Here is a 115,343-nt window from a genome sequence, read left to right as displayed (position 1 = left end):
CATATTTTCCGTATCTGATCATATCGTTCCGGTGCCACGCTTCCCAGGCAAACTCACGACTCCGTTCATTGTAAATGCTATCCAGGTTTATAGTTGCCCAGGCTGGGGAAGTGGTTCGCTTCGACCGTACATCATTGGCCAGCGATAAAGCGGTTTGTCCCAGCGTAGGGGTGCCGCCACGCAAGATGGCTTCTGATTTCATCAACAGGATATCTGAATACCGGAAGATGGCAATGTCGTTGTTCTGGTCCCGCGAAGCAGAGGTGGCATCAGGATAGAACTTGATGTTACGATAACCCATATTCCACGCCACTTCATCATTACCACAATCGAAAGTGGTCGTACTTTGGCGTAATACAATATTCGGAGTTAGCTCTAACTGATATGTAAACTTACTACTGTCACCCTTATAAGCAATGGCATCATACCCCGCTTTTGTAGTGGTGATATTAAGTGGAGTTATTCCATCGGGCAAAAACTGTTTGCCAACCAGCCACTGTTTATTGCGAATATCATTTACATCATTAAAGTATGCATAAAACTCTGGCAGCGTGCTGGCGGGACCACCAGGCGTGTAGGGAATATTAAAGTAATTATATCCTGCACCAGCAGCCACTTTACCCATTGAGCGCGGTACATCGTAACGAGCATGGTAGTTAGCGGCGCGGAAGGGAAGGGTGTTGGTGAATGTTGGATCGTACGGGATAGCAAAAATAAATTCTTCCTTGCTGCCCACCGCATCCGGGCCATTGAGCGGATAGAACGCCTGCAAATAATTGGATCTGCTCGCGACACTGTATTTATTAGAGCTTATAATATTATCACAAGCTACAATACACTCGGTATATTTTTTAGTACCTGTATAATACTCCGCATTCAGGTACATTTTTGCCAGCAGGGCATACGCACCATATTGCGTGAACCGGCCATAGGTAGCCTTACTAACTGTAGTACTCAGGTAAGGGATCGCTGCTTTAATTTCAGTCTCGATGAAGTTAAAAACTTCCGGCCGCGGTGTTTTATCACGTGCAACAAAATCGCCATACAGGGTATCGATGGGCACATTCCCCCAGTTGTCCATCATAAAATAATAGGCAAGGGCCCGCACCATTTTCAATTCAGCCAGGTTCCTGTCTTTGGAATCCCCTGCCGGTTGCGTTTTACCAAGAATAGATAATTCCTGGTTCACCGTTCCTATGATAGTTGAAAGCCAATACCAGTTGCCATTTACATAGCCATTGTCCCTTGTCCAGGTATGATAATGCATTTCAAGGTTCTGGCCACCATCGTACCAGTTACCGCCCCGGGCAGGCATTATGCCTTCATCGGTGCTGTAAGTTTGCTGGAAGAAATATTCCGCAGCCACATTCCCTCTCAATGCTACATAGGCAGGGCCGGAAGCTGTGATAAAGGAAGCGGAATCCTGCGGGTAAATATCGGGAGTCAATTCCGTGGTTGCTTCTACGGTTATCTTATGACAGGAAACCATTACTCCAGCAGCCATCAAAGAAGCAACTATATAGATCAATCTTTTTTTCATAAATCTCATTTTTGCTGGTTAAGTTAGAAGGAGATGTTTGCTCCAAACAAGAGCGTACGGGTTTTGGGATAGAAGTTGTTGTAATCGATGCCCGGTGCAATACCGCCCTGGTTCACTTCGGGATCTACCCCATTGAAATTAGTAATTACGAACAAATTGTTCCCTGTTAAATACAATCTGAGTGATTTGATATAAGAGCCCAGGTTCTTGAAGTTGTAACCCAACGTAGCATTGTCGAGCCGAAGATAATTTCCGCTTTCAATAAAGCGGGAAGAATACTTATAGGAATTAAAGTCAGCGGTTGATTCTCCGGCTGCATCCTCCAGGATGTTTGTGTATTGCGCGGTACTGGGTCTGAACAGGTCGGCCCGGGTGGCATTAAAGATCTTGTTACCAAAAACGCCGCGGAGCGCAATGTTCAGGTCAAAATTATTATACTTAAAGGTATTGGTCCAGCCTAACAACAATTTAGGTTGTGCGTTCCCGAGGTAATGATAGTCGGTCCCGCGGAGCGGAGCAGTAGTCAAAGTTTTTCCATCCTTGGCCCAATATTGCGATACCCCTGCTGCGTCTTTACCGGCATAATCAAGTGAATAGAACTGGCCCAGCGGATATCCTTCTTTTAACAATTGGAGTGAAGCGCCTGACTGACCACCTCCTTCAGGAAAACCTACAGCCACAGAGTCGCCACCCGGGAATAAGGGGCTCTTCAGACTGGTGATCTTGTTGACATTGTGCGCCAGGTTCAAATTGCTGGTCCAGGTAAATTTACGGTTCTGTATAATCGTTGCACTCAGCGCTAACTCAATACCTTTATTTTCCATTTCACCACCATTGGCTACAATTTTCCCTACAGGAACAAGGATAGGATCAACATTATAATTATAGATCATATCCGTTGTTTTCTTTTTATATACATCAATTGACCCACCCAGTTTACCTTTCAATAAAGTGAAGTCTAAACCTATATTGGTGGTAGCAACTTCCTCCCATTTTAAATCGGAATTGGCAGCTGCAAGCGGACCATAAGCTGCAGTCGGAGTGCCATTATAATACCAGGTGCCCTGACTACCCAATATAAATTGTGCCGTATAGGCGTTAAAACCAAATGCATTACCGGTAACACCATAGCTCGCTCTCAGTTTTAACTCGCTGAACAGGTCCTGCGATTTCATGAAGTCTTCTTCACTTATACGCCAGGCAGCAGCTACTGAAGGGAAATATCCCCATTCATTATTTGCACCAAACACCGAGCTGCCATCCCTTCTCACCGATGCCTGTAAGAAATACTTTTCATTGTAATTGTATTTCAACCGGGCAAAATCCGAGATCAGTTTGATCTTCTGATAAATAAGATCAGCCCCCAACCCAATACGGGTTGAATAAGCATAAGGGTTGCTCAACGCCAGGTTCTGGTAACCGATATTATCAACAGGGAAATTATACGTTGTTACCTGGAAGCCATCGCCGTTCACATTTTCCTGCCAGGAGTATCCCAGTACTGCATTGATAACATGCTTTCCAACAATCTTATCCCAGGTAAAGTATGTTTCCAGGATCTTGCTGGAATTGCTGTAGGCCTGTCTGGTTGCCTGTCCATTGGTACCGAATGACTGGATCCCATGACCATAAGTAGTAGGATCAGGGTTATCATACATGCCGGTATAGTTGCTCGTGAAATACTTATCGAGGTAAGAACCGTACAAATTCGAATTGTTGATATACGCCACATTCAGGTCGTACGTAAGGCCAAAAGGCAGTTTTGCCTGCGCCGTTAAATTAGCCATCAGGTTATTGTACTTATTGTTCTGCTGGCTATGGTTCATCATGGCCACCGGGTTGTAATAACCTGTTTTGGTAAAGTTCTCGAAATAAGTGCCATCGGGGTTCTTTACGGGCGATACCGGCAGATAGGTGGCAGATTGCAACAGCACCGTATTCCGGTAAGGAATATCATCAGCATCATTATTCGAATTGGTAATATTAAGACCCAATCTCAATTTATCGTTGATCAAAAACTGCTCAACAGACAAGCGGGCAATGATGCGTTGCAGATTACTATTCTTTAAGATACCGGGCTTGCTGAAATAGTTTAAACTGGCGCTGTATGATCCGTGATCGCCACCACCGCCAATATAAATATTATGGCTTGTGGATACCGCTTCATTGCGTTGTATTTCTTTCTGCCAGTCGGTATCGGCGCCCTTGTCATCAAGCGGGGTAAAGGCCAGGTTGTTTTTTGCCAGGAAATCCCGCAACTGACCGGCATCCATTACATCGAGCCGGCGGGATACTTTTTCAACCCCTACAAAACCACTGTAAGATACCTGCGGCTGCCCCTTTTTACCTCTTCTGGTGGTTACAATAATAACGCCATTTGAAGCACGGTTACCATAAATGGCCGTTGCAGCGGCATCTTTCAGAATATCCATGGAAGCGATATCGGCGGGTGCTATAATAGAGATATCAACACCGGGAACACCATCAACAACATAAAATGGGCCACCCGGACTATTGATCGTTGACGCGCCACGTACAATAACTGCAGCAGGCCGGTTGGGATCTCCACTTGCAGTGACGTTCAATCCTGGCACTTTACCCTGCAGCAACTGTCCTACATCTGCAATGGCGCCTCTGTTCAGATCATCGGGTTTAACAGTGGTAATGGCGCTGGTCAGGGCTTTACGCGAAGCTTTACCATAACCGACTATTACAACATCGGTCATTGTAAGTGCTGCACTTTGCATTGTTACATCAATGGATGTTCTATCATCCAGTGTAACTTCCTGTGGATCGAGGGAAACACCACTAAACACCAGTACATCTCCATTTTTTGCAGGGATGGCATAGGTGCCATTCGCCTTTGTACTGGTAACAATTTTTTTTCCTTTTACAGTTACGGTAATTCCTGCCATAGGTTTACCAGTGGAATCGCTTACAGTTCCGGTAACCTGGGGGGATTGCGCCAGCATACACAGCGGCGATAACAAAAGCAGCAGTAACAGGTGAATCCCCGCACCTTTCGGGAGCGACTGACAAAGCAATCTCATAACAAAAGTTTTAGGTTAAGTGAATAGTCATCCGTTCCGCTTTTTACCAGCGGTTAAATGTACTTGTTACATTTATCAATAAAGCCAATAAAAAAACACAACTTCCTGGGTATTGTGTTTACATAATGATACATGCGCCGATCAATAAACTACACGTAAGTACAGCTCATTTGATCATTGCTGATAAAACAAGGAATGGATAAAGTTTTGGGTGGAGTAGCGTTAAAACTTGATAGTAGATGGCAGGTATTTAGCTACCAGATCTTCATAATAGGTGCGTAGCTGTTTCCAATCTGGCGGTGTAGGATTTTTTGAATACAAATCATATGGATTGAACAACTTGACCCATTTCAGCATTTCACGATCATGATCATCTAACAGGTGATCATAAGCGCCTTCCCGGTGCCAGGCATAAAATGAGTGGTAGCGTAACATGTATAGGCCAGGCTCGGGCAAATAATCTTTCACCATCTGGTAAACATATTCATCATGGCCCCATGACATGCTCACATTGCGTAAACCGCAATTTTGCGAATATACTCCCAGCTTGGTGCTGAAAACAGGATTGGTATAGTCAGTATTGTTCTTAAAAAATTCGGGATATACTATTTTATCGGAATAAGCGCAACCAACAGGGAAGGTATCGCCAACAACAGCCCATTGGGGTTCACCAAACAGGCAAAGTACCTTACCCATATCGTGCATTAAACCGGTCAGCACCATCCAGTCGGGGTGACCGTCGGCACGGATGGCCTCCGCAGCTTGTAACAAGTGCTGGAACTGATCAAGGTCAGTATCAGGATCTGAATCATCAACCAGTTGATTCAGGAAATTAAAGGCATCCCAAACAGTCATTTCCTTCCGGTTGAACTGTAAGAAATCCTTTCTCTTCTCCTGTACAAAATCAAACGTTTGATGCGTATGGTTCAAGCGGTAAAATTCCCGTACAGTATCCCGGGCGGGATCGTCGTAATTACGGTATTCTTCTTTTGATTTATCTTTTGCTATTGTATCAGGGTCGGGGTAGCGTTGCAGCAGATCATCTTCCCACTCGTCCAAACTTCCCAGGGGATTGATTTCTTTCTCGGAGAATTTACCAGGAGTCGCCATAGCAATCGTTTTTGAAATATTATATGACTTGTGTTAGTTTCTGCAACTAAGTTCAACTTTTTTGCTAAAGATTGTTAGCCATCTGTTAACTTTATTTACGAAAACGGTTGCGAAAAAATGCAATAATTTGCGTTATAAAACAGCCTGTAATACAAATAATTAAGGTGCTAACTTCCCCTCATGAGCAGAGTAAACATTAAGGTATTGGCCGACCAGTTGCAATTATCGGTATCCACCATTTCAAAAGCATTGCGCGATAGTTATGAGATCAGTGATGAAACCAAAAAGAAAGTACTGGAGCTGGCCACCCGCTTAAATTACGTACCTAACCCCTACGCCAGCAGTTTGCGTCGTAAGAAAAGCAAAACCATTGCAGTAGTGTTACCAGAAGTAGCTGATAACTTTTTCTCACTTGCCATTAATGGCATTCAATCGGTTGCTGAAACCAAAGGTTATCATGTACTTATATATTTGTCGCACGAGAAATTCGCCAATGAGAAAACCATTCTGGAAGATTGTCAAAGCGGCCGGGTGGATGGGGTGCTGATCTCTATTTCCAGCGAAACCAATTCAGCCGACCATATCTACAAATTACAGGAGAATAATATTCCCGTTGTGTTTTTCGATCGTGAACAGGAAGCCATTGAAACAGCTCGCGTAACTACTAACGATTTCGATTGTGGATTTTTGGCCGCCAATCATTTACTGCAGAAGGGCTGTCATAAACCGGCTTTTGTTTCTATTTCCCAAAGCCTGCCTATTTGTTTGAACCGGGTGAATGGTTTTAAAGCAGCCCTGCATAAAGCGGGCATTCCCCATTATGATAACCAGATCATTTATTGCCCTGATAATGATGACATGTATAAACAAATAAAATCTATACTGCAAAGCGACCAACGTCCCGATGGATTAATTGCTTCGGTTGAGAAAATTGTTACTCCGGTTTACCTGGCCTGCCATGAGTTACACATCCGCATTCCCCATGATATAAAAATAATTGCCTTCGCCTCCCTGGATACGGCCCCTATTTTAAATCCTCCGCTTACTACCATTACCCAGCCGGCCTTTGAAATAGGTAAAGCCGCTGCCACCCTTCTTTTTAAGGGTATAGAGAAAAGTTCGTTTGATCTTAGCAAGGAAAAGCTGGTCATTCCCAGCGCTTTGATTGAAAGGGAATCTACTATGTAAGTTGATAGGGGTGAAATGGTTGACAGCGTTGATAACGGAGAAAAAGCAGCCCCATTGCCTTTCAACCTTCTTCGCAAACGTATTCGTAAATATTTTTACTAAAACATGATTGGGATCATAATAATGAAATGAAAGAAATATATTGTGGGTAGAAACTATCACAGCTTAACGATTGCGCATGAGTCTACATTTTGCCGACTACCTGATCATTCTGGTATATTTCATTTTTGTTATTGGGGTTGGATTCCTCATTAAAAGGAAAATAAAATCCAGTAATGATTTTCTCACCAGTAGCCGAAGTATCCCATTATGGATCACCAGCCTTGCTTTTATCTCCGCCAACCTGGGTGCCCAGGAAGTGATTGGGATGGTTGCATCCGGCGCCAAATACGGTATTATGACCGTACACTTCTATTGGGTGGGCGCTATTTTTGCCATGGTGTTCCTGGGTGTTTTTATGATGCCTTTTTATTATGGCAGCCGCGCCCGCAGCGTGCCCGAATATCTTTCTCTTCGCTTCGATGAAAAAACAAGAGGACTAAACGCCATCTCCTTTGCGGTTATGACCGTTTTCTCGTCTGGTATATCATTGTATGCCCTGGCTAAACTCATGGAAACCATCCTGCATTGGGATTTCGATATTTCCATATGGGTATCTGCCGGTATTGTAATGGTCTATACTTTCCTGGGGGGGCTCACCAGCGCAGTATATAATGAAGTATTACAGTTCTTCTTAATAGTACTGGGTTTATCACCCCTGGTAATAATTGCTCTACAGGATGCGGGTGGCTGGAACAATATAAAAGCCCTGCTGCAGCCTGAAATGACCCATGCCTGGAAATACATGGGTAACGCGAACGATAACCCGATGGGTTTGCATTTTATGTCGCTCATCTTTGGTTTGGGTTTTGTTATGTCGTTCGGTTATTGGTGTACCGATTTCCTGGTTGTACAGCGGGCCATGATCGCCAGGAATATGGGCGATGCACAACGTACCCCGATCATTGCCGCCATACCCAAAATGATGATGCCTTTAATAGTAGTACTGCCTGGCATCATTGCCATTACCTTAATGCAACCCGCTTTGGCGTCAAAAGGCTACCATATTCCCACTACAGCCAGTGGCGAACTTGATTATACGATGACGTTGCCTTCTCTTATAGCACACTACTACCCTACCGGTATCCTGGGTGTGGGCATCACGGCCCTGATCGCGTCCTTTATGAGCGGCATGGCTGGTAACGTAACCGCCTTTAACTCGGTGTTTACTTTCGATATTTATCAATCGTATTTTGTAAAGAACAAAAGTGACCGGCATTACCTGCTGGTTGGGAAAGGCGTTACGGTCGTAGGTATTCTTATTTCTATTGTCACGGCTTATATAGCCAAGAGCTTTAATAATATCAACGACTTTCTGCAACTGGTGTTTGGCTTTGTGAATGGCCCATTGTTTGCCACCTTCTTATTAGGCATGTTCTGGAAACGTACCACCGGTCATGGCGCCTTCTGGGGATTGATTGCCGGTACCGCGGCGGCGGCCATTACGCACGGTGTTACCATTGCTGAAGGAAAGGGAGGCTGGATCGCTCCGTTGTATACCATTAAAAGTGGTATGGGCCAGGCATTCATCGTTGCCGCTGTTTCCTGGATCTTCAATTTCTTTACAACTATAATAGTAAGCCTGGTTACCAAACCCAAACCTGATGAACAATTAAAAGGACTGGTTTATTCGCTTACAGAAAAACCCAAATACCACGAGCAAAAATGGTATTTGCGGGTGGTTCCTTTGGGTTTATTACTGCTGGTCATTACTATTCTGCTGAACTTCATTTTCTTTTAATAAAATAGCGCTGCCATGTTAAAAAAATTAAACGATCTGCAATTTGTCATAGGACTGTTCTTTACTGTTGTATCGTTGATCCTGCTGTTGAATGTACTTTTAGCCAGCAACGGATCAAGCAACCTGAATGTATATACCGGTGCCTGCTTTTTAGTTTTTGGTCTTTCTATGATATTTATTAAGGGAAAAGCCAGTAGGCAATAGGTTTTGAAAGCTGTTATAACCTATATAAGAGGCGGGTTATTTAGTTATTTAGTTTGTAAGTTCTGAGTCCCCTTTTCAGAACCCAGTAACTCAAAAACCAAATAACTAAATAACTTACCAACCTGCCACTTCATATATTCTAATAAGTATACTCCGGCGGTTCAATACCGCTTGTTCTTAAGTATATCACTGCCTGACCACGGTGGTGTGTGATGTGATCGAGGGTGGCATGTACGCCATTACCTTTCAGTTCACTATCAGACTGGTGTTTGATGGTCTTCAGTAACGTTTCGTATGCGTTTGTGAGATAGGTTATTACTTCCTTTTTGCTATTCTTCACTTTTGGTGGGTCCCAATCGGTTTTCTTACCGGTAATGTAATTATCCTGCCACCACTGGATGCCATAAGCAATATGGTTTAACAATTCCCCAAATTCCCACCCTGCACCAGCAGGTTTATAATGGTAGGCGGCATCGGGCATGGCATTGGCTACCTGTAATGTGTAATTCTTTGAATTTTCGACTGTTGACATTAATTGATCTTTCATAATGCTAAGTTTCCGGCAAAGCTATATGGCTGCCAGCCGAAGGGCTTAAGGAATCCTGCTATTTTCAGGACGCAGTTTCAAATTGTTGCCGGTAGGTAGCTGGCGGACAATTATATTTCTGTTTAAACGCGGCCGTAAAATGCTCTACACTGTTGAAACCTGAAATAAATGCAATATCGGCCATGGGCTGGATTGTATTGCGTAATAACAATTCGGCATTTTTTAACCGGAGCGTTAGCAGGTATTGATGTGGCGAAACAGTCGTAAATGTCTTGAACAACCGGCTGAAATGAAAAGGGCTTACATAACAATGTGTGGCTATTTGTAGCAACGAGATATCTTCAGTAAAATGATTGGCCATGTATTCTTTCGCCCTCTCCATGGTGATCAAATGATTCTTTTTTAAACGGGTATTGATCCTATGATCGGGTTTGTAATCGGTGATATTATTCAATACTTTTTCAATCACTTCAATTACGCTGTTGTCTATTTGCAACTTACTGCCCGAACGGGTTAGTACCAGTTTTATAATATGAAAATGCAGGAACTCTGTTTCCGCACTGGTCCTGATGAGCGTGGAGTGCCAGTCGTTATCCTGAAAAAAAGGCATACTTCCATAATGTTCGAGCAGCGTAGCGAAGAAATCATTTTTAAATTCAAAGATGGTGCATTCGTCGGGCACTTCGTGTGTGTGGGTTACCGTACGTTCGTAATGAGGCTTGGTCACCAACACACAACCTGTATAAGAATCAAGGGAGCGACGAAATACATTAAAGAGAAAATTCCCTTTGCGTACAAAGCTGATGCAAAAAGCAGTATTGTATTCCGGTTTTGAAGTGCGACAATCGGTACATCGGCACCGGAAATCCATGATGCGATAAAAATCAGATTCGTATAAAGTATGTATATCGGCCTCCATGGTATAAAGTTACGAATTGTCAAAGAACTGATGTACAGTACACATAGCACGAAGGTAAACAAGGTCCTATTCGACTTTTTCAATTATGTGACGGGCTTCGGGAACCGGTGTGACGAAGGGAGGAAACCGGTGTGACGAATGGCAATTTCTCCTCGGAAATTTCAATTTAGATGGGACGGTTTAAGGGGAATGGTGTGACGAATGGTCGAAAATGGGTGATGAATTTTATTTCCTTCTCTTTGCCTCCTCGGACCCTCCTCTTTGGGTCCTCGATGTGTCCTCGGAATCCGAGGTACCAATGAGGTACCAATGAGGTATCATCGAGGCCCTATCATGGTTTCAATGGTTGAATACCAACCGATCTTAGTTTGTTTACGATAAACTGAGCAATTTGTTTTCCCTGCTGTTGTCCGTTTTCAATGGCATCACGGTAATGAATGCCACCATACAACCGTGAAATGGCAGCTTCGGCGGCGGCCTGTTTGAAGGAATTAAAAGTACGGGCAGGAATTTCGAATAGCTCCTCTGAATTATCGGTGAAGGACAATTGTTCCCCTAATAAATAGGTAAGCACTTCTGCAGCAGCAGTTGACACCACGCTGTGCCCGCTGGTATATTCCGGAAAGGGTGGCGTTTGCAACAATGGCTGCCACTTTATGTTGATATAACGGTTGATGTAGGTTTCCGGGCGGATACGGTTCGAGCGGTATTTTTCATCCCAGCAACTGATAAACGCATCCATAATCGTAATACCTGTCAGCATTTGTACGGTAATAGTCTCGGCAAAATTTAAATTCGCTTTTTGCGCCGCAATGGCGGCGATGTTCATCCAATGCCCACCCGGACTGATCTTTTTAAACCCGATTGACATATGTCCTGAGGTTGCTACTACAAAGGGATTGCAATCCCAGAAGGAAGCAATGTTTAACTGCTCGGGAGTAGGCTTTACAGAAACATCATATACTTCTTTTGCCAACCGGTAAAAATCACTGGTACTGTCTTTACTGAAGGTTACTGGCGGCAATGGCACAAACTGGTTACAGGAATCTATTAACAACGGGCGCACTGTTTTCCAGTTTGGCTCTACCGCTTCCATATAGGCTGGTGGTGTCGGATACCAATATGCATCGCCTTTTACCGGGGTATAACGTAATTGAGCACTTAGTTTCCCATACCGGTCGGCTTTGGCATATGTTGCTATATACGCAGCCATGTAACTACCCACTGCAATAGAACTATTAAGGAGGGCGTTAGATAGTTTTGATCTTTTTTGATCAGCAATGAATCGTTCTTCATCATCCTGCAGCTGGTAACCCGAAGGCAACATTAACCGGCCGGTTTCCATAATACAATAAATGGCTGCAATACGAGGGTCGTATTGTTTTTGTAACGTGGTTATGCCGGGGCTGCTGTATTGCTTTATAAAATTGCTCAGTGGTATTACTGTGGGATCGTTACGGGAAATGATCTCATATGCCCCCAGCATACAATAAGCATAATACCGCGCTGCCGCTGGTGGGTTCACCACATCATGCATCATTACTTTTGACAGGGAGAATACCGCAGGCTGTAAATATCTGGTAAGCGACATCTCTTCCTTTTGTATACCTTTTGTTTTAACAGCCATGGCTTGACACATGGCTGCGTGATGAAACAAAAAGAACACAAAAAAAGTACAAATACCGGTGGTTGATTTATGAAGGTTGTTTATGGGCATGTTACTGTACTTTATAAAATTGCATAGCGTTGTTACAGACGCCTGCAAGGATGTATTTGGTGTCCCTGGTTTTTAATTCCATTGCTGCCTTTACATCGCCTTTAATATCCAGCCCCGATTGAGTTTGGTTTATGTACGTGAAATTTCCTTTGCCATCACCGGTGAGCAGACAACCGTAACTGGCATCAATGCATCCGATCTTTAAACGGTTATCGGAATGATTGCCCAGCAGTAACAGGTCTTTTTTACCATCACCATTAAAATCGTCTGCTATTATACAGGTCACCACAGAAAACTGGGTCTGCATGGGCAATTCAACCGGCACCAATTTCTTATTTCTGTTGAGGAAAGCCATTGTACGCGTTTCTGTTACCCGTAAGCGGCCGGCCCTTTCCAGTTCTTCTTTTGTAAATATATCGTTGATGGTAACTGTTGAATAGGCCGCATAAGAAGTGAATTTTTTCCGCATGGGATAGATCTGCTCATTCAGTTCATCCCGGCTTACAAATGGATAACTTTGTCCCTGAATATAAAAATTAAAAAAGGGATCAATGGACCCATTGCCATCGAAGTCGGCATAATACAATTCACCAGGTTCTTTTTCCGATACGTGTATACAGTGGTTCAACCCCAGATTACCGGCAATGATATCGTCGTAACCATCCTGGTCAAGATCGGCGATCTGCAAGGTGAACCAAAAGCCGTTGGTTGGTTTATCAAAATAAATACTGGTTTTATCAACAAACCCTGTGGGGGTATTCATAAACACGGTTACAGGCATAAACTCGCCACATAATACAAGGTCTTTCCGGCCGTCCTTATCCAGATCTACCCATTGTGCATCGGTGACCATTCCTATATTCGAGAAAGGTATTGTGGCTGCTGTAAAATGCCCCCTACCATCATTTACTAAAAGAAAAGACGTGGGCGCTACCGGGTAACGGCCCGGAATAATGCGACCGCCAACAAACAGGTCCATATCGCCATCGCCATCAAAGTCACAGGGTCGAACACATGATTTACTACAAGCCGATACATCAGGCAGGGTCCCAGCCGCCTTTTTGAACTGACCGCGACCGTCGTTTATATACAATTCATCCTGCAGCGCCGGGGAGCCGGGTTCATACAAGGCATACCCCCCTTTGGCGATATACAGATCAGAAGAACCATCACCATTTACATCAACAAATGCCGCTGCCGAAATAGTGGAAGCGTTTTCATCCCCGATATAACAATCTGGTGCTTCATAAAACGAGCCCCTGGCATTTTGCACATAGATCTTGCCGGGTTTGTTTTTATCGCCACTTACAAACAGGTCTTCCAGCCCATCTCTATTTATATCACCTTTTGCCATTACCGGACCGCATTTTGAATACATGAACAACATCAGCAACTGGCGTTTGAAATCATTTTCGCTTGCGTCCGTGTGCGTATAGGTAAATAATTTATCCGTAGGCGTAAAAATGGTCTTTCCGGCATACACGGGATCCTCCTCTATAACAGGCTTGGGTTGTTCGTAATTGATGGTCAATTGTTGATTGGCTGTTACGTTGGTAAGTACCTGCGTTGCATGGTCGGGCCAAACGATCTTTATAGAGTCAATGATGTTGGTACTATCGAGACCGAAATGCAGCCGGGTGGTAACGCATGACAAATAACCACGCGCGGGATTCAGCTCTTCGTATTGTATGCCATGGCGATCATAAACGTAAACTTTAGTACCAATGGCAAACCAGTTTGGCTTTTTGTAATGCAGTACAAGGGAAAGATAGCCGGCCTTCGAATGTTCTCGTGCAGTATTCCTGTACACAAACGTATTCTCATTAATGTTGTTGACCACCAAATCAAGATCACCATCGTTATCCAGGTCTGCATATACCGCTCCAGACGACACGGCCGGCTTATCCATTCCCCAAAGCTTCTGCTGATTAGAAAATGTACAATTATGGTTATTCCTGAAAATATAATTTACAATTGAGGTGGAGGGCATAGCGCGAATAAGGTCCATCAGCAATACGGGTTCCCGGTCTACTGCTTTTTTCACTTTGTAATCGCCCCAGTAACGTAAAAAGTCTTTATTGGTATAGTCGCGAAAATATCCGTTGGTAATGAACAGGTCTTTGAAACCATCGTTGTCATAATCCGCCAGCAGAGGGCACCAACTCCAGTCGGTGTTTGATACCCCGGCCAGTTGACCGATCTCGGAGAAGGAAATTTCATGGGGGGAAGAAGCAATTACGCCATTATTCAGCTGCAGCATATTACGCATATACTGCGGATTTAACCCCTGGTTCACCATCAGAGCAAAGGATTCATAGTTTTCCTGTAACTGTAATAATTTCTGCCTTCGGTTGTCTTCGGGCAACATATCCAGCGTAATGATGTCGGGCAGAGCATCGTTGTTAAGATCTGCAATATCAACGCCCATGGAGAATTGCGACAGATAGCGCAAACTTACATCGGCTTTATTGGTAAAGGTACCATTACCATTATTTATGTACATGTAATCGGGTTCGTTGTAATCGTTGGTCACATACACATCCTGCCAGCCATCCTTATTGATATCGGCAATGGCAATGCCTAACCCAAACGTTAACGGGTTTTGCCTGATACCTGCTTTTTTGGATACATCTACAAAATGGTTGTGGATGTTTTCATACAGTTTATTTCCGGCTAACTCATCTACTTCATCGCGATAACGCGCCAGCTCCATGTTATCGATCTTTTTTACGCTATGGTTCAGCAGGAACAGATCAAGATCGCCATCATTGTCATAATCAAAAAAGGCGGCCTGTGTGCTATAGCTTTTATCGCCTATGCCATAGGCAGCCGCTTCTTCTTTAAATGTTCCATTGCTCTGGTTAATGAATAGTTGGTTCCTGCGGGCGTCGTCGGATACTTTGCCGGAATAACAGACATAGATATCCAGCCAGCCATCGCCATTTACATCGGCCATGGTAACACCTGTCTTCCAGCCACCGGCCCTGCCTGCCAATTCCGTTCCTGCTTCTTTGGTAATATCTTTAAAACGCAGGTGGCCGGTATTCTTAAAAAGTTTGCTCTCACCCATATTCGATACCAGAAAAAGATCTTCCAGCCCATCGTTATCGATATCCCCAACGGCCACACCGCCACCATTATAAAAATATTCATAGGCCAGTACATTCAGGTTCTCTGTTTCGTTGATGTGGTTCTCGAATTTGATATTGGTTTGTTTGGGAGAGAGCAGTTCAAACAATGGCGGTTGGGCTATGGCGTTTTGCATAGCAAAGCATAATAGTATAGTATGGTATGCTATTTTAATCATATGGCAGGGGTTATCGTGAAACGTCACTTGTCAACCGCTACTTATCCCACCACGTCCTCGATAACCAATCATCCCCGCCAGTCAAATTGCCCACGCCATTTTTATAATTGGCCGGGTTGGTGGTAGATTCTGTTGTGGGATACAATTGTCTTCTGGGAATTTGTCCTTTTGAAAAATTACCTACATACACAATGGGAGTTAAGACCGGATAGCCAGATCTTTTCCAGTTATTCCAGGCTTCTACGAAATTCAATAAAATGCCGGTGGTTGCCCAGTATTGTTCATTGATCATCTTTAAGGAAGCGTTCAGCGAACTTACATCCAACGGATGGGCCGCAGCATAAGCATCGGCAAAAGTGGGAGTGAGCGCCGCACTGCCGCCAAAAGGAGTAAGTGCCTGCAAGGCAGCAGAAAGCCCTTTTGCATAATGCGCTGCTGCGGTAGTAGCCCCCACATTCCAGCCTCTTGCTTTTGCTTCGGCCAACAGGAGTTCCGATTCGGCATACGTCAATACAAATTGCGGACTGTTCAAATTTGTATAGATAGCAGCACGTGGCCGGCTATATTTACCAATAGGCGTAAAATTGTCGCCACTACCGGTCCCACCAGGATAAGAAGTTGAATTTTTGATATCGGTGGGGCCGCCATTGAGGTCCCAGCCATTTGGCTGACCCAATTGTATGGCATAAGAATTATTACCTGTTAATCTTAAAATGTCGCTATTGTTTGCTAATCCCGTGTCTGGTACTTCAGCTATTATGGTCACCCTGGGATCATTGTTAGCTTTCAAATAATCCATGAACGTTTTACTCCAACGTACCGAGTAAAAATCGGCCGGGGTGATCAATGCCCTGGAATTTTCACTACGGTAGCCATCGGGATTATCTCCTTTTATCCAGGCATCTTCCGAAACGGAAGACAGGGTTCCGCCCGCAGCCGCTTTCTCGGCATACTTTTGTGCGGTAGCGGGATCTGCTTTTGTGAGTCGCATGGCCACCCGTAACATTAACGAATAACCAAACTTTTTCCATTTGGCCACATCACCCGCGTAAGGGAACAGGTCGGATACAGGTTTCGGTTTTGTCGTATCAAAATTTAACAGGGCCGTGTCAAGTTCACTTAACATGGAGTTATATATATCCTGCTGCTTATCGTATGCCGGTGTAGTAACATTGTCTGGTTCAGGTGCCAGGAATGCCTGAGAATAAGGAACATCACCGTACAAGTCAGTAACGTACTGCATGCACAATACTTTCATTACTTTAGCAGCACTCACCACATTTGTCTTGTCGGTTTTGGGAGGAGTGGCAGGAACGGGGCCATAGTTTTTGATGATCTCCTGCGCCAGCCTGGCACCTTTATAACCCAGATCAAAACCACGGCCTGCATAATCATTGGTATTACCCGATGCTACATATTTATCCATATTGCTGTAATAAGTGGCAGCGCCTGAGGAAGTGGAGGAAAAGATCTGTACCCAACCACTCTGGAACAGTATTGCGCCATTATACCCCGTTATCCCATTTATATAATTGTACTGACTGCCTGATAGAAAATAATCGGAGTTGAAATTTGGAGGTATCGTTTTGTTTGGATCCGTATTTATGTCTTCAAAATCTTTGTCGCAACCCGTTACCAGTACGGCTACCCCCAAACTTATATATAGAAGTGTTCGTTTCATCTTTAATCGGTTTTACTTTTTAAATTTCAAATTCAGGTTAACACCATAGGTGCGGGTAGAAGGCAAACTGGTACCTTCAATACCAAGGAAGTTAATGGTAGACCCGAAGCTTGATTCCGGATCTATGTTATCGCTGTGCTTCATGATGGTCCACAGGTTGCGGCCCACCAGGGAGATGGTTGCCGATCTGAAGATCACCGATTTGCTAACGATATCTGCCGGAATGTTATACCCCAATGTTACCTGACGCAATTTTATGAAATCACCGTCCAGTACGCTGGTATTGGTTATGCGCTGTGCTACTGCCTGCCAGTAACCCTGGGCATCTGCTTTTACGGTATTGGTACCACCTGCTTCTGTTACACCTTTGGTAATTCCATCGCTGCGCCCTTCAAGGGTCATTTTGTTCAACCCGCGATAAATTGAATAATAACTGGTGGCGCTGATTATATGATTCCCATAATTATAATCGATAAGGAATGAAAGAACAATACCTTTATAAGTAAGCTCATTGTTCAATCCACCATATAAAGTTGGCAAAGCACTGCCATAAGCTAACAGCGTATCGCGACGTAATGGGTAACCTGATCCATCTACCACAATTTCCCCTTTTGAATCGCGCTTATAATCATATGCCAATATCTGCGGACCGGCATATCCCTTTACATAGGCTGTTACCGCATTGCCTAAAGTACCGCGGGCCTGTCCCAGGTTTACGGGGTTGCCGGCTTCATCTGTTTTAAGCACTTTGTTATGAACAGAAGTGAGGTTGAATGTAATGGTCCAGTTGAAGTCATTGGTTTTAATGGGTGTACCAATTACCTGTACTTCCAATCCTTTATTCTCGGTTTGGCCATTGGCAATGTAACCTGCGGTATAGCCGGTTGAAATGCTATAGGTGGCGTTCATGATCTCGTCCCTGGTTTTTTTGGTAAACCAGGCCACATCCAGATTCAATCTGCTTTTAAAGAACCGCAATTCGGTCCCCACTTCAAATTCAGCAACGGTAAACGGCTTTAATAAACCACTTGGCAGCGTAGTACTGAACTGACCAATGGGTACGCCATTGTAATTGTTACCCAGCGAATAATACATCTGGGTCTGATAGGCCGTTGCTAACTCATTACTTGTTACCGCATAAGAAGCTCTTAATTTACCAAAATCAAGACTCTTGATATTGAATAATTCAGAAAAGACAAAACTCGCAGAAACTGAGGGAACGAAGATATTGTTGTTATTGGTAGGCAGGGTGGAATAGTTATCGTAACGACCCGTTGTTCCTACCGTTAAGAAGTTTTTATACGCAAGATCGAGAGTATAATAGGCTGAATGAACTTCAGTCTTATAAAAACTGTAATCGCGGTTAAAATTTTCTACATTATTCCAGCTATATTGATAAGGTAGAATGAACGGACCACCGCCTATTTTTATTTTTTCTTCCTGATTCTTACGCAGGTTGGCGCCAATGGCAGCATCCAGATTGATATCCTCTGTTAATTTATGTGTATAGCCAATCAATCCATCCACATTCAATTCAAAGCGTTCTGTTGATGCCAGGTCCTGCAGGCTACCTGCCCGTTTGGTGGTATAGGCCGTTCCCCACGGTTCCACTTTATATAACCGGTCGTGGGTTATGTCATAACCAAGCCTGGCCTGGGCATACAACCCTTTTGTGAACTGGTATTTCGCAGCTACAGAAGTGATGAACCGTTTACGGCCCAGGTTATTGATATACTGGTTTACAACAAACCAGGGATTGGTCACAAATTCATCATCACTGAACTGGGTCTCATAACCAGTGACCGGGTCGTAACCCGGCGCCAGAATATTCTCATCAATATTGGTCGCAAGGAATACACCATTGTTGGCATTCATGGCGCCATCGCTCAACTGCGGCCTGTTTGTTGATTGTTCATCAATATAAGTGCCTATCAATTTAATGGAGAGTTTATCTGTAATATTCTGATCAACATTCAGGTTTGCGGTCTTTCTTTCAATTCCACTGTTCCTTACAATAGAGGAATTATTCAGGTTCGATAAAGACAACCGGAAGGAACCATTTTCCCCACCTCTTGAGACCGCAATCGTGTTGGTAACAGAAGAACCTGTGCGGTAAAAGTTTTTGATATTGTCTTTTTGTGCTGAATAAGGATACGTTTTGCCATCGAATTGAATAACCTGCGATCCATCGAGTTTGGCGCCCCAGCTTAACCGGCCCGATGCCTGTGCAGCAGCAGGCGTAGCGGGTTTAAGGCCATTAACACCCTGCCCGTATTCATACTGATATTCGGTGTTGTCGATGGCATCATCCCACATCACATTCAAATTATAATCAACCGAAAAATCACCTTTTTTGCCAGATTTGGTGGTAATAAGGATCACCCCATTGGAAGCTCTTGAACCATAAAGGGCAGAGGCCGCCTGGCCCTTTAACACCGTCATGGTCTCAATATCATCGGGGTTAATGTTACCAATACCATCGCCATTATCGGAACCACCCCACTGACTGGTAGAACCTCTTTGTGTATTATCCATAGGCACGCCATTAATAACAAACAAGGGCGAGCCGGGATTATTCATACTTGGCAACCCACGCAATAAAAGTTTTACAGTTCCACCAGGTCCACCATTTGTGCCCGATACTTTTAAACCAGCTACCCGGCCGCTTAGTGAAGCGGCTACATTGTTTTCCCTGGCCTGGGTTAACTGTTCGCCCGGAACAGTTGACACCGCATATCCTACCTTTCTGGATTGCTTTGAAATGCCCAGGGCAGTCACTACCACTTCCCCCAGCTCTTCTCCCGCTTCCTGCATAGAGATAGAAACAACGCTTTGACCAGCCGGTACGTCCATCGTAGTTTCCTTAAAGCCAACTGAACTGGCTACTAATTGAATATTACCTGCTGGTACCTGCAAACTGAAAAGACCGTTGATGTCGGTCACAGTTTGATTATCTTTTCCTTTTACTTTAATTGAAACGGAGGGAATTCCAGTACCAGCCTTGTCTTTTACCGCCCCGGAGATTTGTCGGTTTTGGGCCAATACCGCTGAATGCAGCAGCATGAATGCAATTAGCAAGCGAACGTGTCTCATTAGCAATGTGTTTTATAATGATAAAATAACTCCCAAGAGAACGTTGATCACAAAATGACATGGCAGCATCAAGCCGTCATTTTTTAGACAGCGATCATTTTGAGTAACTTCCTGATAGTGTTAATGCGCGTTCAGTTAAGGGGCCGGTGAAGTGCTGAGAGTGTTTTGGTTATTCATCTTGACTGAATGACACGATGGCTATACAAATGGCTATAATTTACAATCATGTATAGCAACAGCTACACACGATGTCATATTAGTGCGTTCGAATACATTTTTTGTAATTAAGAAATAACAATTCTTATTTATCAGGCAACTTTTTTCAATGATCTGTTGCACACTTTTAAAATAATTACAAAAAGATGATTACAGTCAGCACCTCAATGGCACTACATACATCTGTATATAGTGTCACCGTTAGTACAACCTGTTGGGAATTTTGTGCAAATACCTTTTGTCGGTTTTATGGTTGCTGCAACCACGCTAATGTAAAGCGATAATAAAGGTTACTGCTGATGAGGTGTATTACATTATCGGGAGATTGTGTAGCGGCCAGGTATCCTTTTGGTTCTGCATGGGTGGAATCCATTCTGAACATGCCTGTCCAGGCGCCACCATTGAGTTGACGCATATGTCCATCGCTCAACAGTTTTATTACCGGCCAGGTTTTCCCATCATCATAAGAAAGTGCAGCATACATACCATACCCTTTATAAGTTTCACCATTGGGTTTGGTGAAGTTCATGCCTTCCACGGTCGATTTTCCGGGGCAATGGGTAAAGGAAACCATCAGCAAAGGGCCTTCATTCAGGCGACGCAGTACCAGACGCTGGCCGCTGCTAATGGGCGGAAATATAGAAGGAGCATATTGCCAGTTGGCACCGTTATCGCTGGAGATACTCATGGGCATCCTGTCGCCCACCACTGTATCTACTTTTATATTATCATTGCGACCGAAGGCCAGCCAGCGGCCGTCTTTTAGCTGCACCGAACTGGCATGGATACCTGCAATTAACCCACCCGTGGCCCCGTCTTTATATAATGGCGTTATCGGTAATGTATAAGGTGATGTCCAATGGGCGCCTTTATCTTTGCTGATGTACATAGCCGTTCCACCACGTGAACTGGGGTCGGCATCACAGAATTGCACCAGCCATCCTTCCCGGGTGATCAGCGAGCCTGCGATCACCTGGTGACGTTTGGCATGCTCCGGTTCTATCAGCACCGGTTTCGACCAGGTAGCTCCGTTATTGGTACTGGTGCGCATTACGATGGCCAGGTTTTGCCAGTCACCTGCTGCCTCCAGGCCATTAATATGATATAAGGTGCCCTTTTGATCATATAAAAGCGAAGTGCCGGTAGTATTCCTATCGGGTACCAGGAAGAAAAGCGAGGCGGTGTCCCATGTTTTTTTACCAGCCCGTAAACGGCTGGCCAAGATCGTCATTTCACGGCCCGACTCGGCATTGGTACTGAACCAGGCAGCGAGCAGATCGCCATTGGGGCACCAGGTTATAGCAGGGCAATGATTGTGTTTATAAAATGGAATACCTGTGCTGCTATCAGGTTTTATAACATAGGCAATCGGTGTTTCAAAAATGGCCTGAGTTTCTTTTTGCCAAACATATTTCTGTTGGGACACCTGTACACTATTAGCGGGCGTTGGTGCGGCTGCCAATGCTTTTGTACGCGGCATAGGCCCCTGCACTATTCTGAAACCGGTAAGCCAGTGTCTATCATTGGGCAACATACCCTGGCGGTTAGCCGAGCGCAGGTAACGCACCGGTGTATTGTGGCTGCCGCCCCGGGTAACGCGGCTCATGCCCGTTTGCCGGGCTACAGGATCGGTTTGGGAACCAGCCATATAAGTCCCATACCAGTCGCTGCACCATTCTTCTACATTGCCATGCATATCGTACAGTCCCCAGGCGTTAGGGGCAGTTTGTGCCACCTGCAGTGAAACAGGAACGGGTGTGCGATTGGTATGTTGTAATTTCTGGTATTCGGCTGGTAATTCATTACCCGTAAAATAATCGGTAGTAGTGCCGGCACGACAGGCATATTCCCATTCGGCCTCGGTTGGCAGGCGATAGGTCTTGCCTTCCTTGCGCGATAACCAGGCGCAAAAAGCAACAGCCTCGTCATAACTCACAAAAACCACCGCCTCATCGTCTTTTAATGAAAAGCCTTGTTTACCCCGCAATTTGTTATGCCCCGGATCAAATGCTTCATATTGTTTGTTGGTAATTTCGGTGGCCGACATTTTAAAACCTTTAGAGATAGTAACGGCATGCACCGGGCTTTCGTCGGCATCTTCTTTTCCACGCTCCGATCCCATCTCGAAAGTGCCTGCCTTTATGTCGACCAGTTGTATCCCAATGGAGTTTTTTTGCTGGGCAACACTTTGCGAACGGGTTTGGAACAGGAATATACTAAGCAAAACAAGCCACCGACAGGTCATATTATATATGAAGTTTAATTGCAGATTGGTTTGTAAAATAGTAAATATCTGCAAATAATTAAGACGATACCCGCTGGTGGTAGGTTGCAACTAAGAGCCTGGATTTATGAACAGAGTCGCGACATTCCACCCTTCTATAGAAATTAGAAGTGGATTAGAATTTTCATATTCAATGGTGATTGTCTTTTCGCCACCCGGCATTACGGAGAAATAATTGTCGCTATAAAATACGGGTAATATCCGGGTCTTTGTTTTTGCATCGAGCAGGGTTACCCGGTTAAAGAAAGCAACGGGGTTATTCATCGGATTGGTGAGCGCTACCGTCATTTTTCCCTTACCGGTTTGGGTTGCTTTTGCTTTCAAGGCCGCTGGAGCCATGGATTGCAACCCGGAGTAATTTCCATTTGCATCGGGCAGCCAGTAGCAATTATCGCTCACCACCTGTTTCCTTTCATCAAGTAACTGCAGGGAGAGGAATACCCCTTTATCTTTTGCAAGCTTATCTGCCAGTTCTTTTACAGACAAGACACGTTTTACCGATGTAGGTTCTATATAAGCAAATACCTGGGTAACAAAACTGTCTTTGCCCGACAATTCGTAAAAATGCACCACCAGCATCAGGTTCCTTTGCTCCTCAAAACTGTTGTTCACGATGGTTACCATACCATCGGTAGGGTTGCACATTACATGCACTGGTTCGCTGCCATTGCGCAAACCAAACAGACAGGCATTGGGATCCAGGTAATAGTCATACATCTGCCCGCGTAAAGCCGTCCAGGGATTTTGGGTTTTCCAGATAATAAACCCGGTATACCAATCCCACATGCGGTTACTGAACCCTTCGCCCAAGGCACGATACTGATCATAATTTACCAGTTGCGCCTTTTTGGCGAAGTCGGCAACGTCTTTTGCTGCGCCATAGGGATCGATATACTGGTTATAACCAATGTATTTATGATAATCCCAAACAGGGTCTACTTTGTTGGATGGATATTGTGGCACCTGCATATTTTCTGCAGGCATAAATCGCTTCAGGGATTCATAATCACCCACGCCTACCGACCCTACTTCGGAATTGAAAGGGAAAGTGCGGTGCTCCCAGAAATGCACGGGATCCTGTATGCCATAAGGCCCATCACCATTACCACCCAGCGTATTTAACGACATGTCGTCACTGTTTGAGTAATCAACAAACCAGCGGGTGCCATCAAGGGCCGGCAAAATGGAATCCTTCATAGGGCGCAGGATGTCTTCAGGGGGCGTGATCTCGTTGCCGCCACACCAAATGGCCAGTGAAGGATGGTTACGTACCAGTTTTACCTGGTCAGCCACCGATCGCAGGAACAACGTATGATCATCGGGGTATTTTCTGCGGGTCCATTGGTCTTCTGATTTCATAGGGTCTACCCACCGGCCATTGCAATCGCCCGACATCCAAAAATCCTGCATTACAAGCATCCCATATTTATCACAGGCATTGAAAAATTCCGGCCGCTCTATGAGCGCTCCACCCCATACCCGAATGAGGTTGAGGTTCATATCGCGATGATAATGCACCTCCGCGTCATAGCGTTGATCGGTGAAACGCAGCATGGCATCTGAAATGATCCAGTTACCACCCTTGATAAAGATCTTTTGTCCGTTTACTGATACCTGTTTACTCCGGGTTGTTTCATTCCAGTTGGTTTGAATTTCGCGCACCCCGGTTGTTACCTGTTCTTCATCGGAAACAGTTTGTCCCCCTTCCAGGAATTGAAAATGCAGGGTATATAAATTTTGCGGACCGTAACCATTAGGCCACCACAGTTTCGGATTGTTGAGTTGGAACACCGGCAGGTTTACTTCTTTAAACGAATTAGGTTCGATTGTTACGTTTTGTTTTACCACCTGGCCATCTATCTGATATTGCAGCACTCCTTCTTTCCTGGCAGCAGTGGGGTTTTCGAGCTCTGCGCTGGCGATAATTTTTGCCGGCGCCTGTTGGCCTTCCACTTTACGTACACCGGGCACCTGCGTAATAACATGCGGGTTCTTAATATTTACGCCGCCAGTCCTTTCAACATATACCTTATCCCAGATGCCGGTATTGCGATCGCGCATGGGTTGTATCCAGTCCCATCCTGCAACGTATTGATGCGACACGTTCCGGGCAATGGTCCCGTCACCACCCTGTCCCCCATTGGGGTTACCAACGGGATCAATGGGATATACAATAACCGCCAACCGATTGGCTCCACTGCTGTTCAACAGTTTTGTTATATTGTATGATTGCCGCAAAAACATGCCGTAGTGACGAGCGCTGTTCAATTGTTTTCCATTTAGGAATACATCGCAGCTATAATTAACGCCTCTTAATTGCAGCCATACCTGGTCGTTGCCTTGCGGCGCTTTTTCGTTGAACTCTTTTACAAACCAGTACGTGTACTGGTCGCGACCGGTTTTATAGATATCGGGGATCTTGTCATTGTTCAGGCCATAAAATGGATCAGGCACTTTTTTATTATCCAATAAAGTAGTGAGCACCGTACCGGGCACGGTGGCCGGCATCCAGCCTTTTATTGAATACGACGGCACAGATAGCTTGTCGCCAGTTACCTTTACCGAACCAATGGGAGAACAGACCCACCCATTGTTTAATTCGTAGCGATTTTGGCTGAGGGCCATTTGGTTCACTACACACCCCAATATTATTAACCAGCTTATTTTTCTCATAATGCAATTTCTTTTGTGAGTTGTGAGTAGGTCCCGACGACGCTTCGCGTGTCGGGATGCCGACCCCTACTTCTTTCCACCAGCTTTAATAGTAGCAACAATCTTCTTATCGGTTGAATTACCACCGGCAAATATATTATACGAGCCGGGGTACAGCTTCCAGCCATTGGTGGCCAGGTCCCACTTTTGCAGATCGGCTGCAGGAATGGTCAAGAGCACGGTTTCTTCGGCACCTGCTTTTACAAACACACGTTTAAAGGCCTTTAATTCTTTTAACGGCATACGATCAACTGGCGGATATTCAACATATACCTGTACTACTTCATCCCCGTCGATGCTGCCGGTATTCTTTACTTTTATAGAGAAAGAGATGCTGTCTTTGGCAGTGCGGATGTTCGCCGGCATTTTTTGCCATTCATAGGCAAACGAGGTATAACTTAATCCATAACCGAAAGGATATTGCACGTTGCCATTGAAGTAGCGGTAGGTCCTTCCTTTCATGGCGTAATTGTCGTATGCCGGTACATCGGCAAATGACTGATAAAAGGTTACGGGCAAGCGACCGGCGGGTGATATTTTTCCAAACAAAATATCGGCCAGTGCATTACCACCCTGTTCACCAGGATACCAGGCCAGGATGATGGCATCGGCATATGGTGCTATGGCAGAAATATCAACAGCACTGCCAGCAGTAATTACTGCTATAATGGGTTTCTTATTTGCTTTGCGCAAAGCTTTCATAAAAGCTATATGTGCCGCCGGTAAATTCATGTCGGGTTTGTCGCCCCCTTTTGCTGCGAGGAATGCATCGCCTTCTTCGCCTTCATATACGGGTGTTAAACCAATTACGGCAACGGTAATGTCGGCATTTCCTGCGGCCCAAATGCCGCCGAAGTGGGTGGTATCGCTGTAATCGCTGCCCTGATCGTACTCAACGCGCGTCCCTGCATCTACTGCATTGGTAATGCCCTCCACAAAACTTACTGCGCGGTTACTCACCCCATGATAGTTACCCAACAAGGCATCCATGGAAGCGGAGTTGCTGCCCAGCACCATAATGGCGGGATATTTCTTTTTATCCAACGGCAATAACTGGTTGTCATTTTTCAACAGCACCATACTTTGCTGGGCCATAGTACGCGCAAGCGCAGCATGTGCCGTATTGGCCACGCTATCGGCGCCATATTTATAAAAAGGATTGGCTGTAGGATCGTCATAAAAACCCAGTTTTATTTGGGTGCGCAACAGATGCGCCAGTGAGCTGTCGATATCTTTTTCGGTCAACAGTTTTTGTTCTACTGCTTTCTCCACATCCCGTTGTAATACGTTAGAACAATCGAGGTTCACGCCAGCCTTGATGGCAGCAGCTGCCACCTCAACACCAGAGGGCATTACTTTATGGCGCATAAATATATCATCCAGTGCCCCGCAGTCGGTAACAACATGGCCCCTGAATTTCCATTCATTGCGCAGGATGTTGTTCAATAAATAATTACCACTGCAACAGGGTTGGTCATTCACGCGGTTATAGGCGCACATAACAGATTCCACACCCGCATCAACCAGGGCATGAAAGGCATAGAGATAGGTTTCCCGCAGGTCTTTTTCATCTACTATGGCGTTAAATGTATGGCGACCGTTCTCCGGTCCACTATGCACGGCAAAGTGTTTGGCGCATGCCGATGCTTTTAAATAGCGGTTGTCGTTCCCTTGCAACCCTTTTACAAATGCCGTTCCCATGTGGGCTGTCAGGAAAGGGTCTTCACCATAAGTTTCCTGCCCTCGCCCCCAGCGTGGGTCACGAAAGATATTGATATTGGGCGACCAGAAAGTGAGGCCCATGTATTGTAAATGGCGGCCCTGTGCCAGGGATAAATTGTATTTGGCGCGTGCTTCGGTTGAAATAACATTGGCGGCTTCTTTTAATAGGTCGTCGTTAAAGGTAGCAGCCATGCCAATGGCTTGCGGAAAAACCGTAGCAAGGCCTGCTCTGGCTACGCCATGCAAGGCTTCGTTCCACCAGTTGTAAGCAGGTATCCCCAATCGTTCTACTTCCTTGCTGCGATACCCCAACAGCGAAATCTTTTCCTGCAGCGTCAACTGATGCAACAGGTCATTTACCCGGGCTTCAATGGGTTGCTGCATGTTACGGAACACTGCATTAGTTTGTGCGGATGCATTTATTACAAGTAAACAACTTAGTAGAAATGAAATGCTTTTATTCATGATGGAAGATTGTTAGTGAGGTTTTAAATACCCTCCCGGGAGAGTCTGTCCCGCTTTGCGGGAGGTTGGGGTGGGTTTACAAAAAAACACCCACTCCCTTTTTATCTTTGTTTATGTGCTACCCACCGCGCCCTCCAGATGCATCGGGAGGGATATCCCGTCCGTTTTCCTAGTTTTCACTCTTCAGCTCAGTTAACACAGGCTTCATCACAGTAGGAATTTCCGGCTTTATACCTTCATTCAACTGCTCAAACACTACAATATTATTCGTTCCGGTTTTTAGCCAGCAACCGGGTAAATAAAGGGTTTGCTGTGGTCCTACCTGCCAATACCGTCCCAGGTTGTGTCCATTTACAAAGACGATCCCTTTGCCCCAGCTGTGCATATCCAAAAACACATCGCCTGGTTTGGTTATGGTAAACGTACCGCTGTACAATGCTGCTTTTCCATTTTTCTGCTTGCCCGCATTCACAACAGGTTGCCGATTAAATGGAAGTTGGTACATATTCCAGTTGCCCGTAACAACCTGATCGTTGATCAACACCGGTGAAATGATGCCTTTATTATTATGCACGATCTCGCTGCCATAATTGATGCGGCCCATATTTTCAACCAGTATATCCAGTATGCCATTGGCAGGAATAGCTATTGTTGCCGTGTATTGCTTTTTCACGCGATCAAGCAGGGCTACTTTCTTTCCATTTACATATACTACGGCATAGTCACGCAATCCTTTTATTTGTAAAGTTCCCTGCATGGGTTGGTTGAATCGTTTACTATACAGCACATAACCATGTCCCTGGTTCAGCGTCTCAAAGGTTAAAGGGGTATCTGCCACAACAGGTTTCAATGTCTTTTTCCAGTCAAATACATCCATCGACCTGTTTAACTGAATGGGCGGCAGGGTGATTACGGGTATTTGGGCAGGGATGTCAGACACGGGGTATTTTACATATTGTTTCATCAACTCCCGCACAGCCAGATATTTGGCGGATGCCCAGCCTGCTTCGGTAATAGGCGCATCGTAATCGTAACTGGTGAGGTCAGGTTGTATATCATGGTCTTTGTCGTAATTGGCGCCCGAAGTAAATGCAAAGTTGGTACCGCCATGTACCATGTATACATTGAAATTTACGTCGTTTGTAAGGTATTTTTTTATCTGCTCAGTAACCTGTTTGGTTGGAATGTTAGGAAAGGGTTCCGTCCAATGATGCAACCAGCCGGGATAATATTCCGCCACCATATACGGCCCCTGGTTGTTATGGTATTTGTTCACCTCTTTTTTCAGGTTCTCAACATTGTCTTCGCCATTTGCGGCAGGTAAGACTCCAGGTATAGAACCACCATCAAACAACCAGCTCCCATCTGATGTAAAAAACGGGCCGGTTAACCCGGACCTGATCAATAATTGATGAATGGCTTCATTATAACGGCGGTGCTCCGCCAGCGGAATGTCTTTTCTTTGCGCAACATAGGAACCAAACTCATTTTCCACCTGCACCATAATAATGGGGCCGCCGTTGCTTACCAACTGGTCTTTTACCTGCGCAGCCAGTTTATTAATGTATGTTTTGCAGGAATCTAAAAAAGGTTGGTTGTACGACCTTATCACCAGGTTGGTGTCTTTCAATAACCACCAGGGATACCCACCAAATTCCCATTCAGCACAGGCATACGGACCTGGCCTAAGAATTACAAACATGCCTTCTTCTTTGGCAATACGTAAAAATTCCCTGATGTTATGGCTACCGGTGGTGAAATCCCATACACCTGGTGAAGGGTTGTGATAGTTCCAGAACACATAGGTAGCCACCGTGTTCAGTCCCATTGCTTTTATCATTTGTAACCGATGCCGCCAATAGGGCGCCGGAATACGGGCATAGTGCATTTCACCCGAATGTATTTGGACCGGTTTGTTATCGTATATAAATTGTCCATCCTTTATTTCAAATGAATGACTTCCCTGCGCTGTAACAGTTCCTGTGAACAAGATGCCTAACAAACTACTCAGCAACCAGTTGCTTTTGCCCATAATATGCCGCTACTATTGTTTGTAATTGTTATTAATAAATGGCTACATTGGAAATAACCGGACAGGCTTTTGAAGCGGTGATATTTATCCGCACCTTGCCGGCTTTTACGGGGGTAAGTTTTAAAATACGTTTATACCCGATGGTGGTACCAGCTGCCACCTGTTGCCAGCCTTCATTATTCTGCACTTCCACCGTAAATGATTTTATCCGTTGTCCCAGTTTGATATATTCCTGCAGCATCACATATTTAATGGTTTGCAGTTTGCCGGTATTTATTTCCAGGGAGGCAGTGGTCACCCCGTCATCTGTTGCCCAATAGGTATCGGGATTGTTATCTATAACATTGGCAGCAGCGTATGCACTTTCTTTTCCACGGTAATTACTGGCCGTTGCGGTGCCGCCCAATGCTTTGCTTTTGCCTAATTCGCGGTTCAGCAGATTGCGAAAGCCATACAGGGCTTTTATATCTTTTTCATTAAAAAGACCCCGTTGATCGGGTGGTACATTTAACAACAATACCGAACCACGGCCTACCGAAGTGAGGTAAATATTAAAAAGCTGCTCAGGTGTTTTCACCAGTGAATCTTCCTTTTTGTGATAGAACCAGCCAGGTCTGATGGATACATCTACTTCTGCCGGGATCCATTGGGTACCATCTTCAGCACCTTCGTTCAATAATTTTTCAATCCCTGCTTTACCAGCATACAAAGTATCCGGAGTTATGGTATTCCAGTTTGTTTCACCAGCTTCTCCTCTTTCATTGCCAACCCAACGCACACCCGGTCCTGCATCGCTAAAGAAAATAACATTAGGTTGTATTTGCCGAACCATCGCTAATGTAGTTGGCCAGTCATAATAGGTCCTGCCGTCGATCTTCCTTTTTTCATTGGCGCCGCCATAATAGCCCTCTCCACCATTGGCGCCATCGAACCACATTTCTGTCACCGGCCCGTAGTTGGTGAACAATTCCTTTAGCTGATTGCGATAATAAGTGATGTATTCCGGGGTGCCATAGTCTGCCCGGTTCCTGTCCCAGGGAGATAGGTAAACACCAAACTTCAATCCATATTTTTTACAGGCATCGGATGCTTCTTTTACAATGTCGCCTTTGCCGTTTTTATACGGACTGTTCTTTATTGAATGTTCTGTGTATTTGGTGGGCCACAAACAAAATCCGTCGTGGTGTTTACAGGTAAGGATCATTTGTTTGAACCCGGTTTCTTTTAACACGCGTGCCCATTGCATGGCATCGGTAGCGCTGGGGTTAAATAGTTTTGGACTTTCACTGCCTAATCCCCATTCGCGATCTGTAAATGTATTAATGGTAAAATGTACAAAGGCATTGGTCTCCATTTGTTGCCAGGCCAGTTGGCTTGCCGTAGGCACAGGACCTACCGGCGCCGGTGGATCTATTTTTTTGCCTCGTGGCGTTAAAAAGCCAAGAGAAACCAATGCTCCTATGGCGATCGTAATAAAGCCTTTCCTAAATCTCATATTTGCTTCTGATTATATAATGTAATTATTCGTTTTTAACAAGGGGCCACTTCGACTGCGCTCAGGGCTCTTTGTCATCAATCAGCCGCCACAATAAACTCAAATGCCAGTGCCGGACTGCCTTTTATTTTTTGTACGGCAGGCGGCACCGTTATTATTACCTTTTCATTCTTCACCGTGTATTTAACCGGTGCGCCGGTTGACAACAATTTAATTTTGGAACCTGGCGCCGGTACGTTTACATTCCATTCAATGGTGGCCGGTACGGGACTGTTCTCATCGAGCAATGCCAGTGCATACACCGATTTGCTGTGATTCGATTGCACAAAATACACGTTGCCGCTTTGATACCCCTGAATGGGACGGGTATTGTAGATGGCCTCGCCATTTACCTTCAACCAGCTGCCGATCTCCGTTAGGCGTTGTACAACCGGTTCAGGCAGCGTGCCTTGCGGCGTAGGGCCAACGCCCAATAACAAACTACCGCCTTTTGCTACTACTTCAATTAATTGGTGAATGACCTTTGCTGATGTTTTTAATTGATCATTGGGTACATACCCCCAGGCATTGCCCAGCGTAATGCAACTTTCCCAGGGATGATCGAGTTGTTTATCCGGCACCCGTTGTTCGGGTGTTTGATAATTTTCATAAGGGCCATGCACCGTTCTGTCAACGATCAATAACCCAGGTTGCGCCTGACGGGCCATGGTGGCAATGGCAGGCATATCAATATCCTGGCTCCACGCGGGGATGGCAGCGCCCCAGCCTTTTACCTCTTCGGTAACTGTTTCCAACGGCCGCACCCAGCCACCATCGAGCCACAAGATGTCCATAGCACCGTAATCATGCATCAGTTCACTGATCTGGTTATACGTATACTGTTTAAACTGGACCCAGCGGCTGGGATGTTTTCGAATGTCGTAGTTGTTATTGCGATCGGGCGTGGCATACATGGGCCACCAGTAATACGGGCAATGCCAGTCTGGTTTTGAAAAATATGCGCCGATCATCAGCCCTTTCTGCCGAAAGGCATCAAATACATATTTAGCCACATTGGCTTTGGGGTTATTGGCAAATGGCCCATTGGTGATCTTGAAATCTGTTTGCTTTGTATCAAACATACAAAAGCCATCATGGTGTTTGGTGGTGAACACCAGGTAACGCATCCCTGCATCCTTTGCAGCCTGCGCCCATTGGTCGGGATTGAATTGAGTAGGATTAAAATCTTTCTTTAAGCCCCAATACCATTTTTTGAATTCACCATAATCGCTGTTGGTGTCCCTCGTGACCCAATCTTCTGAACACAAAGCCCAGGACTCTATCATGCCAGGCACTGCATACAATCCCCAGTGTATGATCATGCCAAATTTCTGATCGCGCCAATGCTCCAGCTTTTCTTTTACAGCCGGGTCGGTAGGCCATTCATATTTTGTTGATTGCGGATGCACGCCCTGGTCCTGCGCATGCATTGTAAATGTCGAGAGTACAATAAATAAAAGGATAAGCGCCCGCGAGATCAACCGTTTTGGTGATGAATTGATGAACATAATCGGGATGCTGGTTTAAATATTAATAATCTGCAAAAAATACTTCGGTAACTATTACCGGATATTGCGGATATTGGAAAAGAGAACGCTCAAATCTAAGTACTGGCAACAAATTTTCAACGATACCAGCCGGATTTTAAAAAGTTCCCCAGCGATTATTTAAATCCCAGAATATTTTGCCTGCGCACACCTCTTTATTCCGGACGGATGCGGAGTTTGTGTTATATGATGAGTAGCTGTCCGGATAAGTGAGGCGGGACGGTGGCCTTTCGTCCTTAGATAGTGTAGACGGATAAAATGGCAATACGGGTTGCTTTGTGCGGCGATGTTCCGTCCTGTTGGTTAGGCGTGAACTGGATGCAGAAAAACCGCCCGGGTATTACAGGCGGGGTGTGACAGTCTGTTTGGTTATTTCCTTTTAGTTAGTTTTTCTTTCAATACGCCCCATATGCTTCTGCGCTCATAGGTGCGTTTATACCACTCGATATCGTTCTGAATATGCTCTATGTCGTTCAATAATTTATTGATCAGTTGGCGATGGCCTTCTACATGCTGGCCGCTTTGGTTAAGTTGTTCAGTTAACCTGGCTGTTTCCGAATTTTTCTGGCCGATCTCTTCTTGCAGTTTTTCAATATCAAGACGCAGCTCGTCTATTACCTGTTGTTTATATTCATTTTCCTGCAACAGATGCCGGGTGATCTGCTCCAATTTTTCATTGATCTGTTTATAGGCAGGATCGGTTATGGCATGTCCGTTTGTTACATTTTTTGTTGCTTCACTCCTCTCTTTCAACCCATTTACTGAAATATCCATAGTCATTTATTTATGCTTATTGTACTTTATTATTTAAACACGCTGATACAAATTCCGATACCCCAAACAAGTGGTATCTACATTAAATTCCTTATGGCAAAGCCAGCCGGAATATTCACCCATTATTCGTAACATAGCCGGATTATTATAGTATTGAAAGATCTTTACGATAGCGTCCTGCTCATTGGCGAACAAATCGCCGTTCAGGCCTTTTTTTACAATATCCCGGTTTCCAATGCAATTTTTTAACAGGACAGTTTTACGGAGTGATAATGCTTCCAAAACGGAAAACGATAAACCTTCGTATTGAGAAGTGGATAAATATAAATGGGAACTGTTGATCAATTCCAACGCCTGAGTCTGCGGAAGCCAGCCGGTGATGGTAATATTGGGCGAGGTAAGCAGGTGCCGATCTTCGCCATCCCCTACCCAGATAAATTCAAAATGATCAAAATCCTTAAAATGCGTGGCAATAGCATTAAAAAGTACCGGGTTCTTTTGTTGCACAATGCGGGCACAGGTAACGATCCTGAATTTTCCGGTATCAACCGGTGCTTCCCCCGGCGTGTAATGGCTTGTATTAACAGCTATGCCATTATTGATATTCAGCGCTTTAATACCCAGCTTGCGATAGGCAGCCTGTTCAGATTGTGAACTGCAAACGACTTTTCCACCAAAAGAAGAGCCCAGTTTTTCAAAAAGTTTATACAATAAGTTAACAGCTATTAAATTACTTAACAGGAATGGAGCGCCATTGGGTGTGTAGATCACATTGGTAATGTTCATTATGCGGCAGGCAAGCCGCCCCAGGAAACCACTTTTGCTGGAATGCAGGTGCACCGCATCCACCATCTTCTGCGCTTTTAGTTTTTGCAACAATTTGCAAAGCTCTACCAACGCTGCGGTATCTTTTACCAGGCTTATACTCCGTTGTGCAGAACGCCACCTGATGAACTGTACATTGTCTTCAGGAAAATATTTTATGATCTCTGTTGTACGCATTACATATTCCCGCTCTCCATGGATAACTATATGATAGTCATCCCGCAGGTTTTGCACGATCGACTGAACAAATACCGCTATACCGGAAGCAAAGGGCTCTACAACATGTACGATCTTCATAACTAGTTCTTAAGTCAATAAAATTCAGTATAGTATAATTTGCTCATAGTGGTTTTAAGTTATTATACTACGGCTGCTTTCTACACAACCGTTGGGTTATCAAATTATTTTAATAAAGCTTGTATGTTTTGTGCTAACCTTATTTACTACAGACCAGGGGGGAAAGGTTGGACGGAAGGGTATCGAAGCTTAGGTGGCCGCAATGACAGTCATGCTGCTATAAGCCATTTTTGTGCCTATTGTTCATAAATCTACCCTTTAAAGCGGAGATAGTAAAAAAACTTTTAATAACTACCTTATATTTAAGCAGTTATTAATTAAACACCCAATATACATTTACCGGTAAAACAAGGAATTCGGGACTTATTTACCCATTTGGAAGAACATTTTTTTGGGGTGCCGGGCCCTGCTTGTTTAACAAAACCCGGCATGCTTTAACCAAATTTTAAACATTTAACCCCGGCTTTTTACTGCCAGGCTTTGCGGAGGAAACGCAACCAGTTGCCATGCATGATGGCTTCCACATCTGCGGGCGTATACCCACGTTTAGTCAACAGCGTTGGGATCTTTTGCAGATCGGCAATGGTTTCCAGATCATAGGGCGACTGCTCTTTACCAAAAGCGCCGTCAAGATCGGTACCAATACCCACATGCCGGGTGTTGCCTGCCAGCTGGCAAATATGATCCAGGTGATCGAGCATTTTTTCGAGATTGCAGTCCATCCCTTCAGGGGTACTCTGCTGTCGCACCCAATTAGGTACCATCATCCACGCATCGAGTGCCCCGCCAATTACGGCATCTCTTTCTATCAATGCTTTTATCATGTCATCACTGAACTGGCGGTTGTGATTTACCAGGGCCCGGCAATTGTTATGGCTGGCCCATACCGGCCCTTTGAAAATAGCCAGTGCATCCCAAAAAGCATCATCACATAAATGTGTGGCATCCAGTATCAGGTTTAACCTGTTCATTTCCCGCACCAATTCTTTGCCCATAACACTCAGTCCACCGGTTGCATCGGTACCATTGGCATAGCGTCCGGGGCCATAGTGGGCCGGACCTACTGCCCGTAGCCCGTATGCCTGGGCCATTTCCAGGTGCTTTAAAGTCACCAGGGAATCTGCCCCTTCAAGGCTCAAAATATAACCGATGGGTTTATTATCATTGGGCTCGCCATTTAACCACAAGGCCAAATGGCTTTCGAGATCCACTTTATTTTTTATCATTACCATTTCACCGGCGGCCTCCATGGCTTTGTACCAGGCCAATTGCGCCTGGGTTTGCGCCCAGGCCTGTTCGGGCGAATGCCAGCCGGGTAACCAACTACCTGGTTCTATATAGCGGGCTATTTGCGTTGCTACCACAAGGCCAATATTGCCCTGACGTAATTCTGGCAAGGCCACCGTGCCTTTGGCCCGGTCTGGTTTATCGGTTAATCCAGCTTCCCGTTTGCGAATGTCCATTACCGGTTTCCGCAGATCCCGGTTCCATTCCATGGCATTCATGCTTAGATCTAAATGTGCATCTATGATAAACATGCTAAATTCTTAATTGTGGATTTTGAGATTTTAAATTGGGGGCCTGTTGCCGGCTACCGGGAACCGGTGACGACTTCTCGCATTATCTAATAATCCTTCCCGATGAGCCAGTCTGTATAAATTGTTCAACTTCTAATTTAGAAATGATCGCCCAGTCGCCCTGGATGCTTTGCTTTAATGAACCACAGGCTATTGCAAATTCGATGATGGCAGCTGGTCCCAGCTTATTCATAAGCCCGTATAATATCCCGGCAGTGAATGCATCACCCGTGCCAATCTGATCAGTGATAAAGGGCAATCGATAACCGGCTGAAAAATAATACTGTCCATTGTGCCAGAGCGCTCCTGAATATATATGTACGGGTCCATCGGTCTTACGAAAGCTCATGCCCAGTGTTTTCATAGCTGGCAGGTGCTTTTGCAATGATTCACAGCATTGTTTAAACCTGTCTTCCAAAGTGGCATTTTCATTTGTATAGATGTCATAATATACGGCTGCGGAATCCAGATCAGCCACAACAACTTCACTGGGTTGCAATAAGGCCGGCATAATATCAGCGGCCTTCTTTCCATATTTCCACAAAGTGCTGCGGTAATTGAAATCGGCTGAAATGATCACTCCGTGCTGTTTTGCTATGTTCAATGCTTCGGCACACACATCAGCAGCGCTTTGTGACACAGCAGGCGCCACCCCTGACCAGTGAAAATACCTCGTATCGTTTAATGCCCTTTTCCAATCTATCATCCCGGGTTGCAAGGTTGCATAAGAAGAACCTGCCCGGTCGTAGATCACCCGTGTTGGGCGGATATGATTACCCGGCTCTGTAAAATACAGCCCCAGCTTTTCACCGCCATATACAACCTGGTCGGTAGCCACACCATGACTTTGCAATTGCTGTATGCCAGCCAGTGCAATATCATTTTGCGGAACACGGGTAACATACCTGGTAGTAACACCCAGGCGCGACAACAACACGCAGGCATTGGCTTCTGCTCCTGCATAATACGCTTTGTACTCCTGGGTCTGTAAAAAACGTTGCGATCCGGCGCTGTGCAACCGCATCATAAATTCGCCAAATGCGGTTAACTGAACAGGACTGGGTGTCATCATCATTAAGTGCTTTTAACAATTATAACGAAAAACCTAATGTGATGCTTTTTTATTAATGAATTGCCCCACGGCAAATGGCAATCCTGAATCTGCAAACGGCAGACAGCAGACGGCAAACGGCAAACGGGCAGACGGTTGGCGACTATTTAGATTAATAACCTGGTTAACTGGTCAACTGATCAACTGGTCAACTTCCTACCTCTTACTTCTTACCTCCCTCCTTTTGCCTTTCTCCCATTGCCTATAGCCCATTCCCCTTAAACCAACTCAAACATAGCCTCAATCTCAACCGGTATATTATCAGGTAAAGAACCAAAGCCTACCGCACTGCGAACGCCGATGCCATTCTCTTCGCCCCATACTTCGGCAAACAATTCACTGCATCCATTGATCACATAGGGATGCCGTTCAAATTCAGCCGTACAATTCACCATACCCAGCACTTTAAGCACCCGTTTTATTTTATTAAGACTGCCAACATGTGTGCAGATCGTTGACAACATGGTAAGTCCTACCTGCCGGGCTGCCAGCTTTCCTTCATCCATATTCAACTCACTGCCTATACGGCCAATGATGAGCGTTTTATCTTCCCGCACTGGCCCATGGCCTGATAAATACAGATACTTACCATCGATCAAATAAGGTTTGTACACTCCCAATGGTGTGGGAGCCGGGGGCAATACTAATCCAAGCTTTTTGAATCTTTCTTCTGCGTTCATGTTCTAATGTTTGTTATTTATATTAACCTATTATGGAATTCAGGATCATTACACCAGCCAGTCCGGTTACGGCCACAATTGTTTCCATCACCGACCAGGTCTTTAACGTGTCTTTTATGCTCAAATTGAAATACTCTTTAAATAGCCAAAACCCAGCATCGTTCACATGCGAAAACAACAAACTGCCAGCACCCACTGACAATACCATCAGGTTAGGGTTTACCGTTGAACTGGTTAATAATGGGGCAATGATGCCGGCGGTTGTTAATCCTGCTACAGTAGCCGAACCCACACAAATGCGAATGATGCCAGCCATACACCAGGCCAGTATCAATGGGTGAACGGGCCAGCTTCCTAATGCTGAAGCAATTTGCCTGCTAACCCCGCTGTCTGTCAATACCTGTTTTAAGGCGCCTGAACCAGCAATGATCAGCAGGATCATTCCCACATCCTTCACCGCATCGCCATAAATAGCCATTACCGATCTCATGGACCTGCCACTACCAATGCCCAGGGTAAGCGCTGCAATCAATACCGATACCAGCATAATGAGCCCTGGCTCACTGATCAGGGTCAATGTACCTTTTAGTGATTGGTCGCTCCTAAATAAGTAACTCAACAACGTGGTTGCCGTAAGCAGGAACACCGGCAACAAAGAGGTTATAAAGCTATTGGCTGTACCCGGTAGTTTTGCTTTATCTATCGGCTGGGGTTTGAAGAGCTCCAGGGGCTCGGACTTAATATGCCTAACAATTTTTGAAAATAACGGGCCGGCAACGATAATAGCCGGAATGGCAATGAACAATCCGTATAATAACGTGATGCCCATGCTGGCCCCAAACTGTGTTACCAGCGCAGTAGGTGACGGATGTGGTGGCAAAAAACCATGCGTTACCGATAAGGCGGCCAACATTGGCAACCCAATATACACGGCAGGTAATTTATACTGGTATACAACAGAAAAGATCAGTGGCACCATCAGCACAAAGCCCACTCCATAAAACAAGGGAATGCCAATGATAAAGCCAGTGATCATTAATGCCCATTGCAAATAACGAACACCAAAAGCGTTCATCAATACAGACGAAATTTTTTGCGCCGCCCCGCTCTCCGCCACCAGTTTGCCCAACATGGCGCCCAAACAAATTATGCTTACCAGTGATCCCAACGTATCGCCCATGCCCTGTTGCACTGCCGACATAATTTTTTCTGCCGGCAATCTCAATAACAATCCCGCCAATATTGAAACAATTAAAAATGCCAGAAAAGCATTCAACTTTCCCCACGTTATCAGCAGGATCAGCAAAACAATGCAAAGCAATACGATTAGTATGGACATTTCTTACGCTTATTTTTATTCAACTACAATTTCATCTATCAATAACAGGGCATTACCACCAGCGCCATATTCACCTGCCGGTATCACCCCTTTGTTGGTACCGATCACTTTTATGTATTGCGCCTGTACCGGCTTTACCTTCACCTCCAGTTTATTGATACCATTCACTGGAAATGAATCCTGCCGGTATAGTTCCGTATAATGTTCCCCATCTGTTGAAGCTAGCAATAGAAGGGTAACCGGTGCCCACATCCGTTGCCAGTGATAATTCAATACCCCCAACGCCAGTCGCTCCACCCTTTGTATGCGGCCCAAATCGATCACCGCCTGCAAGTCATTGCCACTAAAACCCAGCCATTGATCATCATTATAGCGATTACTGCCAAACAGGCCATTTACAAGGGTTGTATTACCGGGGTTGAACCGGTCAATGGGTTTATTCTGCAAAATTACGGATGCGCCTACTGCTTTATGTATACGAAATGATTGTTGGAACAACCGGCCGGTAGGTTGTTGTTGCTTATTAAAGAGCACCGCCTTTACTGTACAGGTATTTTTAATTTCTATTGGACTGGTATATAAGGCACTCTGCCAGGTAGGCGTCGTATTATCGGTGGTATACCTGATCTCACTGCCGGGTAGAGAACTGTGCAAATTTATCTGTAAAGCGCCACTTTGTGATGCGGCTGTATAGGTAATGTCATCAAAGTAAGGATCGTAAGCCAGCTTTTCTGTTAGCAGCAACGATGTCTGTCTGCGTAACCGCCCCAGAAAATCACCATAATTGCGTTGGTCAGCCGGAGTCCAGGCCAACTCAGCCAAAGCAAGTGCACGAGGAAAGATCATGTACATGGCCTGCGCTTCGCTGGTATAGTATTCGCTCCAGGCCTGTCCTTCCACCCCTGCCAGATAAGTGGTGGTAGCACTATCAGTACTTCCGGCCAGTGGTTCATAACCATATACTTTTTGCAACGGGGTGAAGCCACCGGCCGCAAGCGGTTCCTGGCTGTATAACGATTGGTAATAATCAAAATAGCAATTTGTTTCCGGCGTCATAATAACCCGGTGCTTTTGGGCAATGGCAGCTTTGCCGCCTTCTTCACCGCGCCAGCTCATAACGGTTGCGTTGGGCGCCAATCCCCCTTCCAGAATTTCATCCCAACCGATGATATGCCGACCTTTGCTGTTTACGTATTGCTCCATGCGTTGAATGAAATAGCTCTGCAAGGCATGTTCATCCGGAAGGTTCAACATTTTTTTTCGTTGCTGGCATTTTGCACAGACCTTCCATCTTGTTTTGGGACATTCGTCACCGCCAAGATGTATATATTTCGAAGGGAATAGTTCCATTACTTCATCGAGCACCTGCTGCAAAAACAGAAAAGTGCTATCGCTGCCTGCGCAATACACGTCATCAAACACACCCCAGAAGGTAGCGGTCTTATACGGCCCGCCGGTACAACCCAATGATGGATAGGCCGCCAGGGCTGCGGAGGCGTGTCCGGGCATTTCAATTTCAGGAATGACGGTGATTTGCCGGTCGGCCGCATACTGCACAACTTCTTTTATTTGTTGTTGGGTGTAATACCCGCCATATCGTTTTCCATCGAAGTGATGGGGTAGTTCTTTTTTATGACCGATCAATGTTTCATTTCGCCAGGCAGCCACCGATTGTAATTGCGGGTATTTCTTTATTTCTATCCGCCAGCCCTGGTCATCGGTCAGGTGCCAGTGAAAGGTATTGAACTTGTACAGCGCCAGCACATCGAGGTACTTCTTAATAAAGGAAACCGGGAACATATGCCGGCTTACATCCAACGCCATCCCCCGGTAATCAAAACGAGGATGGTCAGCGATGGTATAACCGGGCACTTTTAATTTATGCGCACCTGCACTCCATAATTGCCGTAATGTTTGCAAACCATACAGCACCCCACTGGCATCATGACCAACACAACGGATGGACCTATTATCAATTTGAAGCAAATAACCTTCTTTATCCGGAATGCCCGCTGAATCGATGGCCAGGGAAATAAAGTTACTGGTGGGGGCAGCAGCAACTTTTGATAATGGCTTACCACCGCAGGCCATCACATAGCCATTTAATAGTTCGGCAATTTTGTTTAAGGAATGGTCTGTTGCCACAATCCTGGTGGTGGGAATAATAAAGAAAAAGTCTGTAGAAGGGGTTATTGTTACTGGCAAAGGGACAACGGCCGGTACTATCTGGCTACCTGCCTGTGCCAATGTCAACAAAGGCATTGCAATCAATGATATAATCGCCAGATATGTACGTATGCGCTTCATAGCTTAGGGATCCAAATTTTTAATGGCAGCTGTTGTGGGTTTAAAGTTTATTACTTTGCCTGACAAATCCATGGCCGTTGCGGATGAACGGACGTCTAACGTTACCACCTGTACGGGTTTTGTCAGGAACGTTCATTTTATTTAGTAAAAGAGGGCATAGACATGCCCTCTTTATTACACTTAAAACCTACTTGTTGTGTACGAGAACGTTTGAATATCGTGAAACGGCAGACGGCAGACGGCAGACGGCAGACGGCAGACGGCAGACGGCAGACGGCAGACGGCAGACGGCAGACGGCAGACGTGACTCGCGACTATTTATACTCATAACTATCTAACGCCGCCAAAAATCTATTGCCGAGTGCCGTTATTTATCCCACCAGATGTGAGTTAACAGATCGTTTGCTCCCTGCCGGCTTATAGCAGTCTGATAAGAGTCGGCATTAAGGGTTTGCTCGGTGAGCGGATACAGCATTCTTCTAAAGAACTTGCCACCGGTTGCATTTCCTGCATAATTATTGGGCACCAGGGCAGGGTAACCGGTTCGGCGGAAGCTGGCAAATACTTCCTGGGCATCAGGGAAAATGCTCACCCAGAATTGCGTATAAAGCTGTTTCATTTGATCGTCGAAAGACCCGCCGGTATTAAGCGCATTGGCCGTTACATAATTGTCGATGGCAGTTGGGGCAACAGTCCCATCTTTACCACCAATAAGCGACCATTGCCGCATGGCTGCCCGAATACCGTTCTGATACAGGGAGCTGGCCGTGGCGCCATTATACCAACCTCTCAAAGCAGCTTCAGTCAACAGATAATAAGATTCCGCAGCTGTAAACACCAGGCGGGGTGAATTCATCAACAACAGTGTTTTAGGATTGGGCTCGCTATAGGTGATAAAATTAGCAGGCTTGGCATTGGTCAATGTGGCCGGCATGCCTTTCGCCAGCCCTACCGAAGTATCGGCAACTTTGTTATTCCATACAACCGCCATCATCGGTAACCGGGGATCGTTGGTGCTCTTCAAATAAGAAATGAATACCTCGTGGTATTTACCACCTTCTGTATTGGTATTGCCATTCTGGGCAATATAATCACTGTTCCACAGGTTAAATGCCAGTGGATTTTTATTGATATCCTGACCAGCAGATAAATAACTCATTTTGGCAATATCATCATCGGTAGTGATCACGCCACCGGCAATGGCTTTGGTGACCCAGTTTTTGGCTGCATTGGCATCTACTTTTGTCATGCGCATGCCCAATCGCAACATCAGGGAATAAGCGAACTTTTTCCACTTGTCAGTAGCACCTCCATAGATCAGATCGGATGCGCCAAAAGTTACCTTTGCAGCATCGAGACTTTGCGCGGCAGCATCCAGCTCCGATAACAGATCGGCATAAATAGCGCTTTGCGGATCATACGCCGGCTTGAAGACAAAAGAATCATTGCCCAACACGGCCTGAAAATAAGGGATGTCGCCATACAGATCGGTGAGGCGGCTAAAACAGTAAACCCTCCATATTCTGGCCTCTGCATACAGATTCACCTGAGAAGGCTCATTTTTTACAGCTTTGATCACGAGCCCTAATTCATTGATCTCCTTTGGATAGGCATCGTCAAATGCCTTGTATGTTTGTGAGATCTGGGCAGCATTGTATTTTGACCCAAAACCCGCCACATCATTATAACTGGTTGTATACTGCATAGTGCCCAACAAGAAATTCATCATATTGGCAGTGCCATCATACTGGGCTTTTGTAAACACGTATTGAGGATATACTTTGGCCGTAGTTTCCGGATTCGTATTGGTGCTCTCAAAATCCTTGTCGCACGATTGCAGTGAAAACAAACCCACAAGCCCCAGTAAACCACCAGCATATTTTATTATATTTTTCATATTGTTCTTCTGTTTTGGTAATTATAATTTAATGGTAAGGTTCATGCCATATGATCTGGTACGGGGCAAGCCAATTGATTCAAAACCCTGCGCATTACTGTTGGTAAAGCTTTGTTCAGGATCGAAGTTTTTGGTATCCCTGTACAGGATGAACAGGTTGCGGGCCACAAATGAAACGCTGGCCGCCTGGACCTTTGCAAATTTTATTTTGCTTACCGGGAGATTATAGGACAGAATTACCTGACGCAATTTGATGAAACTGCCATCATGCAGAAACAGATCAGAATACACTTTATAATTATCGTAGTAGTTGCGCAATACACCGCCGGCCTGTGTAATGGTGGTATCGTAGGGCGCACCATTCTGATCAACGCCTTTTAACTCCAGGCCTTTATCACGACCAGGCAGAGTGCTTTTTAACTTGCCCATACGGGTGGCATACACTTCAAAAATGGAGAAGATCTTGTTACCGAATTTTCCATCGAGCAAAATATTCAACCCCCAGTTATGATAGTGGAAATCGTTGGTAATACCCATGGTGTAAGGGGCCACGCTGTTTCCCAAAGGCATCAGGTCGCTCATTACCGGCAGGTGATTGCCCCGGTTAAATATTACATTGCCCTGCGCATCTTTTTTCATGGTGGTGCCCACAATAGTTCCATAAGGCTGCCCCTTTATGTGTTGTAAAAAGGCCCAGTTATTAACGGTATTAGCTATTTGAACAGAGGTTAACCCAGGCGCCAGCTCCACTACCCTGCTTTCATTATATGCAAAGTTGTAGCTTATATTCCAGCTAAAGTTAGCGCGACTCACAGGCCTGCCGGTCAACAGCATTTCAATACCCCTGTTCCTTAATTCCCCCACATTCATGATCACTGAATTATAACCCGAGGTGGAAGAGATGGTCGTTTTTACAATGTCATTCGTAGTTTGACGGTTGTAATAAGTAAAGTCAAGACCTAACCGGTTATTGAATGTTTGCAATTCAAAACCACCTTCATAGGTAGTAGAGGTATAAGGTTTCAGGTTTGGATTGGGGATATAGTTCTGCAGGTTTACATCCTGTGTTACATTTAACAAAGGCTGGCCTGAACTGGGCACATTGCTGTAAGTTTGATAAATAGCATAGGGATCAGGAGTACCGCCGCCCACTTGCGCCCAGGAACCGCGCAATTTGGCCAGGGTGATAAACGTAGGCAACTCCAAAGCATCGGACAGGATCAGGCTACCACCTACACTGGGATAAAAAATATGATTGTTGTTTGCACTTAAAGTAGAGAACCAGTCTTCACGCGCTGTAAAGGTTAAAAAGAACAGGTTCTTATAATCAAAGTCGGCAGAACCAAAAATTGAATTGGTAGTGGAGCGTGCAGTAACCGGCCGGATACTGGAAGAAGCCAGGTTGCTAACACTATAGAAGTATGGAATGATAAATTGTTTACCGGTAATATTCTGCTCTTTGTTCGCAAACCTGCGGGAGTTGCCCCCTACCATGGCAGAGAGCCCAAAATTCTGGGCGAACCTTGTTCTGTAAGTAACATTCAACATGCTGTTTGTTTCAGACAGGTCCGATTTCAACCCCACGTATTCACCCAGCGGCGTATACAAGGAGCCGGTAGGCAGTACATTGTAATAATTGTAATTATAAAAATCACGGCTTACGGTCCCTTTAATTACCAGGTTTTTCAGGAGCTCATAAGAGATAGAAGCCTGGCCTATAAAGCGGTTCTTTACATCGTCCTCCTTCCATTTATTGATCACAAAATAACCGTTCGAAGCAATGGCGGCATCATTCCAGATGGTTTCATTACCGGCGGAGTCATAACCGGGTTTTATCCAATTCACATCGGCCGTATTGGCAATTTCGAGCGGCGTCCAATTGGGATTGCCCAATGCATCACCGGCCCCTGTGCGGTTATGTCCCTGTTCCAGGTTGTACTGGGCCAGCGCCTCGATATTTATTTTAGAACCAACCTTGCCATTAAGGGCAACGTTGAAAGTTTTTCGTTTATACGTGGTACCTGGCAAAATGCCTTTGCTGTTGAGGTCAGCAAGAGAAAAGCGGTAGTTGAAATTGTCGCTGCCACCTAAAAATGCCAGGCTATTGGTAAAGGTGGTACCGGTTTGATAAAAGTTCTGGAGATTCTTCTTCTGGGCTACGTAGGGATGGGTCTTTCCATCTACGCCCATATAATTGGTAGAACCATCAATAGGCGCACCCCATGATTTTCTTCCTGAGGCCTGGGCATCGGATAAAGTAGTGGGTATTACGCCATCGAGGCCCTGGCCGTATGTATATTGAAAATCGGGAATAACGGCTACATTGTCCATAGTAAGAGTGGAATTGTATTCAACGCCAATACCGCGTTGTGCCCGGCCCTTTTTTGTAGTAATGAGAATAACCCCGTTACTGGCGCGTGACCCATATAAGGCAGCCGCCGTACCGCCTTTCAATACGGAGATAGATTCTATATCATCGGGGTTAATGCCGGCAATACCATCGCCTTTATCAACGTTGCTGGTGGTGCCATTTACAGTCGGCGCCCCGCCCGGAACGGTATTGTCGAGCGGCATACCGTTAATAACATATAATGGCTGGTTATCGCCAACCATGGAGCCATTACCGCGAATGGTAACCCGGCTTGAACCACCCGGACCGGTTGACAGCCCGGCGGCGTTAACACCGGCAATTTTACCAGATAATGCGTTCGCAATATTGTTTTCCCGGGCCTGCGTGAATTCGCTTCCTTTTACTTCAGAAACAGCATAGGCAACCGCTTTACGATCTTTTTTAACACCCAACGCGGTTACCACCACATTGTCGAGCACATCGCCACCGCCTGCTTTTAATGAAACGCTTATGGCGGCCTGACCGGCTTCAACAGTAAGTTGCTTTTTTTCAAAGCCTACAGAGGAAATAGTCAATTGAAAAGAGGTAGCCTGGTTACCGGCAGGATAGGCAAGGATAAAATTCCCCTTAATGTCTGTGGTCGTTGAAATTTGGCTTTTACCGAGGGTGAGGATTACAGTGGCATTGGGAATGCCTGCCTGATCAGCTTCATTTTTTACTACCCCTTTTAGCAGGGCAGACTGGGACATACCTGAGAGCGAGATCAGCAGAAAGAAACACAGCAGCAGGTTGCCCGAAGCAATTGTTTTGACTCGTTTCATAAGCATTTGAGTTGAGTAGAAATGTTTGGTTACGTTGCGAATTCTGATACAATTTAAATACAAAACGAATACAAACTGCAAATAATTTGCAATTATTGAAATTATTTCTGCAAATAGTTAAATCGAGCCGAGTTGAGAGAATTAGAAAGCTCCTTTTATAGATTAGCTGATAAACAACTATTAATCAATAGATAATTATGAAAATCAGTATTTTTTGGAAGATGGGGCCGGGCGTTATTATCTTTGCAAAATATTTGCATTCTTTGTATTATTGCAAAGATTGCAGAAATAGCGGATTTTTAAATTTTGCCAGTTATAATTGCTATTAGAAAATAAAATGTTGCAAACCCTGGATAAGCTTATTTATTTCGTAGTAAAAGTTTGAATTTTGTCAACTGAAGCTGTACCCAACCTTATATAATGTGACTATAGATTATGACAAACAATAACCCAAATACGCCGGTGCCGGTTGCCTTGCAAAAAAAGGAAAGGAAGAAACTGATCACCAAACAGGTGAACATCCATACCCGTTTGATGTTTACCGACCTGGTAAAACTGATAGACGTTTCGGAAGATACCATCCGGCGCGATGTAAATGAACTGGCCGAAGAAGGCCAGGTGATCCGGATAAAAGGCGGTGTAATGTCTGCAGCTTATCATATTGGGCACGAATCGCAAACCTATTCGCAACAACACAAAGAGGTCATCGCCGATAAAACGCTGCAATTATTGAAGGAGGATATGATCGTGTTGATTGGCGGCGGTACTACCATAAGAGAGTTTATTAAAAAGATCCCCTCCACTTTACGCGCTACTTTTATTACTGTGAATGTACTTACCGCTGTTGAACTGCTTGATAAACCTTTGATAAAGACCATTGTGATCGGCGGACAAATTTCTACTTACAGCCAGATGACCGTAAGCGGCGAAGTTTTTCAATACCTCAGCAATATTAAAGCTGACCTGTGCGTGCTGGGCATTAACGCCATTGACCCCAACAGCGGCCTCACCGACTCTGACTGGGAAACCATCCAGGTTAAAAAAGCCATGATCAATGCCGCTGACAAAGTAGCCGTACTGACCATTTCTGAAAAAATGAATTCGGTCATGCAAATGAAAATTGCCGATCTTAATGAGATCGATTATTTAATTACTGAACTACCGCCAGACAGCAATGAACTACAGGCTTATAAAGCCAAAAACCTCACCCTTTTATAGTTACCGGCAAGTATATTATAGGGCTTTTACGAGTACCCTTTCTTAAAACAACGATCATTACTTAGTAAATATAAGCGTGGATAAATTATTGCAGTGGCCTACTACCGGTAAGTAGTAGGCCACTGTCATTTTAGCGTATATTGCGCGCTGTTAATAATCTGGTGTAGTAACCCTACTTATCTCGAGGAGCAACAGTTGTTAAGATTTTCTAACGTAAGGCCGGAGAATTGCAAGATCCGGCTTTACTATTTTGGAGATGGTCACTCCTCATCGCCTGGTTCACGATCGTCTTTTACATTCAATGGATCTGGTTTTCCAATTAACGCAACAGCATCCTCTTTTGGCAGTTCCTGCACCGCCCGCAATTTCTTTTCAATTGCTCTCGATCTTACCCCTGCCTGTTCTATTACATTACTGGCCTCCTGTAATTTCTTCTGTGTTTTTTCCAGTATGCCGCCAAAATTGCCAAACTCTGTTTTTACCGCGCCCAGCAATTGCCATACTTCGCCCGACCGTTTTTCAATAGCCAGTGTTCTAAAACCCATTTGCAAACTATTGAGCAGGGCCGATAAAGTGGTTGGACCGGTAATGATGATCTTATATTCACGTTGAATACTTTCAAATAACCCCGGCGTACGCAACACTTCGGCATACAAACTTTCGAAGGGTAAAAACAGAATGGCAAAATCTGTTGTATTCGGCGGATCAACATATTTGCTGCTTATATCCAGCGCACATTTCCTGATGCCCTTTATAAAGCTTTTCCGGTATTCTTCAACCAAATCGGGCAATGCTTTGTCATAGGCATCCAGCAGCGCTTCAAAATCTTCTTTCGGGAACTTTGAATCAATAGGCAGCCACATGGGTTTATCCTTATCCCCACGGCCGGGCAGCTTTACAGCAAACTCCACCAATGCATTGGAGCCTTCTTTTGTTTTTACGTTCCGGCCATATTGATCAATGGTAAGTATTTGCTCCAGTATACCTTCTAATTGGTACTCACCCAACACCCCTCTTGCTTTCACGTTGGTAAGCACCCGTTTTAGATCGCCTACCCCCGTGGCCAGTTGTTGCATATCCCCTAACCCTTTATGCACCGCTTCCAACCGTTCGCTTACCAGTTTAAACGATTCCCCCAACCGGGTCTCCAATGTCTTTTGCAATTTCTCATCAACCGTTGCCCGCATTTCATCGAGCTTGCGTTCATTACCGGTTTGCAGCTCGCCCATTTTCTTTTCCAGTGTTTCACGCATTTGGTCTAAGCGCGCGGTGGTTGCATTATTCTGTTCGCTTTGTTTACTTAACAAAGCAAAGAAATTATCTTTTTGAACGGTGCTGGCACTGGCCATGGTTTGGTTAATGAGTTCACCAAAGTTCTTCAACGAAGCCGCCAGTTCTGCCCGTATACGTTGCGTATTGTCGCCGGTCTCCTGCCGGTTGGTCACCATCTCCTGTTTCACGGCCGTTTCAATACGCGCAATTTCTGTCCACAGGCTTTCCATTTTATATTTCACCGCCATCCAGTCGGTATTATTTCTGGCAGTGGTAGCCCGCCAGGCAAATACCATGGTAATGATGGCTACCAGTAATAAGGCAACCAGCAGCGTTACAATAATTATCTCCATGTTAATGGTATTGATGTGTCAATTTAAGCAATTGGAACTTAATATAACCTTTCGACTTCGCTCAGGGCAAAAAAAAGCCCCCGACGGGAACGTCGGGGGCGAACTCTCAACACTTAATATAAACTTATTTTACGTCCCAAAAAACTTTAGCTGTTATGTTATCACGGCTTTTTACCGCTGCATAATTAGTTGAATTTAATGAAGCCTCTGTACCCGGATACAGTAACCGGTTAGGCGGAGCCGGTGCTGTCACCGATGATCCATCAACAGGGTATGTTAATTTAGGTAATTTTGTACGACGGTATTCGGCCCATGCCTGGTGTGCCTGTATCACGCCGAAATCGATCCATTTCTGCGTAGCGATCTTTTCCAGGTTGTTGGTGCCATAAGCAATAAGCGGATTTGCCAGGAAAGCGGCAATATCTACGTCTTTAGGTTCATCAAACTTTTCTTCCCCATACCTGAAATCACCCTTTTGTCTACTGTTCTTATTCACCATCCAATAAAACAAAATTGACTGTTTAACACCTTCATCATATGCTGCTTTAGCGTTTCCTCCGCCCCATCTTTCATAGGCTTCTGCTTTCAGGAATTGAACTTCGGCAGCGGTTTCTACGATACCGGGGAATACATTATTCTGAGTGAAGGTGGTTGAATCCCACATGGAGAAATAGTTCTCACGTACTGAATCGGCCACCCGGGTAGAATTCCAGTCAAAGGGTACACCATGATACACACTATCCTTATTGGGCGTAAACAAAATAGGCAGGCGCGGATCATTAGCCGGCACCATAATTTCGTCAACCATTTTTCCAGGAGCATATGAACTGGCTTTAAACCCTTCCTGTATATCGTTTATAGCAGTGAGGTTACTGCCGGTTGTAGAAGGTGTAATTGTTATGTTTTCCTGATAAGTGTCTATCAAAGGGTATTGATTTACATTGCCCAGGATCGTTTGCACAATTCCCTTGGCTTTAGCTTCATCCTTATAAGAGATCCGCATGGCCAAACGCAGCATCAACGAGTTGCAATATTTCCGCCATTTGGTCAGTGAACCCTTATTCATGTAATCAGAAGAAGTTAACTGCCCCTGATAATATGGGTCAGGTTTTACTGACGCCAGGTAATCGGAGATCCGCTTGAGGTCGGTTAAGATCGTATTATAAACGTCTTCGCCTTTGTCGTAAGAAGCGAGCACAATATTGCCGGTTGTATTCAACTGACCGGCTGTTGAAAAAGGAATATCACCCCACAAGTCTACCATTTGTGCAGTTTGATCATACACAAAGATGCGGGCCGTTTCCAGGAATAACTGAAAACCGGCTTTGTCGGCATCGCTGGTAAGGCCATTATAATACTTCTCAATTTCACGGTACCGGGCAATGGTCGTGGTATAAAAATAATCCCAGCGGTCTTTCGTATAATTGACCGATTGTTCGTATACTTTATTGGTAAGATTTTGCCCGTTTGTCTGAGCATAGGTACCCATCATCGGTACCTCAAAAGTATACAGCCCCCAATATTTGGGCAATACTCTCTCGTTAAACAGCAACCCTGAATATAATGTAGGAATGCTGGCAGTAGCAGACCCGTTGGGATTATAATAAGCTTTGTCAATTTCAGATTTCTTACACCCCGTTACCAGTAAACCTGCCGCCATCATAAAAAGCGGAATTCTTATAATAAGTCTTTTCATAATTGTCGATGTTTTAGGAATGTGTTTAGAATGTTACCCGCAGACTGGCACCCATTGAACGGGTGGCAGCATTACCTTGTCCCAAAGAAGTACCTTGTGAAAGCCAGTCGGTACCCACACCTTCTTCCGGATCATAGTTAGGTAATGTTTTATGGAAATAAAACAGGTTTCTTCCATACACGCTAAAAGTCATATTCTGTGCTTTAATAAAGCCGGCTATCTTTTTAGGGAACATGTACGACAATGTTACTTCCCGCATTTTGATATAGTTGTTATCAAATACAGCATCGGAATAGGTGGTATAATTACCGGCGCCAGCAAATGAACCCCACGAATACGTATTTAAATAATAGTTCGCTGCATCCAGTATTTTCGTATTCTCTTTGCCATCTTTGGTAACCCCTTTCAGGATAACACCATCATGATACACGGTTTCGCTATTGGGACCTTTGGTTACATCATTGGCCACCTGAATGTTTTTACCGGTGCCATCAGTGTAGTATGACAGACCGCCATTTTCTGTATCGCGATACTGCAGGGTGCTCTTGAACATACCGGCGCCTTTACCGTATAAGTTAGATTGGGAAACTATCTGGCCACCAAAACGGAAATCAACTACCACGTTCAAACTAAAGTTCTTATAGTTAAATGTGTTGATGAAACCACCCACAGCCTTTGGTTGCAGATTACCCACTTTTGACTGCTCTTTGTAGTTGATATCATAATAGCCATCATCATTGACAATATAATTGCCTTTGCTGTCTACACTTCTTTGGTATGCATACAGATCGCCGGCAGTATGACCAGGCGTAGAGATTACCAACAGTGAATTGTTATCTAAGCTGGCAGATTGCAGCTTATCTAATCCGGGCATCAGCGATATCAGTTTATTACGGTTAAATGCAATGTTCAACCGCATATCCCAGGCAAGGTCTTTTGTTTTTACAGGTGTTCCATATATTCCTAACTCAACACCATAATTACGCATGTCGCCCACATTCACATACTGACTGGTAGCGCCAACAGATGCAGGTAATGACAGCGAAATGATCTGATCGTGTACTGTTGAGTTATAATAGGTAAGATCAAACCCGGCACGGTTGTGCAGGAACTTGTTCTCCCAGCCAAATTCAAATTCGTTTTTCGTTTCATTCTTCAACTCCCTGTTTCCAAAATTGGATTGTTGCGGGTACAGAATGGGAACGCCTTCCACACTACCCTGAGGCGGATTGTTTAAATAGGTTATGTTGCCCTGATACACACCGGGTGGATTACCCACAACACCCCATGAACCCCTTAACTTACTATAGGAAACAAAAGCCGGTAATTTAACTGCATTGCTCAACTCAAAAGCACCACTCACCCCCGGATAATAAAAGGTGTTTTTACTGGGTATCAACGATGAGCTGCGCTCTCTTCTCAGCGTTCCTTCTACAAACAGGAAGTCTTTATACTCCAGGTTCAAAATACCAAATGCTCCGTCTTTTACCAATGTATTGGTAGTAGCCTTTCCCGTAGGAATGCCACTGGATGCATTTAGACTGAACCAGGTGTCCTGCGTTATTCCATCTTTGGTAGAAGCTTCATTATAGCGGTATTCTTCGCGGCGACCCTGGTAACCCACTGACACCGTGCCTTTCAGATCGGGTACTATTTGCCGATCGTACGATAACATTACATCACCATAATTAAATACCAGCCTGTTGGTATTGGTTGCATACCGGCCGGTAGTACCATAGGCAACAGGCTGTGTGGTACGTTCTTTTGTTTCGGCAAAATAGCCGGTATAATCCGTACCATAACGGCCACGGAAAGTCAACCCTTTCGCTATATTATAGTTCAGGGTTGCGGAAACAAGAAAGCGGTTGGTTGTTTCATCGAAACTATTTGCCAACTGGTTCCATAAAAAGTCGAGGAAGTCTTTCGCGCGAATGTTGTATTTCAACCGTTCGCCAAGGTCCTGGGTTGAATTCCAGTCAACCCACTTGTATCCCCGGCTGGTGTGATACTTGTCGAAGTACACATCCATATAATCTACAGGGCTGAAAAAGCCACCAAAGTTGTTGGTAACATAATAGAGCTGTCTTGGCCTGTTATGTACTTTTTCATTGATATAGCTGGCCACCAGATCAAGCGATAATTTGGGCGCGATCTTATAGGTTGAATTAAAATTAAAGGTGTTCTTTTCCTGTTTGCCACCAATTTGAATACCCTTGTAATCATTGCGGGTATAGGAAAAGCGGTAGCTCATTTTATCACTAGAATTGCTAAGTGCAATATTAGCTATCTCGCTATGACCTGTACGATAAAACTCCTTCCAGTTATTGGGTTGCGATTTGTATTCACGCATCTGGCCATCCCACCAGTACACCTGGCTGCCATCTACCTTTGGACCAAACTGGCCATAAGCCCTGAAAATAGGATATTTTACATCCTGGTTGTTCACCTTGGTATGCAACCAGCCGGCATCATCTGCTCCGAATGCAGACTTATTGGTTTCGCGGTCGTAGCCGGGTCCATAGGTTGTTTGCAGATCTGGCGTTACCGATACCTGTTCCATATTGGCGCTCAGGTTTACATCAACACCCAGTCCTTTACGTCCTTTTCCATTTTTAGTGGTGATAACAATAACACCAAAGTTGGCATCTGAACCATACAGGGCAGATGCAGCTGCACCTTTTAAGATATTGATACTTTCAATATTCTCGGGATTGATGTCGAGTAACCCGTTTCCATTCAGGCGCTGGTTACCGCTCCAGTATCCTTCGTTATTGGCGCCTCCATTACGGGTTACCACCCCATCTACCACCAGCAACGGCTGGCCCTGGCCATTGATAGAGCTTATACCCCTGATCTGAATACCTACGGCACTGGTAGCACCACCCGGGTTGGTTGTGATGGCAACACCTGGGGCTTTACCATACAACGCCGAGGCAAAGTTGGTGGGTGCCGACTGAATAATGTCTTTACCCGACACCTGTGTGGAAGCATACCCTAATTTGCGTTGATCTTTTTTAATACCCATGGCTACTACCACCACGCCTTCAAGGCTGACGGTTTCACCTGAAAGAGAAACATTGAGTGTGGTATTGTTTCCAACCACCACTTCTTTTTTGTCGAAACCAATTGAAGAAAATACAAGCACCGGTTTTGCAGAGGAAACCGGGATCCTGAATGAACCGTTAATGTCTGTAATAGTAGCGGTGCTAGTACCTTTTTCTGAGATAGATACACCTGGCAAAGCGTTTCCAGCGCTGTCCTTCACTACGCCTGCAATCGTTTTTTTCTCCTGTGCAGTACCTGTTATACCCCAGATACATGCCAGTACGATCAGCAATAGTCGGATTGTTGCTTTCGTCATAGCAGTTTGTTTGTTTGTCAATAAAAGAGTTCAGACTTTATGGTAGCTAAACTGGAATCTTGCCTACGCAAAGCACTCCGGTTTTTAACAGTCTTTTCGGTTGGCTATACTATTTTGGTTAGCCGGATCAGATCAATACATCCGGTTTTCATAGATGAGGTTCTTAATTTCTTCCCGTTCATAGTTCTCCATAACAAGGGCGGCAGCGCCTGTGAGCTCCGCATTATACCCCAACACCGACACTTCTATTTCCGTATTCACTGATAACCGGGGGATACAATGTTCATTCAATGCCTGTTGTATGGGGGCCTGCCAGATCTTGCCAGCCGTAGATCCACGTCCACTCAGGATCACCACTTCAGGATTCAGTAAATGGATCAGGATGGCAACGCCCCGGCCAATGTTGTAGCCGGCTTCAGATAATATCTCTACCGCAAACTTGTCGCCCTTACCTGCGGCGGCTACTATATTTATAAATGCTTTTTCAGGATTGTTCGCCGATAGTTCCTGTTCGTTTAACATCGACAGCTTTCCGCCTTTTAAACCATTGCGTGCTTTTTCGATCACTACTAACAGCGAGGTCTCTGTTTCCAGACAACCGCTTTTACCGCAACTGCATAATTTATTGTTCAAAAAAAGCGGGATGTGGCTAAACTCACCGGCAAAGCCATCATGCCCTCTGAATAGCTCACCTTCCAGGATCATTCCTAACCCCACACCCCAACCTACATTTATTACCAATGCATTTTTCCGCTGACGGGCTGCCCCGAATTTCAGTTCGGCCAACGCAATGAGCCGCGAGTCATTATCGATGTATACGGGTAGTTTTACTTTGGTTGAAATGTACTGGCTGATGGTAACACCCTCCGTTTCCAGAAAAGTGTAGTTGATCCCTTTTACGGAATTAACAAAGCCAGGCATTCCAATACCAATTCCGGCTATTTTATTTTTCGGAATACCCGACCGCAGGATGATCTCATTTATCTTTTCAGCGAGCGCGGTCGGTGCATCCGGGTTTTTCGTCAGGGGTAATTCAAATAATTCAGTATTGGTCACATTCCTGTTCTGCATGTCGAGGATAGCAATTTGTGTAACCAGCTGGTCCATCGCTACCGACACCACATACATTACATCTTCTTTTAATGAATACATTACGGGACGGCGCCCGCCGGTTGATGCGGCATACCCTGTTTCTGTAACCGTCCCCTCTTCCATGAGCTTACTCAGCATTTTGGTGGTAAGCGGAATGCTTTTGTGGATCTTGTCACTCAGGTCTGCGCAAGAAAGCATATTGCTAAAATAGAGATGCTTAACGATCCTCCTTTTATACAATAAGCTTCTTTCCATGTGCAAGTGTATCAGATTATTTAACCAAATATAACGTTAAGTTAAATTAACTTCTTAATTATTTAATAAAAGTTATTAAATAATTTATCAAACATCACATACCTTATTGAATATCAGATTATAATTTTTAGCAATTGATCTTGGTTCAGAACAGGAACCCAACCTGACCTCATAGGGACTTAACAAGGACCTCACAAGGATCTCACAAGGACCTCACAAGGACCTCACAGGGATAAAGTCCCTGTTAAGTCCGGGTGAGCTCCCTGACAGGTCCCTGAAATTCTAAATCCAGTGTGGCCCAGGAATATGGTAAAAAAAATAAGGCTCTCCCGGCTGAGCCGTGGAGAGCCAAAAACATTATTTTCAATTATTTACCAGGCCAGGAAGAAGGAAATGTTACTTGTTTCCTGTACGCCCGTCCCTTTTACCGCGGGCGTCATGTAAGTTAGTGTATAAGAAAGGCCTACACGGCCCGAAGAAGCTACTACTCCATAATCACACCGCGCCACTACCCGTTCCCGCACCATTTCGGGTTCATCATTATTGGGATCATCCGTTTTTGGAATTACCCGGTTACGCCGGTTGAAAATGCCGCCACCGATCAACGCATTACTAAGCGTGTATTCAGCGGAAGGCCGGATGGTAAAATACAATTGTTGCCGGCTTCCCCGGCCTTTGGGCGTGGAGAACCGCGACATATAACCATTAAAATAAGGCTCCATTTTTCCAAAACGAAGGGTGCCCCAGGCAGACAACCCATTGAGCGCGGTTCCGGTAAATACCTGGGCGCCGCCGATCAACTCCAATGCTTTATTGACGTGGGCCAGTTCTTTTTCCCCGGCTACACTTATGTTTAGCAAAAGATCGGTTTTTAACTGATAGTCCCACCCATTTGGTTTTATGTACCCCACCAACCGGTGCATAGAGACCTGTGTTTGCCGCGCCAGTGAAGGAGGTCCCATTGCGCCCAGCAATAATTCACTTTGCCAACTGTATCTCTTTATGGCATTGGTTGCGTGTAAGGAGTGTGTGGCAAACAAAGCGCCTGAATACGGGAAATCATTTTTATCAGGAATTCTTTTCAGGATGTTTTTGGGTGTTATCATCACCTGCATTATGCTAAAGCCATACGTATTCACGCTGCTGTCGCCAGCCTTTGGCATAATGCGATGAAGAAAAAAGCGGGCTGGTTTATTATTGATGTAGAAAAAGTCGGCCCGGGTACCATTGGTATATCCCCGATCGGTTACTCCACCAACCACATTAAACAGGTCATTGTCTTCATACGCCCGGAACAGGTGGCGATACGTATTCTGCTGTTGCCCATAAGCGGTCCCTGTTACCATAGCTACCCATAACAGGATAATGAATTGGCCACGCTCCATAATGAGCCTAATTTACTGCGTTTTTATGGCAATTCATAGTAAGCTTGAAATGGCGGTGCTTTAAGAAACTTCAGCGTGATCGTATTCGAGGTTAATACCAACCCGTAACGCTCTTAATCCGGCTACTCCTTGCAGTTCTTCCAGATCAAGAAACTCGAGGTCGTTCAACAAAATGCCCTGTTCCTGAAGGTATTGAATGTGTGAAATGTATTCATCTGCATCGCGGCGGTTGAAATACACCAGGGCAATTTTCCCGGGTTGGGTCAATCGCTCATTGGTATCGGCCACATGCACTTTGTCGATCCGCTTTTTGATCACCTGGTAGCGGATATTATAGCCGCCTTCGGCATCGAATCGCCGTTCATCGTTACGAAAACTAATGTCTATGGTATTGCTATGGATAAAAATGAGCTGAGTGGTTTCCAATGGTTTCGACAACCTGGGCAGCAGGTCATGCGTGATCTTTGCTATGGCTGCCATGGATGAAATTTGCCACAAACGCAAATTCTTTAAATACAATATATCGAACGGTTTCTGCGGCGCAATGGATTGCCCAATGTAAATATCATATTCTACCCCATCGGTCCTGAAGCGTTCGAAATAGCAGGGGTACGATTGCTGCAATTCGTCCTTCATCAGGTCCAGGTAATTGTTAACAGCGGTATTTACCGTCTGCATTGATTCTTCCAGTTGCCGTCTGTTAGTCCAGGCACTGCCATTCATTTCTTCAATGGCGGCAAAATACTTTTCTACTATACTGGCTGAACCCGGATGGGTTATTTTGAAATGCTTTAAAAATGAAACCGCTTCTTTTTCCAGAAAGTCGGTGAGTTTTACTTCACTGTGCGGGGTTAATGAATCATCCAGCGTGTTCTTCCATTTACGACACTTATAGATCATTTCATCGGTCAACGCCAGGTTGTAATGTTTTTTAACGGCCTGCAATGTTTCAAGCAGAATAGCGAACTGATGTTGCAGATCGCTTAACTGGGCCCTGTTGCGCTCAACGGTTGAGTTCCGAATGTCTACAGCGCCATATAATGGATACACACTTTCGAACCCTACTGTTTCTATTTTTCCTTTTCCATTATACTCTACTTCCTGCAGATAATGCCAGGCTGCTTCATTAAACTTCCATTGCACAGCTGGTTGTAAGGAGGTGAATTTTTCCCGGATAACACCGTCGATGGATGAATCAAAATCATCAATGGAGAGTTGTACCAGTTGCGCCAGTACCGGATAGGCGGGCTCTAACAGGGCCAGCACTTTTTCATCGAGGATGCCTGGCTTCCTGGTATAGATCTCCAGCATGCCGGCCAGGTTGTTATTGTAATAAAGTGGTAATACGATGAACGACTGTATCCCGGTTCTGGTACAGGCTGATAAAAATGGGTAAAGTTTTGCTTCTTTAGTAGAAATGGTTTTATAAATTAACGGCCGTGGGTTACGCATATAATCTTCTGCAAATGCCTGGTAAGCGCTGCGGGCAGCACCACTTGCGCATTCTTCATTATCGCCCATCATCACACTTCGCAGCTCCTGCATATGAGGCAGTACCAGCTTTTCATTAATGCGAAATAATGGGGTCACGTTAAAATCAATGGCATCGTTTTGCACCAGGGTTTTAAGTGACTTGGTTACATCATGGTGACAGGCATCTTCTTCCTTCCGGTGAAGGTCTACGATCGAATTCTTTATGGTCTCTACCGCATACTTCGCCGTTTCATCAGTAATGGTCACTACCGACATGCCCCTGAATTTAAACAGTTCCAACGGCAGCACCCTTTCGAGTTTTTCAAATCCATGGTCTTCATCTATGTGACCGGTAGCGGTAATAGCGCTCAGTTCGGGGATCTCGCCAATAGGAATAACCTCAATAAAGCGGGTATCGATGTTTATTTTTAAATGTCGCAGTAAGCCGGTCGCTTCATCTACAAACGTGTGTATGATCTCGTTCTTATGGAAGGGAGCGAAATTGTAAATACGTTCCAGAATAAAAGTATAGGCTATTCGCAGGTTCCGCTGGCGCATCATATTCTCATCACCCTGCACAACTGCTTTTCTAAGTTTGCTGTTCTTTGTATCAACCATCAGTTTGTAAAACGCATCGGTGCCATATACAAAGTGCGGTCGCAAAGGCATACCCAGCGCCCAGGGCAAATGGGTCTCATCTTCGGTAACATTCGACATGCTCACAAATATCAGTTCCAGCACATCGCGGTATTTATCCAGGTTATCTACCGGCACATCACCTTCCAGCTCAGGGAATTGTTCCAGCTTCTCCAGCAGGAACGCAGTTAATTTATCTTTTAAAGAGGAGTCGTGTTTAAGGCTCTTTTTTAAAAAGTTGATGAATGGGCGTAAGGAAAAAGCCGTGTCAAAATTCGTCAGCGTAAATTTCTCGTTAATATTGATCGTCATCGTTTGCATACACAAAGCCATTTATTGCTATAGGCGCACCGCTTATTTTAACAGCCATGGTAAGCAGTGGTTGAGGCGAGCCTATCCCCAACAATACTCCAATAGGATGCCATAACTGAAATTCAGTCCGTTTGTCACCTGTTTAATCGGTAAATCCGGCAATAATATCAGGTGAATGGCGCCTTTAGAATCTGAAACCCATTCTTATATAGGGATACCAGCCTTCGTTAGAATAACCAACCTGAACCTGAAAAACTGCCATTTGAGCAGGCGCGAAGTATAATCCTCCCCCAACTCCCTGGTGCCATACGTTTGACGATTCATCTTTCACCCAAACCCGGCCTACATCGTAGAAGCCGGTCATGCCAAACTGCCCAGGTAAGATGTAACTGGCAAAGTTAGCCAGCTTTATACGAAACTCAAGATTGTTGTACAACATTTGTTCCCCGGCAAAACGATACTGGCGGAAACCCAGCAGATTATCATGCCCACCTAAAAAAGCTGATTGATAAAAAGCTGATTTACCGAAAGTAACAGCACCGCCTAGCCGTTCGGAAATGACCACCATCCCTTTTCTGCTCAGGTTTTTATACAACCCTATTTCGGGGGTAAGCATTACATATGATTTGGATTCGCTATTCAACCCACTATATGCCTGCGCCAAAAAATTAATATAATGCCCCCTTGTGGGTAAAATAATGTTATCACGTTTATCACGGATCAGGTTAAGCACTACACCAGCATGTGCTTTATCCTGGTGGATGGTATTACTATCGTATGAATTGATCTGGGCAGTTTTATTAATAAACCGCTCGTTGTTGTCGCTGCTGTCTGAATGATAAAACTGCACGGACGGACCGGCACTGAGGGTTGTAAACCGGCTCAGGCGCCAGCGCAGCGCCGGGTTCAACTCGTACAAATTATACCGGGTACGATAATATCTTTTATAATCCCCTTCTTTTATAAATTCCGTTTCATTGCCCCGGCCAAAAAAGTTGCGGGTATTATTGGGTGCAAATATGGTAGCCTGCAACGTTAGGTCTGTTTTTCCAACAGCTTTAAACCATTCGCCCCTGTACCTGAAACGGAAAGCCTTAGTTGAAAAAGAGTGGGCTATCGTAAACGATTGTACACTTCCAAAAGGAAGTTTTCTAAAACCAGGCAGCATTATCTGTAATCCAGCTCCCAGTAATAATCCATCATCGAGGTTGAAGCCCGCTGCTAAAAGTGGTTTTACAATTCGGTAGTTGTTGGTGGCAATAAAAGCAGTGTTGGCGGTGTCGTTTGACAAATGTGTTCTCAAACGGCCTGTTTCCCCAGTGAAGGTAGAGCCGGTTTCCTTTTCATATACACACACTTTTTTACCAGCTTCCTGCACGTGAAAAACCTTGGCACCATCTCCACCAATCAACCGCATTCTTATTTTTTTATTGGTGGTGTTAAGCAACACGCTATCATCCCCATTGCCTATATAAAACCGCAGTTCTTTGGTTTCAGACGGAATGAAGTTCCGGGAAAACAATTGTTCGCCGGTCTTCCCTTTTTTCGACAGTTTATAGATCTCTACCAACATGCCTTTATTGGGCCCATTGGTTACGGTAACCAGCTCGTTTTTATCAGACACCTGGATATCAACCACGCGGCTCAAAAAATAATAATAATCTTCGATTGCCTTTGGCATGTTGGCGCGGCGTGTTTTCATTTTCTGCAACAGTTCGTCATGCCGCATTACATATACCTCCTGTGGCAGGTGGGCCAATGCTTTTTCCAGTACATCATCAGTGAGCAATGCCAGAAATTGATGGGTCAATTGCATCCAGCGATCATGGTCGAGCTGTATTAAAATACGGGAGTTGAGTTTGCGGCTACTGAAGAAAAAGAAGTTTCCTCTTTTGATATCAGGCTTAAATCCCCACAGGAAGGGAGCGATCCATTTGCGGGATGCCAGCGAAGGGATAAAGCCCTCATTCCGGTATAGTGCCTGGTCGCGGTCGCGGGGTATGGCCCTGTATTTTCTTCCCTCTCCTTTCTGTTCATCCACCCAACGCCATTGGTCTTCATGGCGGTCCCAGTCGCCCAGGAACAGGTCGAGCAGGCGGGCCTTGAAGAATTCAATGGTATCAACTGTATTATCGTTGTCTTCGTTGAGGCGTTGCAGCATTTTGAGGGTATTGTCTGAGTTGCCATAGGGCTCTCTTTCTTCCAGCAGGCACATAGTATTGGCAAACTCTTTTTCATACTCGCCCAGGTTTTTATCGGGCGCCACGTAACCTATAATGGGACTGGCATATGGTATATTCGTTACCTGTGATAACTCAGGAACTATTAAGGGTGCATACGGATGCTGGGCACTCATGGCGTCGCGCACCCAGTCGGCCGCGAATGTTTCGCGAATTGCTTCGGGCAATAAGATCTCCGGAAATTTTTCAATACTACGCAACACCCATTCTTTGCCGCTGGCATCTTTCAGGCGTAAGGAATGGGTTTGATGGCCGCCTCCACGTTGGAGCGGTATCAGCCCTCTTTCCGACAGTTTGATCACCGGTAGTTTTACCGGCGTCGCCCATTCCTTGCGGAAATTTTCACCAAATAACCGTCGATGCATTCTGGTAACACTATCGTACGAAGGATGTGCTTTTATAACAGTACTATCTGTTTGTGCGTTTGCAATCTGCGCAGTTAAAACAATCAATGCGAAGTGTAAAAATCTTCTTGACATAGGCTAACCAGGTTTATTTTCCAGTCCAAACAGTTTTTAAAATATTTCCGGAATGCAGATCTCCGCCTTCATTGGATATATACAGATTGCTGTTTTTATCGAATGCTATCCCTTCGGGTTGAATGTACAGGGCTGGATTTAATTTGTACACGGCAGTTACTTTCCAGTTACTATCTGTAACCACTAATATTTTTCCAATGGACGCAACAATGTACCATTCTTTGGTACGGGGGTTCTGTGCCAGGGCGGATGGTCGGAATTCTATTTTTTTGCCACCGAGGACCTTATCAATATCTTTTACATCTACAGTGAAGTTACCTTGCTGGCTGACCTGTCCTTCGGTATTAAGCTGCAAGATATATCCTTTTGCAATTTTCTTATCATTTTCATCCGGACAGTTCTTGCACAGTATATATATCAACCTGCTCGCTTCATCGGCATACATGGCTTCATATTCTCCTTTTGGCAACAGGTCTTTCCATTCCACCACGCTTGCCGATTCTTCCTGATGAAGATCAGTAAAGGGGAAGGTGAACAGCAGGCCATTGCTGCGTAACATGATAACAAAACCATTGGAGATGGCTATATCTTCATAATCGCCATGTTTGCCAAATTTGAAAACCGTGGCATGATGATCGCCCGGTTTCAGGTAAAACACTTTTCCATCTTCATCCTGTTCTGCATATACGGTATCGGGGTTTCCCTTATAAAAAGCAATACCAGAGATCTCCTGCAAACTGGTAGGCATCACAATCTTCTGCGGCGTATTGATATTATACCCTTTTGGACCGTCAAATTTCCGTTTTTGTGAGCAGGCAGTTGACAATGTAACAAAACCTGCCATCATCAACACAGCCGGTATTATCTTTTTAGTTTGCATAAACAGTTTTATTTAAGTCTGCCATTTGCGCCTTGCGCCACCGCTTCAGCGGCGAAGCGAGGCTCGCCTTCGCTAAAGCTTCGGTGAAGCGAGGCCAGACAGATAATTATAGATCGCCTGTTGCGAGTACACTAATTCCGTTTCTTTGGGCATTGGAACATTGTTCAGCAGCTGGTCAATTTGTACAGCCTGCCCATTATCCTGCAATTGCAGCTGTAACAGGGTTAACACCTGTTTTTTAATGGCTTCATCATACACCGGAAAACAAACTTCAATGCGGCGGTAGATATTCCGGTTCATCCAGTCTGATGAGCCCATGTATAATTCGGGTATGCCGTTGTTGTGAAAAACAAATATCCTTCCATGTTCCAGGTACCTGTCAACAATCCGGGTTACCGTAATATGCTCACTTAGATCAGACACCCCGGGTTTTAAACAACAAATGCTTCGCACGATCATGCGGACCTTCACCCCAGCCTGTGAAGCCTCATACAGCTTCTTTATTAAAACTTTTTCTTCCAGGTTGTTCATCTTGATGATGATGGCTGCTTCTTTTCCCTGACGGGCATTTTCAATTTCCCGGTCAATCATTTGCAGGAACCGCTGCTGCAGGTTGAATTGCGCTACCAGGATCTGGTTAAACGTAATAAGGCCGGGATTACCGGCTTTTTTCCGGTGCCCCAGGAAGATGAACAACAATTCCATTTCACGCAGGATCTCCGGATGGGCAGTGAAAAGGATATGATCGGTATAAAAGCGGGCGGTGCTTTCGTTCATATTGCCCGTTGCCAGCAAGCCTACATATGAAATGCGGTTTTCTTTTTTCCGTTTTACCAGAGCTATTTTAGCATGTACCTTCAGCGAAGGGGCACTGTAAATAATTTTCACCCCCGCTTCTTTCATCCTTTTTGCCCAGCGAATGTTATTGGCTTCATCGAAACGGGCTTTTAGCTCTACCAGTACCGATACTTTCTTCCCGTTTCGGGCCGCGCTTACCAACGCATTACCAATGCGGCTATCACTGGCAATACGATACAGCGTTACATATATTTCTGTTACTGCAGGATCAACTGCTGCTTCATTAAAAAACCGTAATACCATGTCGTACGACTGGTATGGCGGATGCAACATGAGGTCTTTCTTCTCTATTTCTTCAAATAACGACAGGGTGCCATCTCCCATCTTTACGGCAATGGCAGGCCATCGTTCATAACTCATCGATGCATCTTTTGCGGGAAAGGAACCCAGGTCCTTCAGGTTGTGATAATGGCCGCCCTGTACAATCATGGCATGTTGAAGTTTCAGGGCCATCGTTAATAAACGCAGATGTTCATGTTGAATACCGGGCTCATGAAGCAAACGGGTAGCTAACCCAAAATCGCGTTTGGTTAGCTGTTCTTCGATTTTGCGGGCAATATCGCCAGCGTAATCATCTTCCACTTCCAGCTCGGCATCGCGGGTTATTTTGAAACTATAACACCCTTTAATAACGGTATGTTTGAAAATGGCAGAAAGATTATCTTTTATAATATCATCAAGAAAAACAACAAACTGTTCATTATCTCTTTTTACGGAGTAGAACCGCGGCAGGTTATCTGATGGAATGTTGATGATCACCAGTTCATCAAATCCTGCTTCGCCTTCTATCACTATCAGCAGGTAGATCTTATTATTCTCAGGAAAGAACTTTATGCCCGATATGGAAAGGTACACGGGTTGAAGAAAGGCCATTACCTGGGTATAGAAATAATCCGACACCTCCTCTTTTATGGCCGCGGGGACGGGCTCATTATATAATAAATGAATGCCCTTCTCCTTTAGCAGGGGTAATATTTCGGTAGTAAAAATAGTCCCGAACCGCTCCTGCTGCTGATTGATTATTTCTATTATCTGCAACAGCACGTCTCTTTTGGCGTGTTCGGCTATTTCATCATCGCCTTTTGCATGTAGTTTTTCCAGGGCCAGCACAGCAGGCATGCGTACCCGGTAAAACTCGTCGAGGTTGGAAGAATAGATAGATAAAAACTTAATGCGCTCCAGCAAAGGAACGCTTTCGTTTCCTGCTTCTTCCAGCACTCTTCCATTAAATGCGAGCCAGCTTAGGTCTCTATCGAAAAATTCTGATTGCATGCTGTTACCAGTTTCAAGTAGTTACTATGGCGGCAATGGAAAAAGCGATCACGGATACGATCAACCCGTACATGAACACATTATAGGAGATGCGTAAACGCTGGTATTTTGTTCCCAGCACCACGCCTTGCGAATATACGTCCTTGATAAGGCTGCGGTATAAAAAGTCACGGTCGTCCATCATCTGCAACATCCCCGCGGTATAATCCTCCATGCTCATTTTAAAGAAGTTACCGAAAAAGAGCAGGTTTACCTGTTTTTCGTTAATATCGGTTTGTGTAAAGGTGCCCCGGGGAATATTGGGCCGTGTAGCCAGTATGGCAAACACAATAGTGACCAGGCTAACGGCCAACAGCAGCATGGCGGGTACCGTGTATTGGGGAAATTGTTCCAGGTTCTTCAATAATACACTAAGCAGTACCGAAATAATGATCGAATTCACCGAGATCATAATATGTGCCTTGCTGTCAGCCATATCGCTTAGCCGCTGGTGGTTGCCCGATGTTATGCGAAACATGGTCTCTATACCCCGCTCAGGACGGTTCTTACGTTTTGACTTATCTAACCCATCTTCCTCAGGGATGAGGGGTTTTATTTTTGATTTAACTACCGGTGCCTGTATGGGCTGAATAGTATTTTTTATTTCCGGGTTTTTCTCAGCTACCTTCTCCCTTAGCTTTTCCAGGTGTTTCGCCTTGGTATCATTCAGCAGCAGCTGACAATAGTCAGTATGATAGTGATGGCTTTCAAGCAGGCGGATGGTCTTAATACGCCATTCCTCCTTGCTGATATCAATATTATGTAATGCGATGAACTCTTTACGCATTGCTTTATTGGTCTCCGTAAACCGGGACGTTCCTAAATGGAACAGATCGGCATCGGCCACAATTTTCTCCAGTAAGGTGGAGGGGCTTTGTGGCAGTTTGGTAGCTCTTATACAATTGCCTACGGTTTGAATAGTGGTCTCATCTATGATCCGCTGTCTTTTCAAAAAGGCCGCTGCTTCTTCGGCGCCTTTTTCTTCGTGGCGGGCGGGATCGGTATAATATCCAATGTCGTGAAACCAGGCGGCCGTTACCACTACAAAATAATCCAGGTCGCTGAGGCGGTAGTGGTTGGCAATCTCAATAGCTGCATTCACTACGTTTTCGGTGTGCGCCAGGTTATGATAAATTAATTTATCATTTGCATGGGTATGGAAAAAGGAAATTACGTATTGCTTTATCTCATCCAGTAACGTGTAGTAATTCATATGAGGAAATCTTTTACTGTCTACAAGTATTTAACAAATATAATCAGCTAAAACTATTTGTACAGCTATTGAGAATTATGTCTGTACAGCCAAAGGTAGGTTCATTTATCATTTAAGTATGCACCGGGGATGGTTGGGGCATAAAAAAAGCGTCCCGATGCTATCGGGACACTTTGAGCAGTATTTATCTATTTATTATCGTGTATGGAGGAAAAAATTGGCCGGAAGCATACAACTATCATCCGTTTACTAGTTCCATTCTTATACCTGCATCTTCTTAAAAACACTTCCGGCCTCGCCTTTTCAGGCTTACATCAACAGCCCGTTTGATCCGCCAGCTGGCGGATTTATTTCTTTATAAACAGGGGTCTCAACGTATACCAGCCCAATGCAGGAAAGAAGTGCATGGGTATGGCTAACCCCGGGAAAAATTCCGGACTTTCAAATTCAAGGGGAAACTTATAGGCTATGGGCCCCAGGATAGTCACAAAACTCACTATAGTTAAGACCAGGTTGAAAATGATCTCACCATAGCGGGGCAGCCATTTGGTCAATATTCCATAACCGGTAGATGCCAGTAAACCGCCCAGTATACAAATAAGAAACACGGTAACAGGTTTTATAGTACCTGAAAAATCGATCTCATTTGTAGTGAAATAAACCTTTTGATAGATCAATGATGCCACAGCGGCCAACACCCCCGAAATCAACCCCAGTAATAATAATCTTTTAAACATACTATTTGTGGTTTATTAGCCCTTGGTAACCGGAACAGCTACGTCAATTTTTATCTGTTCCCCAACATCGCCACCGGGTTTACCGATCTTGAAATCGGAGCGGTTTACGGTAAAGCTGCCATTGAAGGTAGCGCCGGCGCCTGCTTTTTTAAAGGTAAAGGGTATGGTATACTCTTTTGTTACGCCCTTTATAGTCATGTCGCCGGTTACCTGGTAAGCTGCTCCTGCTTTTACAATCTTTTTAGATGTGTATTTGATAGCAGGGTACTTGGCCGCATCGAACCATTCTGCACCTTTGGCGTGTTTGTTCTGCAGGCCGTTACCTGTATTAATAGAGTTTACATCAATTGTTACATCAAATTTTGAGGCAGCAGGATTTTGCTCATCAAAATCAATATTGCCGGAAAAGGTCTTAAAGATCCCGGCTACTTCACTGCTCGAAAATTTGATACTGTATTTATCAGTGATAGCCCATTTTTGAGCTACGCTGAAGGCGAACACTGCTGTAATAGTCAGCAGTGTTGCCATAGAAAAGATCAGCTTCTTCATATTCTAAATCTTGTTGAAACTAATTAGTCTTGTGCGAATTCAGCGGTAGCGGCCAGATTAACATTGTCGCTTACCATTACAGAAGGTAAAGCCGGAGCTACACCGAAATCTGTACGTTTGATTGTACCGGTGATCTTGAAAGCTGCAATTGGCTTTTTAGTTTGTGGATGAGTCGCAGTTCCGCCCAATACAACATCCAGTACAACTGGTTTTGTTACACCATGCAGGGTAAGGTCACCAGTTACTTTGTATTTCTTGTCGGCCACTTTTTTCCATGAAGTGCTTTTGAAAGTCAGCTTAGGGAATTTTTCAGCGTCGAAGAAATCAGCAGATTGCAGGTGTTTGTCGCGTTGCTCGTTATCGGTATTGATGCTGTTGATATCAGCAGAAAATTCAACCGCGGCATCAGAAAAATCAGGTTTAGCTGAAGTTACTTTGCCATCGATGCTGTTGAAGGTTCCACCCAATTCTGCTACCTGCAGGTGAGTGAAGTTAAAACCAATTCTTGAGTGTGATTTGTCTACTGACCAGGTTTGTGCAAATGTTGCTGCAGATGAAAATAATAAGGCTGCTGCGATGATAGTTGCTTTTTTCATGTTTCTATTGTTTGAGTATTTAATGTATTGATAATAATATCCCTTTAACCTTTCCAAATTTCAGGTTTGGAAAAATTACATATGGCTAAACGTGGGGGGCAATCGCTTACAATAAGCGTTTAGGGGGGCGCAAATATAAAAATCTTATTTGCAATCGCCATCAGAAGAACAAACTTCTCCTTCGATGGTTGTGAATTTAGTATTTTCTTTTTTCCATTCCGAATAGGAACGTTCCAGCGCTTGTACAAAAACGTCTTTAGCCTGGGCGCCAGATACGGCATACTTGCGGTCTATCACAAAAAACGGCACACCGCGTACGCCAATAGCTTCGGATTCTGCAATGTCCTTATATACTTCTTTTGTATAATCTTCATTTTCCAATGCCTGCTTCACCGCCGTGCCATCCAAACCAATTTCTATTCCTAATTGCACTAAAGTGTCGTAATCTGAGATATTTTTTCCGTCTGTAAAGTACGCTTTGAACAGACTTTCTTCTGCCGCATCGCCTTTGCCCAGCTTTTTAGCCAGGTGCGCGAAACGGTGCGCATCGAAGGAATTGGCCACCACGGCTTTTTCAAAATTATAGGTCAACCCTTCCTGGGCCGCCATGTCGGTTACATAATTGTTCAACTCTTTGGCTTTTTCTAAGGAAAAGCCTTTGCGCTCAGCCAGGTATTGATCTATGCTTAGGCCTGGCTCATATTGTAGGTCGGGGTTAAGCTGAAAACTTTTCCATTCAATTTCAATGTCATCTTTAAAAGGCAGTTCCTGCACCGCATTTTCAAATCTCCGTTTGCCGATGTAGCAAAACGGACACATCACATCTGACCAGATCTCTACTTTCATAATTATTTATTTTCCGCATCCCTAGTTCCCTGGTATTGACATAGCTCGTTATCTATTAGCTACTTATAAATGTTTGGTTGGGTCAATTTCACGAAAACTTGTGATACTTATTTTTATGTTTTAACTTGCATCCTTTAAGAGTCTTACTCTCTTTTGGAGAGTCAAAGCTAAGAAGTAAGTTAATACCAACAAAGAAGTTACTTGTAGGAAAGTAACTAACATAGAGGGAAGTAATACTGATTATCAATGTTTAGACATGAAGAATTGTACTGAAAAAAAATCTGAACATCTTAATTGTTCGATCCGCCAGATCCTGGACCGCTTTGGTGACAAGTGGAGCATTTTGATCATTTCCACCCTGGGGCATGTTGGCAAACAGCGGTTTAATGAGTTGAACCAGCAGATTGGCGATATTTCGCAGAAAATGTTAACGGTAACCTTACGATCGCTGGAAGCGGATGGGTTGATCTCCCGCACCCTGTATCCGGAGATCCCTCCCCGCGTAGAGTATGAATTGACTGATCTGGGCAGAAGTTTATTACCGCATATTGAGCAGCTGGCATTATGGGCCGAGCAACATATGGAGACGATCTTGAAGAATAGAGAGAAATACGCCTCTCAAAAGGTAAGCTAGTCTAAATTGCAACAACGTGGTTTTGAATAGCAGTTATTAGGTTAATATGTTCTTAGGTTTTTGGGTTCTTTTGTTCCCTATTCAACCTAATAACTTATGAACCTACGAACTTAATAACCTTTCAGCCTACTACTCCCCTTGCACCGCCTGTAAACCTTCGGTACTAATAACATTACGGTCCCTCTCTTTATCAACCGGTGGATTCCGGTGCCAGTAAGACGCCAGTATTGAACCGGTGATATTCATTAAGGGGCCAAAGATAGCGGGCGCCAATCCTAAGGTTGCTGCCTTTCCCATTTCCTTTGCGAGGCCAGATGCCAGTCCGCCATTTTGCATACCCACTTCAATAGCAATGGTGCGTGCATCGCGCTCAGGCAATCCGAATAACTTTCCTATCCAGAAACCAAACAAATAACCGGTCGTATTATGAATGAGGGCGCAAATGATCAGGGCCGGACCGATCACGATCAGGTTATTGCGGCCAGCCGCCACAATGATCACTATAATAAATGCAATGCCGAACATAGAGATCAGCGGCATGATCTTGTCTAGCCAGGTAACCTTTCCTTTAAAGAAGCGGTTGAACAATAAACCAGCCCCAATAGGCAGTACTACTATTTTAATGATATCCCACATCATAGCCAACACATCTACTTTTATGAATTGCCCGCCCAGCACTTTCATCCATAAAGGCGTTAAAAAAGGTGATAAAAGGGTAGCAATAGCCGTTAGGGTAACCGACAACGCTAAATTGGCATTGGCCAGGTACGACATAACGTTGGAAGCCATTCCACAGGGCATACTGCCGATCAATACAACACCGGCAGCAATTTCGGGCGGGAAATTAAACACCCGCGCCAGCGTATAACCGGCAAGTGGCATAAAGGTGAAGTGCCCGCATAATCCAATCAGCACCGCTTTGGGCATTTTTATAACACCGGCAAAGTCTTTAACCCCCATTTCAGTACCCATCCCAAACATGATGATCTGTAACAAAGGCGTAAAAAGCGACGCCAGCTTTACGCCACCCCAGGTTGAAAAATATTGCGGATAATAAAGTGCGGTTGTAACTGCTGCAAAGATCAGCATGGTGAAAGAAAAACCTTTCAAGGTGTCATATGCCCTGAAACCGATGGATAAACTTAGAAAAAAAGCGATCAGCCAGGGGCCTGCAAACGCGTTGCTATCAAATACACTGAATACAATAAAAGCTATTAAACATACAGCAGCGATTGGCAGTGCAATCTTTGTCATGGTTCGTACTGAAATGTGGGTGGTCAAAAGACAATTTTCAATGGTGAAAGATGTTTTTTATAAGCGTTAGGTTGCATGAGCGGGCACTTACCATGTTCGTTTCTTCATATATTCATCCAGTTGGGCGCGGGTCATGGGAATTTCGTTAGGGTTCTTTTGTAACCAGTCAAGAAAATCCTTCTTTATTGTATCAGTCCATTGGTTATCGATCTGCCCCGGCGTGTACTTTCCCGCCTTCAGCATGCTGATGCCAAATTTGTCTTTCAAAATGATAAATTCCGCCGTCACGATCACCATTTCGGCCATATGGGCCGGAATGAACAGCACACCGCCCTTTTTGCCAATCACCAGGTCGCCGGGCATTACCATCGCATGTCCGATACGGATGGGCGTGTTCAGCCCCATCAACACTTCTTCTTTCAAATAGGATGGGTCCCAGTCACGGACATACGCGTTGAATCCTTTTATTTCTGACAGGCCTTCCAGGTCGCGGGCGGCTGCGTCAAAAACCACGCCATTGCCCGATCTGCTGTAAATTGCATTACCTAAATTACTCCCGATCAGGGTCCCACCCGAAATTTTCCCAAAGCCATCAGCTACATACACATCGCCTTTCGTCAACATATCAATGGGCCATGCATTGGTATTACCAATCCGGCCATGCTGATGACCTCTTTCTTTTATGTTCTTTTCCACATCGGGTCGACTGGGCATAAAACAGGCCGTTAAGGCCCGGCCGACTACCGGGGTGTCAGTGTGCACCATTTTCCAGCTGCCTTCATACTGGCAGGTATATCCCTCATTGTTCAGGATCGTCCAGGCATCCTCAATGGCAATATTGCGGGCACGGCGAATAAGGTCATCCGGGATCTTCGGTCGGCCATCAGGAAAACGTTCCCCCTTCCATGCTGCTGTTAAAAATATCAGTTCATCGCGCGACATGGTTTGCGCGTGCGAAGTCATTGTAAACAGACCTATCAGCCAAACAATCGTTATTATGAAAATCCGCTTCATGATAAGTTACTAGTTTAATGTCCGCCGACGCCAGTTTTATTAGTTACTATAGGGGCGGCTATTCCATCGAGGTCATACACAATTTTTCCGCCTTTTATAGTCATTTCACATTCCAGCTTTTGCGTGCCCGTTACTTTATATCCTGTATAATCGAAATAACCGAATTTGCCCGTGCGAATACCCAGGATGGCAATGTCGGCAATAGCGCCTTCGGATAAATGTCCTAATTCTTCATGTTTTATTTCCTGGGCAGGGTTCCAGGTAACAGCCTGAATAACGCTTTGAAAGTCCATACCAACGCTCATGAGCTTCGACATAACATTCAACAGGTCTTTCATGGCAGCGTTCATGCTATTGGTATGAATATCGGTGCTGATGGAATTGGGATAGAACCCACTTTTAATGGCGGGCATTGCTTGTGAGAAGGCAAAACTGATAGAACCATACCCAACGTCAAACATGATCCCCTTCTTTCTTGCTTCCAGCACAAAAGGTTTTACTTTTTGGGTATTTACATCCACTACGGGTTCGCGGTCGCGCAGCTGACCAAAGCAGTGCGTAAAAATATCACCGGGCCGCAGGTGTTTTACAAACAGCTCTTCGATTGACAGGGGCGGATTGCTGCCGCCAAAGTCAATCATCACCGGAGTATTGGCCGTGGTACCGGCTTTAACGGCTTCATCAATTGGTGTCCATTCACTACCAACATAATGCGCCACTTTTATCCCTACCACGTAATCGTGAAAACGCTTCGCCGTCATGCCGGTAAGTTTACCATCCATGTCTTTGACGTCCTGTTCGTATACGCCACCTCGCATACCTTCGCCAACGATATTTATAAAGGCGAGTACCCGGGTTTGCGACAGATCAATGACCTGCTTTTTAAAAAGAGGGAAATTGCGCCAGCCTGAGCTCCCGGCATCTACAACAGTAGTAACCCCATTTTTGAAAGTAAAGGCATCGGGTATAACGGCCAGGGGACCATTGCTGTAGGCGCGATCGGCATCGGTGCCATAAAAGACATGCACATGCGCGTCTATCAGCCCGGGTGTTACATACAGTCCATTTGCATTTACAACCTGAGTGGCCTTTGTGGTATCGATGTTTTTTGCCACCCTTACTATTTTGCCGTCATTAACCGCAACATCCAATACTTCATTTATATTATTCTTCGCATCAATTACATGACCACCTTTTATAACCAACGCATAGTTTTGCGCTGTTGAGAGATGCCAGGCAAACGTTAACAAAAAAAGAAAGATCCTGGGTTTGATCATTGGTTTGGAGTTTGATAAGGTGGGGAATCATTTTTAACCTACTGCTTTCAACAACTCTTCCTTTATTCTGCCAGCCACAATTTTCTCCTGTCCGGGTTTCAACATCCAAACAGTAACAGTGATGCTGTTGTCCTTTACCCCACCAATCTCGATAGAAGGAATGCCACTGCGTAATTTCTCCTGCAGGTCTTTCCCTGATAACTTCACTTTGCCTGCATCCCATGCTATTTGTAAAGTGGGTGTTACATTACCTAGTGCCGGCACGGTGATACTGGTAGTTACGCCGCTTACAGATTTGGCAGCATTGTCAATTACGGCAGTGGCAGTTTCCCAGGCTTTCCATTCTTTATCGTGATCTTCTTTTATGTATTTATCAAGGGCCACATACATGCCCAGGATTTCTTCTTTATTTACTTTAAAACCCCGGCCGATATTAAAACCACGGGGTGGCATATGCAGGCGGGCGGCTGCAATGATCTCCTTCTTTCCCATCAGTAACCCGGCACTTTGCGGACCACGGATGGCTTTACCACCGGAGATCACTACGAAACTAAATCCCATGTCATTGAACTTCCACAGGTTTGAAACAGGCGGTACATCGGCTGCTATATCAATAGAAGTGGGGATGTTGTGTTTGCGGCCAAGCGCTACCCATTCTTCCTGATTTATTTTACCCTTGTCGGCTTCTATATTTAAAAAGTGTAACAAGGCGGTTCGTTCATTAATGGCTTGTTCAGCTTCTTCAGCGGTTTCTACATAAATGAGCTTACAGCCGGTGTTCTTTAAAGCATGGTTATATACAATTTCATGTGCTTTTTGAATGATCACTTCCGATCTCATTCCGGTACCATCGAGGTGCGGCAGTTGCGCTACTTTCTTTTGGTCCATCCCCGTTAAAATACCAGCCAGCCCCAATGTCATACCTGAAAAGGCCCCGGAGGTAACCACAGCAGCTTCAGCATGCACCAGGGTGGCGATCTTCTCCCCTACTTTATCCTGCAATTCATCTAACATACAAAACTCGGTGGCAGCGCTTTGAATAATATCGAGTACGTAATCGTGCATCAAAGAACCCGTCATGGCAGTATAGGTACCTGCCGCATTTATAAAGGTGCGAACACCCAGTTCTTTAAAAACATTTCGCTTTTCAGCGGGCGGGTTTGCGGGTGCGGCATTGGCAGTTGACCAGGGAATAATGGCGGCGCTGCCAGCATATGGGATCAGTGAAAACAACTTGATCAATTCTCTCCGTTGCATACAGGTAATATGTTTACTGTCCGCCCGGATGCCGATGGAGCGGAGCAATCATTAAGGAATCTGTTTGATTGGATCGGAATTTTTGAATAGTTGTTTGTGGTTTATAGTTCAAACCACAAATCTATACGTAGGCGATGCAATCTATTTCAACTAAAGAATCACCCGGCACGCCGCCCTTGGCAACGGCCACGGTAGTACGAACTGGCGGTTTTTTTCCAAAACGGCCTCTATATACTTCATTCATTTCTTTATAATCCTTGATATCATCAAGGTATACATTCACTTTCAACACTTTTTCCATAGAAGAGCCAGCTGCCAGCAATTCTTTTTCCAACATTTTCAACACATGATCGGTATGTGCCTTAATGTCGCCGGCAAAATGGGCGCCTATGCCTGCCAGGAATACCATTCCATTGAATTTGATAGCGGTTGAGAAAAGCGGCACCTCCTGGTCGTCTGTTACTACATTAAATACTTCTTTTTCATTGGGTTTGCCGGAAGTGGTTTCGGCTTTTGCGAATAATCCCAATCCTATTGTTCCAGCAACAGAAGCAAACAGTTTTTTCAATGCATTTCTGCGTTCAGCTATCATGTGTGATGCGCTTTTTTTAGTGTTAATAATGGTAATAGACCCAGCTGGAATTACTCCCACTAATTTAGTCCTATCCACCAAAACTGCAAAAAATAAGTACAATTAATTGCAAATTATTTGCAATTAATGCGGATACATCGGTTCAGCAGGCATGGTTTAGGGCATTTTACGCTAACACCTGACAGCAAAACGCAAATTTTGCAACTCCTATAAAATCAACACCTCTTTTTTATATCGGCGCTTTAAGTGCGGTGCAGTAATAAAAAAAAAGGCGACCGGAGCGGTCACCTTTGGTTTTTCATATAATAAGTTCAGCTGTGGTTTATGCAGCAGCCATGAGTTACTATGGCTGCAGATATGGGATTTACAGATTATAAAGCTGACCTTAACCAATACAGGATGTACATGGTGCTACTACTATTATATTTTAGGCGTTCTCATAGGTTCTATTCCTTATATAAAATAATGTTATTCATTTGCACACCTTTCCTGGTGCGAACATGAGTTCACAAAAATTGATGTATAATGTATGGACAAGATAAGGCGTAGGCCACAAGTTCATTTGCAGCTAATAATAAAGGACATACGAATTAGGGCGGGGGCTAATTAAAATGATTCAAAGCTATATTTATCGGGAGGGGAATCTGGTTGTATATACTTACGGTTGAAACGGGACGGTTGAAGGAAAAGTAGGTTTAAGCAATAACAGGAAAGAGTGGTTAATGTATTTGGGTGTTCAAATTTAGAATAAATATTGAAATAAAAAATAATTGTTATACGCTCTCAGAAAAAATTTACATCTTTTTATGATGTTTTTTTAAGCACTCCTTACTAATCTTCAAGCATATGACGATTGAGCAAATTTGCTATCACACTTTGAGTTATAAAAAATAATCATAGTCAAATAGTGAATAAAACGACAATTGCGTTGTAAACTTTTCGCTATAAAATAAAAATGGTGAGCCATCCGACAAGCGGACAACTCACCTATGACCTGTAGAAAAAGAGCGATTACAACAGGAGTTATCCAATCATTCCCGTTTTATTTGCCGGTCCCTGTTGTGCTGGTATTATTATCAGCAGCCATCTTTTTCTCGAGCACAGTAATATATTGTTGTGCATCTTTATTCGCCGGATCTATTGCCAGGATCTTTTTTAAATTGTCTGTTGCCGATCTATAATCTTTAACCTGGTTGGTTTGATAGGCAGCCAGGTAACCATAGGCTTCAATCAGCCATTTTTTGTTTGTATTGTTGGTTGACTCTTTATCGATCATGGAGATCAACTGGTTATACCAGCGAATAGCGGCCCCTTTCTCCATTGTTGAATCACTCAATGAATTCACGCGGGCACGCCAGTAATATCCAAATGCCTGGTCAGGATATTTTTGAATGTAGGTACCAAACACGGTATCTGCCTGTTGATAAGCCTCCGCTTTGAAATTGGCAATACCCCAGTTGAACAGATCGATGTTGGTTGCCTTGGGATTGTCTGTGTAAAACATGCCCAACCATTTTGCCTGGTTCAAATAGTCTTTTTGGCCTTTATATAGATCTGACAACTTCTTATAAAAATGAAATTTATCAGGCTGGTCTTTTGCCATTTCCACCGTTTTCACATAATAAGCAATCGCTGAATCTTCTTTGCCATCAACGCTGGCATACAGATCGGCCATTACTTCATAGTCCTTAACCACCAGATTGGTATCCACTTCTTTTGAAAAATACCGGTTCATACTGGTCATTGCACTGGCCGAATCTTTCATCCCCAGGTAACTATAAGCCATTAATTTATACAAACGTGGCATTGAATCACCATTGTTACGGCCAAGCAATTGCTGCGCATTGGTAATGGCCTCCTGGTATTGTTTGTTCAGGTACAACAGATCGGTGTATAGCACATCATTGCTTCTGGCAGGATCGCTTTTGGCAACGTACTGTTTGAAATACTCCATAGCCTTTTGCGGCTCGGTAAAATAATAATGGTAGTACAGTTCGTACACTGCAGGCGCGTAGTTGCTATCCGCCTCCAGCACCTGGTTAAAATACTTCAGGTACATTTCGGGATTCTTTTGCGAAACGAATATTTTCCCCATGCGATACAATGCCGCCCCATACTTTCCATCTTTGTCCAACGCCATCATATACGATTTGTATGCGTCTGAACCATTTCCCAGCTTGCGCTGGGCATCGCCAAGCATTGTAAAAAGGGCCGGATCTTTCTTTTCTCGGTCTATGGCTTTGTTCAGAAGCATTACAGCATAATTGGCGTCGCCGCTTTTGGCAACTATTTGGGCATTGGCGATGGCAGATAAGATCGCTGCATTTTTTTCCCGGGTTTTATCTAATGCCTGGTCAAAATAATAGGTAGCACTGTCTTTATTCCCTTTATGTAACAGGTAACTGCCATAAGCAACCTGATAAAATGGCTCCCCCTTAAGGGAAGCTGGAGCCTGAGTAAGCAAATTTTCAAGTGGTGCAGGATTGTCTGAACTCAAATAGGCCTTTGACAACAGATACCACCCTTCTGCATTCGCCGGGTCGGCTTTCACAATCTGTTGCAGCAATTCTTCAGCACTTTTATATCGCTCATAATAAATGAACTTTTTTGCATCCTCACTATTTTGTGATACGGCAACCAATGAGGTTATAACGCACAAGAAGAGAAGAGTTCCTTTTTTCATCAGCATTTCTTTAAAATCGTTTTTAACTTATTGTCAAACTTATTTCGTGTGAATTAGGTCACGCTTAATCCCAAATTAGAAGTGGATTAGAACTCTCTCATTCCGCCAATTTTCTGCAGTCATAATTGATAAATTTTGAAATTGTAACTTAGATTGCGCATTGCGTGTAATTGCACACAGTTATAATAGGTTATGGAAGAAACGAAAATACTGGTCGTTGAAGACGAACAAAAAATTGCCGACACCTTAAACGTGGGACTTTCAGAAAATGGTTACCATGTGGAAGTGGCTTATGATGGTAAAATAGGTGAGCGGTTATTTTTTATGCATGGTTTTAACCTGGTGATCCTTGATATTAATCTGCCGGGGATAAATGGGTACGAACTGGCCAAAATTATAAGAGCCCATAATACGCATATCCCCATCATTATGCTAACATCTCTAAGCACCCTGAACGATAAAATGGAAGGGTACGATGCCGGCACGGATGATTATATTGTGAAACCCTTTGAGTTCAAAGAATTGCTGGTGAAAATAAGGGTACTGTTGAAACGTACTATGAACCAGAACGTGCCGGTTGGTAATATCTTAAAGGCAGCCGATCTGAGTATGAACCTCGACAGTAAGGAAGTGCGCCGGGGTAACGACATCATTAACCTGACCGCCAAAGAATTTCAATTGCTGGAATACCTGTTACGAAACAAGAATAAAGTGGTGTCAAGAGCAGCCATTGCGGTTAATGTGTGGGATATTGATTTTGACACCAACACGAATATCATTGACGTATACATAAGTTACCTTCGCAATAAAATTGATAAGCCGTACGAACGTAAACTGATCCAAACCCACGTTGGCATGGGGTATATTTTAAAGGAAAACGAACGCTGATGCCTGTAAAACTGCGCATAACATTATTGTTCTGTCTAATTGTATTTGTGATCCTGGCCATGGTATGCGCAACTGCTTACTATTTTCCGTATACGGCACGCACCAATAATATAAAAACGCGATTGACCAACCGTGCCATTACCCTTGCGCGGCTTTTGAAACAGTCGCAGGTATTTGATCGAAACCTTATTCGTAAAATTGATTCTTCCACTTCCAACAACCTTAAAGACCAAACTTTTCAGGCGTACGACTATCGCAATGAAAAGATCTACAGCTATAGCGACGCCCCAAGCGATACCCTGGTTGTTGACACGGCCATCCTTGATGATGCCCGGATTAAAGGCACCATTTTTTTCAAACTGGGCAATAAGGAAGCCGTCGCCTATCATTATACCAATGCCACCACCCGCATTGTGGTGATCACGGCAGCTTATGATAAGGATGGGAAGGCCAATATCAGGACCTTGTCGAACGTGTTACGCTTCAGCTTTTTTGCAGGCATCATTATCGCGTTTGTAGGCGGGTATTTCTTTTCAGGCAGGCTATTGCGCCCCATTAAGGAAATTGCCGATGACGTAAATGAAATAACCGCCCAGAACTTTGCCCGGCGAATCAGCACCGGCTCTGTAAAAGATGAATGGCATTATTTGTCGGAAACACTAAATCAGTTGTTGAACCGGTTACAAGACAGCTTCGAGACCCAGCGCCGTTTTGTATCCAATGCCTCGCATGAACTTTCCACTCCATTAACGGCTATCAGCAGTCAGTTGGAAGTATCCCTGCAAAAGAATCGGGAAGCCCAACAATACCGGATTGTAATGGAATCTGTTTACCAGGATGTTCGACATCTGAGCAAATTAACCCAAACGCTGCTTGAGTTTGCGCAGGCTTCAGGTGACGCGGGCGGATTGAACATCAGTCCTGTGCGTATGGATGAGATCCTGATGAGTTTGCCTGGAGAAATGAAAAAAAGCAATTCCGATTACCTCGTAACCCTCTCGTTCAATGATATGCCTGCTGAAGAAGAAAAACTGATCGTCTTTGGCAATGCGGAGCTCTTATTTACCGCTATTAAAAACATTGTTTCGAATGCCTGTAAATATTCGGAAGATCATAAAGCTATCATCAGACTGCAGGCAGAAGAGGAAACGATCACTATTTCCATTACAGATAAAGGAATGGGTATTCCTGAACCAGAACTAAAATATATCTTCCAGCCTTTTTACCGGGTAAATACCACTTCACACCAAAGCGGATTTGGGCTTGGCCTTTCATTGGCCTATCGTATTATAAAATTGCATAAAGGAACCATTAACGTATCGTCTACACCTGGCCAGGGTACTGAATTTGTGATCATTATACCCACAGCTAAATTCTAATAAACTTCTAACACCTAATTAATTGCACCATAATTATCCGGTAATAAATTGCCTGGGAAAGAAATGGCGCAATGAAAATAAAACGATCAGTATATGTATTTCTGCTCGCGTTTATTATGATACTGGGTGTTGTAAGCAGTTTCCTTTTTAAACAAACCGTTGATTATAAATGGGAAAACAGGGAATTGATCTTACAAAACGATTCGTTGAGAGGAGTGGTTATTGAACTTACCCGTTTGATCGATACCACCAAAACAGCCGCCATACCCCGGAAAAAATAATTGTTCACAATACGGCCTCAATAATGACAAATATTCTTATCCCGACCGACTATAGTGAGGCATCCTTTAATGCACTGGAAACGGCGATTATTATTGCAAAAAGAAATAATGCGTCATTAATATTATTAAATATCGATGATGCAGGATATCTACCAGAGGACACCTATACAATTAAAAATGCCAACCAGATTGGTCATGCTATTGCCGATAATATAAAGCAACGGCATGGCATTCCTACTACGGTCATTTTTAAAGAAGGCTTTATTGGGCCTACTATTGTAAGACTGGCATTCGATATAAAACCTGATCTTATTGTGATGGGGGCGTATGGCGCATCAGGGCACCGGGACCTTTTTATTGGATCCAATTCTTATTTCACTATTAAAAATGCCAGCTGTCCGGTATTGATTGTACCGGAAGGTAAACGATGGCACGATTTCAACAAGGTGCTCTTTCCAATAAGGCCAACGTTCGGTGCTTTTAAAAAATACCAGTTCATCAGTGATCTGGTAACCAAGATACATCCAGGCAGCAACTTCGAACTATTCGGCATCTCCATCGACAGTAAAGAGCAAGACCTGAAACAGGTGACTGAAATAGCCAATGAACTGAAAAAAGGCTGGAAACAATCTGTGCAATATGAGGTCAGTTACAGTAATGGAAAACATATTGGGGAAGAAGTACTGGACAAAGCCGATAAATCCAAAGCAGACCTTATTGTTATCTCTTCTACTGTAGATGTGGCCACCAAACAATCTTTTATTGGTCCTTTCTCGCAACGGATCATCAACCATGCACGCATACCCGTGCTTTGCGTTTTTAGAACGCCTGATAATTAAAGCACCTTACTGGAATTTTATCTATTCCGATAATATTTCCGGGCAAAATAAGCAACCGGTAACCCGATAGCCACGATCAGGATCCCGGTTGCCATCATGGCTTTATCTAAATGAAAGGTAATGGGTGGGACCTTTGTAAAACGCAGTACCACCATATTCATGGCTATAAAGATAAATATGCCATATATAATTGCTGTAAGCACTATATTCTTTGAGAAGAACTTTATAGAAGGATATATTATAAAGAACAAGGTCGTAAAGCTATAAGCGATAATATAATGAAACAGTAGGCCCAACAACGGCATCAGCCAACCGCCTGAAAAGGCAACCTTCCCAAAGGCTCCGCTTGCTATATATTGTAATACGATTATCGGGGTTGTTCCGCGCATAAGATAGGCTTGCAAACAGGCAGACATAATATCCAGGCTTCCGGCCAGTAATCCTACCCAGGCAATTGTTTTCACCAGGGAATTTGATGTAGGTAATGGCTGTTCTGCAACGGTTTGAACGGTTGTCATTTGGGCAGTTGTTGGTTTGGAGCTTAAATTAGCGAAATAGCCCCTTGCGAAGTTGTTTATTCAATGAAATGCAGCTTGCAACCTACGAATAGCAGTTTCAGGTTGCAAGTTCCAGATTTCTCCCGCAATAAAGGCTTTCATGTTTCACGTTTGCCGTTTCACGTATCCAACACAGCCATTACAACCTCCTTATAGCTTCTTCCTATCGGGATCTGCTCTCCGTTAATCTCTATATCAGTAGCAGAAAATGCCTCTATTTTATTTTTGGCTACCAGGAACGAACGATGTACCCGCAGAAAACCGTTCTTTGCCAGCATCTCTTCAATTTGCCCTAACTGAAATTTGGTGAGAATGGATTTCTCCTTTGTTGTAATGCGAATGTATTCTTTGAGGCTTTCAATAAAAAGAATTTCGTCAATATAGATTTTCACCCGCTTTTTGCTAACGTTAAAAAACAGGGCCGCTCTTTCGGAACCTGTCGTGGTTGAAGCAGGCAACGCCTCCATGATCTCCCGTTCTTTCAACTTATTAACGGCCATTAAAAACCGGCTGAACTCGATCGGTTTTAACAGGTAGTCTACCACATTGAACTCATAGCCCTGCAACGCATATTCCTGGTAGGCAGTAGTGATAATGATCTGTGGTGGCTTTTTAAGAGCTTTAATAAAATCCAGTCCTTTTAATTTTGGCAGGTGAATATCCAGGAACACCAGGTCTATCTTTTCTTTTTGCAACAGGTCCATAGCATACAATGCGTCGGTGCAGGTCCCTTTATATTGAAGAAAAGGAACCTGATCAATATAGTCTTTTATCACTTCCGCCGCCAGAGGCTCATCTTCGACAATTATACAGTTATACCTGTGCATAGCTGGTTAAATTTATATACAACCGTACTGAAAAAATATGCGGTTCATTTTGTATTTGCAGGTCATATTCCCGGTACATTAGTTCCAGTTGCCGCCGAACGTTGTACAACCCGATATTATCTTTTATGTCTTCCGTAGTATGATTTTCTTTTGTGTTCTCGATATTAAAGGTAAGCTGTCCCTCCTGTACTTGTACCTGAATGCGGATAAAAGAATCGAACCGGCTTTCACTGGCCCCATGTTTGAACGCATTTTCAACAAATGGCAGTAACAGCAAGGGGGCTATTTGTTGCGTAGGTTCATCAATATCGCGTTGAAAGTGAATAGTGAGTCGTTCATACCGCATTTTTTCCAGTGCTATGTAATCATCCAGTATTTTAAGTTCATCGGCCACCTTAATGAAATCACTTTTTGATTCATATAACATAAAACGCAACAGCTTCGATAACCGCATCACCACTTCCGCCGTATGTTCCGACCGCTTACGGGCCAGCGCATAAATATTATTCAATGTATTGAATAAAAAATGTGGGTTGGTTTGATGACGCAGGAACTTGAGCTCGGCTTCCAGCTTTTCTTTGATGAGGTTTTTTTCACGTTCGCGGGCCGCCAGTTGAATACGCAGTAATTTTAAAGTAATGGCAACCCCTGAAACAAATCCGATATCCATAACCGCCAGTAGCACACTGAGCAGGTGAAACAATGGCCTGTCCTTTAACATGCCTGAATAAATGACCGGGTTAATGCAATACACAAAAATCAGCCGGTATAATATAATGGTGACTATAATGGCGCCCGTTACCTGTAAGATGGTCCAGAAAAGTTTTCTGGTGCCTTTTACAATTTCAGGAATGGCGATGTATAATATATAATAAGTAAATATCAATTTGGGAACCCAGGCGGCAATGGCGGCTTTAAACGCCATCCAGAATTGCACATTTTCCGGAATGTTCTTTAAAGCGGGCCCTACCCAAACAATTTCCAGCACGGTATCCTGCAGCAGATATATAAGCCAGAAGGCACTATGCAATAGCACTCTTTTCATAGTACCATAAAAATCGGGAAAAGCAGGGGAATTTAGTAAAAAGCCTATGAATAACGGGTTGCGAGGGATGAAATACAGTTACCTGCGACCTGCTACCCGGCCGGCATTACCGGTAACCGGAAACTGGCCGTCGGGAACACTTCCTTTTGGATCTAACAGCCTTGTAATAACCAATATACCAACATAAAAACGACAATAGTACCCAAACACCCTCCTCCCCATTTCCAGGCGGCATATCCGGCAATTAATCCTCTGAGCCAATCACGCATAGTAAAATATATTATAGAGACTATCCGTTAAAAAATCGTGCCATGGGTTGTGGCGACACAATAAATGGACTATCTTAGTAGTCAATTTCAACCAACCAGGTAGTCCACTATGCTTCCATGGAAAACGATCATACAATTTCAAAAGGATTGTGACACACCAGTTTACCTGCAAATAGCCAACTCTGTTATACAGGAAATGAGAAAAGGCCGTGTTGGCCCCGGAATAAAATTACCCGGCACCCGCCAAATGGCTGAAATACTGGAAGTACATAGAAAAACGATCGTGCGGGCCTATGAAGAACTCGACGCACAGGGTTGGATTGAAATGCATCCTTCAAAAGGGACATTCACCAGTAATGAGTTACCGGAAACAAACGCCCGGCGTCTGACGGCCAATCAAAAACGCAATGCTTTTCCTACCACTACCGGCTATTCGGTTAAAGTAAACAACGTGCTGCGTTCGCCGGTACCACCCATGCGGCATCTAATGGGTTTTCATGATGGACCCGATATGCGTTTGATCCCTTCCGATGAATTGGGCCGGGCTTATAAAAGCGTTTTATCGCGGCATACCTACCTGAAGTTCATGTCGTATGTGGAAACAGCAGGCGTGCAAAAATTCAGATCTGTTTTATCGGAATACCTGAATACCAGCAGGGGCCTGCAAACAACATTTGAAAACATTTTGGTAACCAGGGGTAGCCAGATGGCCCTTTATCTGCTGTCGCTTGTTTTGTTCTCAAAAGGTGATACGGTAATTGTAGGTGATACCAATTATTATTATGCCGACCATGTTTTCCTGATGGCCGGTACGCAGCTTGCACGGGTAAAAGTAGACGATTATGGCATAGATGTGGACGCTATTGAAAAATTGTGTCGTCGTAAAAAGATCAAAGCCCTGTTCATTACCTCACACCACCACTACCCTACCACAGTAACCCTGTCGGCCGCACGCCGCATTAAATTATTATCGCTGGCTGAGAAATATGGTTTTATCATTATTGAAGATGATTACGATTACGATTTTCATTATTTAAGCAGCCCCTTACTACCGTTGGTTAGTGCCGATACCAAAGGAATGGTTGTATATATTGGAACACTTAGTAAAACGGTGGCACCGGCTATCCGTACCGGATATATAGTAGCGCCTGAAAACCTGATACTGGAACTGGCCCGCGTTCGGCAGATTGTAGATTGCCAGGGCGACCCTATTATGGAATTGGCGTTGATTGAAATGTTTGAAGAAGGACATATTAAACGGCACATGAAAAAAGCAGTGCTTGCCTATCACAAGCGGCGGGATCTATTATGTGGCCTGTTAAAAAATTCATTATCAGATATTATAGATTTTAAAATGCCCGACGGCGGCCTTGCTATCTGGGCAAAATTCCATAAATCAGTTCCACTTCCGCCCTTTGCCGAAAAGTTAAAAGCAAAAGGACTCATTCTTTCAAATGGTTTGATCCATAATACCTCAACTGCATCTATTATGAATGCCACCCGCATGGGCTTTGGCTGGATGAATGAAGAAGAAATAGAACAGGCCGTTGACCTGTTGGTCAAAACCATCCGCTCAAAATAATTTTACGGTTCCTCGTTATTGTGCCGATTTATACAATTTTCTGTTGATCGATTGTATCAACTTTGTCCTCATGTTTATCTAGTGGGATAACACAAAAATAATTTACTGTTGCCCCATTGAACCGGACTACCTGGAATATAAAAACCGGACACCCAAATAGTCCGAATACTTTTTACTTTTACGTCCGATTATTTAAGTTTAAAAGTTTTAGCCATGAAAAAGTTACTATTCATTTTCGCATCTCTGTTTCTTAGTTTTAGTTTACTTGCACGTGATCCAGACGAAAATCTGATCAAAACGTTCTCTACCAGTTTTCCAAAAGCTGAACAGGTTCATTGGTATGAAATGCCAAAAGCCTGGGTAGTTAATTTCGTTGCAGATGGTGTTCGTTCGCGTATTGTGTACCTGAAAGACGGTAGAATAACTGAATTTACCCGGTACTATTTTGAACAGGACTTACCATTCCTGATCCGTTCAAAAGTAAAAGAAGCGTATCCTAATAAGAACATCTTTGGGGTTGTAGAAGTTTCTATCATAACGGAAACCGGCGCTTCCAGACTTGAATATTTTGTAAAGCTGGAAGATACAAAAGGCTGGATGACCGTTAAATCTGATAATGACGGAAACCTGACCACCGAAGAAAAATATAAAAAGGCGCAATAAGAAGCAAGGAAATCAGTTTTAACTAAGTGAAAGGCAGAAAGGGTGAACTATCCCTTTCTGCTTTTTTTTTTAACAGTCGTTAGTAAAAAAAACAGAATATCTTTTTTTAATTAGTAAATTTACGTAACATAGGAATCGTAAAAAATCGTATCCAATGCCCTGCTTTAAACCCTTAAAAACAGTTTTGCTTGCTCTTATTTCATTGCCGGCAATTTCCCAAACCCAATCATTGTACAACTTCCAGGATCTTTCGCATGTATATTACAAAAAACTAAAAGACTCGTTATCGAAAGCCTGGGAATGCCCTGCTCTGTACAAAGAAAAAAAGACCCAGAAAAAATACAAGGAAATATGGGACGACCGCACCGGCTTCCTTACGAGCGCAATTGACGGAAATAACTTTATACATGACGGCGAAGTTTATAATTATATCGATGGTATCATCACCCAGTTGGTACAGGCCAATAAACAATCGATACCAGAAAAGCCCCTATTGCTGATCGACAGAAGTTCTTCGGTCAATGCTTATGCCGTTGGAAAAAATGTGATCGTTGTTAACCTGGGGATCATTGCCTATTCCCAATCCAGGGAAGAATTGTCATTGGTGATCGCCCATGAACTTTCACATAACATTATGTCGCACCCAGACAATGCCATGAAACAACGGGCTGAATGGCTGACCTCCGAAGAATATGAAAAGAATTTGAATGCGGTGCTCGATTCAAAATATGAAAGGCTATCACGATTAAGGAAAGTACTCGAAAACTATTCTTTCAGCAGAAGCAAACACCAGCGTTACCATGAAAGCGATGCCGATTCAATGGCAATTATCCTGTTGAAAAAAAGCAATATCCCATTCAATGCGCAGTTCTTTCTACGCCTCGATAGCTCAGATATTATTTACCAGCAACATTTAAAGACCCCGGTTAAAAACTATTTCACGACTTATACCCTTTCTTTTGAAGACAGCTGGACAAAAAAACGGTCTAAAGGCCTTTCAACAAGATCTTATAATTTTACAGATACATCAGGCGTGGAAGACTCTTTAAAAACCCACCCGGATTGTGTAGAACGCTATAATAAAACCCGTAGCCTTACCACCAGCAACGCTACCTATACCAGCATTCCCGCAAACATTCACTCTAAGGCCCAGAAAATGCTTATCTGGAACATGTATTCAAACATGAGCCTTACACCTTGTTTATTTCGCATCCTGCTTGAAAAAGATAAAGGGAATACCGACGAATGGTACGACTTTATGCTTTATAATATCATTACCGGCCTGTACTATTCCGATCGGGAAATGCACCGGTTCAATGCCATTGGAGTAGTACAAAAGGAATATATCTCAAAAGATTATTACGAGCTGCAAACGCTGCTGGAGCAAATTCCACGTGAGCAGTTGGAACAATACTGCAAAACTTTACAGGCTGCAGGCTTCTGGAAAAATATGCCGGCCAGCGAAAAAGCAATGAAAAACCTGATGTCTACCCTGGCGCTGGACCCCGATAATTCAGATAAAAACAAGGCCAGAGCTGCCAAAGAATTTACCTCCGGCAATGAGAACAGTATGTACTGCGAATTTGCTCAAATGTTTTCTAAATAATCAAATACTCAAATAACCCTTATACAATCAACAATGAAAAAAGCCCTATCAGCATTCCTGCTGCTATTAACCATGAGTTATGCTCATGCGCAGAAAAAAGTTTTTCAGGAAGTTGGCGAAGACATTCAATCCCAGGTAAAACCTATTTATCAGGATAACTCCTTAGTAGGTTACCTGGTTTTTACCCAGTTGGAGAAAGCAAGCGCCGACTCGTTCAACTATAAGATCACCATCATGGACGAAAACCTGAACGATATTGGTGTTGTCAAATTCAGGGAAAATAAACTTTTTCTTTATGGAGTGAGCTTTGAACAAGACGTATTATGCCTGGCCTATTTTAAGTCAAACTTCTTTTACTATGAATATAACAGCAGAAAAGAATACAAACAGGCTCTGGATAAGGAAAAGTCTTCGATCTTTACGCAGTTTTTGAGCCTGGATGGTAAAATAGTAAAATCAAATGCTATACCTGTAAAAGTGACCAATTCGGTTTATTCAGGTAAGGTTGCCAGCAAAACCTTTATCGGCAGTGGCAGCCTGAAACAACATGTACATCTTCGTAACATTCCCGGAAAAGGATTCGCTTTATTGTTTGGCGATGAAAATAAAAACAGCCTCGTTGCCTATAACATAGCAGGTAATCAATTATGGCAAAAAACAATTAAGACCGACTATAATTTGAGTCTTATGAACCTGTTAACATCCGGACAGTACATTTATGCACTAATTGGGAATACCGCATCCTCAGGCGCCGATGAAGTATTCGGTTATCATGCCTCAGATTCTACTTATAATTTTAAATACACTTTAAAAGATAAGAAAGGCAACATTTTACTTATAAAAGGTATAGGGAATGACCCTGTTACCGGAAATCTATTTATAAGCGGTAACATCAGGGATGACTCTAAACATTATAGTTTTACCACTCCCAAGGATTTTGCAAAAGGCGTAGTTGCTGGTGTATATACTTTAAATTTTAACGGCCCTAAGAAAAGTGATGTAGCTGAGGTTTACTCCTACTGGAATGATGGATCTCAATCGCAGTTTAATAAAAGGGGCAGGAACCTGGATAATGACACCTATACCCATTACACAGGCGCCTTTAAAGATTATCAGGGTAATACCTATTTTTACGGCACCTCATTCATTAAAAGAACCAAAGTGGGTTCTATAGTTGGTACCGTTCTTACAATCCCGTTGCTTGTTCCTCCTATCTGGATTGCTAATTTTGGTTATACAAAAGTAAAAATACAACCCACCACATTGTTAAAACAAAATGCAAAAGGCGCTTTATCTGTCGACAATACTGTGGATGGAGATCATGGCGGATTTTATTCTACAAGATTTGGGTGGACTTTCGACACAAGAAACTATTATTATGCAGCTGATCCGGAGAAAAAAAATACGCACATTATCATAAATGATAAGTATAATATTTTCATTTATAGCATGAATGCAAAGAAAGTGATTCGTACCATACCAAAGAAGGACGGAAATAACTTCACCTATGTATTCCCCGCGAAAGAAGGCCATGTCATGGTATCTGAATACAATAAAAAAGCAAAATCCACTACAGTGTCTATTGAGTCACTTTAATAAATCATTGTAAATTTTAAAGCCCTCCCGACAAGTTGGGAGGGCTTTTTTATTTACGTAATTGATATAGTTACTTCTTTGTGAAGTAGGGTATATTATCCCGACTAACGGTTTCCTTTTGATGCCAGTAAGCCAGCGTTACCACCTGGCCACTCCGCGTTTTTAATGATCGCCCAAAGATGGCATTGGTAGCATTGAAGGTAACATCGGTTACGCCAATGGTAAAAGAAGCAGGCGGTGGTGGTGGTGTAACTTCAGCAGTCGCTTCCCCATTAGCTGCGGCTGCAGGGGCAGCGGTCTTTGGTGGCGGCGATGCCACTACTATCACGGTATATTTATTAAACTCCAATAATGGTTTTATAAAATCAACCCGTGCTTGCGAAGCATTCTTCTCCACAATGGCGCATTTAACGCCATCCAGGTCTTCAAACTCATGATTTTTATTTATAGCCATACAGGAAGTTTACAATCTATAAGTCAACGCATAAATATAGTCATATAAATAACCGGCCAAACCGGTTACAATAATACCGGCCACACAAATGATCATTGCCAGCCTGGGATAGGCAGGGATGCTTAACTTTTCAATTGGCTGCTCATTGGCATCCATAAAGATCGCCTTCACAATGCGCAGGTAATAATAAAAGGAAATGATCATGTTCAACGCTGCAATGACAATCAAAACATAATTGCCTTTTCCGGCGCCTGATAACAATAGGAAAAACTTCCCAAAGAACCCGGCCGTAGGTGGTACTCCCGCCAGTGAAAACAACGCAATCGTCAACACCCACGATAGAACTGGATTGGTTTTATAAAATCCTTTATAATCGCTTACCTGCTCCCGGCCCGTTACAGCACTTACCAATGCCACCACACCAAAGGCAGCCAGGTTACTGAATACATACACCAACACAAAATATACCACCGATGTAATGGCATAATTAGGACTGCCGGTTATACCTACCAGAATAAAACCAATTTGCGCAATGGAAGAAAATGCCAGAAATCGTTTGAAATTATTTTGTCTGATGGCAAACAGGTTGCCGATCAAAATGGTTAACACCGATAACACAAACAACATATTATACCAGGTGTCAGTAAGCGATCTGAATACGCTATTCAAAACGGCGACAAACACAAATAAAACCGATCCCTTTGAAATGACGGATAACCAGGAGGTAACCGCTACCGGGGCACCCTCATACACATCGGCCGTCCATAAATGAAAAGGAACTACCGAGATCTTAAAGGCAAAACCAGCCAGCAATAATACAAAGGCAAATATTTGCAACGGTGCGCCGGTTATCTGCAAAGACAACTCGGAAAACGATAAGGTACCGGTGGCCCCATACACCAGAGAGATGCCAAACAATAACAATCCTGATGCAAACGCCGATGATATAATAAACTTCATGGCAGCTTCTGATGACTTTTTCTTTGCCAGATCAAAATTGGCCATGGCTGCCATCGGTATGCTCGACAACTCCAACCCCACATAAAACATCAACAGGTTGCCGGCCGAGATCATAAAGAACATGCCCAACAGGGTACACAACAGTAAAATATAAAACTCGGACACATGGTCATGCCTTTTCAACCAGTCGGCCGATTGCAGCGAAACGATCAGGGTACCAAGGCTCAAAATATTCTTCTCCAGTACTATCAATGGATTGGTAAGGAACATTCCATCGAACAATGTGCCCGATTGGCTGCCCACAAACCCCGCCACCAGGTTCAACAGAAGTAACCCGTTTGTAAGGTTTATGAAGCTTTCATTGGACATATCGGTCCCAATCTTCAGCAGCAACAGGATAAAGATGATCACCGTAATGACCAGTTCCTGTTTCATGAGTATAAAGAAGTCAGTCAGCATAGTTATTTAATGATTGATCAACACGGTTAACCAAAAAGGCGCCATACCAATAGCAACAATGCCAATGATCAAAATGGCTGCTGCGGCTTTTTCATTCCAGTCAGCATCGGTCAGCGTAATAGTTGCACCGCCTTCGACCTGTAATGGCCCCATGATCACTTTCCCCATAGCTCGTAATATATAAACAGCGGTCACTACAATGGAGGCGCAGGCTAGTATAGTTGCCAGCCGGTACCAGGCATCTGCTTTTTCCCAGGCGCCCATCAACACGGTAACCTCGGCTGCAAACCCGCTAAGACCTGGCAATCCCAATGAACACAAACCGGCAATCACAAAAACCGTTGTGATAAAGGGCATTACTTTTAATAGTCCGCCCAATTGCGCTACCTGTCGCGTATGGGTCCTGTTATACAGCATACCAATGGCAGCAAAGAAAAGGGCCGTCATTAACCCATGCGAAACCATTTGCATAACCGCGCCCATCATGGCTGTTTTTGTCAACATGCCAATGCCCAGTAAAACAAACCCGCAATGGCTAACCGAGGAGTAAGCATTGATGTATTTCAGATCAGTTTGCATCATGGTGGCGAAGGCGCCATATATTATGGCGATAGTAGCCAACAAAATAATGATCCACGAATAGTACTGTGCCGCATCAGGCATTATTTGAGCTACCCGTAAACAACCATAGCCCCCCAGCTTCATGGAAATACCAGCCAGGAACATCGACGCAGCGGTAGGGGCAGAAGAATGTCCGTCGGGCACCCAGGTATGAAAGGGAAACAAGGCGGTAAAAATACCAAAGCCTATAAAAGCAAATGGAAAGAACAATTTTTGCACAGCTTCCGGAATATGCAATTGTGCTAGTTGAATCAGATCGAAGGTATGAGCGCCATCAACTGTTTGCGTATTATAATAAACGCCGGCCAATCCTACAAACACCAGGGCACTGCCCCCCATCAGCATCAATGCCAGTTTCATGGCGCTGTATTCTTTTTTACCACTGCCCCAGATACCGATCAACAGGAATTTGGGAATAACGGCCACTTCCAGGAAGAAGAATAAGGTGAACAGATCGAGAGAAATGAAAAAGCCATATGCACCCAGGCTTAACAACACCAGCAGAAAGAAAAACTCTTTATTTAGTTTTTCCATCGACCAGGAAACCAGGATCCCTGCCACTGTTACAAAAGCCGTTAGCAGGATCATGGCAATGGATATTCCATCTACCCCAATATGGTAATGAATATTCAACTGCGCAAACCAAACATGGTCTTCCACAAACAACATGGCATCGGTATTGCCTGCAGCCCGTTGTTGCCAATAATAAAAAAACAATATCAACACGCCAATCAATTGCACCACCGCGCCGCTTAACGCCACCAGACGCACTGGTTTCAAGCCCTTACAAAGTAATAATGCAATGGCAGTTATGAGTGGCAGGAGGATTAGTATTGATAATGACATTTATAGCTTATTGTTTGTGGTTTGTGGTTTATGGTTGTCTTTATACCTTGTAATCTCACTTACTTCCACCAATAAATAAACAAGGCAGCCAATGCTATTATTCCACCAAAAAAATACAGTGTATAACTTTGTATCCGGCCCGACTGCCATGCTTTTATGCTTACTGAAACGCGCGTTGTTACCCAACCGAGTCCATTCATCGTTCCATCAACAAGGTGTTTATCAATCCAGGCAGCGGGTTTTGCAATGCCATTGAAAATGATCTTTTTGGTGACGAACAGATAGAGTTCATCAAAATAGAATTTCTGCTTTATGGTTTTATGGAGCCCACCCAAAGCCGTTGCCAGCCTTTGTGGACGATCATTCTCTCTATAATAAAGTATATATGCCAGCCCAATGCCGACAAGGGCAATAAGCACGGGGGGAATAGAAAAACTTATTGGTATTAAGATCGGTGATCCCGATCCATTTATGGAGACATAATGCGCGAAGGGGATAAACCCAACGCCTACAGCCGCTAACGCCAATATCAGCAGTGGCAACTTCATACTCCAGTTACCTTCTCCATGATGATCAGTATGATGATTTGGGGGAGCCGTTTTATTCCAGAAAATACTGAAGTACAACCGGAACATATAAAATGCGGTAAGCCCCGAGGTGACCAATGCCCCATAATAAATAAGCTTATTATTTTCCCAGGCCGTCAGCAATATTTCTTCTTTACTAAAAAAACCGGCAAAGGGTGGTATGCCGGCTATGGCCATACAGGCAATCAAAAACGTAAAATGCGTCAATGGCATCAGCTTTCGCAAACCGCCCATATTGGCCATTTCGTTGGTATGCACAAAATGAATAACTGAACCCGCCCCTAAAAACAACAAAGACTTAAAAAATGCATGGGTAAACAGATGAAAGAGCGAAGCAGTGTAACCTGTATTGCTAGCATCGCCATAGGCTGGCACGCCCAATGCAAACAGCATATACCCGATCTGTGAAATGGTGGAGTACGCCAGCACCCGTTTTATATCTGTTTGGGTGCAGGCAATGATAGCAGCCAGAAATGCCGAGATCGCCCCTATCCAGGTTATAAGTTGTAAGATGGTCCCCTCTATCAAATACACCGGATATAAGCGCGCTACCAGGTATACACCGGCCACCACCATGGTAGCCGCATGGATCAATGCCGATACCGGCGTGGGACCTTCCATGGCATCGGGCAACCAGATGTGCAGGGGAAACATAGCTGATTTACCTGCCCCCCCAATAAATACCAGTGCCAATGCCCAACTTAATATAGATACACCCAGAAAACCAGTACCGGTAATCTGCATCCATTGTAACGACTGCGTATCTGTCAACCGTTGAATGAGTATACCAAAATCGAGCGTTCCACTATTGAATGCTAATATCAATATTCCGATCAAAAAGCCCAGATCGGCAAAACGGGTAACGATAAATGCTTTTTTAGCTGCCGCCACAGCAGCCGGTCTGTCATAATAAAAACCGATCAGCAAAAAGGACGATACCCCTACCAGCTCCCAGAAGATATAGATCTGGAAAATATTGGTTGACAGTACCAGTCCTAGCATAGAAAAAGTAAACAGTCCCAGAAAGGCATAATAGGTGGCAAACCGTTCCTCACCTTTCATATATCCCAAACTAAACACATGCACCATCAGGGAAACAACCGTTACTACCACCAGCATCATCACAGAAGCGGGATCAAGGAGTATGCCCATATCGATGGACATCCCAGGTGAAAATTCCAACCAGGCATATTTAAAGGGTTCGATCGCCGCATAAGCTCCATTCACCGCCCCGGTTACAATGAAATACTGATAAGCCGTATATAAAGCCAACAAGGTTGCTATCAATAAGATGAGCGTCCCCAGAATACCAGCTGAACGGGTGAAGTGTCTTTGTCCGAATAAACCCAATAGGACAAAACCTGCCAACGGGAGCAGTGGGATGAGCGCTATATATGTTGTGTAGTTCATTTTTGAATGGTTAATTGTCAGTGGTCAGTGGTGAGTGGGTTGCCGACTTTTCAGACCTCAACGTTTTTTGGGGGACCGCTCACCATTCGCATTTTCTTCAGATCGATATGCCATTTCTCTATAGTCATTCAACATTCAACTTCTTTCCTCCTACCTTCCTTATCAACTCTATCAACCCCCGCAAGACGGGGGCAGCCACTGGCAGGTCTGTGATGGCGGACCTCATTTCAAAAGTTATTCGACCTGTCAGGACCGCATAAACCACCTGATTATTCGAAATCCGATGGCGGACCTTACAGGTCTTCGCCCTTTATCAACTCCATCAACCTTATCAACTCTATCAACTTCTTCTTCCTCGTCAACCGGTTAACTCGTTAACTAAAACCTCATCTCCTCCGTCCCCTCCACATCAATCGACCTATGACTTCTATACAGGTTAATAATTATAGCAATAGCCACTGCCGCTTCGGCCGCGGCAACGGTTATAATAAACAGGGAAAAGAAAACACCATTCAGTTTATCGGGGTACAGGTATTTATTAAAAGCTACAAAATTGATGTTCACACTATTCAGGATCAATTCTATGGACATAAGCATCGTGATCAGGTTTCGCCGGGTGAACAGTCCATACATCCCAATAAAAAACAGGGCGGTGCTTACAAACAGAATATGTGTTAATGGGACCGTGCTCATGTTGTTTTTTCCTCCATGGATTCTTTTGTTTCAACTACGGAATGAATGTTGCCACCATTTGCAGGCATAGGGGTCGCCGGCTTTTGTATCGCTTTTCCTTGGGGGATCGAACGCATGGCAATAACAATACAACCGATCATGGCTGCCAGCAACAACATACTTACTACTTCAAATGGCAGCACATACCCATATTGTCTGGTATCAAGCATTTGCTCGCCAATATCAGATACAGACACCACAAATGGTTTTTCTGCAACGGTTGTTGGAAAACCATATTCAGCTATGAGGTTATAAGAAAAGGCAAAACCAAACAAAACGGCCAGCATAGAAAAGATCGTTCGCTTCAATGGTGGTCTTGGCAATTCACCGCCCGAATGGTGAGTCAAAAAAATGGAGAAGATGATCAGCACTACCACTCCACCTACATATACAATGATCTGAACGGCCGCCACAAATTCCACTTGCATCCAGAAGTATAAACCGGCCACTCCTACCAGGCTAAACAATAGCCAGATGGCTGAACGGAAGATCTTCCTGGTGGTCACCGCCAACACGGCCGTACCCAGTACAAAGGCGGAAATAAGATAAAATATAAATTGGGTTGCGCTCATAAATCAATAAGTAATTGACAATCGTGAAACCGGCAATCGGTCTCGGCTTAGCCGAGAGCAATCGGCAATCGGCAATCGGCAATTTCCGACTAATGGCTTGGCTCGCTTTAGGCAGCCGTGAAACGTAAAACAAAACAGGCATCTCACTGCGTTCGATGCAAAAGCGCCTTCGCTTCGCTCAGGACACTCACGACTGTTACGATTAATAACTATCTTGCGCCGAATCCTACATCCTACATCCTACATCCTACATCCGTGTTAACATGTCAACGTGTCAACCTGTTAATCTGTCAACCATCCTCCTATTCAACTCCTGCCCGTAATTTAGATCCCGGTTTATTTAGCTTTTTAAGCAATTGACTTCTATCATACACACTGTGTTCAAATGACTGCGCCATTTTTATAGCGCTGGTCGGACAAGCCTCCACGCATAAATTACACATGGTGCATAGTTCCAGGTGATATACAAAGGTGTCCAGCGCTTTTTTCTTTTTACCCTCAGGCGTTGTATCAAATTTGGTAACGATCTTGATAGTGGCGTTCGGACAAGCCAGCTCGCAAGCTGTACAGCCGGTACAGGCGTGTTCATTGTTCTCATCGTGCGTCATCACTACTTCCCCACGGAAGCGTTCCGGGATCGTCATGCTGGCCCGGTTATCGGGATATTGTTGGGTAATGATCTCTTTGGGTCGCACAAAATAGCTACCCGTTGTTTTCATCCCTTTTAGCAGCGACGACACTGCCCGGTACACGTCGGATATGTATTGTTTTAAAAATGCCATCCCATTATTGCAATTAAGGTTATTAATAACAGGTTGAACATACTAATAGGCAACAGGTATTTCCATTCCAGGCTCAACAGCTGATCAACCCGTAAGCGGGGGAAAGTCCACCGGAACCACATGATCAAAAAGATCAGGAAAAATGTTTTACCCAGGAACCAGAGCGACGAAGGGATGTAATCCATGATTTGATTAAAGCCTTCCCAATGCCCAATGTGCAAGGGCATCCAGCCACCCAGGAACAAGGTGGCGCCAATAGCACATACTATAAAGATGTTGATGTATTCAGCCAGGAAAAACAGGGCGAACTTCATTCCTGAATATTCGGTATGAAAGCCAGCTGTTAGTTCCGATTCTGCCTCGGCCAGGTCAAATGGCGCGCGGTTGGTTTCTGCCGTTACAGCAATGATAAAGATCACAAAGGCAATGATGGCGGGAATATGTCCGCGGAACAACCACCAACCGGTTTGCTGCGAAGCAATGATGTCCGATACCTGCAGACTGCCAGACAATACTACAATAGAAATGATGGATAACCCCGCCGACAATTCATAACTCACAATCTGTGCGCCGCTGCGCATAGCGCCCAGCAGGGAATATTTATTATTGCTGGCCCAACCGGCCATCAGGATCCCAATTACAGACACAGAAGACACCGCAGATACATACAATACGCCTATATTAATATCCCAGATCTGAAATCCTTTGGCAAAAGCAATGGGCGCCATAATGAGCATTGCGGCAATCATTACTATAAAGGGGGCCAGGTTAAACAGGAACTTATCAGCACCATCGGGTGTTAACCCTTCTTTCATCATCAGCTTCAACGTATCGGCCGCTGTTTGTAACATGCCTTTAGGTCCAACCCGGTTTGGTCCCAACCGGATCTGCATACGGGCTGCTACTTTCCGCTCCATCAATACCAATACTAGCCCCAGCACGGCAAACAAACCGATCACCAGCAACATCACAATGACACATTCCAGGATCAATGCCATGGTGGGGTTGAACGTAGCGTACAACCATTGCTGTATGAAGTCGGTTATGTGCTCTAAACTAAACATATATATTTATAGTTGCAGTCGGCAATCCTGAATCGGCAGTCGGCAATGGGCAATCGGCAATACCGGCCTTCGCTACGCTCAGGGCCGGTAATCGTGAAACGGCAAACGTGAAACGTGAAAGAGCTCGCGACAGGATATACCTTTTCACTATTTTCATCTTCCATTTATTTCATCGTCGCCCTCTATCAACCCTATCACCCCTATCAATCCAGTCAACTTGTTAACTGGTCAACTACCTTACCTATCAATATCAGGAATAACCAGATCCAGCGTCCCCATAATAGCCATCAGATCACCGATCTTGCAACCTCTGCTGATATGGTCCAGGGCCGACAAATTGGAGAACCCGGGCGACCTGAATTTTATTCTATACGGCGTAGTGCCGCCTTCACTTACGATATACACGCCAAATTCGCCACGCGCCGTTTCTACTCTTGAATAAAATTCGCCCTTTGGTAGCTTTAACACGGCTTTTGTTTTTGCCTGAAAGTCACCTTCGGGAATATTATCGATCAATTGTTCTACAATGCGTACCGATTGTTTCAATTCCTTTATTCGTACCAGGTAGCGGGCATAGCTATCGCCAGCTGTCTCGATGATCTCATCAAATGCTACTTTATTGTACACTTCATATGGATACAACTTCCTGATATCACAAGCCACTCCGCTACCCCTTGCCACCGGTCCGGTACAGCCGTAGGAAATAGCATCGGCGGCTGTTAGAACGCCCACGCCCTGGGTGCGGTTCTGAAAAATAATATTGCCGGTAACCAGATCATCGTACTCATCTATCTTGTTTGTAAAAAGCTGGATAAAGTCCTTTACCCGTTTTTGAAAATTGGGATGAATGTCATACATCACGCCACCCGGCACCATATAATTCATGGTGAGGCGGGCACCGCAGGTTTCTTCCATGATGTCGTTGATGGTTTCACGTTCGCGGAAGGCATAAAAAAACGGCGTGAATGCGCCGAGGTCCATCGCCATGGCACCCCACCATAATTCATGGGAAGCAATGCGCGTCAGTTCATCCATCAATACCCGGATCACCTGGGCACGCGGCGGCACTTCCAGTTGTAATCCTTTCTCCACACACAGGGCGCAACCATGGTTGTTAATATGTGCCGATAAATAATCCATTCGGCTTGTTACATATATGAATTGCCGGTAACTCAGGCTTTCGCACATCTTTTCAATGCTGCGATGTATATAGCCTAAATGCGGTTCTATTTTTTGAATGGTTTCTCCCTGGAGTGTGATCACTAAATGCAATACCCCATGTGTTGCCGGGTGTTGCGGACCTACGTTGATCACCAGCGCACCATCATCAACAGCATCCGGTCCCCCATTAGGAGAGGTTGTTTTAGCAGATTCTATTATTTGAGTTTCTCTATACAAGATTATAATTTGATCATATTAATAGGGTCCTCAAAATCTTTTCGCAAGGGGTGGCCTTCAAAATCATCGGTCAGCACCAGCCGCCGCAGATCGGGGTGATGCAGGAATTGCACGCCAAACAAATCAAATACTTCCCGCTCATGCATTTCGGCCGTACGCCAGCAATCTGAGATGGTTTCTATTTCAGGATTGTTCCGGTCTAATTTTACTTTCACCACCAGCGTATGTCTGAACACCGTGGAGGTAAAATGATACACCATGGTGAGCAACGCTTTGCCTGCCGGAGTTGCAGCCCAATCGACACACGTAAGGCAAAACAAAAAATCCATCTGCAATGCATCGCTGCGTAGCCATTGGGCAAATTGTTTCCATGCATCCACTGGCACCAGCACCTGCAGCCATTCGCCGGTTTCATCAAAGGAAGCGTTGGGCAGTCCGGTTATAATATGTTGTTTTATTTCCTCGTTGGTCATGATTGTGGTTTTTCTGCCCTGATCTGTTCCCGGGTTAACCCACTTTTAATTTTTTGTTGCAGGGTGATCAATGCATGCAACAATGCCTCGGGCCGGGGTGGGCAACCGGGTATATATACATCAACCGGTATCACATGATCGGCGCCTTTTACTACAGAATAGGTATTATAGAAGAAGGGGCCGCCGCTGATAGCACAGGCGCCCATTGCAATTACATATTTGGGGTCGGCCATTTGATCGTACAGGCGTTTGAGCACAGGCGCCATTTTATTTACAATGGTGCCGGCAATAATGATCACATCTGCCTGACGGGGCGTAGCACGCGCTACTTCAAAACCAAAGCGGGAGAAGTCGTATTTCGAAGAAGCCACCGACATCATTTCAATACCACAACAACTGGTGGCAAAAGTGAGGGGCCATAAAGAATTGGAACGCGCCCAGTTAATGAGGTCATTAAATGAGCTGATGAGGATGCCGCCACCGGGCAGGTCATGTACCTGTCCGGGAAATTGCTCATTCCCCTGGGATGCGGTTTCTATTTCTTTGTTTAAGTTTTCCATTGACGGATACTTTATTCCGTAATTACATCCATTTTAATGCGCCTTTCTTATGTGCGTACAAAAACCCGGTAAATAATATGAAAAAGAAAATGGCGATCTCTACAAGCGCCATTAATCCAACTTTTTTTACCACCACGGCCCACGGATACACGAAGATCAGTTCTACATCAAAGATCAGGAACAACAGGGCGAACAGGTAATAGCCTACATTAAACTGGTTCCAGGGTGAGCCTTCAGATGGGATGCCACACTCATATGGTTGGCCTTTTTGCGCATTCACAGAACCCCTTACCAAAAATTTTGATACGAGGATGCCGCCGGCAGAAAAAAGAATGGCAGCTATAGTTAATATAAGGAGCGCGATAGGTCCCATATGGCGAATTTGAAAATATACGAATCGGCTGCTGATTCTAAATTTAGCATTTTTATTTTAATTCCAACATTTTAGAACTGAATTAACAACTGCCTTAACCGATTCACTTTCAATATCCAGTAACATTTTTCAAAAAATTGCTCCAAACCTGTCACGTTCCGGTGCACTACTTTGTTTTATTACCGTACGACGAATTTTAAAACACAAAACAATATAAAAATGGAACAAAGAATTGCATTTACAGACGGGAACAAAGGTTTATTGGATGGCTTATTCAAAATTGAAATGTATTTAGGTAAAACAGGGCTGGACCATAAGTTAAAGGAGTTGATCAAAATGCGGGCTTCACAGATCAATGGCTGCGCTTATTGTTTGGATATGCACTGGAAAGATGCCATTGCAATGGGCGAAACGGAACAACGCCTGTATTCTCTGCCAGCCTGGAAAGAGTGTCCTTATTACACTGATGCCGAAAGAGCAGTACTTGCTTATACAGAAGCAGTAACAAAAATACCGCAGGCAGATGTTACCGATGAAGTGTACAATGAACTGAGCAAGCACTTTGACAAGGCTCAAATCGCTGACATTACCCTGGCAATTATAGCAATCAATAGCTGGAACCGGCTCAACATTGCCTTCAGAACAATTCCCGGTGACTATAAACCCGGTCAATTTAATTAACCCGGTAAGTATTACCCGATGTCAACACCACCCAAAAAATGGAAAATGGCTATCCTGATCTGGATAGCCATTTATCCAACAGTTACGCTGATCTCCGTATTCTTTGGTGAGCAACTTGAAAAAATAAATTCTCTTCCCCTTCGAACGTTTGTTACCACATTAGTTGTTATTCCCATTGCAGTATATGCGCTAGTGCCTACATTGCATAAATTATTAAGTAATTGGTTAAGTAAATAGTCAGTAAGTTTAAAAAATAGCATTTTGAAAGATTATCAGCATATGCTGTTTCCCTATGCGTATAATATACTTGGGACAGCAGAAGACGCAAAGGACGCTATTCAGGATGTACTGTATAAGTTTTTAGCAGGGTCCAAAGAAGAAATAGAAGACCCAAAAAATTATCTGATCCGCAGCGTTATCAATCAATCCATCAACATCAGAGATAAAAGAAAAAAAATGCAGTTGGGCGATATGTGGCTGCCAGAACCGGTAGATACGGAAGGCGCTGATACGAACATTAACCTCAATGAAATTGTTTCGTATTCGCTGTTGATACTGCTGGAAAAATTAAATGCCAAAGAAAGGGCCGTCTTTATATTAAAAGAAGCTTTTGCCTATTCGCATGAAGAAATTGGACAAACGCTGTCTGTTTCGGTTGAACATTCCCGCAAACTGCTCAGCAGGGCCAAACAAAAGATAGACCAGGTACATGCACCAGTGGCGGCTCCCAGGAACGAGGGCATAACGCCGGCTGTATTGGAGAAATTCATGCATGCCATCAGAGGCAGAGATGTAAAAGCTTTAGAACATTTACTCACAGAAGACATCGCTTATTATGCCGATGGCGGCAATGTGGTTAAAGTGTTTGCAAAAAACTGCACCGGGTACCAGGAAGTGGCCGAACTGCTTGTATTTGTTTTTCATAAATACAGCGCCGACTTTAGAGTGGAAGCTGGTGAAATAAATCACCAACCAGCATTGCTTTTTTATAATGGGGAGGAATTGAAAGCATGCCAGGTATTTGGTATTGAACCGGAAAGCAATAGAATTTTCCAGATCAGTAATGTGCTCGATCCCAGGAAATTGCAATCACTTGGCGGTGGGGTGGAATGATTTTTTAAGTAGCTTCATACTAAATTAAACGCCATGACTACGAATCAGATTGCCAATCGCCTGGTTGAACTGTGCCGTCAGGGTCAGTTTGAAACCGCGCAGAAAGAGTTATTTGCAAAAGATTGCATGAGCATTGAACCGCAAGCATCACCTGCCTTCGAAAAGGAAACAAAGGGCCTCGATGCTATTATTGAGAAAGGGAAAAAATGGGAAAACATGGTTGACCATGTGAACAAAATGGAAGTGAGCGAACCCATGGTGGCCAGCAATTCATTTGCCTGCACCATGCATATGGATGTTACGATGAAAGATAAACAGCATTGGGACATGACAGAGCTTTGTACGTATTCCATTAAAGATGGCAAGATCGTTGTAGAGCAGTTCTTTGCCTAGTCAGGGATTTAAAGAAAGACCTGTAAGATGAATAATAGTTCACCTTACAGGTCTTTTTATTTTACCGCGTAGCATAAGATCACCACACCGGAGCTGAATACTTCTGTTTTTACCAATTCAAGATCAAGTATGCCGGCCAGTTCTTTAAACACGGGTTTTCCACAACCTATCACCACCGGGTGAACCCACATCCTGAATTCATCTACCAAGCCCAGTTTTGTTAAAGCCACTACTATTTTCCCACTGCCATACACGATCATATCCTTTCCTTGCTGCCGTTTTAATTCAGCCACTTCTATACCGATGTCCTTTTGGGCAATCCGGGCATTAAACCAGGTAACGGTTGTCATCTTTTTTGAAAATACTACTTTGGGATAGCTGTTCAACATGGAAGCAAAGTCAAGGTCTTCACGTGGCCGTATCATATTAACCGGGTCGGCATTCCAGTATTGCGCCATACCTCTATAGGTAACACCGCCCAGCAATATGGTATCCGCCTTACCAAGTTGTTCGGCTGTTGCTCTCGCCATTTCTTCATTCCAGCTTTTGAAATGCCAATCCAGCCCGCAGTCTGGGCCGGCCATGAAGCCGTCGAGCGTCACATTCATAGATACAATTACTTTTCGCATACTCCACTGATGGTATTGTTTTACAAATGTACCATTGGCTTCACCGCCTCAGGGTGTGTAAAAATGACTTCCAGGAGGGTTGTTCGCGACTTTATTGTTTCTTACCTTTAACAGGCCTTCCTACGCCTCTTCGACCGCCATAGCCGAAGGCGACGGCGGTAAAGCTTCGGCGGGCAAGGAAGAGGGCAAAGGGGTGGAACCAGACCTGATGCTCCTGTATACAAGTTTTAAATAACGTCAAATTGCTATATAATCATGAAGCACGTAAGCATTCTTATTCCGCATGATGCGGTGATGGCAAGCATTGTTGACCCCCGGATCATTTTTACGGGGGTAAATGACTTCATGGAAGCAGCAGGTAAAACACCGGCTTTTAAAGTACAGTTGGTAGGGCTCACCAAAGAAGTGCAGCTGCACAATGGGACCTTTACGGTTCATGCGGATGCATTGATCGGGGATATAAAAAAGACCGACCTCATCCTGGTGCCCGCTATTGGCGGTGACCTGAAAGCTGCCATCAAAAAGAATGAAGGCTTTTTACCCTGGATCGTTGATCAGTATCATCAGGGTGCAGAAGTAGCCAGTCTTTGTATCGGCGCTTTTCTGCTGGCCGCTACGGGGCTTTTAAATGGAAAGGAATGTTCCAGCCATTGGCGCCAGGCTAATGAATTCCGGGAAATGTTCCCCGAAGTAACGTTGGTTGATGGCAGGATTATAACGGAACAACAAGGCTTGTATTCAAGTGGCGGGGCCACTTCTTACTGGAATATGCTGTTGCACCTGGTTGAAAAACATGCCGGCCGTGACTGGGCCATTATGGCGGCTAAAATATTCGCACTTGAAATAGACCGCAAAACACAGTCCCCGTTCATCATGTTCAATGGTCAAAAGAAACATGAGGACGAACCTATAAAACAAGCCCAGGAATTTATTGAGAAGAATGTCACCGAACGCATTTCAGTGGAAGAACTGGCTATCAAATATGCTATTGGTAAACGGCATTTTATCCGCCGTTTTAAAAAAGCAACCAACAATACGCCTATTGAATACATTCAACGGGTAAAAATTGAGGCCGCTAAAAAACAGTTGGAGAACAGCCGCAAAAATGTGAATGAAGTGATGTATGATGTAGGTTACTCCGATGTCAAGGCCTTCCGGACCGTGTTTAAAAAGATCACCGGATTATCGCCCATCGAATACCGTCACAAATACAACAAAGAAGCTTTAGAGGTTGTATAAGACCTCCTTATTTTCCTATCACCTGTTTTATTACTGGTTGCAATGCACCAGCCCATACGGTATATCCTTTTTCAGTAAGGTGAATGCCATCGGGCCTGTAACAACCTTCGGCTAAATTGCCACTTCCTGCATCTATCAGTGACCCGGATGGATCGCAGAAGAAGATGCTCTTATTGTTTACAAATTGTTTTATCTGCTGATGCACCAGTTGATATTTTCTTCTATAATCATCCGCCACTTTATTACCCGCAGGTAATGGGCCTGTTAAAATGATCTTCGTTTTGGGCAGTTTTACTGCTATCGCTTTCAACACCGATTGAATGCCTGCTATTACCTCAGTAGCCTCATCGTCGCGAAAATTGTTTACCCCAATGGTTACCACTACTACTGTTGGATCTGCTTTTGAAAGATCGGTATGCTGTACCCGCCACAACAGGTGTTGTGTTCTATCGCCACGGATACCTGCTACGCCATATTTATATGAAGCCAGTGCACTATCAAATGCCTGCGTGCCGGCACCTTTTACTTCCAGCCTTCTATGCCCTATTGCCTGTGTAATGGAATTGCCTAACAACAATACATCCAGTTTGCCCACGCTGTCTAAAGTATGTTGAATGTCGTTGTAATTATCCCACCAGTCGGTTTCATTGCCAAAACGGTATTCCGAACCTGGCGCTGAAGTGGTTGCAAATACCACCTGTCTGTGCGTAGATCTTAAAATAAAATCAACAATGGGGGTGGGATTGGCCAGGCTATGCGGGTGGTGACCAACACCAGGTTTATGGATCACCGTAATATTTCCATTCAGGGCCAGTACCTGTTTTTCAAAGATGGCGGTATTCTCACTAACGGGTACCAGACTATCGGCATCGCCCACCACATGCAACATGGGATACCCGCCCTGTACAATTTGAGGTATTTTATCAATGGGATTGCCTTTAAAGGTGAGCGCCTGTTCATCACTGGTGTAGCCATAATCTTTTTTAAAGGCCTCCCAGTCGGCCGCACTGCCTTTGCCGGTCCCTTTACCACCGGGCCAGCTTTTAACATCCAGTACGGGTGCATCTACATACACACAGGCTACTTTGCCCGGGTTTTCGGCTGCCCAGTTGTAGGCATAGACCCCGCCCCGGCTAAAGCCTTCCATGCAAGCCGTCTTCGATAAACCGGCCTTTTGCAGCCAATCGTAGAATTTGTTCCAGGTATTAATGGCTTCTGCATTACCGAACAACTCGGCCACATCGCAATACACTACATGAAAACCACGATCGAGTAAAGCTATCTCGGTTTGTGGCTCCACATTCCAGAAACGGGCATTCCAGATGAACGGTTTGCCCTCGGCGACACCACGTGGTTTTACAATTTTCGCTTTATGCCCATTGAAAGTAAAATCGGCGCATTCATATCCATAGTAAGATGAAACAGTAAATGGCACCTTTATCTTTTTGAAGATGTCAAACGACTTGTCTGTTTTATTGACCACTGCTTCGTACAACCGTTTTGCCAGGATAGTAGCACCCAGGGAAGAGGGGTGTAAGCTGTCAGGAAAGGTAGCAAGCATATCCTGGGTTATACTGTGCAGATCGACCAGCTCCAGTTTTTCATCAAACGCCACCTGTCTGATGCGAGGCAGAATTAATTTGGCAATAGCCTGTTCCGTTTGAAGCGTGGTATCGGCCTTGTAAGAGGTTACCGGCAACAACAAAATGATCCGCGGGTGTGTGGACAGATCTTGAAAGGAATGCACCAGTGTTTTATAGTCTGAAACAAAACTGTCTATCTGTAACCGGTAAGGCAGCCGGCTGTCATTGGTGCCCAGTTTTATAAACACAATATCCGGGTTGCTTTTCAATGCCTGCTGATAGGTTGGCGTAGCCATGTAAGCGCGGTCGCAATTCTTTATCACCGTTTTCCCGCTGTTCCCGAAATTCATTACCTCATATCCATCGCCCAGCATTTGCTGTAACTGCGCGGGGTAAGCATTTTTTTCAGGATGTGGTAACCTGGCGCCCGCCGTAATACTATTGCCCACACAAGCAATACGAATTGTTTTTTGGGCAACAACTGCAGTTTGTATTAACAGGAATACAATGATCAGGAAATGGCTGGGCGCTATCTTTTTCATATTATAGTATGCCCACTAAAATAAGGCATTTTTCCCTTTCAACTGGCTGCCATGCATACAATGCATACCAAACCGGTAACCTGCCTTAATTGTTTCCTCTCCTTACGGTCTCATAACTCTGAAAGTAAGGTTCACCCTGGGAGTAATAATGCGTTTTGATTTAGGTAAACAATGCAGCCAGTGCGTTTGCGTAGGGCCTTTCATCACTAACAAACTGCCATGCTCCAGCATCATGGAAATGGTTTCCTTTGTTTGTTTATGTTTGAAGGAGAATTTGCGTTCTGCCCCAAAACTAAAGGAGGCAATAGCTGAGTTCTCGCCTAGTGTTTTTTCATCATCGCTGTGCCAGGCCATGCCTTCTTCCCCGGTATGGTACAGGTTCAACAAACAGGAGTTAAAAGTTTCGCCGGTCTTTTCTTCTACCAGTTGTTTTAACTCAAGCAGTTCTTTTGTCCATTTTAATGCCTGCCTGGTAATATTGGAGTAGGTATAATCGTAATTGTCGTTACCATACCAGGCCACTTTTCGTTTGGTAATAATATGCCGGCCGAAAATAACCGCTTCGTCGTTTTTCCAGTGAATAGTGGTTAACAGTTTATCCAGGTAATGATCGGCCTGTTTAACGGTTAACAATTTACCGTAATAGTTAACCATTCCATCCTGTGGTAAATAGTTTATTGTTTCGTCTATATGCTGATTGAATAAGTCCATACTGCTGCTACGTTTAAAGGGCTGAAGAAAATTTTGATGCCTCCCAACCGATCATGGCATTCTTACGGGTAGGCCCCCAGTGGTAGTTGCCAAATTCACCGTTTGCTTTTATTACCCGGTGACAGGGAATTAAAAAAGCCACCGGGTTACTGCCCACAGCCGAACCTACCGCCCTGGAAGCTTGCGGGTTGTTCAGTCTGCCCGCCAATCCTGAATAGGTGGATAGCTCGCCCATAGGGATCCTCAGCAGGGCTTCCCATACTTTTATCTGGAAGGGGGTGCCTTTCAAATGCAGTTTTATTTCATGCAGCTTGTTCCAGTCCTGCGTGAAGATGAACAGCGCATTTTGCTGTATTATATCTGAAAGCTGCCGGTATTTCGCATTGGGGAACTGGTTCTTTAACTCCTGCAAAGCCGTTTCTTCCTCATCATCAACAAACGCCATATAGCAAATGCCCTTGTGCGTAGAGGCGATGATGATGGTACCAAACGGGCTTTCGGCAAAACTGTAGTTGATGGACAGCTGTTCGCCCCCGTTTTTATACTCCCCGGGGGTCATACCTTCTACTTTTATAAAAAGATCGTGTAAACGGCTGGTGCCGGAAAGACCCGATTCAAAAGCCGCATCCAGCAAGGTTACTTCGGCCCCCTTTTTCAAAACTTGTTTGGCATGCTCCAGGGTCAGGTATTGCAGGAACTGTTTGGGCGTAACACCCGCCCAATCTTTAAACATCCGTTGAAAATGGAAAGGACTTACATGTACATGCTCGGCTACCGCATCCAGCGACGGCTGGTCTTTGAAATGCTGCCGGTAAAAGTCGATGGCATCGGCTATCCGGTTATAATTTATTTCCTGTTGCTTTTCCATAACCGCTATTTTATTCAGCAAAACTCCTCAAAGGCAGCCGGTTGTAAAACCCGTTTCTTGCTCAGTTAACAGCAAAAATGGCTGAGTTTTTGCAAATAATTATCAATTTATTTCATAAATCTCAGTATCCGGATAAGTCAAAAAATAGTAACTTCCAAAACTTCTTGCCCTTGCTTTTGTTCATAACATTCCCGAACGTCATTAAAACAACAGAAAACAATAATATATGAAATTTAGCTTGTCGGTTTTATTAGTGCTCTTTACAGCAGCCGCTATTGCACAACCAACATTGGTAGAAAAGTTTCAAAAGATCGGAACAGCACAACAGGCCCAACAATTCGTAGATGCCAACCCGGATATAAAACCGGCTATTTTACGCCTTACGTATGGCAAGGACACCTCGCTGATCGACAAACGCCTCTTAAAGCAAAAGCAGGGCGATATCTTTTCTGTAGGGTATGTTACCTACAAAGTGGTGGAATCAAAAGAATCCATCGCCTATCGCGCCAGTTATATCTTCCTCGATGGCAGCTCCCTGTCGCCTTCTCAAATAGACAGTATGAAAAAACTGATCGTTTCTAAAGCCACTGCCGGCGCCAACTGGGAACAATTGAGTGACCAATACACAATGGACGGCAATACCACCAAAGGCGATACCGACTGGTTCTTTGGCGAACTGATGTTCCCGAAAGAAGTGCAGGACGCCGTTGCGGCCCATCAAAAAGGGGAGATCTTTTTTGTGGATGTTGCCGAACGCAACTGGCATTACATCATCAAAAAGACTTACGACGACAAGGTGCAAAAAGATATTGTGGTGCTACGCGCCAATGGGCGGTAAATAACCAGGCTTCTAATCTAATTTTAATATGGCCCTCCCGACGCACCGGGAGGGTCTTTTTTTAGCCCTACATCATTAAAGGTGGGTCACTCTATTATAATAGCCAAAAGGTGGGTCACTCTTCCAGAGTGGCTCACCTTTATTACAATGGCCAAAAGGTGAGCCACCCTTTAAGGGTGACTCACCTTTCCTTACTGTTTTTTATCCTCTCCATTTCCTAAAAACAACATCTTTTGTATTTTGACGTTCGTTTATCCATATATCTTAATAATCCTATTAAAACCATGAAAGTTTACCTGTTTACCGGCCTCCTACTCGTGATCGGCTGCAGCCTCGGCTTTGGGCAACTATCTGCCGACGACATTTCTGCCATTATCAACAAGGAAGTACAGCTTAAAAGATGCCCCAGCATTGTGGTGGGCACTATTGACGCCACCGGCAAACGCCAGGTGGTGGGGGCAGGTTCTTTCGTTGATAAAAAAGAAAGCGTGCCCGATGGCAACACGATGTATGAGATTGGTTCCGTTACCAAAGTATTTACCACCCTGCTGCTGGCCGATATGGTAATCAAAAAACAGGTGAACCTCGACGACCCCATTTCAAAATATCTCCCTGCCAGTGTAAAAGTTCCGGTGATAAAGGACAGACACATTACCCTGCAGCACCTGGCCTCCCACTCAGTAGGCTGGCCTCGCTTTCCGGATAACTATGATCCCAAAGACCCCGACTATCCATGGGTCGATTATACTATTGAACAGTTATATGATTATGTTAGCCGCAGCAATTTCGACTATGCGCCCGGCACCTGGTTCCAGTATTCCAACGTTGGATATGGATTGTTAGGTAATATTCTGTCGACAATAGCAGGCAAACCTTATGAGACCCTGGTAAAAGAAAGGATCTGCACACCACTGGGCTTAACCAATACCACCATAACCTTAACACCCGACCAGACAAAAAAACTGGCAGGTGGACACGCTGAATACGGCGCACCGGTTAAGAACTGGGACATGCCTGCTATACAGGGAACTGGCGCCATCCGCTCCGATGTAAATGATCTGTTGACGTTTGCTGCCGCTAATTTGGGACTGGTAAAAACCGACTTGTACCCTGCTATGGAGCTAGCACACATCCCCCGCATTTCAAAAGGAAGGGGGGAAGGTGATGTAACCCTGGGCTGGACGCTGGAAAAGGCCAAGGACGGCGATGAATACTTATGGAAGGATGGTACTACGGGCGGTTACAAATCGATCATCCTGTTGAACAGGACTAAAAAAACGGGCGTGGTGATCCTGGCCAATTCCATGAACCAGATCAATGACCTGGCGTATCATATTTTAATGCCTTCTATCCCTGTAAAGCCTTACCGCTACATCTGGGCGATGCATGACTTTGTGCTGGAAACGGTTAAAAACAAAAATATTGACAAAGCAATTGAAGAATATAAGAGCATGAAGACGAACAGAAGTCCTGGCCTGGTCTTTGACGAAAGCCAGCTGAACTATGTAGCCAATGACCTGCGCCAGGCAAAGAAAATGCCCGCCGCCATAAAAATATTGGAATTGAATACCCAGGAATATCCAAATTCTTCAACAGCTTTTGAAAGCCTGGGCGAAGCCTATAAACGCAGTGGCAAGAAAAAAGAAGCGATCGAGAATTATGAAAAGGCAGTACAACTCGATCCGAAGAATGCGCATGCCGTATGGATGCTGGAACAACTGAAGAAATAATTAGACTGAATTGTATAAAAGGAAAGGGCCCTCGATCGGGGCCCTTTCCTTTTAATATTAATTCGAAGTAAGATTAGTATAAGTGTTGTCTAATGTGGGGGGATTGGGCGAGAAATCGTATGTCAGCGACCACATATTAAGCCTGAATACAACCAACTGGTCCCAAATGCCCAAAAACTCGCTCAGTTTTGAAACATAAATAATTTTGTCATGAAATTTACCATTAACAGGTAAGTCCTTCACCAACTTTTCCTCGCCGGTTGCCGCATTTACTTTCACTAATTTTGCCACGTCGGTAGGGTCGCCATGCAAATGAGCTTTATAGGCAAATAAATTCGATTCATCGTCCACTATCAACTCCCGGTACTCTGTAGTGGCTGATCCGGGTAAGTTTACTGTTAAAGTATCCTTTGTAGTAAGATTTAACTTGAATAAACTCTTGCCCTCATTTTTTAATCCAATCACTTCATTAGTGGCGGCAACATATACTGGTTCATACCAGTCATCTGTGCTTTCAAATGTTTTAATAACCGTAGCATTACCTGTTACCGGATCTATCTTCACCAGCGATTGCGTCTGATGGTTGGTAACAGTATAATCGTATTTAATGCAGTACAGGTTATTGTCTTTATCAACCACCAAATAGTTAGAAGCAGCCGTTGCACCCGAAGGAAGTGCAACCGAGCTTACCTTTTTAGTGGTCACATTTACTTTCACCAGTTTGGTGCCAGCGTCATTTACGCCCACAATTTCATTGGTAGCTGCAAGGTATACCACATCATTGATCCTTTCGCCAACGCTCGCGATCAACGACTCACTGCCATCCCCGGGATTGATGGTAATCACTTTATATTCTGCACCGCTTGCAAAGGTTCCCTTCACTGCATAAAAAGTTAAAGGAACAATAGCTATTACCCCTACTTCAGTTGTTTTACCATGCGCCGTTACGGTGAGCGTATAAATAGTACCTGTAGCGCTTGTACCAGGCACTTTTACTTTTATTTCAGTTTCAGTGGCGCTTACAACTAAAGCTATCACATCGCCAAATTTTACAATATTTCCGCTTGCATTGGCGTCAAAATTTTGTCCCTTAATGGTCAATATGTCATCGGGCTTCACTGCAGCAACGCTAAGTGGTTCTACAGCCGGGCCAGAATCCGAATCTTTTTTACAGGCTGAAAAAATTAATAAGCCGCCCAATATAACGGCCAGCATTTTGTGTCTCGGGAAGTACATCATGAAAAGTATAAAATTAAAAGGTCGGTTAACCGCACAGTAACGGTAACCGACCTTTTAAATTGCTTATTGGGATTAATCCCGACTATTCAGAATACTCTCCTCTATTTTATTCCAGCAGAATTAAACTCCCCATACACCGCATCGCGGAAACTCTTATGCAGTTTTACTTTATCAAAAGGTACCAGTTGTGTAAATAGAACAGCGGTAAGTTCATTGGCCGGGTCAACCCAGAACATGGTACTGGCGGCGCCATCCCAAAAGAATTCGCCTACTACCCCATTGTTCTCTTCTTTATTGGCCGGTGGTTGCGTACGTACCGCGAAATCAATTCCAAACCCAACCCGCCCCTTGCTGGGCAGCCACAGGCGTTTTGTAATGGTGTCGCTCAAATGACTGGTCGACATCAACTTCACTGTTTCAGGTTTCAATATGCGCACGTTGCCTAACATACCCTTATTCACCAGCATTTGGGTAAACTTCATATAATCATCAAGGGTGCTTGTAAGCCCAAATCCACCGGGTTTCAACGCCCAGTCCTTTGTGTTGAAGGCATTGGCCTGGGCATCGGGAACACGGGTCAATACGCCGGCATCGCTTCTGTTATACAAAGCTGCAAACCGGTTAAGGTCATTTTCGGGCACCACATAATGCGTGTTGGTCATCTTCAACGGATCGAGGATGGTCTCTTTCACGTATTGATCGAAGGGTTTGCCAGATAACTTTTCAACCAGGTAAGCCTGTACATCAACCGAAGGCCCATACGCCCATTGATCACCAGGATGAAACTCCAGGGGCAGACTGGCCAGCTTTTTAGCCATTTCACTCAGCGAATTATTCGGGCTCATATAATTAGCCTCCCTCACCAATTTGGCCAGGGCGGGAATTTCCATCCCGGCAAAACCCGCTGTATGCCGTGTGATATCGCGAATGGTAATAGGGCGTTTGGCAGGCTCTGTTATCAGGTTGCCATTGGCATCAACTCCTTTGTAGACTTGCATATTGGTAAACTCCGGACAATATTTCGAAAGCGGCTCATCGAGTTGAAAAGCGCCTTTTTCATACAACGTCATTAATGCCACGCCTGTCACCGGTTTTGTCATGGAAAAAATGCGCACAATGGTATTGCGGTCCATGGGCCGGTTTGCTTCCCGGTCGGCATACCCAAAGGCATTGAAGTACACTTCTTTTCCTTTTTCAAAAATGAGAGCGGAAACGCCGGCTGTTTTACCGGAATCAGTAAATCTTTTTAAGGTAGCGTCTATCCGGCCTTTTACATCGGCCGTAATGATAGGTGCGGCGGGTTTGTTTTTATGAGTAGTTGATAATTGAAAGGCGCTTGCAATAAGCAAGACAGGCAGGATGGCAAGGATCGTCTTTTTCATTGCGATTTTATTTAATGTTTCATTGGTAAAGTGTACTTGAATTTATAACTAATTCGGCACACAAGAGGGTCCGTTTATACTAAAACAACAACGGCAACCATTCCTTAATAGAAATAGTTGCCGTTGTTGGGCGTTTAGCCATCTGGTAGCGTCATGCTGCACTGATAGCCAGACAGAAAGAGATCTAACTTATTATTTGAATATATTGTTGGTTACATCCACCATTTTGAATTATAGGCCCCGGTTACTTCGGTTGGTTCTCCGGGTTTGGGGAGAAATAAGGGAATGTTCTTTTCTGCCGCCAATACCAATAGTCGTTGGATAGGCTCATACCAGGGATGCAGGGCCAGGTTGAAAGTGCCCCAGTGAATGGGCATCATCAGTTTTCCTTTTAATGCCAGGTGTGCATGCACGGCGTTATCCGGTCCCATATGAATATCGGCCCAGCTTGTATTGTATGCGCCTATTTCCAGCATGGTTAAATCAAATGGACCAAAGGCCTCCCCTATTTCATAAAAGCCATCGTACCAGCCTGAATCGGCGCCATAGTAAATATTATGGTTATTTGTTTTTATTACAAACGACGACCACAGGGTCTCAAAGCGGTTATTGAGTTTACGTCCTGAGAAATGCCGTGCCGGCAATGCGGTGAGTTTGCAATTGTTCGTGATCTGAAAGGAGTCCATCCAGTTCATTTCATTGATCCGTTCGGGTTGAATACCCCAGGCATTTAAATACTGGCCAACGCCAATGGAACAATAGAATGGTACATTGGAAGAAGCAAAAAAAGGGATCACCTGTTTATCGAGGTGATCATAATGATCGTGCGAGATAATAATGGCATCCAGTGGGGGCAGGTTTTGCAACGACAAAGGCGCTGGGAAAAATCGTTTGGGGCCAAATGACTGTGAAAACGACGCCCGTGCACTCCAAACGGGGTCTGTGAGAATGCGCAGCCCATCCACCTCAATCAACAAACTGGAATGCCCCACCCAGGTTATCCGCAAACCCGAGGCCGGTGGTTGTTGGTAAACCGATGTATCGGTACTAAAAGGGCCTAACTGTTTTTTAGGCGTGGTTTCGTTTTTATTGGTGAGGTACTTCCATAATACCGCCCAAATACTGGTACCAGTTTCTATGCTTGTAGGCACCGGGTTCAAATACTTTTTGCCTTCCTTTATAGCGGGGTGTAAAAACTTCATGTTGTTAAGTTATGTGAAAAACGAATAGACTTGCAAGCATCCGCTACAATGGCGTAGGTAAAGACCTGTAAGGTCCATCATTGGGTCTCGCCCTATCAGTATGATGTCTTGGACCTGACAGGTCGAGTTCAATTAGCATAAGACCTGTAAGGTCCGCCATTGGATGCTGAACAATTAGTTGGTGTAGCGGTCCTGACAGATTCTGGTTTTA

86 protein-coding genes (1 of these 86 cut by a window edge) are annotated in these 115,343 nt (G+C 44.3%); 20 read left to right on the top strand and 66 right to left on the bottom strand.

Annotated elements, in window-relative coordinates; genetic code table 11:
- The 3 genes from J7I42_RS10565 to J7I42_RS10555 form a co-directional block, all read right to left on the bottom strand.
- Nucleotides 1-1,540, bottom strand: partial view of a RagB/SusD family nutrient uptake outer membrane protein gene (locus tag J7I42_RS10565; RefSeq protein WP_209138745.1) — the 5' portion only. The gene continues 113 nt to the left of window position 1, outside the view; only the first 1,540 of its 1,653 coding nucleotides appear in the window; its start codon is at nucleotides 1,538-1,540; its stop codon lies off the left edge, out of view.
- A gap of 23 nt (nucleotides 1,541-1,563) precedes the next feature.
- On the bottom strand, nucleotides 1,564-4,590 hold the full coding sequence (locus J7I42_RS10560; protein ID WP_209138744.1) for a SusC/RagA family TonB-linked outer membrane protein: 3,027 nt from the start codon (nucleotides 4,588-4,590) through the stop codon (nucleotides 1,564-1,566).
- Between the two features lie 222 nt (nucleotides 4,591-4,812).
- A complete protein-coding gene (locus tag J7I42_RS10555) occupies nucleotides 4,813-5,700 on the bottom strand; it encodes an inositol oxygenase family protein (RefSeq protein ID WP_209138743.1) in 888 nt (295 codons plus the stop codon).
- Nucleotides 5,701-5,880: 180 nt separating this feature from the next.
- Between J7I42_RS10555 and J7I42_RS10550 the strand changes: the two genes are divergently transcribed.
- The 3 genes from J7I42_RS10550 to J7I42_RS10540 all read left to right on the top strand — a co-directional run bounded on the left by J7I42_RS10550 (nucleotide 5,881) and on the right by J7I42_RS10540 (nucleotide 8,932).
- The gene (locus J7I42_RS10550) at nucleotides 5,881-6,888 is read left to right on the top strand and encodes a LacI family DNA-binding transcriptional regulator (RefSeq protein WP_209138742.1); all 1,008 of its coding nucleotides are present in this window, start codon (nucleotides 5,881-5,883) and stop codon (nucleotides 6,886-6,888) included.
- A gap of 178 nt (nucleotides 6,889-7,066) precedes the next feature.
- Nucleotides 7,067-8,728 carry a sodium:solute symporter family protein gene (locus J7I42_RS10545; RefSeq protein WP_209138741.1) on the top strand — a complete coding sequence of 554 codons (1,662 nt, stop codon included), beginning with the start codon at nucleotides 7,067-7,069 and terminating at the stop codon, nucleotides 8,726-8,728.
- A 15-nt stretch (nucleotides 8,729-8,743) separates the two neighbouring features.
- A complete protein-coding gene (locus tag J7I42_RS10540; RefSeq protein ID WP_209138740.1) occupies nucleotides 8,744-8,932 on the top strand; it encodes a hypothetical protein in 189 nt (62 codons plus the stop codon).
- Nucleotides 8,933-9,071: 139 nt separating this feature from the next.
- On the opposite strand, the gene J7I42_RS10535 is transcribed toward J7I42_RS10540, so the two are convergent.
- From J7I42_RS10535 to J7I42_RS10435, 21 genes are all read right to left on the bottom strand, one after another.
- The gene (locus J7I42_RS10535; RefSeq protein WP_209138739.1) at nucleotides 9,072-9,479 is read right to left on the bottom strand and encodes a DinB family protein; all 408 of its coding nucleotides are present in this window, start codon (nucleotides 9,477-9,479) and stop codon (nucleotides 9,072-9,074) included.
- A 64-nt stretch (nucleotides 9,480-9,543) separates the two neighbouring features.
- Nucleotides 9,544-10,398 carry an AraC family transcriptional regulator gene (locus J7I42_RS10530; protein WP_209138738.1) on the bottom strand — a complete coding sequence of 285 codons (855 nt, stop codon included), beginning with the start codon at nucleotides 10,396-10,398 and terminating at the stop codon, nucleotides 9,544-9,546.
- A gap of 331 nt (nucleotides 10,399-10,729) precedes the next feature.
- On the bottom strand, nucleotides 10,730-12,115 hold the full coding sequence (locus J7I42_RS10525; RefSeq protein ID WP_209138737.1) for a vanadium-dependent haloperoxidase: 1,386 nt from the start codon (nucleotides 12,113-12,115) through the stop codon (nucleotides 10,730-10,732).
- Between the two features lies 1 nt (nucleotide 12,116).
- Nucleotides 12,117-15,422, bottom strand: a complete 3,306-nt coding sequence (locus J7I42_RS10520; protein ID WP_209138736.1) for a VCBS repeat-containing protein — start codon at nucleotides 15,420-15,422, stop codon at nucleotides 12,117-12,119.
- 37 nt (nucleotides 15,423-15,459) lie between these two features.
- Nucleotides 15,460-17,103 (bottom strand): SusD/RagB family nutrient-binding outer membrane lipoprotein, encoded by a 1,644-nt coding sequence (locus J7I42_RS10515; protein ID WP_209138735.1) that lies wholly within the window; start codon nucleotides 17,101-17,103, stop codon nucleotides 15,460-15,462.
- A gap of 12 nt (nucleotides 17,104-17,115) precedes the next feature.
- Complete coding sequence (locus J7I42_RS10510; RefSeq protein WP_209138734.1) at nucleotides 17,116-20,196, bottom strand: SusC/RagA family TonB-linked outer membrane protein; 3,081 nt, start codon at nucleotides 20,194-20,196, stop codon at nucleotides 17,116-17,118.
- Nucleotides 20,197-20,659: 463 nt separating this feature from the next.
- Complete coding sequence (locus J7I42_RS10505; RefSeq protein WP_209138733.1) at nucleotides 20,660-22,657, bottom strand: SUMF1/EgtB/PvdO family nonheme iron enzyme; 1,998 nt, start codon at nucleotides 22,655-22,657, stop codon at nucleotides 20,660-20,662.
- A gap of 90 nt (nucleotides 22,658-22,747) precedes the next feature.
- The gene (locus J7I42_RS10500) at nucleotides 22,748-25,369 is read right to left on the bottom strand and encodes a glycoside hydrolase family 2 protein (protein WP_209138732.1); all 2,622 of its coding nucleotides are present in this window, start codon (nucleotides 25,367-25,369) and stop codon (nucleotides 22,748-22,750) included.
- A gap of 66 nt (nucleotides 25,370-25,435) precedes the next feature.
- Nucleotides 25,436-27,595 carry a glycoside hydrolase family 3 N-terminal domain-containing protein gene (locus J7I42_RS10495; protein ID WP_209138731.1) on the bottom strand — a complete coding sequence of 720 codons (2,160 nt, stop codon included), beginning with the start codon at nucleotides 27,593-27,595 and terminating at the stop codon, nucleotides 25,436-25,438.
- A 169-nt stretch (nucleotides 27,596-27,764) separates the two neighbouring features.
- Nucleotides 27,765-29,627, bottom strand: coding sequence for a beta-galactosidase (locus J7I42_RS10490; protein ID WP_209138730.1), 1,863 nt, complete (start codon nucleotides 29,625-29,627; stop codon nucleotides 27,765-27,767).
- Between the two features lie 31 nt (nucleotides 29,628-29,658).
- Entirely contained in the window at nucleotides 29,659-31,122 is a 1,464-nt protein-coding gene (locus J7I42_RS10485; protein WP_209138729.1) for an alpha-L-fucosidase, read from the bottom strand.
- Between the two features lie 77 nt (nucleotides 31,123-31,199).
- Complete coding sequence (locus J7I42_RS10480; RefSeq protein ID WP_209138728.1) at nucleotides 31,200-32,669, bottom strand: alpha-L-fucosidase; 1,470 nt, start codon at nucleotides 32,667-32,669, stop codon at nucleotides 31,200-31,202.
- A gap of 408 nt (nucleotides 32,670-33,077) precedes the next feature.
- Nucleotides 33,078-33,482: a kinetochore Spc7 family protein gene (locus tag J7I42_RS10475; RefSeq protein WP_209138727.1), complete on the bottom strand. Its 405-nt coding sequence runs from the start codon at nucleotides 33,480-33,482 to the stop codon at nucleotides 33,078-33,080.
- 33 nt (nucleotides 33,483-33,515) lie between these two features.
- Nucleotides 33,516-34,604 (bottom strand): glycosyltransferase, encoded by a 1,089-nt coding sequence (locus J7I42_RS10470; protein ID WP_209138726.1) that lies wholly within the window; start codon nucleotides 34,602-34,604, stop codon nucleotides 33,516-33,518.
- Nucleotides 34,605-35,071: 467 nt separating this feature from the next.
- Entirely contained in the window at nucleotides 35,072-36,142 is a 1,071-nt protein-coding gene (locus J7I42_RS10465; protein ID WP_209138725.1) for a dipeptidase, read from the bottom strand.
- Nucleotides 36,143-36,224: 82 nt separating this feature from the next.
- Nucleotides 36,225-37,256, bottom strand: a complete 1,032-nt coding sequence (locus tag J7I42_RS10460) for a sugar kinase (RefSeq protein WP_209138724.1) — start codon at nucleotides 37,254-37,256, stop codon at nucleotides 36,225-36,227.
- 254 nt (nucleotides 37,257-37,510) lie between these two features.
- On the bottom strand, nucleotides 37,511-37,972 hold the full coding sequence (locus J7I42_RS10455) for a RidA family protein (protein WP_209138723.1): 462 nt from the start codon (nucleotides 37,970-37,972) through the stop codon (nucleotides 37,511-37,513).
- A 22-nt stretch (nucleotides 37,973-37,994) separates the two neighbouring features.
- Nucleotides 37,995-39,311 (bottom strand): gluconate:H+ symporter, encoded by a 1,317-nt coding sequence (locus tag J7I42_RS10450; protein WP_209138722.1) that lies wholly within the window; start codon nucleotides 39,309-39,311, stop codon nucleotides 37,995-37,997.
- Between the two features lie 15 nt (nucleotides 39,312-39,326).
- Nucleotides 39,327-41,618: a glycoside hydrolase family 20 protein gene (locus tag J7I42_RS10445; protein WP_209138721.1), complete on the bottom strand. Its 2,292-nt coding sequence runs from the start codon at nucleotides 41,616-41,618 to the stop codon at nucleotides 39,327-39,329.
- A gap of 367 nt (nucleotides 41,619-41,985) precedes the next feature.
- Nucleotides 41,986-43,515, bottom strand: a complete 1,530-nt coding sequence (locus tag J7I42_RS10440; RefSeq protein ID WP_209138720.1) for a SusD/RagB family nutrient-binding outer membrane lipoprotein — start codon at nucleotides 43,513-43,515, stop codon at nucleotides 41,986-41,988.
- A gap of 21 nt (nucleotides 43,516-43,536) precedes the next feature.
- A complete protein-coding gene (locus J7I42_RS10435) occupies nucleotides 43,537-46,686 on the bottom strand; it encodes a SusC/RagA family TonB-linked outer membrane protein (RefSeq protein WP_209138719.1) in 3,150 nt (1,049 codons plus the stop codon).
- 435 nt (nucleotides 46,687-47,121) lie between these two features.
- Here J7I42_RS10435 and J7I42_RS10430 point away from each other — a divergent pair, with 435 nt between their 5' ends.
- On the top strand, nucleotides 47,122-47,904 hold the full coding sequence (locus tag J7I42_RS10430; protein ID WP_209138718.1) for a DeoR/GlpR family DNA-binding transcription regulator: 783 nt from the start codon (nucleotides 47,122-47,124) through the stop codon (nucleotides 47,902-47,904).
- A gap of 260 nt (nucleotides 47,905-48,164) precedes the next feature.
- Here the strand turns inward: J7I42_RS10430 and J7I42_RS10425 are convergent, their stop codons facing one another.
- The 14 genes from J7I42_RS10425 to J7I42_RS10360 form a co-directional block, all read right to left on the bottom strand.
- Nucleotides 48,165-49,529, bottom strand: a complete 1,365-nt coding sequence (locus J7I42_RS10425) for a DNA recombination protein RmuC (protein WP_209138717.1) — start codon at nucleotides 49,527-49,529, stop codon at nucleotides 48,165-48,167.
- 124 nt (nucleotides 49,530-49,653) lie between these two features.
- Nucleotides 49,654-51,225, bottom strand: a complete 1,572-nt coding sequence (locus J7I42_RS10420) for a SusD/RagB family nutrient-binding outer membrane lipoprotein (RefSeq protein ID WP_209138716.1) — start codon at nucleotides 51,223-51,225, stop codon at nucleotides 49,654-49,656.
- A gap of 25 nt (nucleotides 51,226-51,250) precedes the next feature.
- Entirely contained in the window at nucleotides 51,251-54,586 is a 3,336-nt protein-coding gene (locus J7I42_RS10415) for a SusC/RagA family TonB-linked outer membrane protein (RefSeq protein ID WP_209138715.1), read from the bottom strand.
- Between the two features lie 132 nt (nucleotides 54,587-54,718).
- On the bottom strand, nucleotides 54,719-55,933 hold the full coding sequence (locus tag J7I42_RS10410) for an ROK family protein (RefSeq protein ID WP_209138714.1): 1,215 nt from the start codon (nucleotides 55,931-55,933) through the stop codon (nucleotides 54,719-54,721).
- A gap of 371 nt (nucleotides 55,934-56,304) precedes the next feature.
- Nucleotides 56,305-57,318, bottom strand: coding sequence for a lipid A deacylase LpxR family protein (locus tag J7I42_RS10405; RefSeq protein WP_209138713.1), 1,014 nt, complete (start codon nucleotides 57,316-57,318; stop codon nucleotides 56,305-56,307).
- 60 nt (nucleotides 57,319-57,378) lie between these two features.
- A complete protein-coding gene (locus tag J7I42_RS10400; RefSeq protein WP_209138712.1) occupies nucleotides 57,379-59,748 on the bottom strand; it encodes a GAF domain-containing protein in 2,370 nt (789 codons plus the stop codon).
- Nucleotides 59,749-59,923: 175 nt separating this feature from the next.
- The gene (locus J7I42_RS10395) at nucleotides 59,924-62,458 is read right to left on the bottom strand and encodes a BamA/TamA family outer membrane protein (protein ID WP_209138711.1); all 2,535 of its coding nucleotides are present in this window, start codon (nucleotides 62,456-62,458) and stop codon (nucleotides 59,924-59,926) included.
- A 13-nt stretch (nucleotides 62,459-62,471) separates the two neighbouring features.
- The gene (locus J7I42_RS10390) at nucleotides 62,472-63,338 is read right to left on the bottom strand and encodes a hypothetical protein (protein WP_209138710.1); all 867 of its coding nucleotides are present in this window, start codon (nucleotides 63,336-63,338) and stop codon (nucleotides 62,472-62,474) included.
- 72 nt (nucleotides 63,339-63,410) lie between these two features.
- A complete protein-coding gene (gene ppk1, locus J7I42_RS10385; protein WP_209138709.1) occupies nucleotides 63,411-65,468 on the bottom strand; it encodes a polyphosphate kinase 1 in 2,058 nt (685 codons plus the stop codon).
- 13 nt (nucleotides 65,469-65,481) lie between these two features.
- Nucleotides 65,482-66,720, bottom strand: coding sequence for a Pycsar system effector family protein (locus J7I42_RS10380; protein WP_209138708.1), 1,239 nt, complete (start codon nucleotides 66,718-66,720; stop codon nucleotides 65,482-65,484).
- A gap of 347 nt (nucleotides 66,721-67,067) precedes the next feature.
- Nucleotides 67,068-67,457, bottom strand: a complete 390-nt coding sequence (locus tag J7I42_RS10375) for a hypothetical protein (protein WP_209138707.1) — start codon at nucleotides 67,455-67,457, stop codon at nucleotides 67,068-67,070.
- A gap of 15 nt (nucleotides 67,458-67,472) precedes the next feature.
- Nucleotides 67,473-68,006, bottom strand: coding sequence for a YceI family protein (locus J7I42_RS10370; RefSeq protein WP_209138706.1), 534 nt, complete (start codon nucleotides 68,004-68,006; stop codon nucleotides 67,473-67,475).
- A 23-nt stretch (nucleotides 68,007-68,029) separates the two neighbouring features.
- Nucleotides 68,030-68,602 (bottom strand): YceI family protein, encoded by a 573-nt coding sequence (locus J7I42_RS10365; protein WP_209138705.1) that lies wholly within the window; start codon nucleotides 68,600-68,602, stop codon nucleotides 68,030-68,032.
- 144 nt (nucleotides 68,603-68,746) lie between these two features.
- Nucleotides 68,747-69,448 carry a DsbA family oxidoreductase gene (locus tag J7I42_RS10360; RefSeq protein ID WP_209138704.1) on the bottom strand — a complete coding sequence of 234 codons (702 nt, stop codon included), beginning with the start codon at nucleotides 69,446-69,448 and terminating at the stop codon, nucleotides 68,747-68,749.
- Between the two features lie 256 nt (nucleotides 69,449-69,704).
- Here J7I42_RS10360 and J7I42_RS10355 point away from each other — a divergent pair, with 256 nt between their 5' ends.
- The gene (locus J7I42_RS10355) at nucleotides 69,705-70,082 is read left to right on the top strand and encodes a winged helix-turn-helix transcriptional regulator (protein WP_209138703.1); all 378 of its coding nucleotides are present in this window, start codon (nucleotides 69,705-69,707) and stop codon (nucleotides 70,080-70,082) included.
- A 129-nt stretch (nucleotides 70,083-70,211) separates the two neighbouring features.
- Here J7I42_RS10355 and J7I42_RS10350 read toward each other — a convergent pair whose 3' ends face one another.
- From J7I42_RS10350 to J7I42_RS10325, 6 genes are all read right to left on the bottom strand, one after another.
- The gene (locus J7I42_RS10350; RefSeq protein ID WP_209138702.1) at nucleotides 70,212-71,336 is read right to left on the bottom strand and encodes a bile acid:sodium symporter family protein; all 1,125 of its coding nucleotides are present in this window, start codon (nucleotides 71,334-71,336) and stop codon (nucleotides 70,212-70,214) included.
- Nucleotides 71,337-71,423: 87 nt separating this feature from the next.
- Complete coding sequence (locus J7I42_RS10345; RefSeq protein WP_209138701.1) at nucleotides 71,424-72,350, bottom strand: RraA family protein; 927 nt, start codon at nucleotides 72,348-72,350, stop codon at nucleotides 71,424-71,426.
- Nucleotides 72,351-72,364: 14 nt separating this feature from the next.
- Complete coding sequence (locus J7I42_RS10340; RefSeq protein WP_209138700.1) at nucleotides 72,365-73,627, bottom strand: amidohydrolase/deacetylase family metallohydrolase; 1,263 nt, start codon at nucleotides 73,625-73,627, stop codon at nucleotides 72,365-72,367.
- 33 nt (nucleotides 73,628-73,660) lie between these two features.
- Nucleotides 73,661-74,884: an aminotransferase class V-fold PLP-dependent enzyme gene (locus J7I42_RS10335; RefSeq protein WP_209138699.1), complete on the bottom strand. Its 1,224-nt coding sequence runs from the start codon at nucleotides 74,882-74,884 to the stop codon at nucleotides 73,661-73,663.
- 121 nt (nucleotides 74,885-75,005) lie between these two features.
- Nucleotides 75,006-75,476 carry a RidA family protein gene (locus J7I42_RS10330; protein WP_209138698.1) on the bottom strand — a complete coding sequence of 157 codons (471 nt, stop codon included), beginning with the start codon at nucleotides 75,474-75,476 and terminating at the stop codon, nucleotides 75,006-75,008.
- Between the two features lie 1,042 nt (nucleotides 75,477-76,518).
- The gene (locus J7I42_RS10325; protein WP_209138697.1) at nucleotides 76,519-78,159 is read right to left on the bottom strand and encodes a tetratricopeptide repeat protein; all 1,641 of its coding nucleotides are present in this window, start codon (nucleotides 78,157-78,159) and stop codon (nucleotides 76,519-76,521) included.
- A gap of 192 nt (nucleotides 78,160-78,351) precedes the next feature.
- Between J7I42_RS10325 and J7I42_RS10320 the strand changes: the two genes are divergently transcribed.
- The 4 genes from J7I42_RS10320 (at nucleotide 78,352) to J7I42_RS10305 (ending at nucleotide 81,546) form a co-directional block, all read left to right on the top strand.
- Nucleotides 78,352-79,047, top strand: a complete 696-nt coding sequence (locus J7I42_RS10320) for a response regulator transcription factor (RefSeq protein ID WP_209138696.1) — start codon at nucleotides 78,352-78,354, stop codon at nucleotides 79,045-79,047.
- Nucleotides 79,047-80,426 (top strand): HAMP domain-containing sensor histidine kinase, encoded by a 1,380-nt coding sequence (locus J7I42_RS10315; RefSeq protein WP_209138695.1) that lies wholly within the window; start codon nucleotides 79,047-79,049, stop codon nucleotides 80,424-80,426. Before J7I42_RS10320 ends, J7I42_RS10315 begins: the two co-directional genes overlap by 1 nt.
- A gap of 71 nt (nucleotides 80,427-80,497) precedes the next feature.
- The gene (locus tag J7I42_RS10310; RefSeq protein ID WP_209138694.1) at nucleotides 80,498-80,707 is read left to right on the top strand and encodes a hypothetical protein; all 210 of its coding nucleotides are present in this window, start codon (nucleotides 80,498-80,500) and stop codon (nucleotides 80,705-80,707) included.
- A 23-nt stretch (nucleotides 80,708-80,730) separates the two neighbouring features.
- A complete protein-coding gene (locus J7I42_RS10305; protein WP_209138693.1) occupies nucleotides 80,731-81,546 on the top strand; it encodes a universal stress protein in 816 nt (271 codons plus the stop codon).
- Nucleotides 81,547-81,563: 17 nt separating this feature from the next.
- On the opposite strand, the gene J7I42_RS10300 is transcribed toward J7I42_RS10305, so the two are convergent.
- From J7I42_RS10300 to J7I42_RS10290, 3 genes are all read right to left on the bottom strand, one after another.
- Nucleotides 81,564-82,064: a hypothetical protein gene (locus J7I42_RS10300; RefSeq protein WP_209138692.1), complete on the bottom strand. Its 501-nt coding sequence runs from the start codon at nucleotides 82,062-82,064 to the stop codon at nucleotides 81,564-81,566.
- Nucleotides 82,065-82,222: 158 nt separating this feature from the next.
- Nucleotides 82,223-82,930, bottom strand: a complete 708-nt coding sequence (locus J7I42_RS10295) for a LytR/AlgR family response regulator transcription factor (protein WP_209138691.1) — start codon at nucleotides 82,928-82,930, stop codon at nucleotides 82,223-82,225.
- On the bottom strand, nucleotides 82,917-83,975 hold the full coding sequence (locus tag J7I42_RS10290) for a sensor histidine kinase (RefSeq protein WP_209138690.1): 1,059 nt from the start codon (nucleotides 83,973-83,975) through the stop codon (nucleotides 82,917-82,919). Before J7I42_RS10290 ends, J7I42_RS10295 begins: the two co-directional genes overlap by 14 nt.
- Nucleotides 83,976-84,353: 378 nt before the next feature.
- Here J7I42_RS10290 and J7I42_RS10285 point away from each other — a divergent pair, with 378 nt between their 5' ends.
- The 4 genes from J7I42_RS10285 to J7I42_RS10270 all read left to right on the top strand — a co-directional run bounded on the left by J7I42_RS10285 (nucleotide 84,354) and on the right by J7I42_RS10270 (nucleotide 89,691).
- Nucleotides 84,354-85,826 (top strand): aminotransferase-like domain-containing protein, encoded by a 1,473-nt coding sequence (locus J7I42_RS10285; protein ID WP_209138689.1) that lies wholly within the window; start codon nucleotides 84,354-84,356, stop codon nucleotides 85,824-85,826.
- Between the two features lie 213 nt (nucleotides 85,827-86,039).
- Nucleotides 86,040-86,489: a hypothetical protein gene (locus J7I42_RS10280; RefSeq protein WP_209138688.1), complete on the top strand. Its 450-nt coding sequence runs from the start codon at nucleotides 86,040-86,042 to the stop codon at nucleotides 86,487-86,489.
- A 154-nt stretch (nucleotides 86,490-86,643) separates the two neighbouring features.
- Nucleotides 86,644-88,095 carry a M48 family metalloprotease gene (locus tag J7I42_RS10275; RefSeq protein ID WP_209138687.1) on the top strand — a complete coding sequence of 484 codons (1,452 nt, stop codon included), beginning with the start codon at nucleotides 86,644-86,646 and terminating at the stop codon, nucleotides 88,093-88,095.
- Nucleotides 88,096-88,128: 33 nt separating this feature from the next.
- Complete coding sequence (locus J7I42_RS10270) at nucleotides 88,129-89,691, top strand: hypothetical protein (protein ID WP_209138686.1); 1,563 nt, start codon at nucleotides 88,129-88,131, stop codon at nucleotides 89,689-89,691.
- A 70-nt stretch (nucleotides 89,692-89,761) separates the two neighbouring features.
- Here J7I42_RS10270 and J7I42_RS10265 read toward each other — a convergent pair whose 3' ends face one another.
- The 12 genes from J7I42_RS10265 to J7I42_RS10210 form a co-directional block, all read right to left on the bottom strand.
- A complete protein-coding gene (locus J7I42_RS10265; RefSeq protein WP_209138685.1) occupies nucleotides 89,762-90,145 on the bottom strand; it encodes a hypothetical protein in 384 nt (127 codons plus the stop codon).
- Nucleotides 90,146-90,154: 9 nt separating this feature from the next.
- Nucleotides 90,155-91,564 carry an NADH-quinone oxidoreductase subunit N gene (locus tag J7I42_RS10260; RefSeq protein ID WP_209138684.1) on the bottom strand — a complete coding sequence of 470 codons (1,410 nt, stop codon included), beginning with the start codon at nucleotides 91,562-91,564 and terminating at the stop codon, nucleotides 90,155-90,157.
- A gap of 6 nt (nucleotides 91,565-91,570) precedes the next feature.
- Nucleotides 91,571-93,031 (bottom strand): complex I subunit 4 family protein, encoded by a 1,461-nt coding sequence (locus tag J7I42_RS10255; RefSeq protein WP_209138683.1) that lies wholly within the window; start codon nucleotides 93,029-93,031, stop codon nucleotides 91,571-91,573.
- Nucleotides 93,032-93,090: 59 nt separating this feature from the next.
- Complete coding sequence (gene nuoL, locus J7I42_RS10250; protein WP_209138682.1) at nucleotides 93,091-95,028, bottom strand: NADH-quinone oxidoreductase subunit L; 1,938 nt, start codon at nucleotides 95,026-95,028, stop codon at nucleotides 93,091-93,093.
- A gap of 378 nt (nucleotides 95,029-95,406) precedes the next feature.
- On the bottom strand, nucleotides 95,407-95,721 hold the full coding sequence (nuoK, locus tag J7I42_RS10245; protein WP_209138681.1) for an NADH-quinone oxidoreductase subunit NuoK: 315 nt from the start codon (nucleotides 95,719-95,721) through the stop codon (nucleotides 95,407-95,409).
- Entirely contained in the window at nucleotides 95,718-96,332 is a 615-nt protein-coding gene (locus J7I42_RS10240) for an NADH-quinone oxidoreductase subunit J family protein (RefSeq protein WP_209138680.1), read from the bottom strand. Before J7I42_RS10240 ends, nuoK begins: the two co-directional genes overlap by 4 nt.
- A 302-nt stretch (nucleotides 96,333-96,634) precedes the next feature.
- Nucleotides 96,635-97,114, bottom strand: coding sequence for a 4Fe-4S binding protein (locus tag J7I42_RS10235; protein ID WP_209138679.1), 480 nt, complete (start codon nucleotides 97,112-97,114; stop codon nucleotides 96,635-96,637).
- Nucleotides 97,102-98,178: an NADH-quinone oxidoreductase subunit NuoH gene (gene nuoH / locus J7I42_RS10230; protein WP_236065412.1), complete on the bottom strand. Its 1,077-nt coding sequence runs from the start codon at nucleotides 98,176-98,178 to the stop codon at nucleotides 97,102-97,104. The genes J7I42_RS10235 and nuoH overlap by 13 nt, the downstream gene beginning before the upstream one ends.
- 237 nt (nucleotides 98,179-98,415) lie before the next feature.
- On the bottom strand, nucleotides 98,416-99,576 hold the full coding sequence (locus J7I42_RS10225) for an NADH-quinone oxidoreductase subunit D (protein ID WP_209138678.1): 1,161 nt from the start codon (nucleotides 99,574-99,576) through the stop codon (nucleotides 98,416-98,418).
- A gap of 2 nt (nucleotides 99,577-99,578) precedes the next feature.
- Entirely contained in the window at nucleotides 99,579-100,049 is a 471-nt protein-coding gene (locus J7I42_RS10220) for an NADH-quinone oxidoreductase subunit C (RefSeq protein WP_209138677.1), read from the bottom strand.
- Nucleotides 100,046-100,609, bottom strand: coding sequence for an NADH-quinone oxidoreductase subunit B (locus J7I42_RS10215; protein ID WP_209138676.1), 564 nt, complete (start codon nucleotides 100,607-100,609; stop codon nucleotides 100,046-100,048). Before J7I42_RS10215 ends, J7I42_RS10220 begins: the two co-directional genes overlap by 4 nt.
- A gap of 22 nt (nucleotides 100,610-100,631) precedes the next feature.
- Nucleotides 100,632-100,982: an NADH-quinone oxidoreductase subunit A gene (locus J7I42_RS10210; protein ID WP_209138675.1), complete on the bottom strand. Its 351-nt coding sequence runs from the start codon at nucleotides 100,980-100,982 to the stop codon at nucleotides 100,632-100,634.
- A gap of 219 nt (nucleotides 100,983-101,201) precedes the next feature.
- Here J7I42_RS10210 and J7I42_RS10205 point away from each other — a divergent pair, with 219 nt between their 5' ends.
- From J7I42_RS10205 to J7I42_RS10190, 4 genes are read left to right on the top strand one after another with little or no spacing between them, the layout of a single operon-like run.
- Nucleotides 101,202-101,663 carry a carboxymuconolactone decarboxylase family protein gene (locus tag J7I42_RS10205; protein WP_209138674.1) on the top strand — a complete coding sequence of 154 codons (462 nt, stop codon included), beginning with the start codon at nucleotides 101,202-101,204 and terminating at the stop codon, nucleotides 101,661-101,663.
- Between the two features lie 18 nt (nucleotides 101,664-101,681).
- A complete protein-coding gene (locus tag J7I42_RS10200) occupies nucleotides 101,682-101,900 on the top strand; it encodes a hypothetical protein (RefSeq protein ID WP_209138673.1) in 219 nt (72 codons plus the stop codon).
- A 24-nt stretch (nucleotides 101,901-101,924) separates the two neighbouring features.
- A complete protein-coding gene (locus tag J7I42_RS10195; protein ID WP_209138672.1) occupies nucleotides 101,925-102,776 on the top strand; it encodes a sigma-70 family RNA polymerase sigma factor in 852 nt (283 codons plus the stop codon).
- A 33-nt stretch (nucleotides 102,777-102,809) separates the two neighbouring features.
- Nucleotides 102,810-103,169 carry a SnoaL-like domain-containing protein gene (locus J7I42_RS10190; protein WP_209138671.1) on the top strand — a complete coding sequence of 120 codons (360 nt, stop codon included), beginning with the start codon at nucleotides 102,810-102,812 and terminating at the stop codon, nucleotides 103,167-103,169.
- Nucleotides 103,170-103,225: 56 nt separating this feature from the next.
- Here J7I42_RS10190 and J7I42_RS10185 read toward each other — a convergent pair whose 3' ends face one another.
- Nucleotides 103,226-103,798: a dihydrofolate reductase family protein gene (locus tag J7I42_RS10185; RefSeq protein WP_209138670.1), complete on the bottom strand. Its 573-nt coding sequence runs from the start codon at nucleotides 103,796-103,798 to the stop codon at nucleotides 103,226-103,228.
- Nucleotides 103,799-104,053: 255 nt separating this feature from the next.
- Here J7I42_RS10185 and J7I42_RS10180 point away from each other — a divergent pair, with 255 nt between their 5' ends.
- Complete coding sequence (locus J7I42_RS10180) at nucleotides 104,054-105,037, top strand: GlxA family transcriptional regulator (RefSeq protein WP_209138669.1); 984 nt, start codon at nucleotides 104,054-104,056, stop codon at nucleotides 105,035-105,037.
- Between the two features lie 7 nt (nucleotides 105,038-105,044).
- Here J7I42_RS10180 and J7I42_RS10175 read toward each other — a convergent pair whose 3' ends face one another.
- From J7I42_RS10175 to J7I42_RS10165, 3 genes are all read right to left on the bottom strand, one after another.
- Nucleotides 105,045-107,162: a GDSL-type esterase/lipase family protein gene (locus J7I42_RS10175; RefSeq protein WP_209138668.1), complete on the bottom strand. Its 2,118-nt coding sequence runs from the start codon at nucleotides 107,160-107,162 to the stop codon at nucleotides 105,045-105,047.
- Nucleotides 107,163-107,264: 102 nt separating this feature from the next.
- Nucleotides 107,265-107,873 (bottom strand): alpha-ketoglutarate-dependent dioxygenase AlkB family protein, encoded by a 609-nt coding sequence (locus tag J7I42_RS10170; protein WP_209138667.1) that lies wholly within the window; start codon nucleotides 107,871-107,873, stop codon nucleotides 107,265-107,267.
- A gap of 13 nt (nucleotides 107,874-107,886) precedes the next feature.
- On the bottom strand, nucleotides 107,887-108,741 hold the full coding sequence (locus tag J7I42_RS10165) for a methylated-DNA--[protein]-cysteine S-methyltransferase (RefSeq protein WP_209138666.1): 855 nt from the start codon (nucleotides 108,739-108,741) through the stop codon (nucleotides 107,887-107,889).
- 226 nt (nucleotides 108,742-108,967) lie between these two features.
- On the opposite strand from J7I42_RS10165, the gene J7I42_RS10160 reads away from it, so the two are divergent.
- Complete coding sequence (locus J7I42_RS10160; RefSeq protein ID WP_209138665.1) at nucleotides 108,968-109,579, top strand: hypothetical protein; 612 nt, start codon at nucleotides 108,968-108,970, stop codon at nucleotides 109,577-109,579.
- A 284-nt stretch (nucleotides 109,580-109,863) separates the two neighbouring features.
- On the top strand, nucleotides 109,864-111,309 hold the full coding sequence (locus J7I42_RS10155) for a serine hydrolase domain-containing protein (protein ID WP_209138664.1): 1,446 nt from the start codon (nucleotides 109,864-109,866) through the stop codon (nucleotides 111,307-111,309).
- A 57-nt stretch (nucleotides 111,310-111,366) separates the two neighbouring features.
- Here the strand turns inward: J7I42_RS10155 and J7I42_RS10150 are convergent, their stop codons facing one another.
- The 3 genes from J7I42_RS10150 to J7I42_RS10140 form a co-directional block, all read right to left on the bottom strand.
- A complete protein-coding gene (locus J7I42_RS10150; protein WP_209138663.1) occupies nucleotides 111,367-112,548 on the bottom strand; it encodes an IPT/TIG domain-containing protein in 1,182 nt (393 codons plus the stop codon).
- 101 nt (nucleotides 112,549-112,649) lie between these two features.
- Nucleotides 112,650-113,930 (bottom strand): serine hydrolase domain-containing protein, encoded by a 1,281-nt coding sequence (locus tag J7I42_RS10145; RefSeq protein ID WP_209138662.1) that lies wholly within the window; start codon nucleotides 113,928-113,930, stop codon nucleotides 112,650-112,652.
- A gap of 212 nt (nucleotides 113,931-114,142) precedes the next feature.
- The gene (locus J7I42_RS10140; RefSeq protein WP_209138661.1) at nucleotides 114,143-115,132 is read right to left on the bottom strand and encodes an MBL fold metallo-hydrolase; all 990 of its coding nucleotides are present in this window, start codon (nucleotides 115,130-115,132) and stop codon (nucleotides 114,143-114,145) included.
- Nucleotides 115,133-115,343: the final 211 nt, after the last annotated feature.

It is taken from the genome of Niastella soli (assembly GCF_017742245.1).
Taxonomy (GTDB): Bacteria; Bacteroidota; Bacteroidia; order Chitinophagales; family Chitinophagaceae; genus Niastella; species Niastella soli.
Note: the sequence above shows the minus strand (reverse complement) of the source record. Positions and strands in the feature narration are given on the sequence as shown.

Bases quoted from the DNA above. Each gene is read 5' to 3' on its own strand.
- J7I42_RS10560 (WP_209138744.1), bottom strand. From the start codon at position 4,590: ATGAGATTGCTTTGTCAGTCGCTCCCGAAAGGTGCGGGGATTCACCTG.
- J7I42_RS10555 (WP_209138743.1), bottom strand. From the start codon at position 5,700: ATGGCGACTCCTGGTAAATTCTCCGAGAAAGAAATCAATCCCCTGGGA.
- J7I42_RS10550 (WP_209138742.1), top strand. From the start codon at position 5,881: ATGAGCAGAGTAAACATTAAGGTATTGGCCGACCAGTTGCAATTATCG.
- J7I42_RS10545 (WP_209138741.1), top strand. From the start codon at position 7,067: ATGAGTCTACATTTTGCCGACTACCTGATCATTCTGGTATATTTCATT.
- J7I42_RS10540 (WP_209138740.1), top strand. From the start codon at position 8,744: ATGTTAAAAAAATTAAACGATCTGCAATTTGTCATAGGACTGTTCTTT.
- J7I42_RS10535 (WP_209138739.1), bottom strand. From the start codon at position 9,479: ATGAAAGATCAATTAATGTCAACAGTCGAAAATTCAAAGAATTACACA.
- J7I42_RS10530 (WP_209138738.1), bottom strand. From the start codon at position 10,398: ATGGAGGCCGATATACATACTTTATACGAATCTGATTTTTATCGCATC.
- J7I42_RS10525 (WP_209138737.1), bottom strand. From the start codon at position 12,115: ATGCCCATAAACAACCTTCATAAATCAACCACCGGTATTTGTACTTTT.
- J7I42_RS10520 (WP_209138736.1), bottom strand. From the start codon at position 15,422: ATGATTAAAATAGCATACCATACTATACTATTATGCTTTGCTATGCAA.
- J7I42_RS10515 (WP_209138735.1), bottom strand. From the start codon at position 17,103: ATGAAACGAACACTTCTATATATAAGTTTGGGGGTAGCCGTACTGGTA.
- J7I42_RS10510 (WP_209138734.1), bottom strand. From the start codon at position 20,196: ATGAGACACGTTCGCTTGCTAATTGCATTCATGCTGCTGCATTCAGCG.
- J7I42_RS10505 (WP_209138733.1), bottom strand. From the start codon at position 22,657: ATGACCTGTCGGTGGCTTGTTTTGCTTAGTATATTCCTGTTCCAAACC.
- J7I42_RS10500 (WP_209138732.1), bottom strand. From the start codon at position 25,369: ATGAGAAAAATAAGCTGGTTAATAATATTGGGGTGTGTAGTGAACCAA.
- J7I42_RS10495 (WP_209138731.1), bottom strand. From the start codon at position 27,595: ATGAATAAAAGCATTTCATTTCTACTAAGTTGTTTACTTGTAATAAAT.
- J7I42_RS10490 (WP_209138730.1), bottom strand. From the start codon at position 29,627: ATGGGCAAAAGCAACTGGTTGCTGAGTAGTTTGTTAGGCATCTTGTTC.
- J7I42_RS10485 (WP_209138729.1), bottom strand. From the start codon at position 31,122: ATGAGATTTAGGAAAGGCTTTATTACGATCGCCATAGGAGCATTGGTT.
- J7I42_RS10480 (WP_209138728.1), bottom strand. From the start codon at position 32,669: ATGTTCATCAATTCATCACCAAAACGGTTGATCTCGCGGGCGCTTATC.
- J7I42_RS10475 (WP_209138727.1), bottom strand. From the start codon at position 33,482: ATGGATATTTCAGTAAATGGGTTGAAAGAGAGGAGTGAAGCAACAAAA.
- J7I42_RS10470 (WP_209138726.1), bottom strand. From the start codon at position 34,604: ATGAAGATCGTACATGTTGTAGAGCCCTTTGCTTCCGGTATAGCGGTA.
- J7I42_RS10465 (WP_209138725.1), bottom strand. From the start codon at position 36,142: ATGTTTATCATAGATGCACATTTAGATCTAAGCATGAATGCCATGGAA.
- J7I42_RS10460 (WP_209138724.1), bottom strand. From the start codon at position 37,256: ATGATGATGACACCCAGTCCTGTTCAGTTAACCGCATTTGGCGAATTT.
- J7I42_RS10455 (WP_209138723.1), bottom strand. From the start codon at position 37,972: ATGAACGCAGAAGAAAGATTCAAAAAGCTTGGATTAGTATTGCCCCCG.
- J7I42_RS10450 (WP_209138722.1), bottom strand. From the start codon at position 39,311: ATGTCCATACTAATCGTATTGCTTTGCATTGTTTTGCTGATCCTGCTG.
- J7I42_RS10445 (WP_209138721.1), bottom strand. From the start codon at position 41,618: ATGAAGCGCATACGTACATATCTGGCGATTATATCATTGATTGCAATG.
- J7I42_RS10440 (WP_209138720.1), bottom strand. From the start codon at position 43,515: ATGAAAAATATAATAAAATATGCTGGTGGTTTACTGGGGCTTGTGGGT.
- J7I42_RS10435 (WP_209138719.1), bottom strand. From the start codon at position 46,686: ATGAAACGAGTCAAAACAATTGCTTCGGGCAACCTGCTGCTGTGTTTC.
- J7I42_RS10430 (WP_209138718.1), top strand. From the start codon at position 47,122: ATGACAAACAATAACCCAAATACGCCGGTGCCGGTTGCCTTGCAAAAA.
- J7I42_RS10425 (WP_209138717.1), bottom strand. From the start codon at position 49,529: ATGGAGATAATTATTGTAACGCTGCTGGTTGCCTTATTACTGGTAGCC.
- J7I42_RS10420 (WP_209138716.1), bottom strand. From the start codon at position 51,225: ATGAAAAGACTTATTATAAGAATTCCGCTTTTTATGATGGCGGCAGGT.
- J7I42_RS10415 (WP_209138715.1), bottom strand. From the start codon at position 54,586: ATGACGAAAGCAACAATCCGACTATTGCTGATCGTACTGGCATGTATC.
- J7I42_RS10410 (WP_209138714.1), bottom strand. From the start codon at position 55,933: ATGGAAAGAAGCTTATTGTATAAAAGGAGGATCGTTAAGCATCTCTAT.
- J7I42_RS10405 (WP_209138713.1), bottom strand. From the start codon at position 57,318: ATGGAGCGTGGCCAATTCATTATCCTGTTATGGGTAGCTATGGTAACA.
- J7I42_RS10400 (WP_209138712.1), bottom strand. From the start codon at position 59,748: ATGCAAACGATGACGATCAATATTAACGAGAAATTTACGCTGACGAAT.
- J7I42_RS10395 (WP_209138711.1), bottom strand. From the start codon at position 62,458: ATGTCAAGAAGATTTTTACACTTCGCATTGATTGTTTTAACTGCGCAG.
- J7I42_RS10390 (WP_209138710.1), bottom strand. From the start codon at position 63,338: ATGCAAACTAAAAAGATAATACCGGCTGTGTTGATGATGGCAGGTTTT.
- ppk1 (WP_209138709.1), bottom strand. From the start codon at position 65,468: ATGCAATCAGAATTTTTCGATAGAGACCTAAGCTGGCTCGCATTTAAT.
- J7I42_RS10380 (WP_209138708.1), bottom strand. From the start codon at position 66,720: ATGAATTACTACACGTTACTGGATGAGATAAAGCAATACGTAATTTCC.
- J7I42_RS10375 (WP_209138707.1), bottom strand. From the start codon at position 67,457: ATGTTTAAAAGATTATTATTACTGGGGTTGATTTCGGGGGTGTTGGCC.
- J7I42_RS10370 (WP_209138706.1), bottom strand. From the start codon at position 68,006: ATGAAGAAGCTGATCTTTTCTATGGCAACACTGCTGACTATTACAGCA.
- J7I42_RS10365 (WP_209138705.1), bottom strand. From the start codon at position 68,602: ATGAAAAAAGCAACTATCATCGCAGCAGCCTTATTATTTTCATCTGCA.
- J7I42_RS10360 (WP_209138704.1), bottom strand. From the start codon at position 69,448: ATGAAAGTAGAGATCTGGTCAGATGTGATGTGTCCGTTTTGCTACATC.
- J7I42_RS10355 (WP_209138703.1), top strand. From the start codon at position 69,705: ATGAAGAATTGTACTGAAAAAAAATCTGAACATCTTAATTGTTCGATC.
- J7I42_RS10350 (WP_209138702.1), bottom strand. From the start codon at position 71,336: ATGACAAAGATTGCACTGCCAATCGCTGCTGTATGTTTAATAGCTTTT.
- J7I42_RS10345 (WP_209138701.1), bottom strand. From the start codon at position 72,350: ATGAAGCGGATTTTCATAATAACGATTGTTTGGCTGATAGGTCTGTTT.
- J7I42_RS10340 (WP_209138700.1), bottom strand. From the start codon at position 73,627: ATGATCAAACCCAGGATCTTTCTTTTTTTGTTAACGTTTGCCTGGCAT.
- J7I42_RS10335 (WP_209138699.1), bottom strand. From the start codon at position 74,884: ATGCAACGGAGAGAATTGATCAAGTTGTTTTCACTGATCCCATATGCT.
- J7I42_RS10330 (WP_209138698.1), bottom strand. From the start codon at position 75,476: ATGATAGCTGAACGCAGAAATGCATTGAAAAAACTGTTTGCTTCTGTT.
- J7I42_RS10325 (WP_209138697.1), bottom strand. From the start codon at position 78,159: ATGAAAAAAGGAACTCTTCTCTTCTTGTGCGTTATAACCTCATTGGTT.
- J7I42_RS10320 (WP_209138696.1), top strand. From the start codon at position 78,352: ATGGAAGAAACGAAAATACTGGTCGTTGAAGACGAACAAAAAATTGCC.
- J7I42_RS10315 (WP_209138695.1), top strand. From the start codon at position 79,047: ATGCCTGTAAAACTGCGCATAACATTATTGTTCTGTCTAATTGTATTT.
- J7I42_RS10310 (WP_209138694.1), top strand. From the start codon at position 80,498: ATGAAAATAAAACGATCAGTATATGTATTTCTGCTCGCGTTTATTATG.
- J7I42_RS10305 (WP_209138693.1), top strand. From the start codon at position 80,731: ATGACAAATATTCTTATCCCGACCGACTATAGTGAGGCATCCTTTAAT.
- J7I42_RS10300 (WP_209138692.1), bottom strand. From the start codon at position 82,064: ATGACAACCGTTCAAACCGTTGCAGAACAGCCATTACCTACATCAAAT.
- J7I42_RS10295 (WP_209138691.1), bottom strand. From the start codon at position 82,930: ATGCACAGGTATAACTGTATAATTGTCGAAGATGAGCCTCTGGCGGCG.
- J7I42_RS10290 (WP_209138690.1), bottom strand. From the start codon at position 83,975: ATGAAAAGAGTGCTATTGCATAGTGCCTTCTGGCTTATATATCTGCTG.
- J7I42_RS10285 (WP_209138689.1), top strand. From the start codon at position 84,354: ATGCTTCCATGGAAAACGATCATACAATTTCAAAAGGATTGTGACACA.
- J7I42_RS10280 (WP_209138688.1), top strand. From the start codon at position 86,040: ATGAAAAAGTTACTATTCATTTTCGCATCTCTGTTTCTTAGTTTTAGT.
- J7I42_RS10275 (WP_209138687.1), top strand. From the start codon at position 86,644: ATGCCCTGCTTTAAACCCTTAAAAACAGTTTTGCTTGCTCTTATTTCA.
- J7I42_RS10270 (WP_209138686.1), top strand. From the start codon at position 88,129: ATGAAAAAAGCCCTATCAGCATTCCTGCTGCTATTAACCATGAGTTAT.
- J7I42_RS10265 (WP_209138685.1), bottom strand. From the start codon at position 90,145: ATGGCTATAAATAAAAATCATGAGTTTGAAGACCTGGATGGCGTTAAA.
- J7I42_RS10260 (WP_209138684.1), bottom strand. From the start codon at position 91,564: ATGCTGACTGACTTCTTTATACTCATGAAACAGGAACTGGTCATTACG.
- J7I42_RS10255 (WP_209138683.1), bottom strand. From the start codon at position 93,031: ATGTCATTATCAATACTAATCCTCCTGCCACTCATAACTGCCATTGCA.
- nuoL (WP_209138682.1), bottom strand. From the start codon at position 95,028: ATGAACTACACAACATATATAGCGCTCATCCCACTGCTCCCGTTGGCA.
- nuoK (WP_209138681.1), bottom strand. From the start codon at position 95,721: ATGAGCACGGTCCCATTAACACATATTCTGTTTGTAAGCACCGCCCTG.
- J7I42_RS10240 (WP_209138680.1), bottom strand. From the start codon at position 96,332: ATGAGCGCAACCCAATTTATATTTTATCTTATTTCCGCCTTTGTACTG.
- J7I42_RS10235 (WP_209138679.1), bottom strand. From the start codon at position 97,114: ATGGCATTTTTAAAACAATACATATCCGACGTGTACCGGGCAGTGTCG.
- nuoH (WP_236065412.1), bottom strand. From the start codon at position 98,178: ATGTTTAGTTTAGAGCACATAACCGACTTCATACAGCAATGGTTGTAC.
- J7I42_RS10220 (WP_209138677.1), bottom strand. From the start codon at position 100,049: ATGACCAACGAGGAAATAAAACAACATATTATAACCGGACTGCCCAAC.
- J7I42_RS10215 (WP_209138676.1), bottom strand. From the start codon at position 100,609: ATGGAAAACTTAAACAAAGAAATAGAAACCGCATCCCAGGGGAATGAG.
- J7I42_RS10210 (WP_209138675.1), bottom strand. From the start codon at position 100,982: ATGGGACCTATCGCGCTCCTTATATTAACTATAGCTGCCATTCTTTTT.
- J7I42_RS10205 (WP_209138674.1), top strand. From the start codon at position 101,202: ATGGAACAAAGAATTGCATTTACAGACGGGAACAAAGGTTTATTGGAT.
- J7I42_RS10200 (WP_209138673.1), top strand. From the start codon at position 101,682: ATGTCAACACCACCCAAAAAATGGAAAATGGCTATCCTGATCTGGATA.
- J7I42_RS10190 (WP_209138671.1), top strand. From the start codon at position 102,810: ATGACTACGAATCAGATTGCCAATCGCCTGGTTGAACTGTGCCGTCAG.
- J7I42_RS10185 (WP_209138670.1), bottom strand. From the start codon at position 103,798: ATGCGAAAAGTAATTGTATCTATGAATGTGACGCTCGACGGCTTCATG.
- J7I42_RS10180 (WP_209138669.1), top strand. From the start codon at position 104,054: ATGAAGCACGTAAGCATTCTTATTCCGCATGATGCGGTGATGGCAAGC.
- J7I42_RS10175 (WP_209138668.1), bottom strand. From the start codon at position 107,162: ATGAAAAAGATAGCGCCCAGCCATTTCCTGATCATTGTATTCCTGTTA.
- J7I42_RS10170 (WP_209138667.1), bottom strand. From the start codon at position 107,873: ATGGACTTATTCAATCAGCATATAGACGAAACAATAAACTATTTACCA.
- J7I42_RS10165 (WP_209138666.1), bottom strand. From the start codon at position 108,741: ATGGAAAAGCAACAGGAAATAAATTATAACCGGATAGCCGATGCCATC.
- J7I42_RS10160 (WP_209138665.1), top strand. From the start codon at position 108,968: ATGAAATTTAGCTTGTCGGTTTTATTAGTGCTCTTTACAGCAGCCGCT.
- J7I42_RS10155 (WP_209138664.1), top strand. From the start codon at position 109,864: ATGAAAGTTTACCTGTTTACCGGCCTCCTACTCGTGATCGGCTGCAGC.
- J7I42_RS10150 (WP_209138663.1), bottom strand. From the start codon at position 112,548: ATGATGTACTTCCCGAGACACAAAATGCTGGCCGTTATATTGGGCGGC.
- J7I42_RS10145 (WP_209138662.1), bottom strand. From the start codon at position 113,930: ATGAAAAAGACGATCCTTGCCATCCTGCCTGTCTTGCTTATTGCAAGC.
- J7I42_RS10140 (WP_209138661.1), bottom strand. From the start codon at position 115,132: ATGAAGTTTTTACACCCCGCTATAAAGGAAGGCAAAAAGTATTTGAAC.